The following is a 115,343-nucleotide window of genomic DNA, read 5'->3' on the forward strand; positions in this document are numbered from 1 at the left end:
CGGCCTGCCGGAAGCAGCACGTGCCCCAGGGGGAGCAATGGCAAAGCTCATCATTCACGCGACCGTGACCGTAGATGGATTCATGGCTGACATCGACGGAGGAGTTGACTGGATGAACGGATTTCCATCGGCTCCTGAGGATGAAGAGGTCGTCGGAAGGGTTGTGCAGGAACTCGGCGCCGTGGTGGGGGGTGCCAACAAGACGCAGACCATCGAAGACGGAGAAGTTCCCTATGGGGCCATGGTCAAGGTGCCGGTGTACCTGATGACCCACAGTGCTCATGAGCCGATCGAGAAGGATGGCGTCACGTATACCTTTGTCGTCAACGACATCGCGCAGGCCGTTGAATCCGCCAAGAATGCGGCGGGGGACAAGTTGGTCAGCCTGCTCGGAGGCAGCATCTCGAGACAATGCCTCGAGCTCGGACTCGTCGATGAGATCCATCTGGACGTCGTGCCGATCCTTCTCGGAGAAGGGATCTCGCTCTTCACCGGACTGAGCAAGCGCATAAAGCTGGAACGCGTCGAAACTTCGGCATTCGCCAGCGAGACCCACCTCCGGTACAGCGTTCTTGCCTAGACGACACCTGACGCCATCGCCTCAAGAGTGAAAAGCGCCCCAACGCCTCTTTGTGCCCATCTGGCCATCGTGCATTGCTGGATTGGTGCGGCGCGAGGACCGGCCAGTTCGGCAACCAATGCGAAGATGGTTTCTTCTTACTCAAAGTAGACGAAGCTGAGGTCAACGGATTCTTAACGCTTGTTGCCCCACCGGCGTCAGAAAGAGGCAAAGGCCGCCGCTGTCAGCAGCTTCCCAGGCCTCCGAGTCTGTTATGGATAACAGTGCGGCATCGCCTGTCAGCATTTCGTCCGAGTCGATGAAGTACGTTCCAACCAGCCCGGTTGTGATCATTCGAACAAGCATTCTGCGGGCAGTTGAAAGCGGGAGCGCCGGTTCGTCTTGCTGCTTCCCGTCCTTCGTAATCACGAAGCTAGCTGGCAGCAGCAATTCACGCACATAGCTCTCTTCCGCTGCGTTGGTTAGCACTTTCCGCTCTGCAGCGTCGCGCTCAAGCCAGCGGATGGTATCCCCGGACATCACACAAGCTTAACGGGATGGGAAGAGGCACGGCACTGGGCGTTCGGGCAACAGTGCCTTCTTTGAGGTCACCCACTCCCGGCTCACCTTAGTAGATGAGAGAACTCCCGTTCCGCGATAAAAGCGGCCTTACCGCAGGGCCTTTAGTCGAGGTGCCAGATTTCCTTGAGCGTGAGCCACTGTTCGCCGTCGGGTGTTCCTTCCAGGCGTCGTTGCAGCGGGTCGGTGAGTGTCCACCACTGCCGCGTCTTGGGGTCCTGTGCGATAGCCGCGGATGCTTCTGAAAGTGACGTTGAATCGTCCACCTCGAAGTAGGCAAAGAGATGTTCGTCGACCAGGAAGATGCTGTAGTTACGGATACCCGCGTGGGTGAGCGTTGCTTCTACCTCCGGCCAGACTGCTCGGTGAAGCCGTAGGTATTCCTCCTGGTTTGATCGCGGCAGATCGATTCTTTGTGCCACACGCTGCATGCTGTCTCCAGTTCCTCTTCGTACGTTCAGGTTGATTCTTAGTCAACTAACATAGCCTCGGCCGACATCACCGTCGATGCCGTTTCTGTTGGATTCTGACACCTGGTAGATGCTCGCGGCCGTCCCCGACCAGAACTGCTCTTGGGCTTGGGCTGGCCAGGCAGACACAATCGAGCTGAGCGAGTCGAAAACGCGCCGATATCCACCAGCGGCAATCGACATCGGCCAGTCACCTCCGTAGAGGAGCCGTTCCGCTCCGAATACTTCCACCGCGGTGTCAACGATTCTGGCAAGTCCGGATACGCTCCAGTCCCCTGCCGGCCTCGCGGTCGCATACAAACCCGAGACCTTCGCGAAGATGTTCGGCTCCTCTGCGGCAGCGGCAATGAGCTCTTCCCAGCGCCGGAGCTCTTCGGTCGGCCCATCGACCGGGGGTTTACCAAGGTGGTCGAGTACGAACGTCAACCCGGGGTGACGGCCCGCGGCAGTGACCAGCCGGGGGATGGCTTCCGGGTTGCTGGTGACGAAGTCGAAGGGCAGCCCGTACTCTTCCAGGATGGAGAGTCCATCATCGAAGGCTGGTCGAAGTACCCAGTCGGGATCTGTCCGATCGTGGATGAGGTTCCGTATGCCCACGATCTCCGGGTAACGGAGGAGGTCGTCCAGATGGCTCGCGATTGCTCCAGGGTCCTCGACTGGCACCCAACCGACGACGCCGATGATCTCAGGGCGAGTTGCTGCGACGTGAAGCATGTTTCGCGTGTCTTCGGCGTTGTCCGCAGATTGCACCAAGATGACCCCGCCGATGCTCAGGTCGGTCAATACGGGAGCGATTTCTTCGAATGCGATGTCACGGTTCACCTCCGGCAGATGCGGCCCCAACCAGCTATAAGCTGCCCGTTGAAGATTCCAAACGTGTAAATGCGAGTCAATGATCATGCCAACCTTCTAAAATGATCTGATGAATACATCCTCGTCCGATCGGCCCCCTACCCGTCGATCGCAAACTGACAATGTCGTTGCAGCGATCCTCGGAATGGTGGATGACGGTAGGCTGTCCGCTGGCGATCGGCTTCCCATCGAGAAGGACTTGGCGGAGCTCCTGGGAGTTTCGCGGGGTCCGTTGCGCGAAGGTGTTCGCGCGTTGGCGGTCCTCGGTGTCCTGGAAACCCGTCAGGGTGCCGGAACATACGTTACAGCGTTGGACGCGAGTAAGCTTCTCGGTCCCTTGACGCTGTTCGCGAACCGACAGATGGCCGTGGAGCCTTCGCAACTGCTTCATGTGCGGAGGGTGTTGGAGGCCGAGAGCGCCGCCTTGGCAGCTAAGCGGGTTACAGATGAGCAAGTGAACCAGATGAGTGCTCTGTTGGATCGCGTTGACGCGCTCCTGGACGGGGACGTGGATGAGGCGGATGTCAGTGCAATCATCGATGTGGATACTGAATTTCACCGAAGCGTCGCCGGTGCCGCTGGCAACCCTCTCATGGGTGCGTTGATTGATTCGCTGGCGAGTCGCACCTACAGGACGCGTGTGTGGCGGGCGATGACCGAGCAGGGCGCGACTGCAACGACCCAGGCCGAACACCGGGGAATCCTCGATGAGATCCGCCGTCGCGACCCCGACCGGGCCAGATTGCGGATGCACTTTCACCTGCTCGCCGTAGAAGACTTCGCAGATACTCACAATATCGACACCGCGCCAACAGTTTCCGATGCCGGCGTCCAGTAGGTTCCCTTCGGATAGGAGTATTCCTCGAGCGTTTCGCGGTAGACCTCTGCGCTGTATCCGGGCTGTGAGGGCAGGACGTAGTTCCCCTCTACAACGATGCACGGATCGACGAAGTGCTCGTGGAGGTGGTCGACGTACTCCGTGACACGGTTCTCGAGTGTGCCGGAGACGGCGACGTAGTCGAAGATCGACAAGTGCTGGACCAGTTCGCATAATCCAACACCACCGGCGTGAGGGCAGACCGGCACACCGAATTTCTTGGCCATGAGATAGACCGCGAGGATTTCGTTGATGCTTGCCAGGCGGGCCGCATCGAGCTGGCAATAGTCGATCGCGCCCGCTTGGAACATCTGCTTGAACAGCACCCGGTTCATGCCGTGTTCTCCGGTCGCGACCCCGATCGGAGCTACTGCCCGGCGTACTGCCGCATGACCTAGGACGTCATCTGGGCTGGTGGGTTCTTCGATCCATAAGGGTTTGAAATGGGCGAGTTCATTAACCCAGTCGATGGCTTCGGGGACATCCCACACCTGGTTCGCGTCAATCATGAGTTTGGCGTCCCACCCGATCACCTCCCGGGCAATGCGCATCCGGCGGCGGTCGTCTTCGAGGTTTGCTCCGACCTTCAGCTTCACGTGCTGGTATCCGCTGTCGACTGCCTCCGTGAGCAGGCGGCGCAGTTTGTCGTCGCTGTATCCCAACCATCCTGCGCTCGTTGTGTAGCACGGGTATCCGCCGCGACGGTCCAGTTCGTCAATTCGTTCCTGACGTGTGGGCTCCATCTCGCGGAGAATTGCGATCGCTTCGTCCCGGGTGAGCGCGTCTGAGAGGTAGCGCAGGTCGGCGACGTCCACAAGCTCTTCGGGGCTCATGTCCGCCAGTAGCCGCCACATCGGTTTCCCTGCCCGGCGGGCCGCGAGATCCCAGACGGCGTTCATCACTGCTGCCATAGCCAGATGCACCACGCCCTTCTCAGGTCCGAGCCACCGCAGCTGCGTGTCACCGGCGAGATCCCGGTATACGCCGCCGAGATCGTTCACCATGTCGGCGACGTCGCGTCCGATGAGCGGGAATGCGCGCTGCCGGGCAGCTTCCACGCACAGGTCGTTGCCGCGACCGATCGTGAAAGTGAAACCGAAACCGGACAATTGCGGATCGTCGGTGACGAGGACGACGTAGGCAGCCGAGTAGTCACCGTCCTTATTCATTGCATCGGAGCCGTCTTGGCTCAGGGAGGTGGGGAACCGCAGGTCATACACCTGCGCGTCGATGATGGTGGTCATGGTGTTCCGATCGGATCAGGGGCCAGGCCCATATCGTCGAGCTCGGCCCAGAGCTCGTCGGGAATTGGAGTGAGGAAACGTTGAAGACTGCTGTCGACGTGCTCGACGGAGCGAGTGCCGACGACGACTGAGACGACGGCAGCGTGCCTGAGCGGATACTGGATTGCAGCGTCGGGGAGTTCGACACCATGCTCCTGGCAGATGGTTGCGATCCGGCGCGCACTGGCCGTTATCGCAGTGGATGCGGGCGCGTAATCGAAGCTCGCCCCGTCCGCGACGGTAGCGGAACTGAGCAGGCCCGAGTTGTAGACGCCTGCCGCGACCACTCCGACCCCTCGGCTCCGCGCAAGCGGCAACAGCTCTGTCATTGCGGACTGATCCAGCAGCGTGAGTCGGCCAGCCACCATAACGACATCAACATCGGCGTTCCGGATGAAATCTGAGAGCATGGCTACCTGATTCATGCCCACTCCGATCGAGCGCACGACACCTTGATCGCGGAGCTCGATGAGGGTATCGATTCCGCTGGTGGATGCTTCTTCCCAGTGATCGTCCGGATCGTGAAGGTATGCGATCGCGAGAGTATCGACCTGGAGCCGGTCAAGGCTCGCCTCCACCGATCGCAGGATGCCATCGCGGCTGAAGTCCCATACCCGTTTGCGTGCAGCAGGGACGAGGAAACCCTGGTCGTCCGCCTGATCCGCCGTCTCCGGGCTGTCGACCAGGAGACGTCCGACTTTCGTGGACAGTGCAACATCGTCGCGATCGAGTGCGTGCAGTGCAGCGCCCAGCCGCAGCTCGGAGAGCCCCAGCCCGTAGTGGGGCGCGGTGTCGAAGTACCGCAGGCCCACATCGTAGGCGCGTGTGACGGCCTGCGTGGATGCCTCATTGGTGGTGATTCGGTTCAGGTTGCCGAACTGTGATGCGCCTATCCCCAGGCTGGACAGGTGTATGCCTGTGCGCAGTGTGTTCAGTGTTACTTCGTTCATCGGTCCACCGGGTCCTGGGTTTTCAGGAGGCGCAGATCCGCCTGCCGTGGCAGGCCTTCCCAGTCGCCGTCGTTCAGGCAGCTGAACGCTGCGACGGTTGCAGCGTGTTGCAGGCGCGCTGCGGGGTTTTGTTCTTCGATGAGCGCAGCCAGATATCCGGCGACGAACGCATCCCCGGCCCCGACTGTGTCCACGACGGTGACGGGCACAGCGGCCTGGGTGTAGGCCTGGCCCGAGATGTCGGCGACGCAGCCGTCCGCGCCGAGTTTGATGATGACCTCGCGCGGTCCGAGTTCGGCGAGTTCGCGTGCGAGCCAGGTCGAGTTGGATGTGGCGCCCTGATCGAGCAGAAGCCATGCTTCTTCGGTTCCCGCAAAGACAATGTCGCTGCGCTGGGCAATCTTCCGGTATAACGGAGCCGGGTCTTCCTCGGGCCAGAGCGTTGGTCGGTGATTGACGTCGAAGCTGACCAGGGCGCCTTCCTCGCGGGCGTACTCGATGGCCGTGAAAGTGGCGTCCTCAGCTGAGCTGGAGAGCGAGGCTGTGATCCCTGTGACATGGACGACGCCGGCCTCTGCGATCAGATCGCGGCGGATGTCCGCCGGGGTGAGGCGGCTGCCTGCGCTGGCGTGTCGGTAGAAGAGGACCTGGGTGGTGTTCGGTGTGCGGTGGTCTTTGACCATCAGCCCGGTGGGCGCCGGGTCGAGGATCGCATGGGTCTGGATTCCCTCGGCCCGCAGTTCCCGCTCGATACGCCGCCCGAGGGAGTCATCGCCCACCCTGCCGACCCAGAGGACCGGCACGCCCAGCCTGCTGAGGCCGATCGCAACGTTGCTGTCCGCACCACCGATGCCTATCCTGGCCTCGTTGGTCGTCTCTATACCCCCGGGCGACACCGTCCGAACCAAGGCCATAGTTTCACCAAAGGTGTATACGCGCCGCCTCATTGCAGTGTCCTCATGGCGTTTTTGCAAGTGTCCGCGATTTGCTCGAAGGATCCGGCGGCGATGAGGGAGCGGCTTGCTATCCAGCTTCCACCCACTGCGAGGACTGAAGGGCGGAGGAGGTAGTCTGCGACCTCCTCGAGGGGGATCCCCCCGGAGGGCAGAAACGTCGTGTCGGGAAAGACCGCGGTCAGTGCATCGATGAAGCCGACGCCCCCCAGATGTGCGGCGGGGAAGATCTTCACGGTGTGGACCCCGGCGGCGCGGGCAGTCATCAGTTCCGTGGCAGTGGCGACCCCGGGGAACCACGGAAGGCCGTGCTCCAGGGCGCTCCGATGAACACCATCGTCCCAACCGGGACTGATGAGGAACTCGGCGCCGGCATCGGTGACGCGGGCGACATCGGATGCGGAGAGAACCGTTCCCGCACCGACAGTGAGTCCGGGAACCCGCGCAAGGCGGCGGATCACCTCTATTGCCGCTCCGGTGCGCAGAGTCACCTCGACCTGGGTGATACCCCCTTCCAGAAGTGCCGCACCAAGGGCCTCCGCGTGCCCGGCGTTATCGACCACCGCGATCGGAAGCAATGGTCCCATCACGACGCTCATCGTCCGAGCCATCCGCCGTCGACCGGGAGGATCACGCCGCTGATATAGCGGGCAGCGTCAGAGGACAAGAAAACAGCGGCGCCACCGAGATCCTCCGGCTCGCCCCATCTGGCCGCGGGGATCCGGTCCAGGATGGCTTGAGTCCTGGCGGGGTCCGCCCGCAGTGCCGCCGTGTTGTCGGTGGCGATATATCCGGGTGCGATCCCGTTGACCGTCACCCCCGACGCAGTCCATTCGTTGGCCAGAGCCCGGATCAGTCCGGCGACCGCCGACTTGGACGCGGTGTACCCGGGAACGTTGATCCCTCCCTGGAAGGAGAGCAGTGACGCAGTGAAAATGATACGTCCACTCCCCCGGGCCAGCATCCCGCGTCCAATAAGCTGAGTGAGGATGAACTGGCTGGTGAGGTTTATCTGGATCACACGTGAGAAGGAGTCCACCGAGTGCTCCGCTGCCGGCGCCCGCTCGATCGTGCCCGCGTTGTTGATGAGAATATCGATCGGCGTGCCGCTGCCGGCCAGGCGTGAGCCGAATGAAGCCACGGCATCAGGGTCCGCGAAGTCCACCTGGTGCCCGGAAAACGACCGACCGTGCGACTCGACAGCCTCCTGCACGGCTGATCCCTGTGGATCCAATGTCGCCGAGACCGCCACAATATCGGCACCCGCGGCCGCCAGAGACTCCGCCATCGCCAACCCGATACCGCGGCTGGCCCCGGTGATAAGCGCCGTTTTCCCTCTCAGATCGAAAGAGCTCATCACAGTGCGCCTCCGACATCGACGAGTACCTTCAGTGCGGCCCCTGTTTCGAGCTTCTCGAACGCGGACTGCACTGCGTTCAACGGGACGATCTCCGTGATGAGCTGCCCGGCAGGTATCACCCCGGCCGCGATGAGCCTTACGGCTTCCTCGAAATCGGTGCGCTGGTAGACCCGGGCACCGAGAATCCGCAGCTCACGCCAGAACACCCGTTGAAGGTCCACGGGGCGCGGTTCCGGGTGGATCGCGACAACGACGACGGTCCCGCGCACTTTCGCCAGGGAGGTCGCGGTGAGGATCGCTGCCGCTGCGCCAGCGACCTCGAAGACAACGTCGGCGCCCGCTCCGTCCGTCCAGTCCGCTACCCACGCGCCGGGATCGATTTCACCCGGATCCACTGTGGTCAGGCCGAGCTCCCGCGCCAGCGCCCGCCGGCCCGGATCCAGCTCGATGACTGCCACATCGGCACCCACGTTTCGAGCGACGGTCGCGATCAGAACACCGATCGGTCCAGCACCGATCACCACAGCCCGCTGTCCGCTGCTGAGCTCGGAGCGGCGCACGTCATGGACCGCGACAGCGACGGGCTCCACCAGCGCCGCATGCGCGAGTGAAACCCCCTCGGGCACACGGACCAGAAGCTCTGAGGGGACCACCCACTGCTGCTGCAACGCGCCTGCGGTGTCGATTCCGACGAACTGCAGATTCTGGCAAATATGGGTGTGGCCCGCCAGGCAGGCCGGACACGTGTTATCCCAGATCAACGGCATCACGGTCACAACATCACCGACCCGCCACCCGGTGACGTCCGCACCGATCTCCGCGATAACCCCCACCATCTCATGACCGATAATGGCCGGTTTCGTCACCCTCGAATCCATATGTCCGTGGAAAATATGAAGGTCCGTTCCACACAAACCGACATAAGCCGGTTCGACCCTGACGGTGCCCGGACGAACCGGTTCAGGCTCGACATCGGTGAGGGCGAACGTGCGTTCGCCAAAGTAACTGACAGCTTGCATGCGTTGATTCTCCTGAAATCCGTTCCCGGGCGCAGCGAGGATCCGCACGCCCTCCAAGGGGTATTACGTAAATGTCATTCCGCCAACCGGAGTCGGCTCAGTGATGGAGCGTTAGAGGCCGGTTAGTCGTTCTGGTCCTTACCGGATGCCAGGCGGCTGATGACCAGCGCACCGAGGATGATCGCTCCGTTGAGGAAGTTGATCCAGCTCGCGGATACTCCTGCGAGGGTGAGCACGTTCTGAACAGTGAAGAGAAGCAGGATGCCAGTGAACGCACCAAAGATGGTTCCCCGGCCGCCGTTGAGGCTGATGCCTCCGATCACGGCTGCTGCGAAGACCGTGAAGATCCAGCCGTTGCCGGAGACCGCAGCGACCGAACCGAGCCGACCGGCGAGCATGATGCCGGCCACGGCAGCGAGCAGGCTCGCAACAATGAGGGCGACCCAGACTGTCCGGTCGACACGGATGCCGCCGGCTTTCGCAGCGGCGGCGTTGCCGCCTATGGCGTAGAGCGATCGGCCCACCCGGGTGTAACCGAGCACGAAAATGCCGCTGGCGAAGAGGATCAAAGACACCCAGATCTCTGCCGGGGCGCCGAGCCAGCGGGTCGAACCCAGGTAGGTCATTGACTCCGGAAGCCCGAAGAACGTCTGCCCCCCGCTGATCCCGTTGAGCAAGCCCCTCAGAGTGATCAACATGCCGAGGGTGACTATGAACCCGTTAAGCCTGAAACGCACGGTGAGAAGGCCGTTTAGCAAACCCACAATCAATCCGGCGAGCAACGTAATCGGCACGGCCAGCCAGCCGGGCAATTCAGCGCCCAGCCCGTGGGCAAGCCCTGAGGGAAGGATGAGCCAGGCTGCCAGGCCGGGGGCAAGACCCACCGTCGATTCCAGCGACAGGTCCATCCTTCCTACGATCATCACAATGGCCTGCCCCAGGACGACGAGGGATATCTCGGACTGTTGCTGCAGGATGTTAATCAGGTTCTGCGGCGACAGGAACACCGGGCTAATGATCGCACCGAGTGCACAGACGAGGATCAAGGCGGGAATCAACGCCAGGTCGCGCAGTCGCGCGATCTGCAAGTGCCGCCGGGGTCGAGGATCGAGTCCTCCGGTCCCTGCTGGCGCTGTCTGAAGCTGAGTCATTATTCAGTGATCCCTTCTGTGGCGGCAACGACGTCTGCGTCGGCCCAATCTCGGTTGAATTCTTTGACGATGCGTCCGTGTACCATCACGATGAGCCGGTCGCAGGGGCGCAGATCGTCCAACTCATCGCTGACGATGAGGACCGCCGCCCCATCAGAGCGAACGGAATTGATCGACTCCAGCAACGTGGCCTTCGAACGAACGTCGACCCCTGCGGTGGGGTGCATGAGGACAAGGGCCTTTGGCTGATCCGCGATCGCCCGGCCCATCACGACTTTCTGCTGGTTTCCGCCGGACAAGGATCCGACGACCTGCTCGGGCCCGGACGCGCGGATACTGAGTTCATCGATCATCCGCTGCGCGAATGCGTCGCGCCGCTTGTTGCTGATGATGCCATGTCGGGAAATACGACCGGGTACCGTCATGGTGATGTTCTCAGCGAGGCTGAGACCTTCGACGAGTCCTTCATGGTGCCGATCTCTAGGCACGAACCCGATTCCGGCGCGCAAGGCGTCGGGAACGCTCCCGGGTTTCACTGCTTGCCCCGCAACTTGCACGGTTCCGGACGATGGCTTGCGTAAACCGGCGATCGATTCGGCCAGCGCGATGCGGCCGCTGCTCCCGCTCCCGGTGACACCGAGCACTTCGCCAGGCGCGACGTCGAAGGAGACACCGTCGTACAGCCCATCCAGCGACAACTTATCGACGGTCAGGACAGGAGCCCCTTCACGAATGGTCGATGCGCCACCGCGGAGATCGACCTTCCCCTGCTCGCCCGTCATGGCGGAGACAAGTTCGTCGTGGTTCATGCTTGCGACCGGTGCGGTGAGAATGTGTCGGGCGTCCCTGAAAACCGTCACGGTGTCGCAGATCTCGAAGATTTCCGCGAGGTGGTGACTGATGAACAGAGTGGAGATGTCGCCTTCCTGGAGCGCGCGCATCCGCATGAAGAGGCGGTCGATGCCCTTACCGTCGAGCTGAGCGGTCGGCTCGTCGAGGATGATGAAATCGGCTCCGAACGAAAGTGCCCTGGCGATCTCCACCATCTGTCGCTGCTCGACCGTCAGCGTGTCGGCCAGATCGGCCGCGTTGACAGGAAGGGACCAGCTGTCCAGCAGCTCCTGGGCCTCTCTGCGCATGCGTCGCCACGAAATCGTCGGACCCGATCGCTGCTGTCGGTTGAGATAGAGATTCTCCGCAACCGAGAGGGTGGGGATGATCGTCGACTTCTGATACACGCACGCCACCTTGCGACGCCACTCTTCCCGGTCTGTCAGGGCTGGAGCGATTTGACCTGAGAACTCGACGATTCCCTGGTCAGGCGAGGCAAGGCCGGTGAGGATCGAAACGAGCGTCGATTTGCCGGCGCCGTTTCGTCCGACGAGTGCATGTGACTCACCCTTTTTAACCTCAAGGTGTGCGTCGTTGAGCGCAACAGTCGCTCCGTATCTCTTGGTGACGTTCTGTGCCCGGAGGGTGTACAACTCCCCCGTTTGGTCAGGGATAATTCTGTCCCCCGGCTTCTGGGTCTGCATCATCAGTCGGTCTTCCGGGATCATTTGAGGTTATTGCCCCAGAGGGCCGGATCGTTGACGTTGTCCTCGGTTACGAGGATTGAGGGGAGTTGGTCCTCCAACAGACCGGCCCGGACTTCAACAATCGTGGAGTCGTGGTCAGTCGGCCCGGCTTTGAAGGACTCTCCCTTGAGAGCAGCCTGGGCATAGTAGACGCCGTACTTCGCGTAGAGATCAGCCGGCTGGGAGACTGTGGCGTCCAGCTTGCCCTCGTTTATACCTTTGTATTCCTGGGGAATGCCGTCGTTGGACACGGTCCAGACGTGGTTCTTATCTGTCCGGGGAACGGCCTTGCCGGCTTGCTCGAGCACCTGCTGGGTTCCTGAGAGAGCAAAGCTGGAGGCCATGTAGACTCCGCGGATATCCGAGTCCTGCGTCAGCGCAGTCTGCAACTGCGAAGCGGCCAGGGCTCCGTCCCAGTTAGAGGCCTGCAATGAAACCTTGATTTCCGGGTACTTGTCCTTCATACACTCAGAGAAGCCTTCTGTGCGGTCACGGCCATTGACCGAATCCTGACCGCCCTGCAGCACCACCACTGTGTGTTTGCCTTCGAGCTTCTCGCCGAGGAACTCACAGGCCTTCGCCCCAAGCTGCTTGTTATCAGCACGCACCACCATGAAGACGTCTCCCGTATCCGGGCGGGTGTCGATGGAAACGACAGGTACGTTCTGGCTGTTGAGCTTTTTCAGCTCTGAGCCGATGGACGCCGTGTCTTGGGGCGCCATGATCAGTGCCTTGGCGCCCTGGCCCACAAGCGCCTGGATGTTCGACACCAACGTCTGCACACTGTTCTGCGAGTTGCTGGTCGCGATGTCAGCCCCGAGCTCCTTGGCGGTCGCCGGAACATACTGCGTGTACGCGTTCCAGAAGTCGGTGTCAGACCTCGGGAAGTCAACTCCGATCAGTTTGTCTGCCCCGCCCGACGACGATGTGTTCGCACCTGCCCCGGAACACCCTGCCACTCCAGCCATCACTACAACGGCTCCTACAGCGATCTCCATTGATCGAATACGCACGATACTGACCTCTACTCTCGAATGGCCCTCTTGGTCGAGGGTCAGAACACTATAGACACACGATTCATCAGATGTCTACGGCGGTTAAGTGCCATTATTGCCGACTACAGGCCTAAAAGATTAGATCAATTTAGCTTAGCCAGCATCATCCGCATGGGGAATGTACTGTCGCTCGGAGCACAGGCAGACCGCGGGGGGTGTCGGAACAAGCTCGAAGGATAGATCAGATGCATTCATCGAAATACAGCCGCGAATGTCAGCATGACACTTGAGGAATACGAATATGCTTACTATCATCTGATGAATCGGTCCCTTGGACCATGCGGCGCCATCGCGTGTCGCTTCCTCCCCACCATCGGTGGCTTGCCTAGAAGCGGATTCAACGTGGAATCTTTCCAACTTTCTCGACGTACCCTCCTCACCGCAGCGGGAGCGGGGGTCTTAGCTGCTTCACTGCCAGTCGGCACGGGCTTTGGGCTGTCCCCTGCTGTGGCCGCAGACAACCAGACAAACCTAAGGAATCTCGTGGAGCAGCGGTTCGGCATGTTCAACCATTTCAACCTGGGCACCTTTACCAATGAAGAGTGGGCTGCAGGCGGTCAGAGCCCTACAAAGTTCGCCCCGCCCTCCGTTGACTGCGCACAGTGGGCAGCTGCCGCCGCTGCTGCCAAGATGACCTACGGTGTGCTGACCACCAAGCACCATGACGGGTTTTGCCTGTGGCCGACGGCTTACGGCAATCAGAACGTCGCCAACAGCGGGTATAAGCAGGATGTCGTGCGCCAGTACGTTGACGCATTCCGCGCCAAGGGCCTGAGGGTGGGTCTGTACTTCTCAATCTGGGACCGCACCAAAACGGTGGAGGCCTACGGTGGGCATCATGTTAAGGACACGACCCAGTCGATCGATCTCGACGACATCAACTACACCCTCGGACAGGCACGCGAGCTCCTCACGAATTATGGCGAGATCGACATGTTCATCACCGACGGCTATGCATGGCAGATGGGCCAGCACGCCGTCCCCTACCAGCGGCTGCGTGCACTGGTCCAGGAGCTGCAGCCGAACTGCGCGATGATCGACCACGGCGGGCTGAGCCAGCCGTGGCTTGGCGATGCGATCTACTTCGAAGAGCCACTCGGAATCAGGGCGCCAGCAGGCAACGCATACGCCGGCGTACAAGGCCAAACCGTAAGCAACGGTTGGTTCTGGCACCCCACAACGCCGGGCGAGGCTCTGATGTCCAGGGACGACATCATCAACCATCTGACGGACCTCGAGCCCAAATACACGAGTTTCCTCCTTAACTGCCCACCCAACCGTAACGGCCGCCTCGACACGAACATCGTCAACCGGCTCGCCGAAGTCGGAGCCGCGTGGGCTGGCCCCAATGCCTCCCGGGCCCCGCTTCCGGCCCAGCCACTCAAGGTCGAGTACCCTGTCACCGCGGCGGCCGCTTACGCGTCGGCCTACCGCCCGGAGGAACCCCCCAGGAACGTCATCGACGGCAAGTCCGACGTGGGCCAGGAAACCTGCTGGTCGACTTGGGGCGGCACCATCGCTCTGCCGCAGGCGGTCACAATCGCCCTCGGAGGCGTCTGGAGCAACGTCTCCACCCTCCAATATCTTCCCAAGCAGTGGAACCGGGCCGGAAACACCAATGGTGACATCACCGGCTACAAGGTGTCGGTCAGCACTGATGGGAACACCTTCACTCAGGTCGCCAGTGGGACCTGGGCCGCGGACCCGACGTCAAAGATCGCCGAATGGCCGGGCCAGAACGTAGCATACGTTCGACTCGAAGCAACCGCGGCGACGGGTGGTTATGCCAACGTCAACGGCCTCAACATCGGAGGCAGGTTATCCAAGCCGGCATTGGTCTCACGCCCGGTTGAGGAAGGGCGCGCCTATCGCCTCGTCAACCGCAAGAGCGGCAAGGTTCTTGACGTATACAACTTCGGCACGGCAAACGGCTCCAACGTTCAGCAGTACACATGGAGCGGAGCAGCTTGCCAGAAGTTCACCTTCACAAGCGTCGGTGATGGATACTTCTCGATCAAGGACTCCAATAGCGGCAAACTAGTAGAGGTGGCAGGGCTCTCGAGGATCGCAGGAGGCAACGTCGCGACCTGGCAGAATGCCGGTACGTTCCCCCAACACTGGGCTCTCACACAGCTGCCGGGCGGCTACGTCGCGCTGATCAACCGGTTCAGCGGTCTGGCAATGACGGTCGACGGAGCCTCGACCGCCAACGAAGCCAATGTCGATCAGGACCCCTTCCTGCTCGGCAACACGCACCAGCACTGGCAGCTCATCGCCTCCTGACCTTTACTTCCGGCAGCCCGAGCTGCTTCAGTTCGGGCTGCCGTCTCCCGCTGTCGAAAAGGACTTTTAGAGAAATGCGAAGTCCACACGGTCAGCCGGAGCGCGGATGCTGTTTGTCTACCGACCGAAAATGAGTTCGGTGGGTACATCGTGGCCTGCTACGCGATCCCGGGGAACCAAGGTGACCAGTGTAAAACCTGTGTGGACATCGATATAGATCGGTTCCGGACCAGCCCACGGTGCCCCTTGGACGGACAGGGTCGCTCACGAACCAGTCTCCTCGCCGCTAGGGTCAGCCGAGATTGCTCGGATCGCGGGTCCTGCCGTGCCTCACTCTGGCCAGGTATCGGAGCCCCACTACCAGGCCTGCACCAGCGGCCACCCACGGACCTCCCACAATGACAGGATCCATCCACTGGTGGCTCAGGTCAGCACGTTTCTTCCCAATTCGGGAGGATATGCCGTGGCGCTTAAACTCGCTCAGTACGCCTGTCTCTGTTAGTGGATTATCGGGCCTCATTGACGCAAATGACCGCAAATGACTTTCCCAGGCGTCCACCCGGTCCCCCGCCAACAGGAGCAGCCAGTGCGCTGCCCGTCCCTCGCTGTATCGGTAGGCGTATTTGCGAATAGCTCCCGAGAGCCCTGTTGGTGGACAGGATGTACCGAAGACAGGCGGAAGAATCTTGTGCTCGATCGAACGCTCACGCGGCCGCTTCTCCTCCTGGCGGTCCGGAAAATCCCAGTGTGCTCCGCTTACCAGGTCGGTCCGCTCCCGTGGCACCGCAGGGCGATCACGGGGGTCCAGATCTACTCCCCAGCCCGGGATCTTGGTTCGCAGTTCTTCACTGGACATCCTCCGCTCGGGCTTGGCTGCGGTGTACGGCATGTGGTTCTCCATTCATCATCGGTTGAGCACAGCTCCAGACAGCCGCGGCCTCACGTAGCACTCGGAACGATCAGTGGCTTGATGCAGTTATCGAGCTTGGCGGAAAAGATGTGATAGCCCTCAGCGATGTGCTCCAAGGGAACCCGGTGGGTGACGATGTCGCTAGGCTTGAGGTAACCGTTGCGCACGTGCTCAAATAACCGTGGCCACTGCCGTTTTACCGGGCACTGGTTCATCCGCAGAGTGAGGCCCTTATTCACCGCGTCCCCGAATTTGACCGCGCTGAACATCGGCCCATAGGCACCCATGACGGATACAGTCCCTCCCTTGCGCACTGAGTCGATTGCCCAGTTCAGTGCCACCGGTGAGCCGCCCTGCAGTTTCAACTTCGTCGAGCTGACATGCTGGGTGAAGTTCCCATCCGCTTCTGCCCCCACTGCGTCAATGGCGACGTCGGCACCCAAATATTCGGTGACCTTCTTCAAATGCACCACCAGATCCTTGTACTCGACGAAGTTATAGGTTTCCGCGTGTGCGAAGCTCCGCGCTTTTTCCAGCCGGTACTCGAGATGGTCGATCACGATCACGCGCCCCGCACCCATCAACCATGAAGATTTGGCTGCGAAGAGACCCACCGGTCCTGCGCCGAAAACCACTACAGTGTCCCCTTCACTGATATCCCCAAGCTGGGCACCGAAGTATCCGGTCGCCAGCGCATCAGTCAGCAGGACGGCGTCTTCTTCCTCCATCCATTCGGGAATGATGGAGGGCCCGACGTCGGCGAAGGGCACCCGCACGAACTCCGCCTGGCCGCCGTCGTACCCTCCACAGGTGTGGGAGTAACCGTAGATTCCCCCGACGGCGGTGGCGTTCGGGTTGACGTTGTGGCAGTTGGAATAGAGACCCCGCGAACAGAAATAGCAGGAGCCACAGTACACATTGAACGGGACCATCACGCGGTCACCCACTGTGAGGTTCTCCACCGACGGACCAACCTCGTGCACCACACCCACGAACTCGTGCCCGAAGGTCATCCCCACTCGGGTATCCGGCATCATTCCGTGGTACAGATGCAGGTCTGAACCACAAATGGCTCCGAGCGAAACCCGGACAATCGCGTCATTGGGATGCTCGATCCGCGGAATGTCCTTCTCCTCTACCCGGACCTTGTAAGGACCGCGGTACACCATCGCTCGCATTTGTTGCCGCCTTGGATTTACGTTGCAGTCCTTCAATAGTAATCATGCTTACTATTTGTGTCAGCTACTTCTTCCGGGCTATCGGAATGCGCAGACAATCAAGTCGCGTACGCTGGGTTCTACGTTCGGCAGTGAGCGGCCCTTTTCCCGGCCGCACTCTTAGAGATCGGGGCGGGGCAGGAAACTACTCCGAAAGAGAACCTTGTGGTCACCGAAGTCGCACACAATTCCCCAGAGACCCTTGCTTCCCGTCTACAGGAGCTTGTCTTGGACACCAGTGACATCGAGGAGTTCCTGCAGGAACTGGCCCGATTCACCGGCTCCATGCTCTTCGGGCGTGGACAGGGACTTCATTGCGGCATCACTGTTTCCCGTCACAAGAAACGGGCGACCGTGGCCACCAACGACCCCAAAGCCCTGGTCATGGACGAAGTCCAGTACGCGTTCGGAGACGGGCCTTGCCTGACGGCAATGCGCTCTAAGACCACCGTCCACGTACCAGATGTCACCCGGGAGGACCGCTGGCCCGAGTACATCTCGGCAGTGGCAACCCAGGGCATCGGCTCCATCCTCGCAATCCCGCTCCCCCTCGAAGGAGGCGCCGCGGCAGTGCTGAACCTCTATTCGCCTCTGCGCCACGGCTTTACCGGCGACGACATCGCCGGCGCCGAAGCCTTCGGCGAGCAGGCAGCCAAAACACTTCGGCTTGAGCTCCGGATCGCGCAGAGCCTTGAAGCGAAGGACGACCTGGTGAATGCCATGAAGTCCCGGACGATGATTGATATGGCAGTCGGGGCAATCATGGCCCAGAACAGATGCAACCAGGAAGCAGCCCTGGAAATCCTCAAACGAGCCTCCAGCTCACGGAACGTCAAACTACGGGACGTAGCCGCAAGTGTTATCGCCTCCATCACCAACGACACCCGCGTAAAGACCCACTTCGAGGAATAACCCTGTACCACTGCATCCAATCGGCTCCACGCACTGTGTGGGTACAAACCAGAAAGCTCTGTACAGCCCCGGCAGGCATGGGTTATTTTCGATGTAGGCATCCTGCGTGTCCCGTTGTTCCGCAGGGGAACCACTTCCGGCGTCGTGCACCGCCGGGAAGTAGCTGCTGTAGCCTCACGGCGGCCCATCGTGCACCGCGAGGAAAGAGCCTGACATGGCCACCTCCCATTTCCAACAGTTCCTGCAAGACGCCACCTCCCCCGCCCCGGACACCGACCTCCCACTTGGGGCGGACTGTCTCTACGGGCTTTACACAAGCTGGTGCCTCCTCCAGGGACGGACGCCCAAGCCCGATGCCGCATTCCGCGCGGCCATGCGGCTGAACCACATCAACGTTCACAAAAGCAGACTGAGGATGAAGGGACGCGCCGCAGCAGACTACATCCTCTCCAGCTATCCGTACGCGGCCTGATCATGTCACGCCGATCGCCCGGCTTCCGCCAGGAGGGCGGTGCCGGCCAACCACCACGCGTATTGCCGGTGATGTGTTTCAACTGCGGCACTGACCGCCGTCTCACCATTAGCTCGGTTACCCATCTTCGGGATCAACCAGCCGATGTGGTCCTGGTTTCCTACACTTGCGGCCGATGCGGGCTCTTCAACCAACACCTTGCCGGGGTTGCTGACGTGTCCATGGTCCTGGCCAGCACTGACCAAACAGGTGACGTGATGATATTCGGTGGCCACTACATGCACTGCGGACAACCCATGGAAAAGGCAGGCTCAGAACTCCGCAGGCTCTCCGCTCCCCTATCCACAGAGGACATGGCCGAGGACGAGCTGTACGTCTACCTCTCCACCCGCGTCCTCAGATGCGCCTGCGGCTTCCAGATGGAACTCCCCGGATGATTGACTTGCACAGCATCGATAAACTGGCGTTGGCACCTGTTCCGGGCGGCGGGCCGGTGGCGGCGAAGATCGCGCTAGGGCGGGCACTGGCGAGGACGGCGGGTAATAGGAAATGACAGACCATAACGGGCTTCCGCGGGCAACCGTCCTTGAAACAGTGGCTTTCCTGGCTGAGGTATTTTTCCCAACCGTGGCTAAGGGCCCCATAATCCGGCGCCCTCGGATGGTGGCCATGGCTGAACGAATGCAACTGGACTCCCGCGCCGTTAGCAGAATGCAGAAGCTCGACGACAAGTATCGTGAGGGTCCGCTGCTCCTGCGCCTGCCGATCAGGAAGCAGGCCGTGGTGCTGAGGCCCGCTGACCTGAGGTACGTGCTCAACAACTCGCCAGAACCCTTCTCTCCGGCCAGCAGCGAAAAACGGGCAGCCCTCGCCCACTTCGAACCCCGCAACGTCCTCATATCCAAAGGAACGGAGCGAACCGCGAGGCGTGCTCTCCAGGAAGAAGCCCTGGACTCGCACAGCCACATCCACCGGCTTGCCGACTCCTTACTGCCCATCGTTCGGCAGGAAGCAGATCAGCTCCTCGACCGCGTTGAGGAGAAGGGCGAACTGACCTGGGATGTTTTCATCGAATCTTGGTACCGGACGGTCAGGCGCACAATCTTCGGAGATGCGGCCCGGGATGACCACGAGCTGACGAATATGATTGCCCGCCTCCGCAAGGACGCCAACTGGGCATTCCTGAAGCCAAAGCGCAGGAAAGTCCGGGACCAATTCCTGATAACGGTTCAGTACAGGCTCGAAAGGGCCGAACCGGGCAGCCTGGCCCACATTATGAGACACCTTGATGCCCACTCTGACGCTGCGCCGGTGGATCAGGTTCCGCAGTGGCTGTTTGCGTTCGAACCGGCGGGCATGGCCACGTTCAGGGCGCTTGCGCTCCTGGTCACCCACGGTCAGAAGTCTGCCCGTGCCCAGCAGGAAATCCAGGACGACGCTTCGGGCAGGCAACACCTGCCCTACCTTCGCGCGTGCGTCCTTGAGTCATTGCGCCTTTGGCCCACCACCCCGATGATCCTGCGCCAGACGACGCGCGAGGTCCAATGGGAAGACGGCATTATGCCTCAGGACACCGGCGTCCTGATCTTCGCTCCCTACTTTCACCGGGACGACCGCCACCTCCCCCAAGCCCACTCGTTCCTTCCCGACGTTTGGCTCACCAGGAATCCCGATGACGCGGACTGGCCCTTGGTCCCCTTCAGCGACGGGCCGGCCTTCTGCCCCGGAAGGCAGCTGGTGCTTATGCTCACCAGCGCCATGCTCTCCTACCTTTTAGAGAAAACGCAGTTCAGCCTGGCATCGTCCCAACACCTGTCCCCCAGCGATCCCCTGCCCGGCACGCTCAACCACTTTTCCCTCCGGTTCACCACCAAACCAACAGCTCTCTGACCATGGCCGACGACGGCGGATCCCGCCGTCGTGAGGAAAACGAACTTTTTTGGGTACTTCTCCTTTAGGAACAGTTACGGCCACTGTCAGGAGGATGTGTGAGCGAGATGCTAGGGGTGTCCCGGTCAAAGAGGGCACCAGGAATCAAAGGGGCAGTGGGTGGAGTCCTGGTGCTGGCGTTGCTGTCCCTCCTGGGCTGCGCGCCCGAGGGCAGCGGAGCCGCGGAGGCGGCCTCGTCGTTTCGTGAAGAAATCGCTTCCGGGAACACGTCCGCCGCGTGTTCGATGCTGGGGAGGGAGGCCCTGGAGAAAGCCGGCGGGGAAACCGAATGCGAGGAGCAACTGGAATCCATGGATCTGGACGATGCCGGAGAGCCGGTACGGACTGAAATCTATGGGCGGAACGCCATCGTCGAGTTCGAAAACGATGCTGTGTTCCTGGATTCCTCGGGCTCAGGCTGGAAAATCACTGGCGCCGGCTGCACGCCTCAAGGAGAACAGCCATACAACTGCGAGGTAGGAGGTAACTAGGCATGCGTTGGAGTTTTGCGCTGTACCTGATCCTGATACTGGGCGGGCTGACTTACCTGGCCGCCGTCGGACTTGCGCACGGATAGGGGAAGAACGTGAAAACAGCTATCAGAAACAACGGCCTGAGCCTCTTCTTCGGGCTGATCTTCCTGCTGGCCCTTTTGGGACAAGGCCTGTCCGGACACTTGCTGTTCAACGAAGAGCAGATATCAAACGGGCTCGAAGAGATCAGCCTCGTCCAATACCTGACCTCATCCAGCTTCGCAGTGGATGTCTCCGAGAACTGGCAATCCGAATACCTGCAATTCCTGCTCTACATCATGGCCACCATCTGGCTGGTCCAAAAAGGATCCCCGGAATCAAAGGAACTGGACAAGACCGGCCCTGAATCAGATGAGGAACAGCTCATCGGCGAACACAGCAACGAAAAATCACCGGCCTGGGCCCGGATTGATGGTTGGCGCCACATCCTCTTCGCGAACTCGCTCGGCGTGACCATGGGCCTGATCTTCATCCTGTCCTGGCTCGTCCAGTCCTTTACCGGAAACAGCGCCTACAACGAAGAACAGCTGGCCAACTTCCAGGAACCCCTACCCTGGAGCGAATACATTGCGTCTCCGGATTTCTGGAACAGAACCCTGCAGAACTGGCAGTCCGAATTCCTCGCCGTCGGATCAATGGTGGTGCTCTCGATTTATCTTCGCCAGCGGGGCTCACCGGAGTCCAAGCCTGTCGGAGCCGCCCACGACGATACAGCCTCAACCGGCTGATATGATCCCGCGCCGGATGCCCCCGTTCACGGTTCAAGGAACGGCCGCAGGGTGGTGGGCGAAGACTGAAAATCCGTCGACCAGACGGCACAAAGTCCTCCAGGTGCCCCTTAGCAAGGGATGTTTGGCTGGGCACTTCCAGGAACGAAGCCGTCATGGTCGATCAAGCAAAACCTCTGCCTGAAACTTCCATCGCGGAACACCTCCTGGACCTCGTGCTGCAATGCGAGGGCGTAAAGGAGCTCCTGAACGAGCTCGCCGCGCTCTCGGCCGCTGCTCTGTCAAGGGACGCCGAGGTACTGTGCAGCGTCACCTTAATCCAGCACAGGAAACCGGTCACGGTAGTAATCAGCGACGCGGGAACAGGCCACCATGTATGCAGCGCACCTGCGGGCTGAGCAGCGCTGGCACAGCTACACGAAGACGGCATGGGATCACGGAATCGGTTCCATCCTGGCTGTGCCTCTCCACCTCGAGGGTGAAGCGGATGCAGCTCTTAACATTTACTCAACCCAAACCCGGGCTTTCAGCAACGAGGACATCCAGACCGCCGAAACTTACGCTGGGCAGGCATCCAAGGCTCTGGCGTTGGCCGTCCTGATCGCCCAATTGACGGACGACCGCAAGAACCTGAGCCTGGCCATGGAATCTCGGACGAGCATCGACCTGGCCGTCGGCGTGATCATGGCGCAGAACCGCTGCAGCCAGGTATCGGCCATGAAGATTCTTAAGATCGCCTCCAGCACACGGAACGTCAAACTCCGGGAAGTGGCCGCCTCCATCCTCGCCTCCGTATCCAAGGACCCCAACGTCTTCACACACTTCGAGGCATAAGCGGCAGTGATCGTTTGACATTTGCGATAGGCCTTCGCACCATGTCGCAGGCTGAAGTCAGGGGCCGACGACGCCCTGGTGGGAGGTAGCCTCGGGCTTCAGGAGGCTGACACGTCGCCGGCCGGCGAAAGTCGGATTTCTGTGGATCCGAAAATGCTGGTGCTCTGGGGAGCCGGGCACTTTAAGTGCACAGCAAAGTGACCCGTGTTGGCACGAGTAGCGTGTACTCACATTCAGCACAGCTTGGCCAAAGGTGTGGCGGGCTTCGACCTCCAAAATGGTCGTTTGAGAACAGCCTGGCCATGCTGACTTTCCGGAGCAGGACTTCATGTACTGCGTCAGAGTAGGAACGTATTCGCCCATGAGCGCCTGAGCGGAATGCCGCCCTCAGTTTTGTCTTGTGTACCTCTGTGAACAGAAGCAAGAATCGAATATGGAGGATGTGCGGCGGACTGCTCAGGCTCTTTTGCGTGACCGGAAGATAAGGCTGTGGGAACTGTGGCTGGTGTACTGGGGGCAGGGCGGCAGCCTGGACATGTTCGATCTTGACGCATATGTGCATGGTTTTATCGCCGCCACTGAATATGATCCGGACGTTCTGCGCTGGGCCTTGCGGGAGCTTTCGGTCGCTTAGTAACCGGCTGCCCCTGGTCCTCGAGATAGCTTTCCCTTTACAAGTGACAGCACCTTGCCTGTTTGGCCGGGTCTGCTCCTGCCCGCGCGAATCACAAGCGTGTGGATGTGTAGAGCACAGGCCCTAAGGTTGCGATTGCTGCCCGTAGGCAAGTGAGCCGGCGTGTGCGGCCTGTGAGCAGGATCTGAAGTCGCGTACGCTGGGTTCTACGTTCGGCAGTGAGCGGCCCTTTCCCGGCCGCACTCTTAGAGATCGGGGCGGGGCAGGAAACTACTCCGAAAGAGAACCTTGTGGTCACCGAAGTCGCACACAATTCCCCAGAGACCCTTGCTTCCCGTCTACAGGAGCTTGTCTTGGACACCAGTGACATCGAGGAGTTCCTGCAGGAACTGGCCCGATTCACCGGCTCCATGCTCTTCGGGCGTGGACAGGGACTTCATTGCGGCATCACTGTTTCCCGTCACAAGAAACGGGCGACCGTGGCCACCAACGACCCCAAAGCCCTGGTCATGGACGAAGTCCAGTACGCGTTCGGAGACGGGCCTTGCCTGACGGCAATGCGCTCTAAGACCACCGTCCACGTACCAGATGTCACCCGGGAGGACCGCTGGCCCGAGTACATCTCGGCAGTGGCAACCCAGGGCATCGGCTCCATCCTCGCAATCCCGCTCCCCCTCGAAGGAGGCGCCGCGGCAGTGCTGAACCTCTATTCGCCTCTGCGGCACGGCTTTACCGGCGACGACATCGCCGGCGCCGAAGCCTTCGGCGAGCAGGCAGCCAAAACACTTCGGCTTGAGCTCCGGATCGCGCAGAGCCTTGAAGCGAAGGACGACCTGGTGAATGCCATGAAGTCCCGGACGATGATTGATATGGCAGTCGGGGCAATCATGGCCCAGAACAGATGCAGCCAGGAAGTAGCCCTGGAAATCCTCAAACGAGCCTCCAGCTCACGGAACGTCAAACTACGGGACGTAGCCGCAAGTGTTATCGCCTCCATCACCAACGACACCCGCGTAAAGACCCACTTCGAGGAATAAGGGAACCACTCCCTCAGTCAGCAGGACGGCATCTTCTTCCTCCATCCACTCGTGCCGTCCATGAGCAAGCCCTCTGGAAATATCTCGACGCCTGTCGCAGGATGGTAAGCATGCTGATGAAGTTCGGCTACGGAATCAGATCCACTTCAATCCACATGTGAACTCGGGAAGGTACCCATGGTTTTCTTTCACAAGCAGGAACTTCAATACAAGGCCACCCCGGACAAGCCGGATGCCGTCTACGCCCGAAAGCTTCAAGAGGTCCTGGGCGGGCAATACGGTGAAATCACGGTTGCCATGCAGTACTCGTTCCAGGCATGGAATGCCCACATGCCCGGGAAGTACCGTGACATGCTTTTCGGTATTGGTGCCGAGGAATTCGGCCACGTTGAAATGCTCGCGACCATGATTGCCCAACTGCTCGAAAAGGCACCACTGGGTATCACCGACGACGCCGTGCAGGCAGACCCGACTGTGGCTGCGATAGTCGGTGGTACTGACGTCCAGTCCGCCATCGTGGCGGGGGCCGGCGTCCGGCCCGTGGACAGCAACGGCAATCCCTGGCAGGGAAGCTACATCACGGCCAGCGGCAATCTGCTGGCCGACTTCTGGGCGAATGCCAACGCGGAAATGCAGGGCCGGCTCCAGGTGGCCCGGCTGTACCACATGACTGATGACCACGGCGTTCGCGATATGTTGTCCTTTCTGCTCGCCCGCGACACCATGCACCAGAATCAGTGGGTTGCCGCGGCACGCGAGCTTCAGGAAGAAGGCGTGGAAAACTTCCCGGTGCCCAGCAATTTCCCTCTGAACAAGGAAATGCGCGATGTTGCCTATGAGTTCCGGAACTTCTCCGACGGTCAGGCCGCGGCAGAAGGATCGTGGGCCAAAGGCCCCACACCGGACGGTCTGGGCGAGTTTAGCTACGTGGCTGAACCGCCTGCAGGCGTACCCATGCCGCCACCAACTCACCCCGACTCCCGTTTCTACGGCACAACAGAGCTACCAAACATGATGGAAAAGGCTGCCGGAACCATCCAGGACAAACTCCATAAGGAGTGATCCCCGACGTGTCTGCACTTGGCCTGGCAACCGAATCCAACGTATTCGGTTGCCAGGCTCTTCTCGGCCAGCGCGGTCAGGGAGAATGGCTGTGGCCGTCTCCGCCTTTGCGCTGAACCGCACTGCCCATCGCCTTTATATAACGTCCCACGACATCAGATACCCCCGGAAAAGTCGGGGTTGCGGCTTCAGCCGATGATGGGTCGTTCTTCTGGCAGCCGGTAGAGGCGTGGCCGGCTGGAGAGGGCGAGAGCGGATGCCAGGGCAACGGTCCCGATGCGGCCGGTGAACATGAGCACTATGAGGGACCCATTCGGCGGCCGCGGGCAGGTTGTAGGTGATGCCGGCGCCGATGCCCAGGAGGGCTACTGAGAGCGCCTGGCGTTGGTGGAGCGGTGGGCGATGGTTACTTGGTCGCGGCCGCGGACTTCGTTCCAGATGGCCAAGGCCAGGAGCAGGATCGTGGTGATCTTGATTCCGCCTGCGGTGCCTGCGCTGCCGCCGCCGATGAACATGGAGGATGTTGGTCACCATCAGCGTTTCGGGGGCTGCGACGCCGTAGTCGATGCTGTTGAAGCCGGCTGGGCGGGGGAAGAGGGAGAAACCGGCGTTGTTGAACTCCGAGATGGCGCGGAAGGTGCAGATAAAAAACTTCGTTCTGCGCTCCTCCGTCGATTATTCCCTTACGAATTTTTGATGGGTCCCGGTCCCCCAAGTTTCACTCCGGCCCCTCATGCCCAGCGGTTGGTCCCCTATCAGAACGATGCCCAAAGCCAACGACCGCCAACAGTTCCAAGCGAGGTCGAAGAGCGGGCCAGGACGCATCATACCCGGCCTCGCGGGTTCATCTAGAAGGGTCTTTTGAGCTGCTGCGCAAGTGCCTGTGGGCGGGCAAGTGTGCCTGGTAGGTGGTGCTCCTTAGTCCGAGTAGAGGACAGATACAGTCCTATAAGTGGACTAGGGTCGGGATATGTCCACTACTTCGCGGCTGTTGATGCTGTTGTCATTTCTGCAGATGAGGCGCGACTGGCAGGGCCAGGTTCTTGCTGATCGATTAGGCGTCAGCCAACGCACGGTACGGCGTGACGTCGACCGGTTGCGGGAAATGGGCTACAACATTCACGCGACCATGGGACCCGAAGGCGGGTACCGCCTCGATGCCGGGAAAGAACTGCCACCCCTGTTGTTCGACGATGAGCAAGTCATAGCCCTCGCGGTTGCCCTTCAGGCTGCGACCGCTACGGGCGCGGGCATCGAAGACGCCGCCGTGCGGGCTCTGACGACGGTTCGTCACGTTATGCCGGCTCGTCTGCGCCACCGCCTGGACGGGCTGCAGTTTACTGTTATCCCGTCGCGTTCAAGAATTAATCCGGTCCCTCCAGAGGTGCTGATTGATCTGTCGATGGCCATCAGGAACCGGGAGGTCCTGCGTTTTGATTACGCAAACCTGACCCCTGAACGAGATGTTGCTGAGCTTGTTCCTCCGCGTCGGGTTGAGCCTGTTCACCTTGTGACCTCGCATCGGCGTTGGTACCTGGTTGCATGGGACCTCGAGCGTGAGGATTGGCGGATCTTCCGAGCTGACCGCATCACTCCGAGAATTCCACGCGGACCTCATTTCGTCCCCCGGGAGATCCCTGGCGGGAGCGTTCATGATTACGTGGAGGCTCGCTTCAAGAACTCAAAGGATGTCAACGCATGGCCGTGCAGGGGCAAGGTCATCTTGAACCGGCCGGCGAGGGAGGTTCTGCCTTTCGCAGCTGACGGCGTCGTGGAGGACCTCGGCCCGGACCGGTGCAGCCTGGAGGCGGGTGCCTGGTCCTGGATTGGGTTGGCGGCATCCTTGAGCCGGTATGACGCAGACATCGAGGTGGTCGGCCCGCCGGAACTGCTGGACGCGTTTGACCGGCTTGCGGCGCGCTGCGCAAAAACAGCCAGGCATTCCCTTTGATGACACACTCCAGTTCCCCAGACGTATGGGCAGGGCCGGAGACATATTTCCGGCCCTGCCCATCCGCAGGGTCATCGGTAGAGTGGATGGTTCTTACATGGCTACCGCAGTGAGACGAAGAACTCCTGGATGTCATTCACAAGAAGGTCCGGGGCTTCAAGGGCTGCAAAATGGCCACCTTCGTTGAAGTCGTTCCATCGGACTATATTGTTCGTTTCGTCTGCCCAGCGCCTGATTGCCATGTCGCCGGCGAAGTTCGCAACGGCGGTCGGCACGTTCGAGGACATCATGCGTTCCCAACCGCCTCCATAGTAGACATGGGCTTCGAAGTACATGCGTGCAGAGGAGCCGCCGGTGGCAGTCAGCCAGTAGAGCATGACGTTGGTCAGCAGGGTATCCCTGTCCACGGCGTCTTCGGGCAGCTCAGCTGCCGGATTGGACCATTCTTTGAACTTTTCCACGATCCAGGCCAGCTGGCCGACCGGCGAGTCGGTGAGGCCGTAGGCGAGTGTTTGTGGGCGCGTGGACTGGATAGCCATGTATCCGGAACCTTGGGAGTTGAACCGGAACGCAGCTCCGAGACGCTGGCGCTCCTGGTCAGTGAGCTCTGCCTGCACCTCCTCGGGAACGGGACCGAAGGGCATGAATCCAAGAGTTGCGGCATTGACGTGGATTCCGATGACAGACTCCGGGGCGACCCGGCCGAGTTCAGGGGCGATGAGGGCCCCCATGTCACCGCCCTGGGCTGCGTAACGCTCATAACCCAGACGGTGCATCAGCTCGTTCCAGGCGCGCGCCACCCGGTTCGGGCTCCACCCCTTGTCCCTGGTGGGCCCCGAGAATCCGAAACCGGGTACGGAGGGAACAACCACATGGAATGCGGCCTCAGGATTCCCGCCGTGTGAACGGGGATCTGTCAACGGTGCGATGACCTTGAGGAACTCCACGATGGATCCCGGCCAGCCGTGCGTGAGAATCAGTGGTGTTGCATCCGGCTCCGGCGACTTAATATGCAGGAAATGAATCTGGGCGCCATCGACCTCCGTGATGAACTGCGGCAGTTCGTTGAGAGCACTCTCATGCTCACGCCAGCTGTAGCTGGTGCGCCAGTACCGGACAAGGTCCCGCAGGTACGTCAACGGCGTGCCGTAGTCCCAGCCGGCATCTGAGAGCTCGTCGGGCCAACGTACGTGATCAAGGCGATGGCTGAGATCGTCAAGCTGAGCCTGGGCAACGTCGATCCGGTAGGAGCTAATAGTTTCAGGGCTGGTGATTGTTTCCATGACCACAACACTAGAAGCCAACTAGGACAATAAATGTCCTAGACTCCCTGAAATTATTGGGCGGGCTGAACGGGACGCCAGCGCGGCGAAAAACCCAACATCATCGTCAACGTCATGCTGGGCATCCTTCCCGCTGGTGTAGCCATCGTCCGCTTTGGACCTTATGGCTTCTGACTGTTACAGCAGCGCTAGCGGGAGCTACGTATCGAAACGTCGTCCCAGCGGACATCGTTGCCATCGTGGAAAATCCCGTCCGGCGCGGCAAATTCGACAACATAGGGCGTAGTGGCGCATCAGATCGCTGTGATCAATCTCCACGCCGGGGTTGCATCGGCTGCCGTCGGGAGCCAGCTTGAAGATGCCGAACGCCACCCGCCACCATTCGGGCCGCAGCGCACACAGTCCTCGGCGAGATCGGCGACCATCTCCCATTCCTGCCAGCCGCTCCAGCGACGCCGAGGAGGCGCCCCTGGCACCCTTTCCTAAGGGGACGCTTTGAGGAACAACTAAAGCATTCATCGCGGCCATGGTAAATTCATCTGATGATTACTAGGCACCTCAAACTAGTTGCAGTAAAATAGAAGCCGAGGGCATGGCATTTTGATCCACATCATCAGGTGAATATGGGGTCGACTGGACGTAATTGAGCGTTTACATCACCAACGTGATCAAGACGCCCTGGCTTCGGGTAGTCCAGCCTTACCTCCAAATCCGCATAAAATGATCCAAAGAGGAGTGCCAACTTGGCATCCACCGACTCACAGCAACGTGACCGCGACGTCCATTCGCCCTTCCGACGTGGAAGACGTCCACGAAGTGCCAGCCGCCTCCCGGATCCCCTCGGTCCCCTGTCGAGGTGGAACGATGACTGAAATCCCCAAACCGCTGTTCCGCGACCCGATCCACGACGGAGCCGCCGACCCGACGGTGATCTGGAACCGCGCCGCAGGCGAGTGGTGGATGTTTTACACCAACCGCCGGGTGCTGGCGCCCCCGATCGACGACGTCTCGTGGGTGTTCGGCACCGACATAGGCATCGCTTCCTCTTCTGACGGCGGAGCGACCTGGTCCTACCGCGGCACCTCGCAGGGCCTGGAAGCGGGCTGGGGCCGGAACACTTACTGGGCGCCTGAGGTTTTGGACGACGGCGCGAAATACCACATGTACGTGAGCTATATCGAGGGGGTGCAGACGGGCTGGGGTGGCCCGTCGGCCATCCGCCACTACACCAGCGCGGACCTTGCGCACTGGGAGTACGAGTCCACGCTTGACCTCAACTCTGAGCACGTCATTGATGCGTGCGTGGTCCAGCTCCCGGAAGGCGGCTGGCGCATGTGGTTCAAGGACGACGACCACGGCACCCACACCTACTCGGCCGACAGCCGGGACCTGTATCAGTGGACGCCGGCCGGAGCAGCAGTGGAAAACATGCCCCACGAAGGGCCGAACGTCTTTTCGCTGGGCGGTTCGTACTGGATGCTCACGGACGAATGGGCTGGCCTGCGGGTCCACCGATCCAGCGACTTGCGCACTTGGGAAACGCAGGATCATATCCTCGCCGAGCCCGGCTCGGGCGAGGACGACGGTGGCAACGGACTCCATGCCGACGTCGTTGTTGTCGGCGATGACGCGTTTGTTTTCTACTTCACCCATCCCGGCCGCCTCCAAGGCCAACCTGGCTCCGACAGCATCTACGCACATCGTCGTACCTCACTTCAGGTGGCTCGGGCCCGAGTTATCGAAGGGCGGTTGGTATGTGACCGGGACGAGGTCCTTAGTGCTCCGATATTGCCGCCCGGCGGGCCGTGAAACACATGGCCAGGCCAGTTCGTTCACCACCAAATGACTGTCCTCAAGCAACTCTAAACAACCACTAAACATTGAAGGAGTGATGCAGTCCAATGAGTTCCAACCGTGAGTACGCGGGTTACCTCTACGCTCATTTCAAACGAGAATCGATAGACGGAGAGCAAATCCACTTTGCCCTGAGCGATGGGAACGACCCCTTGCACTTCGATGACCTCAACGAGGGCAAGCCGGTCCTATACTCGACCCTGGGGGAATTCGGCGTCCGCGACCCGCATCTCGTGCGTTCACCGGATGGTGAGAGGTGCTACCTCATAGCAACAGACTTACGCGTCTACGAATGCGACAACTGGGACCGGCTCCAGCGACGCAGCAGCCGCTCGATCATGGTGTGGGAGTCAACGGACCTGGTGAATTGGGGAGAAGGCCGTCTCGTCGAGGTGGCGCCGCCCGAGGCAGGTAACACCTGGGCACCTGAGTCAGTCTGGGATCCTGAGCAGGACGCCTTCCTCGTCCACTGGTCTTCGACCCTCTATGAAGACGCCGAACACGAAGGCGAGAGCTACAACCGAATCATGTACGCCACAACCCGAGACTTCCGCGAGTTCTCCGAACCGGGCATATGGATAGACCGGGGATGGTCGACGATTGACGCTACCGTGATCGAGCACGAGGGCCTCTACTACCGTTTCGTCAAGGATGAACGCGACCGCAATGGAAAAGCGCCACACGGCAAATCAGTGTACTCGGAGACGGCCGCATCCCTGACTTCGGTTGACTGGAAGCCGCTTGCCGAAGGCATCGGCCTCGATGCTATCAGCCGGGGCGAGGGCCCGTTGGTGTACAAATCGAACACTGAGGATAAGTGGTTCCTGTGGATTGACGAATTCACATCTGAACGACGCTATGTACCCTTCGAGGCGACCAACCTGACGAACGGAAAATGGACTCCATCTGAAGACTTCCGGCTACCGAATGACCCCTGCCACGGAGTGGTCCTGCCCGTGACCGCAAGAGAGTATGAGCGGCTTAGGACTGCTGCTTGGGGGTTACAGACACCGGCTGCCATTGACCGCGAAGAGCTGCGGGCAGGCAATAGATAGTTGCCTCCGAGATGTCCGTCAAGGCCGTCCGATTCCCAACCCCAGATCTTGTTTCGACCGCCACCGGTGTGGACCTGCCAGTCTCCCCACACATGAGATAGCGCAGATGTACAATTAATTCATCTGATGAATACTAGGAACATCGGGCCGACTGATGGTACGTCGGGCATTGCAGCGTTAGTGGAACTACGGGACCAGGGCGTGATAAATGCTATCGGTGTAGGGATGAACCAATCCCGGATGCCCATAGAGTTCATCAAGCGATGCGACATCGACCTGGTGATGCTGGCCAACCGGTTTACGCTGTTGGAACGAGGCCCTTTGGATGACCCGGTCGTCGTTTCCGTCGTAGCCGGTTCACGAACCCAACGCCACGTGGTTAGCAATGCAGCACGGCTGGAAGCTGAAATACCCGAAGCCTTGTGGACGGATCTTGAGCATTCGGGCCTGGTCCGCCTGTAACAACCCACAACGCTGATACCGCCAGCCTGACAGGCAAATCCAGGAGCCTCCGCCCCTATCTTCGGATGGGGCGGAGGAACTCATCAGTGCTGATCAGGAGCCGGAAACCCTCACTTCGATGATCTCGGCGGGTACCTCTGGGAACCTGATGGTGACTATGCGGGCAGTAATGCCGCCAAGGGTGATGGCCCCTGGGTCGCCGGTGGAGCCGTGGGCCACCGTTAGTGACGTACCCTCCGGGCCGATGCATTCTACTGAGTAGGGAACAGTGGTGCCGGCACCGAAGGCGATGTCCAGGCGTTCAAGCGTCCATGTTCCTTCAAGATCGATCCTGACCCAGGCACCAGGATGATCAGAGGCGCTGAGCCAACCTTTGGGCGTGGTGTAGTCAGTAATAGAGCTTGCCGGTCGGTCGGCCCGCGCAGAGCTGCTGAAAACCGGCCGTCGCGAAGCAAGCTGACGCGGCTGATTGTCCGTCCTATGCAGCCCTCTTCGAGAAGGTGGGCCCGAAGCCAGGACTCGAGGCCGGTGGTCCCACGCGGTACCGCCAGCGGCTACAATCTCAATCATGGTCGGCTCAAGCCCGGCGGACGTGGCCATAATGCGGTTCAGTCCGGCAAAGTATGACCTGAATTCAATGGCTCCAGCCCCGTCAAGCATGGTCAGCTCCCCCGGGGACAAGGTGTAGGAGCGGCCTGTGGGAAACAAGCCTCCGCCGTCGATAATCTCCAGTCTCACGGTCCGGGCGTCCTTTACCACCCGACCGGCGTCGTCGATGAGTTCGACAATGATCAGTACATCGTCCGTTCCATCTGTGCGGACAGATGGCCGGTCACTTCTAAGGCGAAGAGCGGCGGCAGGGGCGTCGAGAGGCCATTCCGGAGGGGCTATGCCCAGCAACTCCTGCCGATACCAATGCCAGGACCGCAGCGGTAAGCGCGAGTGGTCAATGAAACCCATCCGGCCCATATCCGGGATGATGCTGCCATGGTGGAATCCGCACCACAGCACAATTCCAGACCGCCAAGGGGTAGTCGTCTCAACGCTGTAGGAGTAGTGCGGTGCAAATTCCCCAGGCCGGTTGCCGATCAGGCTTCCATATTCCGACACAATGTTGGGAACGCCCGGATCCTGGTAGATCGCCGCACCGTCGCCGTTATACCCTGCAATGCCGCCGAGCACGTCAAAGCCCTGGCGCTGAGCTCCCCCAACGGCGGCCGGGCGGGACGGGTCCAATTCCTCCGCGAGGTCAAGCAGTTTCCGGGTGAGTGTCTTAGCAGCCGGAATCACCTCGTCATCGCTGAAGAAGGCCTCATTTCCCGTACTCCACACGATGATGCTCGGATGATTGCGGTTCACGCGGATCATCTCGCGCATCGCGCGGAGGCAGCTCTCCTCGAAGGCTTCCTGGTCCTCGCTCTTGGGCGGGTATGCACTGGCATTCCAGAACCCTTCGCTGTTTTCCCCGCCGATACCCCAAAAGGGCACTTCAGACCAGAAGAGCATCCCCTGCCGGTCGCACTCCGTGGCGAAGTGATCGTGGTGCGGGTAGTGGGAACCTCGAATGAGGTTCATTCCGCAGTCGCGTATAAGGGCCACATCCCGCGACATCCCGGCCCTGGTGACGGCGTCTCCCCAACCTGCATGATCCTGATGGACGTTGGCACCATGGATCCAAAGATGTTCGCCATTGAGGAAGAACCCGCGGTCCGCGGTAAATTCAATGGTTCGGATGCCAAACTCCGTGGATGCCTGGTCCAAGTTTTTGCTCCCGGAGACAAGACTCTGATCCAGGACGTATAGATTCGGGTCAGCCGGGCTCCAGGGCTTGCAGGAGGAAATGGTGATTTGTTCGCGATGCATGACCGATGAACCGGCCGGGATCGCGACCGGGGCGGGTATCGGTTCCTGCGTTGTCTGGGCTGACCCTGGGCCGTTGAGGGTGCTGAGGAGAATGCCTTCGAAGTCTTCGCGGCTTTGGTTGACGATTTCCGTGCAGACCTCAATCTGCGCATCTGTTCCGTCCAATGTGAGCGTGGAAACCGCAGTGCCGTACCAGTCGATCCTCACGAGGTTGGAGACGATGACTGAAATGTCCCGATATATTCCTCCGTTGAACACATGCTCGCCCGCGCGCGGTGCCAGCTGGGGATTCCATTCATTGCTGACTTGGACCGCCAGGAGGTTGCTGCCTGCATGAACAGCACGCGAGATGTCGACGGTAAAGGCCGTGTATCCGCCCTGATGCCTGCCCGTGGAAAGGCCGTTGATGAAGATCTCGGCGTCCTGGAAGACCCCGTGGAACTCAAGGGCTATGTATTTTCCGATGTCCTCCGCTGTGATCATGAGTTCACGACGGTACGTTCCGGTACCCACGTAGAATGACGTCTCAAGGAAGGCTGGAATACCGAAGGAATGCGGTATTCCGATGTCGTACCATCCGGTGTCGTCATACTCAGTTTCAAGTGCTCGTTTGTCTGCCTGATAGGCGAACTTCCACGAATCGTTGATGAGTTGCTTCTTGGTTTGGCTCGTGGCGTTTTGTTGCTCTTCAATGGCTGGGGTCCTATAACGCGTCATGAACGCCCTCCAGATGCTTGCCCTTGAACCGGTTGTTGAGCGTAGGTGCCTTGATCCTGGCCGGAGGCGTCGGATGGCCGGTGATGCCGACGTCGGCTGACAGCGTGAGCCCGTCGAATTTCCGGGGAGAGTCGAGGCCGATGCTGGCCGTCGTGACCACCAGGGTTGTCATGGCTTCTCCGGCAAAGCAGATGCTCGTGGGTTGCTGTGCCGGAACGTGGAGAACACGCTCCAGGCTGCCGTCGGGGCGGTAGCGGTGGATCCGTCCTGCACCCCAGATCGCAACCCAGAGGTGGTCTTCGGCATCGACGATCATGCCATCAGGGCTTCCGTCGGAGACCATCGCGAAAGCCCGTGCTGCGCCGAGTTGCCCACCGCTTCGATCCACTTCGTAGCGCGTGATCGTGCCGGCAGCGCTGTCGGCCAAATACATCAGGGAGCCGTCCGAGGTAAAGGCGGGGCCGTTCGGAATGGTCAGGCCCGTCAGCACAGTGTTGATGGTGCCATCGATCTCGACGCGCTGCAAGGATCCTGCGCCCGGAGTCGCGTCAAGGGCCATGGTCCCGGCCCAGAAGCGTCCTTCCGGGTCACAGACGGCGTCGTTCATCCGAACAGCTGGGGAGGGTCCTGAGTCATCGCTGGACAGGGGGCTTTCCGGTCCGCTGAGCCAGGTGAGGGCGCCGCCGTCGAGTATTGCGATCCCGTCGCCGGCTGCCACCAGCAGTGCAGCGTCCGATCCGGCGATAGGCGCCACCGCTCCGAGCGGCACGTCCAGGACCTCCAGCATCACGGCTTGGTCGGCGGAGGCAGGATCCACCTGCCAGAGTTGTCCGCGTAGGATGTCGACGGTGACAACGCGTCCGTCAGGGAGTCTGCGGGGCCCTTCACCAAGCTCAAGCGGCGTCCAGTTGCAGACGGTCCACTGAGGATAATGGCCGGCGGCCGGCCCCTAATACTGGACTGGATCCATGCTCAGGTACGAAGACATCATTCTGCTCGAGGAGAACCCGACCATCGGTTCCTGTCCCATCAAGGAGATCGCGACGAGACTGGTTCGAGCGGCTCGCTCCCGTGGGCGATCGCGGCAAGGAGGATCGGGCGGAGGCAAATCGTCGTCGGCGTCACCGGGATCCGGCAACGCCGTCGCCCAGGAGATGGGCCTGCTCGATCGCAAAGTAGGGAAGGTTCTTCGGGTGCAACCAGGAGGTCGACCGGGCCGAACCCACCTCCGCCGCAGAGAGCGTTGACGTCTCGGATCTTCCGACTCGGGCACGGACGGCTACTCCCTCAAACAGCGGTCCCGTAACGAAGCAACGGCCCCCGTCATCTCCGACTGAACTTTTCTCGGCGGTAGTCATGTCTCTAGCCCACGTGCCCTCAATGAATGCGGCTAGGGCTAGGAGCGAGCAAGCCAACCGTGACCAAGTGCTCAAAACAGACTTAAGTGTGGACAGTGTCCACACCCACCTTGGCGGAAAACCCAGCACCGGCCGCTCCCTAACGTCTGGGAGAAGCCGGTCAAAGAAGATTCCGTGCCGAAGTCGGCGACGTCATGTTGTACCGGCCACCCTCGGATCATGAACAGGTGTTGGCCACCCACGACCAACCCGACAGAACCGGAACGAGGAACCGCATAGCCCCAGTACGCAGCAGGCGGAGGGCCCACCAGCCAGGGACTTGAACCCCCACCCCACAAACGTGAATAGGCCACCGCGGCGGCCAGGCCAAAGCCCGCGCACTAGCGTCAGAGGGAACGCCACCACAAGCTTTGTACACACGTTAAAGCAAAGATCCCCTCTGACGAGGGGATCTGCTGTGCCCGAGGTGGGACTCGAACCGCATTCCAGCCCCTGTAAACACTGGGAACTCCAGAAAACATACCGAAACCGAGCCAGTCCGGCCGATGTACGACCCAGTCCGAAGCGAAAAGTGTGGACATTGTCCACACTTCTTTTTTGCCCAGTTGCTACATCCATTTCGACTGCCGCAGCCCTCCGGAGGCGCGGCAGGTTTCATGCCGGCCCCATGCAGTTTGAGATGGGCATCACCTAGCGCACAGACCTGCGCTAGATCGTTGACGAGATCAGTCGCTGTCGCTGCCAGATGGAGGTGGCGCGGAACGAGCGAGGACTCGCAGGGCACGATGGCGGTGGTTTCACCTCTCACACGCATTCATGACCGGAAACCTGGGAAATGGCATGACCAGAGTCCAGCCGGCAGGTAAATCAATGAGGAGATTGCTTCATGACTGCTGCTTGTCGTTCTGATGATCCATCATCGCTGGGCGGGCCCTCTGCGCAACCAGGGCGCTCCACCGCGCCGGCCCCGATCAAAAACTTCGCTCTGCGCTCCTCCGTCGCTTATTTCATCACGAACTTTTTGAATCGCACCCGATCCCCCAAGTTGCACTCCGGCCCCTCATGCCCAGCGGCTGGTCCCCTATCAGAACGACGCCCAAATCCAACGACCGCCAACAATTCCAAACGAGGTCGAAGAGCGCACCAGGACATATCGCCGGTTATCGGCGCTTCAAAATGGGCGGGGGAGCCGTCGAAATGATGTGCCGAGAACCTGTTGACTTTTCCTGTCCCGCTTTAATACAACGCATAATGGCCCCCCAACTCGCCGCGGTTGCCGAGGTTGTTAGGAGGGCGAATCTGAGCTCAATGATGTCGTCGTTGGTCCCCGCAGATAGGCAGAGAATCTCGTCTACGCCAGTCGAACTGTCAAGGGGCGCCGATAGGAATCGTCGCGCGTACCCTTGCTTCTGGGTTCGGTTGTCGGGGCGCTCCAAGTGGCGCCGTTGAACATTACGCAGTCGAGTAGGCAGGTGTTCGAATCCGCCCAGTCAGGTCCATACTTGGGGAATACATCGACTTGATAGGGAAATGGCTTTCAAGCCATGTGAAAGGACCAGCCCGTGGCTTCAAAAGCAGGTATAACTCCACCGATCTACAAAATCGATGCAGATGCCGCGATTGAAGTCGTGGGGGCGACCGCAGATGTGAAAGACCTGCCAGCCAAGATTATTGGCCTGTACAACAAGCAAAAGGCGCAAGAAGTTTATGCCAAGCAGGGCGATGCTGACGTCGATGGTTGCAGTCTAATGTTGTACCGGAACGTGAAAACCCGTCCCAGCACCAGTAGCTGGGTCAGCTTCTTCCAAGGCTCCGGCATCAAGCTCGAAGACATTCAGAATCAAATGCAGCACCTGGTTTGCTTTGTTGTGGTGGACGACGAGCTGTATGCCTACACCGCAGGTCAGTCGTCGGTGTGCTTTGAGCGCTTCATTGACATTTCCTTTCCCATTGAAGTTGGGCGAAGGGTTGCGAAAGCAGAGTTGAAGGGTGCCAAGTCCAGTCAAATAACGGGTACCACTCTCGCCAGTGATGTTCATTTCCGCGATCCTCGGCGTATTACTTATCTGGAGTCGCTAGATAATGTCTGGACCGCTCTTAGTGGACAGCTGAAGGACTCAGTACTCGGCGAGAAAACGCTTAAGGACATATACGGGACCAAGTCGAAAATCCGCCTCGACGTCACAAGTGCCATCAGATTGGGACCTCGCATCGAGTCACCTGAGAAGCTTATAGAGCTGATCCGATGGATGGCGTCCAAAGCTGAAGAGAAATTACCCCAGGATGACGCGTGGGCGGGACTGGATGCTATTAAGGTCTTGAACCCGCGAAAACGAAAGGATCTTATCGAGAAGCTTAAAAAGGATCTCGCCAACCGAATCTTTATTAGGAAGGACTGGACCAACATCTCGGTTGCCCATATTGATGCTTCTCTCTATGACAACGCCACGTCCTACAGTGTCTCGCAAGGCGAGAAGAGTCTCTATGAATCAGATTCAGCGCCTGATCTGTCCGACATCGTAAATAGTATGACGGTCGACTCCGGGAACCTACTCGACAACTTCTCGTCAGTAGTCATACATACGGAAAATTCCGATTATTTCAACGGCGTCTGGACCAGCGGTCCGCTAATGAATCATCTGCACGGCGAGATACGTCACGGCGGAAAGACTTACTTTCTTCTCGCGGGCAAGTGGTACGAAGTAGATGCTACTTATATTGATCAAATCACTAAGGACTTCCTAGCAACGCTTTCTGCGCTGGATCTAGGCGCTTCAACAGTTGGTTTGAAAGACTGGCAGAACGCTGACTCCGAGGGAACGTACAATATGGGTGCGTTTGCGAGTTCCATCAATGGTGACAGGGTGCTCACTGACAACATAGAGCTCTTTGATGGCCTCATCTCTGACGGCTCAACGACGTACATCGTGCACGTGAAGCGAAACTTCGACGTAAAGGTTCGAGACGTGCGCTCTCAGGTCATCAACTCTGCACAGATTATTGAAAATGACCTACGCGTTGGAACCAGAGACAAGCTCAAGAGCCATTATGCACGCCTCGTAGAGTGGAATCGAACTGATATTTCTGAGGACGATTTCCTGAAGCTGTTCGAAAACCCGCGCATATATGTCATGGCCTATGGAAGCAAAATAAAGGTAAGTGGAAACACAATCAAGAAGTTCAGTTCCAGCATTGCGCGGATGGAAGTTGTCTCGCTGAATAACCAGTTTCGGCAGATCAGCAGCGCCGAGTCGCAAGCTAAGCTCGGAATTTCCTGGATCAAAATCGTCTAGGTAGCCCGCGAAGGACGTGGACGACGCGGAGTGAAGCTGTTCTCCGAATATGCCGCCTTCGCGGAAGGCCGCAGGCACTCCCCCTATTCTGCGCGGCGAGGTCCTCAGTGGGCCTGCCCACTCTTCCCCAGGGGTCGACCTCATCGCACCATTGGACGACGGCAGTACCTACCATAGGCGCGGCTCCGCCCTCGTCTAGCCGTTCAGCCATGGTCGGGAAGGCCTGCGTAGGCGCAACGTTCCAGCTCGGCGGCGGACTGCCTTCCACCTCCTTAAGCATCAAAGTAGCTCAGCAGGTCCCCCGTGGCTTTGGACATCACATATCGTCCGTACATCTGTCCATTCTGCCCCAGCCCCGGGCCCAGTCAGGATCCCCCGACGCTGTACTCTGACGTGGGCACATTCGCACAAAGGAACCGGGGATCCGACTTATGGAATTGAAAAGTATTGAAGGCAGCGCCACCCTTGATGACGAGAATGTCGTCCTGACCTTCGACGGCAAGCTCGCCCAGACCGTGAAGAGGGCAGTCAGCCCGCGCATTATTCCGCTGCAGCACGTCCGTGAAGTGGACTTCGTTGCCCCCACCGTCTTGAGCTCCGGTCACCTGCGGATCATCATGCGGGACGGCCAGGAGCGGGCAAGCGTGATGTTTGATACCTTCGCGGTTCAGTTGGGCGGAGGGCGGCGACTCAAAGAAGCCAAAGAGTTTGCAGCCAAGCTACAGGCCGCCGTGGATGCGGTGGAGTACGAAGAGCCTGAACCTTCCACTGAGGTCCTGACCGTCCCTACCCCCTTCAAAGACCTTATCAAGGCCAGTCAGGAGGCCAGCGATGTCTACGCCGACTTCAAGAAGAGCAATGCGACTTTCCGTGGAATGATCCTCGCCGGCCGAACCCTGAGTAAGGGAAGGAAGACCTGGCCTGCCAGTGAATGCGAGGTCGTCATCGACACCGGTGCGAACGTCAGCTCACGGGTGACGGCAACCCGTGTGGCGGCCGGCGCCCTGCTTGCCGGAACAGCCGGCGCCCTGATCGGTTCCATCGCCAAGAAGGACCGTAGCGCCGTCTACATGACCATCATCACTCCCGATGACATGATCCTCGAAAAGGTCTCCGGCCTCGACGAAGTGAAGGCCCGCGAATTTGCCACGAAAGTCAAACGCGCCGGGATGCTGCAGGAACGGGAAGTGGCCGCTGACCTGGCCAGCCTGGCCGCGGCTTCGGCGCCAGCACCGCCGCCGGGAGTTCCTGCCGGCTGGTACCCGCGCGGAGACGTCCAGGAGTATTGGGACGGCAACGCCTGGACCGGCCACACCGCCCCCTTGGGCTGATCAGTCTCATCCAGCCATTACTACCCGGGCAGGGCGCCAAGAGATTCTTCGAGAAACCTGTGGCGACCATGACGGCAGCTGACGAATTGAAGCAGGGAAGGGGCGGGAAGAAGGGGCAAGCCAATAGGGAATTCTCATTCCGGTAGCAAGGGAAAGGGACCCATTCGCTGCAGGGTTGCATGTCGATGGTGGTGGCCGTGTCTCCGCCGCATCCCCCATTTTGCCGAGCAGCCGCGGAACGCCACGTTTGATCCTCCCCCAGGCTCGCGTGGGGTTCGTCCTTACTTCGTCGAAGGCGACGTCGAAACCGCCGCGACGGCCGGTCCGTTCGCGGCAACGCTCAACGATGCCGTCGTTGGGGTGCAGTGCGGTCGCGCCCAGTTTTTCGGCCTGGGCGCGCCGGTATGGGTTGGGGTCGGCGGCGATGACGTGGGAGGCGCCCATGAGCAGGGCCAGGTTGACCACGACCAGGCCGACCGGTCCTGCGCCGCTGACTAGCGCCAGCTTTCGCCTGAAGAAGGACCGTCAGGGCGTTAAAACCTGATGGCAGCTACCGTGCCTTCCGGCTTCGCAAGGCAACGCCAGCAAGAGCTGCGCCCTCGCGTCTCTCAGAATCTCAGGGAAAATGACGCGACTCACGGTACTAAATTGGCTCGGGTGCTGATGGCCGGGGCACAAAATCAGCAACTGTGCTTCGATGCCGGCAAGGAAGGCTACGCCGGTCGGTGCACGCAAACTTTCCGTCGGCCGCCGTAGCGTCGCCAACTGTGGTAACGGCCCTCCGATTACCCCCTTCTCCGGACAGCACCCGAAGCTCCACGGCATGTCCAGTAATTCTGGACATAAGGGTTTAGGCTTGGAAGATGGCAACTGCTACGGAAACCCTTAAAGCCACCCTCAGCGATGTCGAGTACCGAACTCTTGTACTGCTGGCGGGAAGCATGAATCCGCGCTCTGGGCGCGCAATTGCAGCTGAACTGAAGGTCTCTCCTACAACGGCAAACGGGGCCCTGGCGAAGTTGTCGGACGCTGGCTTCGCCAGCTCGAAGAAGTCGGGGCGGGCAATTCTGTGGCAACTTACAGTCTCTAACCCTCTGATCAGCGCATGGCTGGAAGAGGTAGCACCTGCAGAGAACCCGCCTTCGCAAGCAAGCGGGTCAAGTCCATACTCGACCGGAGGTGGAGGTGTTCGTCTGGAGCACTCGTACGCCGCCTGTCTGATCGCGAGCTTCCTAGGCGGTGACTCCGTACAGGAGCTCGGCGATGCGGTATCGGTGAACTCTATTCGGCTCCAGGCCAGCGACCTCAGCGAGGTAGATGATCTTCTACTAGAGGGCAGCGACGCTCGCGGACGAACACACCGAGCGTCTATTGCGGTGCGCAGGAATCCAACATTGACTGACAGCGACACCGCATCGGTCCCATTGCTCCGCGATTTCCTGACGGTGGTGACGGAGCACTGGCCGGAGGTATCGTCGGGGGTATGGCACCTCGTCCTCGCAGTATCGACCAGCGCCAACGCGATCACCCAACTCGCCGAACTGGCAGAGCTTGCCCGGTCCCTTCCAAATGGCGAAGAGCTGGCACAGCGTTTGACGCAGTCCGGCAGAACTAATGCCGGGGTTCGTGGCCGATACACCCACATCCAGGGACTCGTACGGCAAGCGGCAACCGGCCTTCCCACTGCTCGCGGGCTAAGTAGTGAAGAGCTGACTTGGCGGCTTCTCTCAACTCTGAGGACACGAAGCTTGCGCCTTGAGAGAACGGACCGAGAAGACCGGACTGCAGCGGTAAACGCGCTGCAGCGAATGCTCAACGGCGGCACCCCAGCGATGGCGGACGCTCTATTTTCGCGCATAGAAGAACTTGTTGGGCAATGGGCGCCGCAAGCAGCAGTGCTCACGCAGTCAGAGATTCGCCGGAGCTTGAGCAACTATCCACTTCTGGGCTCTGCCCGTTATACCAGCACCTGGGCAGCATTCGACAGGTTCGGCGTGCAGCTGCGTGAATCGATTCGCCCGGCACTGCGGTCTGGAACCCAAGAACTTGAGTTGAATCGTACCGAGGAACGAACTCGACTCCTAGACCAGATGCGGACGGCAGGAACTTCTGGAGGATCCGTAATGGTTACAGGGGACCCTGATGTCGGGAAATCCGCATTGTCGTTGAGGGCAGCTGAAGCCATCCAGCGAGAAGGTGGGGCAGTCACCTCCCTCAGTCTGCGCGACCTCCCTCTGAGCGTGTCTGAGCTCGAAAGTCAGCTGGGTGGGCACTCGTTGGACGAGGTGATGGGAGCCGGACCGGTGCGACCGATAAGGCTTCTTCTCATCGATGGCGCAGAAACTGTTCTTGAAGGCAAGGCCCAGGTGTTCCGCGCGGTCGCCGCATCAGCTTTGCGGGCGGGCGTCGGGGTGGTGGCGGTGACGCGAACGGACGGGTCACGCCAGGTTCTGGATGAGCTGGCCCGCGCTTGTGAGCTTGCGGGACTGCGAAGTGCCCCAGCGGAACATGTTGTGAGGCCGCTGACCGCCTCGGAATGTGAAGAACTTCCGGCCACTTTCTTGCCCTTGGCGCGACTGGCCAGCGATCCACGTGCGAAGTGGCTGCTTGGGCGCCCCGGCCTCGTCGACGCGCTGCTACGCACAGGTGTTGATCTCGATCCTGGCGAGCTACTCTGCGAGGCGGACGTGTTCTCGACCGTTTGGCGAAACCTCATCCGCCACAATGAGGTGCATGTCGTGGGCTCCGCATCACCCGACGACCGGGAACAGGCTGCTCTGCGCGTCGCCCGGCAAACGCTGGGCGTCCCTGCCGACTCGCCGCATGGTCTTGGCCCTGCTGAACTCCGCTCCGTTGGTGTCCTTCGCATGCCGAATAACCCTGCATTTGCACCCGGAGATGAGTTCACCACCGATCTGTTCCGTGACTTCGCTCTTTGCCGGCTCTTCATAACGAACGGCTGGGATCTGCTTGCTGCAGCAGGGGCGCCTCGCTGGTCGATCCGGTCGGCTCGCCTCGGATGCCAGACCGCGCTCCTCAACGGGAACCGGTTGGCAAGCTGGACTGCTCTTACAGCTCAATTCCGCAACATTGCGAAAGAGCAAGGCAAACGCTGGCTGGAGATCCCCTACGAAGCTCTCCTCACGCTCGGAGACGCGGAGGCTGCCGTGCGCGAACTGTGGGAGATACTCACCGCGGAAAGCTATGCTCCCCTGTTGACTCTTCTCCGTCTGGCCGAGGCCAGGTATGTGAGCGGAACCATTGGGGATCCATTTGCACTCGCTCCTCTCCTGAAGGTCGTTTTCGCTGAACGACCGCAGCTTGGACGTAGGCAAGGGCTTGGGAATCGAGACCTACATGAAGTCATCCGTGAACTCGTCCTGGCCTGGCTACGCGGAATGGCAACTTCAAACCAAGGCCAGAATCAACTCCGCCAAGAGGTCCGAGATGTCATCCTAGCGGGCGATCCCCCGCTGTACGACGAGTTCACAATCGAGGCGCTGGCAACGCTGGGGTCGGATCTGGACGACCGGGCGGAGGCTTGGCTCCGCACGGTCGCAAAAGAACGGCCGGGCAGTCTCAACCCAGCTGTGGAGTCGATCGTTGTAGCCGTGAGCATGTCGCAGGCAAAGCCGAACCTGCTATTGGACCTGGCCGAAGCGTACTACATCGAACTACCCGATCCTGACGAACACTGGACTCATAGTCACCTCATGGATGACGGCATCCGAGATTACAGGCACGGGCTCAGCCCTGGATTCGGATCACCACAGGCGGCTTGGTACTACGGTCCCTTCTTCCGCTTGCTCAACGCCATTCCTGCAGAAGCCATTGGGCTTATCAACCGGATGCTGGACCACGCCGCGAAGTTCCGAGTCGGAGAACAACCTACGGATCAGATCGAGGGCAATCCCGAAGGCCTAGAGGGAGTGGAGCTCGATCTTCCCGAAACCGGCCGGCGACTCTTTGTTGGAGACAGCCATGTTTGGGCCTGGTATCGAGGAACCAGCGTCGGGCCCTACGCCTGCATGAGTGCGCTACTGGCGGTGGAACGCTTCGCCGACCACCTGCACGAGGACCTGAAACTGCCAGTCGAGACAATCCTTCGTCTGCTTCTTCGCGACTGCCACAACCTCGCCATTCCCGGATTAGTCGTCGGGTTCCTGACCCGGCACCCGGACGAGGCCAGAACGCTCCTTGACCCATTCCTAGCTTCCCCACCGGTTTGGCACCTGGAGACTGCACGCGTGACTGGTGATTACGGTTTCCGAGTCCGAGACGCAGATGCCGACAAGCTAACCGGGACAGACCGACGAAGGTACACGTTCCACGAGACCGTAGGCTCGATGGTAGTCAACGCCCGACTCGCGGGCGACAACGAGCGACTCGATCAGTTGCGGGCCATCGGCACCAAACTCCTCGAGAACGCAAGAGCCGAACAACGAGAGGCACCCCGCGACGGGGACGACATCGCCGTGATCGAAAGCTGGGCAGAAGAGTTCCGCATCGAGAACTATAGCGCCAGCGAAAGCGGCGACCAGATCCTGATTCAGTTCGAACGGCCCGAACGACTCGAGCAGGTCCTTGCTCCCCGAACTGCTGAACTTCAAATAACGAACACCCTCTACAGTCTCCAGAACCGGTATGCGCATCACAACGACGCCCCTGAGAACTGGCCCGTCGAAAACATCCATGAGGACCTCAAGACAGCCCGAGAAATTGATGAGGGCAGCGAGACGCCGGAGGGCATACTGTGGCCCGAGAACGCTCTTGTCGCTGTCGCCGCCGCGGCCGTGCGCGCCCATGCCTTAGGGCTCGAGCCGCTGAAGCCATCTGATCTTGCGTGGGCGACGGACGCCGTGATGTGGGCCGCGGAGAATCCACAGGTCGACCGCATGAGTTTCAGCGGAACGATGTTCTCGATGGGAGCAGATCGAGCAGCTGCCGCATCGGCTCCTCTTCTCCTGCTTGAACGGTTCGACGAAATGAGCCTTGACCAAGAGCGAGTCCAGAGGTGTCTGAGGTCGCTCGCGACGAGCATGTTCGATGAAGTACGTGCAACCTTCGTCAAGGGATGCGCCCCAGTGTGGGACGCTCAATGTGATATCGACCAAGCCACGGGGCGATGCCGGCGCCATCAGCCGGTCTGGGAAGCAGCGGTCACGGGGTTGACAAACTCGCTGCTGGGTCCATGGGACCAGCAGACTCAACGGCGGCGACCCGGTTCGCTCTTGACCCCCTTCCACGAGACATTGCCGGAGGTCCCTGCTGAGAGTTTGCTCGTCAACCACCTTCGAATGCCACTTGCATGCATGGTGGATGCCCGAAACGTTGCGTGCATCCACAGCGCGGTCCAAGACCTCTGGGCCCCTCTCTGGGACGCCCATCGAAGAGGGCTCGCTCACTGGTGGAAGGAGGGTTACGACCACCATTCGCATATCACTCATGAGCCGATCGCTCGGCGGATGATCGAAGTCGTGCTGGGCGGCGACCGCGGACCAATCAGATCCCACATTGAATGGTTCGCCGCTGACTCGAACGCGCTACATCTGCTCTTCGGTGGATTCGCGACCGTGTTTACATACGACGAAGCTCTACGACAATCCATGCCACGCTTCTGGCCGTGGGCCATGGAGATCGCGTTGGACGTCATCGGCGACGGCAGTCACCTTCGTTCACAACGTCACTGGTTCGACTACGTGACTGCGGCTTTGCTCCCCACCCCGAGCCCGAGGTCATGGGACTCAAACATCGACGGAACCCTGGCTAGTTGCCGGCAGAACTGGCTGCAGCCCGAGGCGCTCGGCCCCCTCGCAGACCGTTGGTTAGTTCTCGCGCGTCATGAACCGAAGGCTCTCGACGCGATAGTCAAATTTGCCAAGGGTACGCCGCGTACATGGCAGACAACTGTGGCGCTGACGTGGATCGAAACGATCATTGACGGCCGTTTCGATCTGTTCGCTAACCATCTCTGGCTTCTTGAGGAGTGGTTGATAGAACTTCGCCGCGCTGGCCTGATCATCGGCGAGGTAAAGAGCCACTACCACCGGATCGTTGATGGACTGGCGGCCGCCGGCGATCGCGCTGCCGTCAGACTTCAGCAGCTGGACGAGTAGACCTATGAAGATCCCGTCCGGCATTCTCTTGCCAGCGGGCCGAATCACGAACCGCGAAGCGCCGATAGGTGGTGATGTGATTCTGGTCAGGAACGAGGACGTTTGGTGTGCGCAGATGCGGTGAGCAAGAGCGGGGCACACAGGTCGAAGCAGAAGATGGCCATCCCGCCGACGCATCAATGCCTGACCCTAATCGGACGCGTGATGGAAAGCCAAGAACCGTTAGATATCCCGGCGTTCGATAGCCGCCCTGTATCACCCCGCCCCCTGACCGGAGAGCGTTAGCGTGTATGTACCCGAGAGCTGATGACGCGACTCGCTCGGCGCGGGCGTCTTCGGGATGCACCGCGCCCGACTCAGGATCTTACGATTGAGGCCCGCGATAGCCCTCAGAAGCACGTGGAATGAAGGGAGCCTACGCGTATTCCTCTACGACAATCAGAGACGTAAGTATTCCTCAAGGGTCAGCACCGGAAATTTCTCGTTCACGAAACCGACCGGAGCCACCCTACGGGTCACGAAAACCGTGGAGAGGCAATACGCAGATCCTTCCACCAACGGATCCAACCCAAGTTTGACAGCGACTTGGTCTATGAACGGCTTCAGTTCGGCTTCCTTCCGTGCCAGTTGAGTCGAGTAAGACGGCTTGGTTTTGCCTCTTGAGTTCGTGGAATCCCGGAAGAAGGTTCGCAACTGCCGGGCGGTTTCGGCTACGGCGTGTACGGAGGCGGGATCCTTCGCTTCAATGAGCCAGATCGTATTTTCCCCGGGCTTCGCGGCGACCAGGTCGACCTCGGTCGTGAGCGTTGGGACCCCGAGCCGTCTGTGATCTCCTGCTTTTACACGCGCAATAGTTCTGAAGCCGAGACTCTTCAACTCAATCTCGAGCGTTTTTTCAAAGTGTCTGTTACGTAGGTCCCGGATACGTTCGAGGGCTTTTCCTACCTCCGGCGGGATTCCGCCTGTCCATGGCAAGACGCCTTGGGACAGGTGGTTGTTGTAGACGCTGAGACTTGTCATCAAGAATTGCGGGGCTATTAGGAGATTGCCAAGGTCGGATCGGACGATGGGCTGAACCAGAAGTCGGTGGCGCCTGGTTCTGGTCTGCCACGGTTCCCAGTCAGAATTTTGGAGCTGTTCCGAGGTGCTGACTAAGAGCTTTAGCGCCCGACTGTATCGTTCCCGTCGGGCAGCGGTGGTGTCGTTGGCCTCCGTGCAGATCCAGTCAATAACCGCACTCTCGGAAGCTGTTCCGACGCTACTGCCTTGTGAAAAAGAATCCCATCGGACGAGGGCGCCTAGAACGTGGAAGATGTCCTCCACGCTTGCGCCTTCTGCTTGGAGCATGGCTTGATTGAGTTCGACCATGGTTAGCAGAGATTCTGTTACCGGTGATTTCCGTAGATTGAGACTGGCGCCGGCTGAAGCCTTCTCCATGGCATCGACGTTAAGCACCCAGGAGCCTGGTGTCGGCTGTTCGTCCTGTTCGAATTTGATTTCGTACGCGTGGGTGATTTCGATGGTGAAAGGGGCGACCCTATGATGCAGGCGCTCACTGATTGTGGTCATGGTCCGATATGCATTCGCTGCTGCGAGAAGTCCGCTCCATCTCCGGCTCGTTATCGGAAGGGGCGGGCCATCAGCGCCGGTGCTGCGCAACGCTGCCTCGACGATGATTTCGTTGCACTGTCGGAGCATTAGCGTGTTGCCCATGGCTTCTGCCATTCGTTCTTGAGGATCCCATGTGACGTTTAGGTGGGCGGCTACCCTGCTGAGGTCCTCTCGCTGGCGGGTGCCGTGGTCCATGACTCGGTTGAGCTGCTCCAGTCCGGCCTTAAGTATCGCTTGTTTAGCGTGCGCGCGAATGCGCTCAGTGAGCGCGGCCAGGGCAAGAGGTGCGAGGTGTTGCTGCACGAGTTTATTGGCGTCGTGGCCCCGGTATGTCCCAGGTTCGACGTCACTGGCAGCTAATTTTCGGGCTGATGCCGCGATCGTGGCTGATTCGTCTGCGGGGTCTAGACTCCATACCGCAGGTAGGTGGTGGAGAGTGGTTCTCGACCTAGCAGTTTCCAGGATCAAGAACGGCTTGTTCGAAAGCCAGTCCTCCCGGAGGTCTGCGATTACGTCACTTTGTAGGTTAAGTGAACCGAGCAAGCCTACGAAGGCGTTCGCTGTTACTCGGTTCGCCGCCCACGGATCACCGTCAGCCGATTCGACGAATTTTTTGACATCTATTCCCCATCGAAAAATCCGTTCACCGCTTATGCTTTCGTCATCAAGGGGGCTGGACTTCATGATTGATCGATCAGGATCGACAGGTAAGTCAGATTTGATTGCTTGAAGTACAAGCCGATAGCCGGCCGTTTCCGAGTGAGAATGCGCTTGTTCCCATTTCTCCCGGATAGCGTCAAAGGCAAATACTAGGCCGCCGCAGAAGTCGAAAAGGAATTCATAGTGCTCCGGTGGGCTCCAAGATGGAATTGACCTGGTGATTGCTACTGGGGGATTTGTTAGCGCCAGCGACCAACCCATCACGGGAGGTGCCTGGTGGCGGCCGGTCAGGGGGTCGTAGCGTCCAGCCTGCTGCTGAATTGCCATTGTGGCCACACCCGGCGTAGTCATTTCGGCCACCTGTGTATCCCTTAGAGGTGGAAGGCCGGTGGCATGCAGTGCTTCCTCAAGTGCGGAGAGCTCATAGGCGCGTTCCCATTCCGCGTCGCCGGCATGGGCCTCAAAGTAAAAGAAGGAGGGGGCGATGCCCCCGGCGAAGAAAGACTTACCGTTAGCCCGCCATGGTTCCCAGTAGTTGATAGCTTCCCACCCGAAATTCTCTGGAAAGTTTGGGTCGCTTAGGTCGCGGGCAAAGAGATAAAGGTCATCTTCGTCTGTTGCCGTTTCGGCGATCCACGTCAGGTCTTCTAACGCCAGCGTCGCCGTGCCTTTTCTCTGGGGTACGGCGAGATGGCCGGCGGCAGCAAAGATCACGAGAGGGACTATTTCAGTGTCTGCTGGGAGCGAGAGCTCTCCCCCACCGGCGAGTGCGACGACAACGGGCTCGCCACTGCGCGAGACTCTCTTCGCAACCCTGTCGCATTCAAATGAATGAGTTTGTGGGGAGAGGTCTTCTATCTGCACCATGGAAACAGCAATTGCAGTATTCGTATTCACTGGCAGGATCCATTGGATCTCTTGTCCAGTCAACGGAGCGGTTCCTGCCAGTTTTGGCGCCCCCTCATACAACGACTTGGAGAACCTCCAGAGCGCCTTCCGCGCAGCATCTAGACTCGAGGCACGCAGAGCACGACGTGCTTCGGGATTTCGATTGACAGTCCCAACCAATTCGGACACTGCAGCCCCCACAATCTCCGGAACGTAAGCGGGAGGCAACCACCGGTCAAGTAGCCCCGGTGTTCTGTACCTCAAGCACCAACCAAACGGGCTGTTCGGACTTGAAGGATCAAAGTTCGCGTTATCCGATGATGTGGTCATCCACTCGAGAGCTGCAGCATCTCTTTCCTTGAGCTCAAACGTCCTCAAGGGGTCTCGAGAAATCAGGGCTTTAGCCGCTTCCACCTCCTCAACAGGAAGAACAATCTCGTCCCGCAACTCTAGGTTTGGAGCAGGTTTGAATGAAGACGAGAGTCCGTTGGTCGCAGTGTGCGCCCAGTTATAGGCCACTCGGATGACATTCTCGAGACCAAACCCATGCTTCCTCATGAGAAATGGGTCAAGGGCCTCTGCTAAACGCAGTGCACGAGACAGATCAGCGATAGGGCGCTCCGTGGCTCCAGGTAGCGAATGCCGCAGATCATCGCCGACCCGAACGAATAGTGATTCAGACGGGTCCTTGGGAATGAAATCCTCTTGAACACCATCGATTCCTGAAGCCTCTGCTGCCTGATTGACGATATCTTCAACCGATGGAAGCGGGGTAGACAGGGTGGTATGCGCGATGGAGCGGGCTCGGAGGGCGGCCGCGAGGGCGCTACCAATAGAAACAGAGCGGTGGCGCGCCGATGGCGACGATGCTGCTGCGAATAAAAGCCACCACAATTCGTCTGCGTTGAAACTACTCATTGAGCGGGCCAGAGGATCTAGCCGATCCATGCTGGTCCGTCGCTGTTTTCTTGGCTTTCCAGCTTTATTTCGCCCCATAGAGAACATTCAAGCCGATGGAGACCTCGATGCTTGTCAACGGGTCGGGTGTCCGTGTGTTGCGGTAATCCCGAGCGTAGACCATGGGGCCGGAAGACAATGCATCTGCCTAAAGTTCTCTACTTCGGTCGGGAATCTCCACGTCCTCCTCCTTGAACACATCCCGGCCCGACACATGCCGCCAGATAACGTGGTCAGTCTTCTGGCTTCGGTAGGGTACTCTGCGACCTGCCTGATCAGGTCTGTCGCCTCGGAAGTGCTCAGTTCCCGATCCCCCAGCTCCGCATGCTCCTTGATAAACCTCATCACCATGCGATCAGGCTTTACCGACTTGAAAACAGATTTAAGTGTGGACAATGTCCACACCCCCTTTGGCAGGACAAACCGAGAAGATGCAGCTCACCCTGACGTCCAGGAGGGGATTTCCAGCAAGTCTCGTACAAAAGTTGGCGACGTCATGTTGTGCCCGCAACCCCGAACCATGAACAAGTGTTGGCCACCCACGACCAACCCGACAGAACCGACAGGAGGAACTACGCAACCCCACCACAGCAGGCGGAGGGCCAACCAGCCATGGACCTGAACCCGCCACCCACACAGCTGAACAGGCCACGCGGCGGCCAGGCCACAGTTCGCGCACCTAGCGTCAGAGGGACGCCACTGCAAGCTTTGTACACACGTTAAAGCAAAAATCCCCTCTGACGAGGGGATCTGCTGTGCCCGAGGTGGGACTCGAACCGCATTCCAGCCCTTGCAAACACAGGGAACTCCCGAAAACATACCGAATCCGGTATATATCAAGCTGTTTGTGACAGCTGGTTGGTTTTGTAGTTGATGCCGGCGTCGGCCGGGGCGTCTGGTGCGGTGGGTTTGTTGCGGTAGCGATGAGGATTCCGGGCGTGGCAGGCGTTGAGTGTTGTCTGGCGGCGTCGGCGTGCCTGCTCGACTCGTCCTTCGTGGACGGTGTCGGGCGTGTAGTAGTTCAAGCCGCTGTGGCGGTGGCTGGCGTTGTAGTCAGCGAAGAATGCCGTCATGTATTCGCGGGCTTGCTGGAGGTCGCGGAATCGGCGGGGAAAGTCCAGGTCGTATTTCACTGTCTTGAACAGGGATTCTGAGTAGGGGTTGTCGTCGGAGACCCGCGGGCGGGAGTAGGACAGTGTGATGCCCAGGGATTGGGCAAGCTGGAGGGTGCTGCCGGCCCGCATGGGTGCGCCGTTGTCGGAGTGGAGTACGGAAGGGTGCTGCTGGTTTTCGGTGACCGCGACATTGATTAGGGCGGCTGCGAGGGCAGCCGTTTCGGTATGTTCGACGCGGTGGCCGACGACTTTGCGGGAGAACACGTCCAGGATCGTGTATAGCCGGTAGGTGTGTTTACCCGGTCCGTGGAGCATAGTGATGTCCCAGCTCCAGAGCTGGTTCGGGGCGGTCGCATGCAGAATGGGTTTGGCTCTTTTAGGGCCGGTTCCCATGCGCTGTTCGCGGCGGTCACCATTCTGCCCGTTCCGGGCCACGATGCGGTGGGCGGCGGCGATGGAGAAGAAGCAGTGCCCCGCATCGAGCATCCGGTAGTAGGCCTGAGTGACGGAGAGGTTGGCGTATTCCCTGGAGTTCAGCAGCCCCATGAAGGCGTCGGCTTCGGCGCCGGTGATCCGGTTCGGGTAGTCGCGGTCGGCATGTGGCACCATGATTCCCGGTGGCGTGGATGGGCTCAGACGCCGGTACCAGGCCGTGCGGTGAACACCCACCAAGGCGCAGGCCTTCACCGCGGACCAGCCGGCCGTGATCAGTTTCCCGGCAAAGGTCAGGGCGATGTTTTTCCAGGTTTTGGCGTCAGCCACTCCGGCCGGCCCGGCTCCGGCTCCTCCACTTTTGGATCCGTCGCGGCCGCGCTCTTGGCCATCGCGTCCAAGAGCGCGGAAGCTTTTCCCAAAATGTCCACGGCAGCCTCGGACCGCGCCAGCTTGGCCTTGAGGATTTCGTTTTCCTTCAGGACCCGTTTGAGCATCTGTTTATCGCCCACGTTCAATCGCTGATCCTCCTCTAGATTGTCGGATCTGGACCTCAGCTGCCCGGACTCCCGCTCGCGGCACCAACGGTTCATAGTGCCCTCGGTGATCCCCGCTGTCCTGATAAAAGCGGCTTTAGAGCCCCACTCGAGGCATTTATCGTACTCATCCAGAATCGCGTGTTTCTGATCGGTAGTGAAGTGCTTCCGATTCGAAACACGGACAGGCATAACGAAATCCATGATGGACCTTTCCCCCGCTCTGAGCACCAACTCCGGGTAACAGGGAACCTGTCACACAACAGCCTGACACACAGGGAATCCGGCCCAGTCCGGCACCAGTACGACCCGATCCGAAGGCAAAAGTGTGGACATTGTCCACACTCTCTTCTTGACAGATTCCAGCTTTGTTGTCCCTCGTTGGGTAGAGCCTGCTGTTTCTCTGCAGGAAGTTTGTCGTAGGTGTAGGAGGCAACGGCCATTGGGGAGGTTGCCGGGCCGAGACTGTAGAGAACGGTGTGGTCGTTCCTGCTTCCGCAGATCAGGATGCCAACAGTTTCGGCGTGGGACTCGCGGCGGAGCCTGTCATCAACCAAGGCGACATAAGAATTGAGTTTGCCGACATATTCAGGTTGGAACCTGCCGGTCTTGAGCTCGATGACGTTTAACTGCACAAAGCGGACTGGGCAGCACGACGCTCCGACCACCCACGGATTATCGAGTATCCATAATCCGTGTGGAAGACTGGGAACATGGCGGGGTCAGTAGTGTTTGAGAACGAGAGCCTCTCGGAAAAGGTCAAACGGACAATTGTGGACCGGGTCGTTGACGGCACCTACCCTCCCGGGATGCGACTCGTGGAACTCCAGCTCGCCAAGGAGTTCGGCGTCAGCCAGGCCCCAGTCCGCGAAGCGCTGCGGGAACTCTCCTCCACCCGGTTGGTTGAAAACATCCCCCGCCGCGGAACCTTCGTTCGGTCGGCTTCCCAGGACGACCTCGCGGAGGTCTACTTTGTCCGCCTCGCATTGGAGGGGACTGCTGCTGCGGCTGCTTATCCCACTTTGCATGCTGACCCTTCGCCGCTGAGGGAGGCTCTGGCGGGCATGCGCGAGGCCGCGGCTGCGAACGATGCCCATGGCATCGCCAAATACAGTACGGACTTCCACCGGGCTGTTGTGGTCGCCACGGGAAACCGGCTCATGCTTGAGATCTGGGATTCCCTCTACGTTGAGGCACGGACTATGGCGACAGTCGTGCGCGGCCACGTTGACCTGCACGTTGCGGCTGAAGCCCACGTCCCAATCCTTGAAGCCTTCGAGAGCGGCACACCAGACCTCTGCACGAAGCTCGTCATCGAGCACCAGCACGAGTACTCCATCCTCCCCCAGGAATAGCCTCTCCCTCCTGTAGGGCAGGCGCGGCCAGCGCGTCATCCAAGAATTATCGATAATCGCTTGTGATCCGAGTCACTCCCGGATATAGTCGCAGTAGCAATTATCGATAATCGATCAAGGGAGATCATCTTGAAACTCGTCACTTTCCGCCACCAGGGAACCGAGCAGACCGGCGTCCTCGGCGCCGATGCCTCGACCGTGACCGCGGTGCACGGCGCGCGGGATCTGCTGTCTCTAATCGACAACTGGGACGAGGTCGCCGCTCAAGTCGCTTCCGCGACCGGGCCGGCGGTCAGCGTCGCAGAGGTGGAACTCCTCGCCCCGATCCCGCTCCCCCGGCGCAACCTCTTCTGTGTGGGACGAAACTACGTCGAACACGCCAAGGAATTCGCGAACTCCGGGTACGACGCCACGGCCAGCGCCACCCCCCAGCCGGAGTATCCGGTCGTGTTCACCAAGGCCCCCTCCACCGTTATTGGCACTGGCGCCGAGATCGACCCGCACACCGGCGTCACCAACGAACTCGACTACGAAGCCGAGCTCGGGGTCATCATCGGCACTGGCGGCCGCGGGATCCGCAAGGCCGAGGCGCTTGACCACGTCTGGGGCTACACGATCATCAATGACGTCACCGCCCGCGATCTTCAGAAGGACCACAAGCAGTGGTTCCTCGGTAAGAGCCTGGACACTCACGCACCGATGGGCCCTTGGGCCGTCACCCGGGACGAGGTCGGCGACGGGCCGCTGGACCTGCTCTGCACGGTCAACGGCGAAACCCGGCAGAAGGCCACCACGGCCGACCTGATCTTCGACATCCCTACGATCATCGAAACCATCAGTGCCGGCATCACGCTCCAGCCCGGCGACATCATCGCCACCGGCACCCCCGTCGGCGTCGGCATCGGCTTTACCCCGCCCCGGTTCCTGACCACGGGAGACGTCGTCGAGATCAGCATCAGCAAGCTCGGCACCCTGACGAACCGGATCGGAGAAGGACGATGAGCACGGCAACCATGGCCGCCGGCCTGACAGCCGTCGGCACGAAGCAGCTCTTCGTCGAAACCACCGGCACCGGGCCCGATGTCGTCCTTGTCCACGGACTGGGCGGAACCACCAGCTTCTTCGAACCCCTCGTCGCCTCGCTGGCCGAACGGTTCCGGGTTACCCGCTATGATTTCAGCGGACACGGACGCTCACCCCGGGCCGGGGAACTGAACCTGGATTCCCTGACCGCAGAACTGGCCCTGGTCATCGAATCCCAGACTGACTCCGGACGGGCGCACCTCGTCGGACACTCGATGGGAACCCTCATCGTCCAGCAGCTGGCATCGACGCGCCCGGACCTGGTCCAGGATGTCGTCCTGCTCGGCCCGGTACGCGAGCAGGCCCAGGCCGCGAAGGACGCCACCCGAGCACGCGCCGTCCTCGTCAGAGAACAGGGCATGGCCGCCGTAGCCGACGCTGTCGCCAAAGCCGGCACCGCCGACTACGCGGCGAACGGGAACCCGCTCGTCCGGCCCTTCGTCCGCGAGCTGCTCCTCGGCCAGGACCCGGAAGCGTACGCCCAGGCCTGCGAAGCTCTCGCATCCGCGACCAATCCGGACCTGGCCGCGATCCGGTCCAAGGTCCTGCTCCTCACCGGCAGTGAGGACAAAGTCAGCACCCCTGCCTCCAACGAGGACATGGCCGCAGAGCTGGGTACCGCCGAACTCTTGGTCGCACCGGGAACCGGCCACTGGACCGTCTCCGAGGCGCCGGACTTCGTCACCGCCGCCGTCCTCGACTTTCTCACCGGAGCCACGCTCACACCGGAAACAAAGAAGAAGACTTGCGCCTGCAGCAACGCCGGCCCCGGCTGCCAGTCACGCCGCCAGCAGACCGTCACCATGCAAATCCGTAAAGCCCCTTAATAACAGCCTCACTATCTCCATCTCAAGATAAGGACAACGAAGTCATGTCGAAAACCCTCTTCACCAACGTCAACATTCTCGACAGCACTGGAGCCCAGCCCTTCCTGGGCGAAGTGCTGATCGCCGATGAGCGCATCACCGACGTCCGCGCCGGATCCGGGAACCTGCCCCGCGAGGACGTCAAGGTCATTGATGGCCGCGGCCAGACCCTGATGTCGGGTTTGTGCGACGCACACACCCACTTCACTTGGAACGACGGGGACCTCAACGGCCTGGAAACCATGCAGGTCGAAGAACACCTGCTCCACACCGTGCAGTCCGCCAAAACCTATATCGACTACGGCTACACCATGTGTTTCGGCGCCGCCAGCGCCAAGAAGCGCCTCGACGTCGTGGTCCGCAACGCCATCAACGCCGGCGACATCCCCGGCCCCCGCTACCTGGCCAACGGCCAGGAAATCGCCACCACCGCCGGCGATCTCGTCCCAGGCATTACCCAGATCGCCGATGGCGTCGAGGAAATGCGCAAGGTCGTCCGCGAAACCATCGGCCTGGGCGTGGACCAGATCAAGCTCAGCATCTCCGGCGAAGAAATCACCGGCTCCAAAGCAGCCACCGACACCTACATCACCGAAGAAGAACTCCAAGTCGCCGTCGACGAAGCACACCGCCGCCACGTCCGCGTCTGCACCCACGCCCGCAGCCGCGACTCCGTCATCATCTCCCTGAAGACCGGTGTGGACATGATCTACCACGCCTCCTACATCGACGACGAAGGCATGGACATGCTCGAAGCCGCCAAAGACCGCGTCTTCGTCGCCCCGGCCATCAACTGGATCGTCGCAACCCTCAACGACGCCGCCGCCTTCGGCTACTCTCACGAAGCCGCCGAAAAAGCCGGCTACGCCCGCGAACTCGAAATCGCCTGCAAAGCCATCCAGGAAATGCGCCGCCGCGGCATCCGCGTCCTCCCCGGCGGAGACTACGGCTTCGCCTGGACACCCCGCGGCACCTACGCCCGCGACTTGGACCACTTCGTCAAGCTCTTCGGCTACACCGAAATGGAAGCCATCATCGCCGCCACCGCCCTCGGCGGGGAACTCTTCCAAAAGCCCAACGAACTCGGCAAGGTCCTGCCCGGCTTCTACGCCGACCTGATCCTGGTCGACGGCAACCCGCTCGAAGACATCACCGTCCTCCAGGACATCACCAAGATCACCGCCGTGATGAAAAACGGCGAATTCCACCGCGAACCGGCCGAACACAGCCCCGCAACTCCGGAAACCGCACCCGACCTCGCGCTGACCCACCTCTAACCAGCCCCTACGGCCCCGGCTTTTGCCCGGGGCCGTACTCAAACTCACTCCGGCCCGGGTCGCCCATTGGGCGACGCTCCGAACGCCGCAGTACCTGCACGGTTCCCAGCTTTCCCTTCAAAAAGACAATGACGCCATTTTTACCTTTAGGAACACCAAATGAAGCCCCTCGTCACCATCGGTATCACCGCCGGCATCCTCGCCGGCCTCTGGACCACGTTCAGCACCCCCTTCGGACTCATCACCTGGGTAGGGTTCCTCTCCTGGGCATGCTTCTTCGCCGCCGGCGGAAAACGCGCCGGCCTGCTCAAAACCATTCCCGCCAACCTCACCGGCGTGCTCTGGGGCGCAGCTATCGTCTGGGGAGCAGCGAACCTCCCCACCCCCGGCGCCCTCGGCATCTCGGTTGCCATCGCAGCCTTCTCGATGTGCGTCCAGGCACGCTGGACAGTCCTGGGCTTCATTCCCGGAGCATTCGCCGGATGTGCAGCATACTTCGGCACCACCTTCGACGCGCCCGGAACCTGCCTGGCCCTGATCGCCGGTGCCTGCCTCGGCTGGCTCTCCGAATACACCGCAAGTCTTCTCACCAACGCCGGCAAGAAGCAGCCGACACCCGCCCGCAACCCGGAAACACAACCCGTCGCCTGAGCAGCGACAGCATCCCTCCAGGTGCCACCAGCCACGATTGGGTTGGTGGCACCTGATACCCACTGACCATTCCCACACCCACCACAGAGAATCTGCCCATGAGTCCAAGAACAGCGCCTGCCACCGACCGCCCGATCGAATACAGAACCCTGAACCCGCAGAGACCGCGCTGCTTCCGGGTCGATGACTGGTTCCGTCTTCCCGCGGCAACAGTAGAAATCCGCCAGCACGGCACCTACATCAGAACCGCACGGGTTGACGCCGCCACCCCGGACTCGAGAATGCTCTGGCTTTCACCGGAGGGCGTCGATTCCCGCGTCCTGATCGACAAACTTGACGGATACGAAGTGTGGATCGACCCAGAACAGCTCTATTACACCCTGCAGGACCGGTAGCCGGAGGAGGCAGCCATGACTACCGTTACCGAACAGCTAAGAACCATCGATCCCCAGCAGATCCGGGGCGTCATGTCCAAGGTCCCCACCAGCGTAACGGTCGTTGCCGGCCAGCCCGAACTCACCGGCGAACGCGCAGCCATGATCGTTGGGTCATTTGTCTTCATATCCCTCGAACCATGCCTTGTCGGCCTCTTCGTCAGCCGAGACTCCACGAGCTGGCCACAGCTGAACAAAGCCACAGTGCTCGGCATCAGCACCCTGGCCTCAACCCAGACCCAGTTCTGCCGCAAACTCGGCAAGAAAGAAGCAGACCGCTTCGACGAACACTTCTGGGACCAAGGGGAATTCGGTGCCCCGCTAGTCACCGGTTCCGTTGCATCCTTGGAATGCCAGATCGAGAACGTCACCCGGGTCGGGGATCACGACTTCGTCCTGGCCCGTGTCCTCGGACTAAACACAGGAAGCACCAAAGATCCCCTGGTCTTCCAAAACCACGAATTCGCAGCCATCCACCGCTGCTAACGCCTATCAGCCGTCCGGGCGGTTACACGCCGTCGAAATCGGCCACTGTTCCTTGTTCGAGCGCCGCAGTGATCGCCTCCGAAGATGGCAGCGCGGCTCGTTCCTCCGGCGGAAGGGAGTCATTGGTGTACGAGCTGACGGCGACGGGCTGGGATGAGCCGTTCAGCGCGTATCTCACCGTCGGCTCGTGCTTCGATCCGCACACGAGAATTCCCACGCTGGAGGGCCTACCCGGAGATCTCACCAAATCATTGACCGCCGCCATAGAAATTCAGCTGGCCCAGTTGCCCCGGTCTGAACTTCCCGGACTTTAGCTCCACAACCACGAACCGGTTGGTCGGGTCGTGTACCAGGAGAAGGTCGATGTAGAAGTCCTCGCCCTGGACATCGAGGTGATACCGGCGGCCATAGAATGCGAATCCTCGGCCGAACCCGGCCAGTGGCTGGGACATCCGCTGGGTCATGGCTTCTTCCATGGCCAGTTCTTCGACCTCCTTGGTCAGGCCGAGGAAGTCGAAGACCAGAGGATCCTTGGCCATACTCCGGCCAGCGCCGCCCCATCCTCGGACAGACGCTCTTCGAGATTGTTCGGAGCAGCCCCGAGTCCGCAGTGCAGGCCGGACGTGACATGGTGTTCGAGGACCTCGAGCCGCCACTTGTTCTCCACCGCCCGTTCTGCGCACCAGTCGCGGGTCACTGGATCCTTTGAGCTTGAGAAGCTCGAGGATGTGAACCCATGGCAGACCTTTAACCCGGTTCCGGACGGATCGATCCGACAAGTCCCAGACGGCCACGAATGCCCTCATATAAAGAAAGTCTGAGCGATAGAACCCGCGCATGTGTGGAAATGCGGGTTTCAGGTCGGCTGCAAGTCACTGCAGAATCTTGGTCCCCCAAGCCTGGGCTGCCTGGCGCTGCAGGATCGTGGAGCCGATCTCCCAGTATATTTCAACCAAGGCGTTGCCCGCCGCCTCCTGTGCGCGCAAATGCGCCAAAGTGACCAACTCCTTGAGGGAGACGAGCATCCCCGCATAGCCGCTGGGCAGTTCAGGTTCGATCTCTGGCACGCGCCCACCTTAGTCGCTGCGTCCGACAGGACCCCCGGCCCACCAGGTGCGCTCAAATTGTCCAAAGCACTTTGGACTATTGGTCCGAGGCCGGAATCTAGCTAGATACCCGCACTCCACCGGCCACTCGGAAACCCCTCCTGAGCTGGCCGCCTTGACAACCGAAGAACGCCTGGCCAGAAGCATCAGGACGCCAGGTCGCTGTGGGAGAAGCTGCAAGCCTGGTTGCGTCTTGCCCGAGGACGCGTGCCTGAAGGCAGCTCGACGGCCTGAGAACCTTCGGCGACGACGCCCGCAGTGGCACGCCTGGTCGCCGCGTCAATCGAGTATCGGGTTCACTGCGGCTTGGAAGCGAGCAGCCCGAGTTCGCCAAGATCCGTGAAGGCGACGTCGCCATTGTTGGCTGCGACGTTGAGCCGGTAGTAACGATAGGAGCTGGGATTCGCGATCGCGTAGGTCTTCAGCTCTAAGCGTCGGGCAAAGGCCTGGCTGCTTTGCGTGTCGAGCGTTGTCCAGGTCGAGCCGTCGTTGGAGCCCTGGAATTGCCACTCCTTCGGATCGCGGGGGACCAGGCCGCTGGCGCTGCTGATGGTATAGCGCTGGACGCGCTCAGTGTGGCCGAGGTCATACTGAAGCCAGCCGGTCGTGCCCTTGTAGAACCATCCCGACCCCGTGTTCTGGTCGAAGGCCCTCATGGCGCCGCTCGTGTTCCCGCTGTCGGTTGCGATGCCACCAGTGGCGACGTTCGCCATCGGATGAAATGGTGTGGCGCTGTCCGCCGGAGAACTGCCACTCATGCCGGCGGAGTTGGTCGCCGTGACGGTGTAGTAGTAGGTCGTGCCATTGGTCACTGACTTGTCCGTGTAGCTGCTGCCTGTGACCCCCGACGCGATTGTCTCGGAGGGCCCGCCGCTGAACTTGGAGCGGTGAACGGTGTAGCCGGTGGCCCCGAAGGACGCCTGCCAGCGCAGCGGCACGGCACCATCGCCCGGCGAGGCCAGCAGCATGGCCGGCGCCGCGGGGATGACGCTCGGCGCGCCACCGTCGCCGCCGGTGATCTGGACGTTGCTGAAGACGCTGTTGTTTAGCTTGCCTGTGACCGACGAGACCACCAATCCGACATAGATCGTGTCGGGAACGGGGGCGTCGATGCGGCCGACATCGGTAGCGGCCCAATTGGTGCCGTCGGGAGAAACGTAGCCGGTGATGATGTTTCCGATGCGCTCGAGCTTCACCCAGTTAATGGGCCCCGAGCTCCCATTGGTTAATGCCTTGTTCGCGTAGTTTGAGCCGCCATACACCGCCAGTTTCGTCATGTTCTGTAAGGCTTGACCTTCGTGGTTTATCGCCATCCAGGCGCGCGGAGCGCCTGGCTCCAGGCTTGTGCGCATCATCACGCCCGCCACTGCGGACGAGTGGGTGTTCTCGACCGACTCGACTTTAGCGATGATAGTGCCGTTGCCGGTGATGGCCTTGTATTCGAAGTGGCCACTGTCGAGTGCCCCCCAGATACCGTAGCCTGCCCCGGCCACGTTCCATTTGCCGTTGGCGTATGTGCCCGTGCCGGCCGGGGCGGCGCCCCCGATGTCGGCACTGCTGAACCCCGAGGTGATCGAGGTGGTCAAAGGAATGGGCAGCGGCGGCGGCGTCGTCGCCTTCGAGGTGTCGGACTCCTTGAGGAACATGAAGCTGGTGCCGCCCACGGGCATCCAGAGGCGTCTTTGAGCAATGAAGGGTGCCTGGAGACCCTTGCGGAGAACGTAGGCGTTATAAAGCTGAGTGAGCGCCACGCTCCCGCCATTGGCGCCGTCCCAGCCGCGATTGGTGATGTCCGAGGTGTAGTAGCGATCGGTGGTGCCAAAAGGAAGCGCTGTCGTCGGGACGAGCTCGTTCACCCTCGCGAAATACTCACCCGCCGCCAGCAGGCGGTTGTCGAAGTCGGAATAAATGTCGATGCCTTGGGTCCAGAGCGCCTCGGCCAGCATGGTCAGTGACGCGAGCTGCCCATAGGCGTGCCCCTGGTCGCGGAGGGAGTCGCCGAGCATGCCGATGTCACTGGAATTTCGCAGCCCGATATGGGCCAGCGTGCGCGTCTGATAGACGACCTTGTCCAATGTCTCGATGTCGTCGTTGTAGATCGCCATCAGTCCGAGAGCAACGAGGGACAGTGCGCCCTTGTTGGCGGCCCCGTACGAGCTGTCGCCATAGGGATTTGCTGCCGGCATCAGGACGTTCTTGAAGTACTTCTTGACCGTCGCCGTGTCGGCCTCCGTCCAGCCCGGGTAGGTGCTGCGCAGGATTTCCGCACCGCCCACGAAATGGAAAGCGTAATCGCCCAGATCAAGCATCGACTCGCGACCCGAGAACTCCGTCTGAGTGGTGGCCCACCCAAGCAGCAACTTGCGCGCATTCACCGCGTATCGCTCGTCCCGGGTGAAATACCACATCCGCGAGAGTTCCGAGATCGCGACCATGTCGCTGCGCCAAGCAAGGAGATTTTCGTCGGGGGCGCGGCTGACCTTCGCGAAAGGGCCGCCACGCCCTGCGTAGCTGAGCCTGGACGTGGGACTGTTCGCCAGTTGATTGAAGGCGGACTTCCACGGCTCCTTGCCCTGATCGACGTTCGCCTTGAGCGTCTGAAGATCCGAGAGGGTGACTCCAGCGCCTGGATGCTTGATAACCCGGACCTCCGGGGTGATTCCCGTCACAGCGGGGACCTCCGGGAAGGCGCCCCCGACAACAGGGACCTCCGGGAAGCCGCCCCCGACAACGGGGACCTCCGAGGAGCCTCCCATGCCAACGGAAAGCCCCGGAGCATCTCCATTCGCATTTCCCGAATTTCCACCACCGCAACCCGTGAGCACGACGGCGCTCAACACGAGCAACGCAGCAGCAAAATTTGTTTTATCAAACATGGGAACCTTCTTAGTCAATACGCGAAAAAGTCGCGGAGTCCGGCACGGGCCACCAGCTTTCCTCAAGGCGTTGATTTCATTTATAAGGCCGCGAACCGCTTTGAAGGCTTTTCGGCTCGCGAGGCGGGCGAATCCTGGTGTGGCGACAAGGGTGCCTTCGACACCTTCGACGATCGCGTGCCGGCGACCCTGTACCGGCAGTTGGAGCAGCTTAGGGGTCGGCTGGCGTAACGGTCTTGTTGCAGAACCGACAAGCAGCGCGACGATTAGTCACGGCTGGGCATTGACAAGCTCTCCCCCTTTCCCGGCCCGGGCGGGTGTCAACGGCACCACGACGCCTTCAAAGTCCCGAAGGCCGTCAATCCGTAGTTCACCCTCCTCCACGAGGAGCGAGGTCGAACCGCATGACAGTGATTCCTCGATGCGCCAGGACCCGTTGAGCGGTATCTGCACGCTGCCGGGTCCGTTCGCGAAGGCGTGCAGCACGACCAGCAGCCCTCTGCCGTCGTCGGCGCGGCGGGTGACCGATTGCCACCCCGTTGGATGCCGCATGGACGGTCCGCGCACGCCTCCCCGGCGCGACCGGCCGGATCGAATGATGGGTGACGCCCTCTGGTACAGCCCGATCGCTCGACGCACGATGTCCCACTGCCGGTCGTCGAGACCGACAACGTCTCCGGAGAGGCACATTCGACCGATGAAAGTGGCGGTGAGGCTGTAGACCAGGCGCTGATCCGTGTCGGTGGGGTGGAGCACCGACCAGATCTGCATTTGACGAGCGAGCATAACGCGAAGCAGATTCCCGGCGATGAGCGGGATCTCCGGCAGCTCGTGCGCGTCCGAGAACGAGCTCATCGCCGTCCTGCCGATCATGGACGGTTCGAGGCGGTGACCACCGCTCGCGCAGTTTTCGATCACCAACTGCGGCAAGCGAGAACGGATTCCATCGAGGAACAGGTAACCCGCGAGTACCTGCCGGCGCAGACCCTCACCGAGCCCGTCAGCATGGTCGGTACCAAGCCCGAGGTGCTCGTTGTAGTCGACTTTCATATAGCCGAAACCATCTTGTTCGAGTCGGTCGACGACCCGGGCAGTGAGGTAGTCAACGGCGAACGGGTCCGTCAGATCCCAAAAACGGCGGTTGCCGGCTGTGAAGGGCGCGCCATCGCGTAGCAGAAGGTGGTCGGTCAGCGTGAAGGCGGTGGAGTCCTCTCCTACGGTCTCAAACTCGAACCAAAGACCCGGGGTCATCCCACGCTCGCGGATGCGGTCGGTGACTTCCTTCAATCCGTGCGGAAACAGATCGGGACTCGGGATCCAGTCGCCGTGCGCGAGCGCCCACGACACATCCGATGAGGTGTCGCGATACCACCCTGCATCAATCACGAGGTACTCCACGCCCTCACCGGCCAGGCGGTCGGCGATGGCGATGAGACGCTCACGGTCGGGGTTGCCCCATGAAGTGCACCATTCGTTGAAGACGATTGGCAGAGACTCCTCGACCTCAGGTTGGGCATCGGCGGCCTCGTTTTGGGCCGCTACCAGGCGATCGGCGACGTCGTCTACAGTGCCTTGCGTGCAGCTCAGGATGGCAGGTGGGGCAACCAGGCGCTCGCCCGGCATGGCAGTGTGTGACCAATGACCGAACTCCCGGTCAGCGAGGCCCCCCGATATCGCTACGTCGTCGCCGAGCCGGGTGATCTCCATCTGCCAGCTCCCGGCCCAGGCTAGCTGTGCCCCCCAGGTTACCTGCGCCACCTTGTCCTCGACCGCGAGGAAGGGAAACCAGCCGCGGGCCGGCATCGTGCCAACCTGGCCAAACCGTTCGCTCAGAAGGGCGATCCCTAACCAGGATCGCTCGAGCTGCAGGACCTCGATCGTGTCGCTAACCGGTTGAGCCTCTGCGCTCCAAGAGCTGCGCAGCCTGTGCACGACGAGTCGCTCCGGGCTGTCGGCAGTATCGAACGGCGAGATACCCGACAGGTTGAAGGAGGTGAGGGCGTCGACGGTGACTGGTACTGGTGAATCGTTGACGAATTCCACTTCCACCCTGAGGTGGCTCTCCCCCGTCCTGTGGATCAGCGTGTGCTCAAGGCTGAGACCCGCCGCGGACCGCACCGCGGTGACAATGCGGGTGACGAGCCCAACACGCTCAACCAAGTGGTCCGCAAGGCGGAATCGGGAGCTGGAAGGCGACCACCGCATCGTGCGTCCTTGCCCCCACCCGCCTGTCGCGGCGTCGCCCCTTAGCGTTACGTGCACCAGCGGATCTACTGAGCGCGCGGGCGGGTTGCCGCCGCCGGGTTGATTTGCGATGTACGGCTCGTCGCCAATCCCACAGCGCGCCGTTACTGGCTGCAGCGAAGTAGGACGAAGCACGAGTCCCACCTGTTCCGAGTCGTCCACCCAATAGTGGGCTGTCATATCGCCCAATCCGTATACTGCTAGCTCACGCATTGTTGTCTCCTGCTCGATGGTGGGGGTTGACCTCGATTCACGGTGTTCCTACGCACCAGCCAAATCGGCGAGCGGCTCAGCCCAGCTCATGCGCGGGTCTGGTCTGGAGTCGTCCGACCACATCCCGGTGCACGTGTATGCAACTGCCATGCTCGACTCGGGATGAGCAAACGCGATAACTCCGCCCGCCCCTGGGTGCCCGAAAGTTCCACCGGATGCGAATCGGCCGCTCGGGAATTGCGAGCCCAACCAGAAGCCCAGCCCGAACTCGGCAAGCTTCTGTTTGGGCACGGCGGCCAACGGAGGAACGGGGCCCAAGTTAAAGGTGCGTGGCCGAGTCATGACGTCAAGCGTCGTCGGGGAGAGCAGCCGAATGGAGTCGATCTCACCGATGGTGGCGGCGTAGATCTTTGCGACCGACCGTGCACTCGCGATTCCGCCCGCCCCGCCGAACTCCATCTGGTGCCCCTCGGCGCTGTTGAGGAACTCCATCATGTCGGGAATCGACTGCACCTGCTCGAGCAGCTCACGGACGACTGGATCAGACAAATCCACTCCGTGTTGTGACCACAATTCGCCAGGGTTGGCGGGTGGCTCATGGTTCAACTTGCTGCGATTCGTGACGTCTGTCTCGCGATCCGCCGGGAGGCTCCCGATCCAGAAGTCGACTCCTAGCGGACCGGCGATGAGTTCAGCGAAGAGGTCGCCCGCTGTCTTGCCCGTTGCCCGGCGGATCACCTCGCCGTTGAGATAACCGAAGGTAAATGGGTGGTACCACGACGCGGTTCCCGGTACCCAGAGGGGTTCGGCGGCGGCGAGCGTCTCAGTGCAGAGAGCCCAATTCGGTAGGTCGCGGCTTTCGATCCTCGCTGCAGAGGGAAAGAAGGGAAGACCAGCCGCATGACTGAGGAAGTGGGCAACGGTGGTCTGATCCTTGCCGCGAACTCCGAACTCTGGCCACACAGAAGACACTCGCGTATCGGGGTCAAGCTGGCCTTCTTCGAAGAGCAACGCCGCGAGGATAGCCATCATGCCTTTGGTCGTGGACCACAACACGAAGAGCGAGTCCCCATCTATCGCGACATCCGTTTCCGGGTCGGAGCCTGTCCACAGGTCGACAACCACGCTCCCCCCTTGATAGACGCAGAGTTGAGCGCCACCGGCATCCGCCGAATGTCCGCGCTCGAACGCAGCGGCGACCAGCTCGAAGCCTGGAGCAACGTAACCGTGAATCATGGAATGAGCTCCTCTGCTCGCAGACGTGTCCACAGTTTCTGTGGTCACAGTAATTTTCCTAGGTATGGGTGCGGTCAAATAGTCGCGCGAAGAACGGCCTCGCCGCCAAGCAGAGGCCGTTTTTCGAGCGACTTACCGCTAGTCGAGGAGGATCACTTGAAGCGTGCTGCCTCCTGTCGGATAGCTGGTCCGCGGCTGGTCCGCGTTGCCCGGCAACGTCTCCCAGCGCAGTATGTACTGCCCGCCCGCTGTGGCGCCGGCGAGGTCATTTTCGACCATGACCTGTAGCCCCGGGAAGGTGCCGGTCACCGTTGTCACCGAAGCGGGCAGCGGCTGCGTGGGTACCTGGGCAATCCGATTCAGCGACGAGTCGATGATGATGGACTGCCTGCCGCTGCTTCCGTTGCACAAGAAGTCAACGCTGATGTCGCCGTTGGACAGCACACGAGAACCCTGCATAGCGACCTGGAAGTTGAGACTCCCGAAGCCGCCGAAGCTCCATCGTCCGGTCCAGTCGGTGATCTGACTGACCTGCCACGTGCCGGAGGCCGTGGGACGCGCGGCGTACACCTGCGACCGGCCCTGAGGGTCGTACTTGTGGTAGGTGATGAGAACCTTCCCCGAGGGGTCGAAGCCGATCTTCGCGTTACCGTTCAGCAGTCCACCAAAATCGGGGACCGGGTCGATCACGTCACCCTGCCCGTACTTGAGCGGCGTCGTCAAAGGCGTTCCGCTGTTCGTCACCCAGTTCACCAGGTCCTGGCTCTTCGCGTACGTCAGCATGCTGTTCGTCGCCGCGTCACCCGAGTCCCGCCAGACCCAGATCATGTGGAACCACCCGTCGGGTCCCTTGGTCGGACCTTGGAAGTACGAACTCCAGGTACCCGAAGGGTTGCTTGCAGACCCGTTGCCGTCGAACATCGGCTGAGAGACGAGGCGCGACCACGAACTCGTCGCCTCGTCATAGACGTTGAAGTACGTCACACCGTCACCGGAACCGCCGCTCCGGTGGCTGAAAACAAGGCTGCCGTCTGAGCGGTTCACGAACTCGGGATAGGTGACCGAGGTCTCCGTTGACGTACTCACCATGTTGTTGACTTTCACCAACGTGCTGATGTCGCCGGGGACAGTGGTGCGGAAGTAGACCAACGGAACGTTGTGCATGTTGCCTGAGACGTGAAGGTTTCCACTCCGGTCAAGCCCCATGGAAATGTAGTTGTGGCTGTCCCATCCGATAGTCGACGGGAGGAGCTTGTAGGTCCAGGCGCCGCCGATCGTGTGCTTGGCTACGGTCATGCCGCGGTTCACGTCGTAGTACGCGACGTACTGGTCGTTTCCGTCGGTGAGAAGTCGCTGCGTCACTTGCATTCCGGCCCAGGTCGATCCCACCGTGCTGGTCGAAACGACAGTCAGGTTGGGATCCGGGTAGGTGTAGCTCTCTCCCCCGGGCGCGCAGTTGAGGGGGCCGGGAGGCGAAGCAGCCGGGGTGGTCGTCGAAACACTAAAGGTCTGAGCGCGCAGGTTTCCACTGTTGGAATACAATCCCGCACGGCCCCCCGTGACATTCGGGTCAACGACAGCAGCGGTGTAGGTCTGGTCCGCAAGCGTGGCTCCCGATGCCACATTCACTACCTGCGACCGAAATGAGTTGCCCGTGCGTGTCAGCGTGAGATCAAGTTGCGTGCCGTACGCGGCAACGATTGTGCCGCTGGCGAGCACGCTGGCCGTCGAGCTGTTGGACATCTTCAGCAACTGCCAGCGCCCGTTCGTGCCCGTTCCAGAACCGGTCGTGACCCGGAGCACGTAGTAGTTAAGGCTGGTGGCACTCGTGCCCTGAAGGTTTCCCACCACGCCCACCCACTCGGATCCTCCCGGAGTTCCTGTCGTGACGATATTGGTCCGCGCAGAGACGGTGTAGTCATCGCCGAGGGCGAGGGGGTTGTAGGTGGCGACGGCGTTGCTGGTCGAGCTGCTTGCCAATGCGGCACCGCTCGCGATACTCCAGGCACCGCGATCTGATGTCCACGAACTCCCGAGGGCTCCGTTCGCGCGTTCGAAGTCGTCCGCCGCGGGGATGGTCGTCGACAGACCCCAAGTCTGTGCTCTCAGGTTTCCGCTGTTGGAATACAGTCCAGCACGCCCACCGGTGACATTCGGATCAGCCGAGGTGTACGTCTGATCGGCGAGTGTGGCTCCCGACCCTGCGTTGAGTACTTGCGACCGTAAGGAGTTGCCCGTGCGAGTCAGCGTCAGGTCGAGTTGCGTGCCGTACGCGGCGGCGATGGTACCGCTGGCGAGCAGTCCGGTGCTAGTGCTGTTGGTCATTTTCAGCAACTGCCAGCGCCCGTTGGTGCCTGTTCCGGAACCGGTCGTGACCCGGAGCAGGTAGTAGTTCAGGTTCGAGGCTGTGGTGCCCTGGACGTTGCCGGCAACACCTGCCCACTCTGATCCACCGGGAGTTCCGGTTGTGACGAGGTTGATCCGCGCCGAGACGGCGTAGTCGACGGCAATGGGCAGGGGGGTGTAGGTGGCGACGGCGTTGCTGGTCGCGCTGGTTGCCAGGGCGGCCCCGCTCGCGATACTCCAGGTGCCGCGGTCCGACGTCCACGAGCTCCCGAGGGCTCCGTCGGCGCGTTCGAAGTCGTCCGTCGCGGGGTTAGTTGCTGCTGCTGCAGTGAATGGACTCGCTAACGCGAGTGCAGTCACGATCAACACCGGAACGAGGAGTCTTGCGACAGCTCTTTTCGGTCTTGAGGTGGGTGAGTACATCATTGTCTCTTCCTTTCGTTGGGTTCAGACAAAACCGCGCTTCCAATGGACTAGGGAAGTGAAGCCTCGTTTGGTTGGTCATTGGGAAGCGTGAGTGTCCGCTGCAGGTGGCTGTTGCGGAAGGTCGAACATGGTCGGAAAAGTGACGGGGCTGCAAGATCGGTACGCGCCCGACCAGGTAGATCCGGACGTTTTCCATGTCGCTGGACCGCCGCGAGGGGTCGTGACGACAACCGAAGCTCGACAACAGAATCGTCCTCGATGGACGAATGCACCTTTGCAAGTCTTATCGACGAGGAGCTAGCGTCGCCTCCGAATCACCATTGCGAAACGTTACGCTTACATCATTCGCAGGTCAACCCCTACCTTTGCGACGGAAATGGCCCCTGATGAGCGAAACGGACGCGTCAGGTACGAATCGTTTCAGCATAATCAACAAAGTGGGCCGGTCATCAGGAGCAGCCTGTCTCTTCCAGAAGGGTCGAGCCTCAGGAGAGCCTCGTACGCGGTTCCGAATCCACAGGCAACGCAGGCTCGTCCAAATAGGTCATGCTGTCAGCAAGTCAGAGAAGATCATGGCGGTTGGTCACAAGCAGGTCGGAGTGACCGCGATCGCGATGCCAGCCGTGTGCGCGACGTCCTGAAGAAGTGCAGCTGATCTGGTATCCCAGGCGGCAGTCGCGGCACAGCCCGCATCAACTGATGTGGTAAATGACGACGCGGTCGCCGAGTTCCAAATCGGTGACGCCGGGGCCAAGTGCGATGACCTGACCCGCAGGTTCCGGCCCTTCCCGGATGTGCTCCCGGTAGATCGCGCGGAGGTCGCTTCCACAAATCGGGAAAAACGTTATGACATGCCAATCGGGACGTCCAGATGGTTCTGCTTTGCGGAGCTAGGCGTTGCGGCCCCGTGAACACGCGCCTTTACGCGAACTGTGTCGATCAGGCGATATCCCACACAGTTGATTTGCGCTGCGTGGCGCTCTACTCTGAGTGAAACGTTTCGCCTTACTGTTAGCTCAAGGAGTCTCATGTCTCTTCAGAAGGATTGGCCCAGGGGCTCAGTCGCTCAGCCGCCGAACCGACGCACCGATCTGCAGGTGCCCCGGAAGCTCCAGAACTACGCGACTCCTCGGCCCGTCCGGATTGTCCAGCCGGGCATTCATAATTCGAGCGGCCTCGGTCGCGATCTGTTCGACGGGCTGCACGTAGACCGTCAGTTTCGGGCGCGTTACCTGAGCGAGCTCCACAGAGTCGAAACCAACGAGGGAGACATCGCGCCCGAGGCGGAGCCCCGAGTCGTTCAGGGCGGCCACGGCGCCTACTGTCAGGTCGTAGTTCCCCGCGAACACCGCAGTGGGGCGCGTGTCCGCCGCGAGCAATCGCATCATCGCCGCATATCCGTCCTCCACGTTCAGAGGGGCGCGTTGGATGTGGTCTTCGGCGATGGTGATGCCGGCAGCGCGAGCCGCTGCGAGGAAGCCGTCAAGCCGGCCCTGCAGGCTCCACATTCCTTCGTCGCCCACCAGGGCGCCGAGGGTTCGGTGGCCGTGGTCGATCAGGTGCTGGGTTGCAACCTTGCCCGCCTGCACGTTGTCAAGGGTGACGGAGTCCGCGTCAAGGCCGCTTGGGCACCAGTCCACCGTGACGACAGGGATGCCAATCGAGACGGCGGTCTCGAGCGCCGAGGAGTCCGACAGCGCGGGAACGCCGATGATGCCATCGACCCTTCTGCTGAGCAACAGCTCGACTGCATTGACGCTGGACGGAGTTCCGTCCTGCTCGTTGGAGGTCAGGAGCACTCCGATGCCCTGACTTCGCAGGTACTTTTCGATTCCGACGACGATCTCGAGGTGGAAGGGAACCTGAAAAGAGGGCAGCAGCAACACGCCGACGGTTCGAGTCACACCGCGCCTCAAGCTGCTGGCGAACGCGTTCGGTCGATAGTTCAGTTCCGAAGCCGCCGACTCAATCACTTCTCGGTTCGAGGAAAGAACGTTTCGCCCGTTGTAGTACTTCGAAATCGTCGCCAACGACAAACCAGTCAATCGCTGGATGTCCTTGTAAGTTGCGGGAGATCTGTTGTTTGTCGACAATTTCGATCCTTCGTATCGCGAGTTATGGGCACCGTTCGCGCTCATAACGATGCTATCCCGAGTGTACCCATGATCCGCGAACCTTTAGTCGTTTCGCTTTGTCGCAAAACCATGACCACTTACCAGGCAGGCGCCAAGCAGCGTCTCGCCAGACCACGCCAAGGAGAGAGTAATGACCGATAGTCCCACCCTGCCCGAATGGGCCAGACAGTCCACCCTGGGCATTTTCATCCACTGGGGGCCCTACTCGGTTCCTGCATGGGCCGAGCCGACTGGTGCATGGGGCGCTGTACCCGAAGAGAAATGGTTCTCCCACAACGCGTACGCCGAGTGGTACGCGAACACATCCCGGATCGCGGGATCGCCGGCGGCGCTACACCATGCCGCTGAGTACGGAGACAACACGTACGACGCCTTCCTTGATCAATGGAACCCCAACCAGTTCGATCCGTCCGAATGGGCCCGGCTGTTTCATCGGGCCGGTGCGGACTATGTCATCCCCGTCACGAAGCACCATGACGGGGTGACCCTGTGGGACGCGCCCGGTGCCGGGCGTCTGTCCACGGTCGCTCGGGGACCCAAGCTCGATCTCCTTGCACCGCTCGCGGAGGCTGTGCGTAAAGAGGGAATGCGCTTCGGGGTCTACTACTCGGGCGGGCTTGACTGGGCCTTCACGGATTTCCCTCCTATCGAGTCGATGTCCGATGTTACGGAGTACCGTCCCAACGACGCGGAGTACGCCGAGTACGCAACCGCACACGTCCGTGACTTGATTGACCGCTACAAGCCTGCAGTGATCTGGAACGACATCGAATGGCCGGACGCGGGTAAGGCTGACGGCTCTCTCGTGCAACTACTGGCGTACTACAAGCATGTGGTGCCTGATGGCATCGTCAACGACCGATGGGGCGCGCCGGTGTGGGACTACCGGACCAGCGAGTACTCGCACGATACCCAGAACGAGCGCGGGGTGGGTTGGGAGCACAACCGCGGGCTCGGGTTCTCGTTCGGTTACAACCGCACAGAGGATGAATCCTTGACGCTCTCTGCGCGCGAGCTTGCTCGTCTGTACGCCGACGTAGTTGCGCGCGGGGGCCGTCTCTTGCTGAACATCGGACCGGAGGCCAGTGGGCGGATTCCCGACCTCCAGCGCCGGACCCTCGAAGGGTTCGGCGAATGGAGTCAGAATCTGAAGCCCTACACGCTCGACAGGTCACCGATTGAGCCCGACACTGTAACTATCACCGGTAGCGATTGGTGGGTTGCGTGGCGGCACCGCGACTCCATCATCGTGGTAGCAGACAACCCTCTCTGCATTGTCCGCACGGACGGGGGGCTCAACGCGGTCGTCTTCGGGCTGCCAGCGGCTGAGGAGGCACGAGATAACCCGAAAGCATAACGTTTCTCTCCCGCGAATCGGCGAGGAAGAACGAAATGTAGCAAATAAATCGAGACACCCAGCTCCGCCGGTGCTATATTTACCCGGACAGAGCGAAACGATTCACCCTACAGAATCACTGATGTCACACAGCAACCACAAAGGAGTGAAAATGCACCATAACCAGGTTCAGCGGGGAGCACGCAAGCGCGTTCTCTCGATCAGCGCCTTCATAGGCGTCACTGCGCTCGCCCTCGCCGGCTGCACGCCCGGCACCCCAGAAGGAGACGGCGCCGAGAAGAAACTGACTGTGCAAGTCCAGTCGGTCCAGCAGCCTGCCTTCGAGTACGCAGCCGAGATCTTCAAGAAGGAGAACCCCGGGGTGACCGTCGAATTCCAGACGGTGACCGAGCAGCAGAAGGCCACCACCAACTCACAGATCATGGCATCTTCGAATGCTCCGGATATCGGCCTCGTGCCGCTCAACGCTCAGCCCTACTCCGACCTGATGAAGGCCGATGCACTCGTTCCCCTCGATGACCTATGGGCCGACGCTGACCTCGAGTCTCGCTACGGCGACTCAATCGCGGGGGCCCTCAAATGGGACGGCACTCCTTATCTCGCGCTGTTCGATACCACCTTCTACAACGTGGTGTACTACAACAAGGACGCGTTCGCGAAGGCAGGAATCACTGCACCGGCCAACCACCAGATCGCCTCGAACGACGAACTGTACAACATGGTCGGGAAGCTCGACGCCGCGGGATATGACGGCCTCGCCGCCGGAGGGGCAGCCGGGTACCAGCTCGCGTGGCTTCAGGACGCGCAGCTGCAGGCGAACTCGCCCGACGCGCTGAAAGACTACCTCGTGTCGTGGCAGCCGGGAATGGACCCCAAAGAGAAGTACGCCGGCCCCGCGTTCACGGATTCGCTCAAACAGATCAAAGAGTGGAACGACAAGAACGTCTTCCAGGAAGGAATGGTCGGCGCCGCGGGAGACCAGGCACAGGCGTCCTTCACCGCGGGTAACGCCGCTATGTTCCTCGGCGGCGCCTGGATCCCTTCCGTTATCGGCGACGTCGGCTTCAAGTACGACTGGCTCCTGCTCCCCGGCGCAAAAGACCAGCCGACCCTTCCGACGCTGTACGCCGGTGACACGCTGGCGATTCCGAAGACGTCGAAGAACATCGACCTCGCCAAGAAGTTCCTGGCTGTGTACTCTTCCGACGATGTTCAGAAGTTCGCTGCAGAGAACGTAGGGTCCCTTCCCGCCGTCAATACGGTCAAAGCGTCGGACGTTCCCGGTCTCGGGCCCGTGGTGCAGAGCATCGTCGAATACACCAACTCGGTCGGATTCGGCCTCGGCTTGACCGCCACTCTCCCCGGCTCCCTCGGCGGATCGTTCATGGACCCACAGATCCAGCAGCTCCTCAGCGGACAGACCACCGCGGAACAGGTCGGTCAGGCGCAGCAGGACGCGTTCGACAAATATAAGTCCCAGAACAAGTAACCCGAATGTGTGCCGCCCGCAGTGGCGGGCGGCACACGTTCATGTTTTTCAAGAAAGGCGTATGGTGAGTTCACTCGAAACAGTGACAGCAGTCCTTCCCAACGAATCCGGACGCTCACGACAAACTCCACGATCAGCGACACGGCGGGGGACACCCCGTGAAGTATGGTGGATGCTCGCACCCGGCCTGATCATCCTCGCGGTGTTCTTTGGCCTTCCGATTATCGATCTGGTCCGGACTTCTTTCACTCAGTGGCCCGGTATCGGCGAAGCCCGGTACATCGGTATGGACAACTACGTCGCTGCCTTCACAAGCCCCGCTGTGCGTGACGCCCTGTTCCGATCTGTCACTCTCGGCGTCGGAGCCGCGCTCACCCTCTCCGCTATTGCGACCGTTCTTGCCGCGCTGGTGTCCGGGGGCATTCGAGGGAAGGCCTTCTACCGCGTCGTCTGGTTCTTGCCCGCGATTGCGCCGCCGTCGGCCGTTGCAGTCTTCTGGGCGCTGTCCGTGCAGCCCCGGTCGGGTGCCGTAAATGCCTTCTTGGGCGCCATCGGTCTCGGCCGTACACATGCCTGGCTCGCCGATCCTTCCACTGCCATGTACGTCATCATTGCCGTGGCCGTCTGGGCGGGTGTGGGGTTCGCGTTCCTCGTCATTCTCGGTGGGATGGAGGAGGTGCCCGTCTCCGTGTACGAAGCAGCGTCGATCGACGGTGCATCCCGGATCCGACAGTTCTTTTCGATCACGCTGCCGCTCGTGCGTCCGGTGCTTTCCATGATTGTGCTTCTCGAGGTGATCTGGGCTTTCAACGGATTCACCCTGGTGTGGGGAATGACCCTAGGTGGGCCCGGAAACGCGACCACCATCCTGCCGGTGCAGGTCTACAAAGATGCGTTCCTCTTCGCCGACTTCGGCCTTGCCGCCGCTGTCAGCGTCGTCGGTGGTCTCCTTCTTCTCGTTGTCGGCCTCGCCGGACAAGCCCTCGGATCCCGGAAAGGGGTAGACGAATGACCCGCAAAACCCGCGTTCGCGCCAGCACCGTCGTCGGCCACACTGGTGCAATCCTCTGGAGTGTGCTCGCAATCATCCCGTTCGCGCTCATCATTCTGCTGGCGTTCAAATCGAACACGGACATCTACACTGATCCGCTGGGACTCTTCAACGTCAAATGGCATCCGCAGAACTTCGTTGACGCGTGGAAGGGAGCCCCAGGCGGCCAAGGTTTCGCGGTCTATCTGCTGAACTCGGCGATAGTCACAACCGTGGCGATCACAGGTTGCTTGCTCATCGGAGCGTTCACCGCATACTTCGCGACGCTCGCAACGGCCCGGGTGCGGATGATGGTCGTTCGACTGTTCCTGGTGGCGACGACGTTGCCTCTGATCATGCTGTTGATCCCGTACTACACCGCGTTCAACGCCCTCGATCTGCTGGGATCACCATGGGCACTGGGAGTGCTGTACATCGCGCTGTGCCTCCCCACGTGCGTGCTGATCCTGCACAGCTTCTACCTGGGATTCCCCTCGGAGCTCGCGGAGGCTGCAGCAATCGACGGGCTGGGACGAGTCCAGACCTTCGTAAAGATCGTCCTTCCCCTGTCGAAGGGCCCGATTGTCTCGGTGGGCATGATCAATGCCTTCTTCGTCTGGGGTGAAACACAACTGGCGATTGTGCTCCTGCAGGCTCCCGGCAGTCGCACCATCCCCGTTGGTTTGCTCGACTTCAAGGGGCAGTTTGCGAGTAACACCGGAGCGATCTTCGCCGGGCTGACGCTCGCGACGATCCCCCTGATCATCGTCTACCTCGTGTTCAATCGCACCATCACCAAGGGCGTTGCCCTCGGAGGAGTATTCCGATAGCCGCGAGAGCGTGCTTGCGAGTCCATATTCACGTGATCTTGCCGCCGAGCTCGCTGCGGAGAGGGCAGACGGGATGAGGAGCACGCTGGACGCGGCAGACAGAGAGAGTTCGACCGCACTGCATATCTAAGGATGTAGAAATGGCGAAACGTGCATTGATTTACGATGTGGCGGCGGCCGCAGCCGTCTCCGTCTCGACAGTCTCGAACGTAATGAACAGACCCAGCACAGTCGCCGGGCCCACTCGTGAGCGGGTTCTGCTCGTGATTAGCGAACTCGGCTACGAACGCGACGAGAACGCAGCCTTGCTTAGGCTAGGCAAGAAGGTGATCAGGCGCCAGCCCCCGTCGGGGCTGCCGGCCGGTGACCCTGTTCCCAAGCTAACGCCATCGAAGGGGACTGACGTCTCACCAGCGGAGGGAGGGACTCCGGCGCTCTTCAGTCAAGACTGGCGGAAATTTCCGTTGTCAGGAGCCGTCCAGGTCGCTCGTTACGGGCAAGACGTCGGTGTCGGGATCGTGGAAGCGAGCCTGCTCGATGGTTCCGGTGGATGGGTGAGGTTCGACGACGGGCGCGGCCGCCTCCTGTTGATGCAGGAGGACGGCTACTCCTTGTGCAGCAAGAATCAAGCCAAATGAAACCTTTGGGGTGCTCTCCACCTTCGCGTTTGTCCCGCCGCTTATGGTGGGGCTCTTAGGGTGGGCGCGACGCTCCTCAATTTGATCCTCGCGCTGAACCATCGGACTGGACGCTATCTCGGTACATAGATTTAGAAGTGGAGCTATCACGCCAAGACCTGAAGCGTGAGCGGGGAACATACGCTGCGGCACCGCGGACAACCACCACCTGCCAGGTCCCAAACGCAAGGCTCTTTATTTCGAAAACGACAACCTACGAAGGCCGATCACAATGACCGACAGAATCGACGCCCCCGACCCATCCGGGATGCCACCCCTCGCAAGCGTAGTTGAGATGTTGGCGGCCGGGACGTTTGATCTCTCCAACCCGTTTCCAACGGAATACCTCCTCGACAAGTTCCCGGCGTACCGGGACGTGACGCGTACCGATGTGCTGATCCCCGGCGGCCAGGCGGCGCGCGGATACGTTCCCGCAGCAGGAAATCCGGACTCGCTCCTCGTGTGGATACATGGGGGCGCCTTCATCGGCGGCGAGCTCGAGATAGCAGAAGCCAACTGGGCCGGCTACGAGCTCGCGGCACAGGGGATCGCGGTGCTCTCGCTCGAGTACCGCAAAGCACTTGACGGACTGGGCTTCACGGCGCTCTTGGAAGACGTCGAGGCCGGGTGGCGGCACGCTGTGAGCTGGGCAACCGAGATCAAGGCAGACCACGAGCGGATCTTTCTAGGAGGTGCCAGCGCGGGGGCGAGCCTTGCTGCTTCGGTAGCGTTGCGAGGCGACCGGGCGGGCAATAACCGTCCTCGAGGCCTTGTTCTCGCGTATCCGACACTTCATCGAAATCTGCCGCAGTGGGACCCAGGTGCGATCGAAAGCGTCCGACAACGAGCCGGCATGACCTATTTCAGCAGTTCATGGGTTCGCGAGATGGGCGACAATCTCGTGGGAGAGGCGAACGATCCCCTCGACCAGTTTGCGTTCCCAGGGGACATTCAAGGGCCGGACCTGCCGCCGACGCTCATCCTGGCAGCAGAGCACGACTCTCTCAGGTCTTCGGCCGAAGCGTTCAGGGCGACGCTCGACGCAAGCGGTGGCGACGTGTCGTATCTGCTCGCGGATCAGGCTCTGCACGGTTTCCTCTCGGATCCGACATCGGCTGCCGGGCTTCCGTCTCTCGCCCGCGTCGCAGAGTGGATCCGGACTCACTGAGGTGTAGCCGGGTCAACGGATTCCTACCACTGGTCGCCCCATCCCGAGGCAATTGCCGAAAATTGTGCCGTCGCCGTGGCTTGGAAGGACGACGACGACGTAGCAAGGACTGCCGCCGAGAGGATCCGGCAGGAGGCTAAGGCCCGCTACGGCATCGACGTAGACTCGGTCGCCCCAGCCGGCGGTGCACAGCTCGCACAGTCGGAACGCTCAGGCGGGCGACAGCTCGAAGAAAGCGACCCAGGAATCGGATTCCACCGACTCCCGCGCAGCAAGCCTCGAGAACGTGGCGGATGGTGAGGCTGTAGTGCACTCCGACCGTGGTCAGGGCCGCTCACCCTGGATGGTCGTGTCCCACCAGACGTCACTGTCATTGTCGACCCGGGCCTTCTCCATGTACTCGTGAGCTTCCAGTCCGGCACGGACGGACTCATGCTCGAATCCGGTGTCTTCGATTCTGCCGTCCAAGTCTCGTTCTATGGTGATGCCATAAGGGATTTCGCTGCTTAGGTTCACGGTGTACAGGCCAGGTTCATGGCGGGTCACTAGTACCCCTTCCCAGCCGTCCCTTCTTGAGTGGGTGTGGGCCAATCTGACGGCGATGCTGATGCCGTCGTCGATTTCGGTGGTGGTAAGCCCCGTGATGTGGAAATAGCGGTCGGCTTCTATTGTGGTGATCATTGAACTCCCTGGTGGCCATTTGGTAGTCGCCTCTGACGTTGATGCCGGAGGTCCGCGTCACTGTGGGATGGCTGGCAAGCTCAGTCGGGAAAGAAAGATGGACGGTGTCATGCCCACCTGAGGGCGGCCCACTCGAAGAATGGACCGCCCTCCGGCTTCGCTATATTGGCCTGTCGGGGCAGCTGGTTTCTTTCTGATTTGCGATTCAGCTGCCGGCTACTTGAACTGTTTCTGTTTCATTGAGAGTTACTTCAAGTGGCTGGGCTTGACGGAACCGCCTTAGGACGTTTCCTGTCATCTTGGCGATGTTGTTGTCGTAGTTGTTGTGGGAGAGCGACGCTGTGTAGGCGATCGAACCGACTGAGAAGAAGCCGCCGCCTCCTTCCAACGGGCAGTAGACTATGTCTGATCGGACGCCTGGTTGCTCGGTAGCGCCGATGCCGGGAATGGATTCGTACACTTCTTCTGCGGCCAGGAGATAAGCGTCAGAAAGTGGGCCTGACGTTGCAAGGACCAGTGTTCCGGGGGGCGAGCCGAGACCGGGCTGGTAGCAGTCGACTTCGGCGCCGGCGGCACCGCCTCCCATGATTCCGAACTCGCCGATGCGCTCGTCTTCACCGATTCCATCGAAGATGAATTTTGCTTCTGGAGTGTGGCTGTCTTCAAGTCGTTCGTAGTAGGTGCAGCGGTCAAAGCCCTGCGCTGCGAAGCCCACTCCAGCGAGCTTCTGTGGCGGTAGGCCTTTGTTCCTCCAGATGCCAGCGAGTTCCCCGGATGTGGCGTGGCGTTTGTCGCCGTACGGGGACTGGTGGGGGCGCGTGCCTCCGTCGGAGCGTCGGAGTTCCATCAAGTGTGGCTGGTCAGGGTCGAAGGAGACGGTGGCATAGAAACCGTTGCCGCCCAAATACATCAGCCTTCCGCCGTTGGAGGTGAATTCCTCCAGTGCGGTGAGTTCGTTACGTGTGACGTATTCGGGGTGGCTGCCTGTGATGACTACCCGGTAGTCGCTGAGAAGGTTGTAGCCTTCGCGGTCGAGGTCTTCATCAGTGATTGCGTCGTAGTCGCAATTCTCGGTTTCGAGCCAGTGAACGATGCACAGGTCTGCGGGCAGCCCCCATACGCCTTCGGCTTGGAACCACGCCCGATGTTTGGGCTGGAGGGTAAGGATGGGTTTGCGGACGCTGCCGAAGACAACTCCGGAGCCGTCGTTGTGGATTTCATAGCAGGAGCGGCCGAATTCGGGATGGTCCTGGAGGGTGAGGTCTTCGCGGTCCAGGATGGGCGTCCGGCTCACGATGATCTCTGCGCCGTCGGCCTCGAAGGCAATGCGGTCGTTGGCGTAGGCCAGATACGTCGCTGTGGAGAACAGCACGGCGACATCGTTTTTCTTTTCGCCTGCCCGGACGAAGAAGGGAAGGTACTGTTCTGCGCCCTCGGCGGTGAGTTTGGCAGCGTATACGCCGCTTGGCAGATTGTGGGGCACGCCGAGTGTGAATGCTGTTGGCCAGCCGGCGTCGGTGATGTCGTCGTCGTGGAAGTGGATTGCGTCGTATTCATCGGGGACAAGCCGGAAGTCGTCCACAAGCCCAGTGAAGGAGTGTCCTGCGACGGCTCGGGTTGGTGCGTTGTGGCACGTTCCGTGGAGCTGGTTTGGCGATTCATCGATGACGTCCCACAGGAGCAGTCCGTCGTCACGGCGGCTGCGTCCAAAGTGCCAGTCAGCAATGGTCTCGGTTCTGGTGGGCGTGCGTCGTTGAATGGAGACGCCGCCGATCTTGCCGTTGAAGCCGTTTGCTGCGAGCCATCGATCCCCGTCCCGACGCGCTCCGGCGCCGAGACGGAATGGGGCTTCGGGTGCCGCGGCTGCCGGCGTGCCGTCTGCGACCTTGTCTTCTGATTCCAGGGCCAGTGCTTGGTCGGTGTACCGGTTCATGATGTTGGACAGCGGTTCCTGAGTCAGATGGATCTGACCAGCTGCGGTGTTCACCTCGACCCGAAGGGTGTACCAGTGGTGGCCTTCCAAGGGGCTCTCGAGAGCCACTGCCTTCACCGTGCCCTGTTGGCTCCAGAGGAAGGTGGGCCGGCCGGCGTCCAGGACAAGTGCGTAGCCACTGGAAGATCCTTCGTCCCAGTTGCCCAGGACGACCTGACGATCACTTCCTCCCCCGAATGAGTTCTGAGTGACGTGGTAGGCGCCGTAATTGCCTGATCGGGAGCTCAAGGGCAACGTGGGGTACACGTTGGCTTTGATGACCAATCCGTTCGGGTCTGTCATCAGCGAGGATGGGTCTGGCACCTCGACGTAGGATCCGGGCTGGCAAGCGTACTGCGTGCCCGGCTTTTGACCATCGAATTCTGATGCAACCGGAGTTTCCAGGAAGCCTGGTCCGGCTTCCCCGGTGAAGCCGTGCCGTAGGCGGACAAGTGAGGCTTGGTATGTGGAGGGTCCCTCGCAGCTGACGTGGAAGGAGATGCTTTCACCTGGGCGGGCGGCAAAACGGTCGGTGTATCCGAAGATTTTCGGTTCGACGCGGATCTCGGATGCGGGTGCGGCTTCGGCAGTCATGGTTCAGCTCTCCAAAAAGTTCTTGCGACGCAGCGCGAACACTCCGCGCAGCGCGTTTTCATAGGTGTAGAAGGTTGAGGGCAGGAGAACCAAGTTTCCGGGTGCTCCTACTGTGATCCTGCCGATCCCCCACGGCCCGTTGGGCCCGAGGTTCAGGATGATCTCTTTTCCGTTGACCGAGGCGTTGCCCAGGGCCCGCACGACGCGTGCGGTCTTGTCGTCATGAGGTCCCAGCGGGGAGCGGTCGTACGCCGCTGATACTTCATCGGTGAAGTCGCGGCGAAGTCGGGAGGAGAACCGCTGTTCAAAAATGCTCATAAGTTCGGATGAGCGGTCCGCGCTAGTGCGCATCAGTTCGCTCCCTTTCGACAACAATTTGCTTGGCCACTTGGTGGACTGGTCCGCGGAGTCAAGGGAGGTTCTCGCTTTCATTCTGAGGTGGGATTGCTGTGGAGCGACCAGGTCAGGGGAACTCCCCTTTCACCAGCGCTGCAGCCTTGTGTTTTCTAGGTAACTTCAACGTTATGGCGGCGCTGACAGGAAAAGTATCGGTAGTTTTGCGTAGTCCCAGGACTGCTTTTCAAGGGTGGAGCCAGTTCCTGTCGGGGACTTTTGGGTCAAGAAGCTTCCTGACACGTCACGAAGGCTCCGGGCGCTGCCAAAGTGGCAGGCCCGGTGCCTTCGCCCCGCCGGAAACGGGAGATGTTGTCTTCCGGTCTAGACGACGTCTTCGGTTTCGAGGGTACGGCCGGTGCGCTTCAGAATGAGCGCGACGATCGTTCCTATGACCAGCCAGGAGATGCCAATGATTTTGGCCAGAAGGTTGGTGCTGTAGAGGGCGTATCCAAGCACGGCAATCCCAAGGATGGGCGAGATCCAGTGCATGAAGTACTTCCTGCTGGACCGGCGAATTCCAAAGTGAATGATGACGCTGATGTGCAGGAGGATGTAGGCGGTCAGGGCGCCGAAGGTGACCATCGTAACGATGAGTTCGATCTGTCCTACGGCCAGGACACCAATGACGGCGGTGAGGATGGTCACGACGATCATGGCCGTGGCGGGAACCTGGTGTTTCTGGCTCACGACGGCCAGGCGTCGGGGCAGCTGCCCGTCGCGGGCCATGGCGAAGAGCATTTTTGAGGTTGTGGCGTGGGAAACCAGCACGTTGGCAAAGAGCGCTATCAGGGCTGTGATGAGGGTGAAGACGATTTTGAACCATGGCGCAATCACGATTTCGCTGATGTGGTAAAACGCGTTGTTCACGGCGTCACCGTCGGCGAATGGTTCATTGCTCGGGACAAACAGAGCAGCGAAGTAGACCTGCGCGACAAACATCGCGATGACTAGCCAGAGCACGATCATGGTCGCCTTGGAGACCGCTTTTCCGCCACCCTTGGCTTCTTCGTTGAGCGTCGAGATCGCATCAAAGCCGATGTAGCTAAGGGCAGCGACCGGGATGGCCGTGAATACGAGCTCCCAGGAGAAGAATTCAGGCTGATAGAAGGGTGCGAGGCTGAACTCCGCCCGCCCCTGGGTGATGGCTAGGAGTGCTCCGCCGACGAACACGACGAGCGCTGCTCCTTGAATGATCAAAAAGATCATGTTCATCCGTGCGGTGACGACGATTCCGCGGAGATTGATGAAGGCCACCACGGCGATAAAGCCGATGACCCAGATCCAGCCAGGAATTTCAGGCATGAGTGCTCCCATGGCGGATGCCGCGAGGATGCATAGCAGCGCCGGCAGGAGGAGGTAGTCAAGGAGGATGGCCCATCCAGAAAGGAAGCCAACGAATTTGCTGGTACCCAAGCGGACGTAGGAGTATACGGACCCTGCCACGGGATACTCCTTGGCCATCTCCTTATAGCTGACGGCGCTGAAGAACATTGCAATACCGGCGACCAAATAAACCAACGCGGCCATGCCATGGGAGAAGTTGAAGATGGTACCGAAAACGGCCACGGGGGCCAGCGGCACCATAAAGATGAGCCCGTAGACAACAACGTCCGTTAGGGTCATGGTGCGATTGAGCTCTTGCTTGTAGCCAAGAGCATCTAGTTTTTGCTGTTCGACGTCGTTGATGCCGGCGTCGCTAGCCGGGGTAGCGTGACTGTCAGTTTTCATGGGCTATCTGTGCCTCTCGGAAGAAATCCTAGCCGTAAATTCGGCCACCGGATTCTGTTCTGTAGATGGATCGTTGGTACGAGCGATCGATGGGCGCTCTGTGTTGTGATGCGGCCTCGTGGGCGGAGATTAGTGGGACACGGGCTGTGTTTGCTGCAGGGGGTCACCTGGTTCCGTTGCGGTTGAGACGACAAAGGGAATGAATTCCTCGACGTTTGAGGCCCGTAGTCGCACGGCATAGAACCCTGCCGGCAGTGTTCGAGGGACAGGGAGAACGATCTGCGATTTCCATCTCTCAGGATCGGGCCGTCTTTCGACCAGGCGGGTGGCGCCGAAGCTCTCCGGCGATGTCCCAACGTCTCCGGCTACGCTGCCGCGGTGTCCAGGAACTGCCCTCAGTGGGGCATTGACGCAGAGGGCGTCAAAGGCTCCAACAACATCCGGAACCTCGTCAGTGTGGAGTCCGTCCTCGGAAAGTCCTTGCGAGAAATCCCATGCTGCAAGTAAGGCAGGGGCGCTTAGTCGCCGCGCGTGTAGTCCCCGCAGCTCAGTTGCCGGCGTGGACTTTCCAATCACGTAAGGTGACTCGATGGTTCCTCTGAAGGACTCTTCTGCGGCCGTCCATGACGAGACATATTTGGCACTGGTGCCCAGCATTATGGGGACCGCAGGCAACCGCGAGAGTCTGAGATGACCTGTTATTGTCCGGCTTCCGCGAGGCTCCTCAGGGGTTGAGGAGCTGCATGGCCCCAGGAATAGAGTGCCAATCCTAGTTGTGAGGTCATACGACGCGGCGATTTCGTACCAGCTACCAGGGTGCAGGGGCTGAGGAAGTGTGATTTCCAACTTGGCGTGCCCGTCCCCGACCAGAAGCGTCAGTCGTTGGTCCTGAAGGAATATCCCAATGCCGCTGCTATTGGCCATATCCCAGGCAGTCACAACACCCTGAAATGAGGCCTCTGGCTTCTCTGTTCGGATCAACGCTCCCAAGGTGACACCGGGCGCTCCATTGAGCGCAGCTTCGCTGCCTGGGACTTCCAGAAACGGGCGGAGACACGTTGCATGGACCCTGCGCTCAGTGAGCGTGTCGATACGACTGGTCACAGGCATTGCTTCTATGAGCGGAGTGGCTGCTTCCCTGCGGTACTTTTTGACCCGCAACAGCTGAGTCTGAAAGCTGGATGTTCCACGACACAGGATTGTGAAGCAGATGTCCTCGAGTGGCCTGACATTGAAGCGGTCTGCCTCGCCATGGATCTCAAGGGCGGACATTAGTTTGTTCCCTAGTGCCGGCTCCGTCGTCGGCATCGCTTCTGCCGTTGCAGCGGGCTGACCGCGTTGCCCTGCCAGCGGGGCACTTCAGCCCACACTTTGTGTGGGGTTCAAGAAGTTGTGGCTCATTGCTTGTCACTTTGTGCTCTTTCACGACTCAGGTGACGCTCATCACTCCGTGTAACCAAGCCTAGGAATACAGAGGTCATGGCGAAATCGGTATTTGTACGTACGCGGTGACGAAACGAAGTTGCTCTGGCCTGCCTTAGATTCCGGCCAGGTCCGATTTGGCGAGAGGGCCGTATAATTAGCGCGTACCCGGAGGACAGGATCCTCCTGTCTTGGAGGCCTTCATGGTCAGCGGAAAGTCCCATATTCTGCTTAAGGCAGCTTTTGCTGCCGGCGCAGCCCAATACCAGCGCGACGGCGCCGACGAGATCCTGCACGTCCTCGCCGACGGAACCAGGCATGACGCCGCCGCCCTGATTTTCTGGAACCGTGCATTGTCCAAACACGACGTGCTGGCCAACGATGGCTACCAGCCAGAAACCCTAACCGCGCTGGGTGACCCATACGCTTCAACCAAAGCCCATCGAAGGCTGCTTAAGCTGCAACAACCGTTACGCATCGATGATCTGAAGTACGACTACCGTGCAACGCAGCTGTACCAAACGGCGCTGGCGCCCGCAGGCTTCGCGGATGGCATGAGTACCTGCCTCATCTCCGACGACGGCCAGTACGCTGGAATGCTCCACCTTTCCGCCGCTCACTTTCGCAACTTCGATGATGATGCCCGTGACCTGGTCGGCGCACTCTCCCCGATAGTCGCTGAGCTATGCCGAAGGCAATCTTCCGGCTACCCAATTCTGCGACTCCGCGAAGACTGTAGAGCAGCACTCTTTGATGGACAGGATGCGCCCAGGACCGTCATTTCCCGGGAGATGAGCGGCGTCGTATTTGAGCCCTATTTCAAAGACTTCATCTCGCGCTTTCTGGCCGGGGCGGCGGCCTCCGTATCCGGGCTTTGGACCTCCGAGAACGGGACGGTAGCACTGGAGATCACCCGAACTGCCGGGGTTTCATCGGGCCGTGGGGACGTCGCCTTGATCGTTGAGACTCCAATGGAGCTTCCGTTCGGCCTGACCGCACGTGAAGCCGAGGTCACCGATCGGATTGCATGGGGCCGCTCAAACCAGCAGATCGCATCTGAGCTGGGGATTTCCATCCGCACCGTAACAACTCATGTGGAGAACATTCTCGTAAAGATGGCTCAGGAATCACGATCGGGTGTTGCTGCGGTGGCCATCAGCGCGGGCCTTCGGAGACTCGACACTCACGGAACGCACCTCTGAGGATAATCCGCTCCCTTACCGGATGGGATTAGGTCCGACTGACCTGCCCTACTTCACCGCGCCCATTCCGGGCCAGTGGTTTATCGCCTGAGGGCTCTAACCGGACACCGCTCCGTTCACTGCCCAGATGGCCTTTCGCTCGCTGTTCCTACTCCAGCTCAATTCACCACTTTGCGTCATGAGGACTGGTCCCTGCGTATCCATGAACAGCCAAAGCATCACAGCTGTTTGTCATTCTGATACTCGACGATCGCTGGGCGAGGAAAATCGTCGGATGAATCATGCCTGGTGGAGTTCCTTCTGCGCTTAATAACGGCAATCGCCAAAGTGTTGACATCTACACATCCGATGTCTACAGTGGGCGAATCGAACCAAAGGACACCGCCGGTTGCGGAAAACAGCCTTCGACTTGAGCGATCTGCTAAGCGATAGTCCCCAGCCACATGCCCTCGGCGATCGTTTCATCCCTGCCCAAGCTCCACTCGCGGTGCCCGCCGCGCCGCTTGTCCGTAAGTGAGTCGGTATTCCTAAGTGGCGCCTGCGCGGATACCGCATTGCCCGGGGTCAAAGGTGACCTACGCCCGGTAAAGAAAGAGAGTATTCATGTCCACAACATTCATGCGCCAAAGGACAATGCGAGCCCTAGCCGTAACTGTCGCGGCGATCATCCTGGGAACGTCTTCCGGTCTCGTCGCTTCCGTAGCGCCCGCCGAGGCCGCGCCCACCTTTACTGGGGCAGCCGCCGCCCCGGCAAATAAGTTGGCCCTGTGGTATCGCCAGCCAGCAACGAACTGGATGACGTCCGCGCTACCCATCGGCAACGGCCGACTCGGGGCGATGGTCTTCGGTGGGGTTGAAAGTGAGCATCTCCAATTCAACGAGAGTTCGCTGTGGACGGGCAATGAGAGTTCTCTCGGCAACTATCAGAATTTTGGGGATCTGCACGTCGATATTCCGAGTGCAGCATCCGCCACAGTAAGCAACTACCGACGCGAGCTGGATCTCGAAGACGGAGTTGCGCGGGTCCAATATCAAATTGGCGCCACAACTTATAATCGCGAGTACTTCTCAAGTTTCCCCGATAGCGTGCTCGTTAGTCGCTTCACATCCAACGAAGCCAACAAGATCTCTTTGACGGTTCGCGTGGATGACGCGCATGCCGGGACGAAGGTCGTTTCCGGCAACAACATCACGATCCGAGGCACTCTTACCCTGCTCGGCTACGAAGCGCAGGTCGTGGTGAAGAACGAGGGGGGTACCGTCACTTCAAATGGCACCAGCGTCACGGTGAACGCTGCGAACGCTGTGACGATCCTTCTTGCTGGTGGCACGGATTTCGATCCCACCGTCGGGAACTACAAGGGCGCCAGCCCATCGTCCAAAGTGTCGAATTGGATCAACGCGGCTGGCAGCAAAAATTTTGCAACACTCCTGACCAACCACCTGAACGACTACCGGGCCCTGTTCTCTCGAGTTTCACTGAACTTGAACGACGCAAAGCCCACAATGCCGACCGATCAACTCCTTCAGAACTATAACGCGGGTTCGAAAGACCCTGCCTTGGAAAACCTTCATTTCCAATACGGTCGTTACCTAACAATCGCGTCGTCCCGCAATTTTCTGCCTTCCAATCTGCAGGGAATTTGGAACAACAACAACACGCCGCCCTGGCAGTCCGACTATCACACCGACGTGAACTTGCAGATGAACTACTGGCCAACCGACCTCACCAATCTAAGCGAGTCGTTCGCACCGCTCACGGAATTCATGTACCAGCAGGCAATGGTCAACAACGTCTGGTCGGATCGTGCGACCGCTGAGGGCAATGCCGGAATCACCATGGCCACGCAGATGAACCCCTTCGGCTATTCCAACTGGGAAAGCAACCCGGAAGGAATCGCTTGGCTTCTGCTAAATCTTTGGGATCACTATCAATTCACCCAGGATCAGGCCTACCTCTCGACTCGCCTATACCCAATTATGAAAAAGGCAAGCGACTACTGGCTGACGGAGCTCATCACGGACACCGACGGAACGCTGGTTGCCCCCGAAGGATGGTCCCCCGAGCAGGGAAACCCCTATCGAGAGCGAGGCACAACCTACAGCCAGCAACTTATTTGGATGCTCTTCGATAACACTATCCAGGCAAGTACGGCTCTGGGCGTCGATTCGAGCTACCGCGCCAACCTCCAGACCAAGCTCAACCAGCTGGATCCGGGGCTTCGAGTAGGCTCATTCGGCCAGCTGCGCGAGTGGAAGTATCAGCAGGATGTGCAGGGAAACGAGCACCGACACCTCTCGCACCTCATTGGTTTGTACCCCGGGGACACAGTTTCGCCATACCTCAGCACCCCCATCTCCAACGCAGCTCGCGTAGCACTGGACAGCAGGTCCGACAACGGCACCGGCTGGTCCACTGCTTGGAAGATCAACGCCAGAGCCCGACTGCTCGATGGGGATCGAGCAAAGTCCCTCATTGAGCATGCACTGCACCTAACGACCACCACGACTATCGACATGTCCGGCTCAACGGGCGGGGTCTATGAGAACCTTCTTGACGCGCACCCCCCGTTCCAGGTTGATGGCAATTTCGGATTCACCTCTGGAGTTGCGGAATTGCTGCTGCAGAGTCAGCGCAACAACATTGACCTACTCCCGGCCTTGCCAGGCGCATGGGCACAAGGAAGCTTCACGGGACTCAAGGCTCGGGGCAACTTTACGGTCGACGCTTCATGGGCAAACGGACGTCTAACCAATGCGGTGATCAACTCGCAGAGCGGCAAGCCGGCTACACTGCAGAACAGCAGTTTGGCTTCTGATTCGTATACGTTGACGAACGCCTCGACCGGGGCAGCAGTCGAAAATACGCGTTCCGGTAGCACCATATCGTTTGCAACCAATGCGGGAACTTCGTACCGGCTAACCGTAACCCCCGCACCGACGGGGCCCGTGAGTGGGATGACCTACAACGTCATGACACGGCACAGCAACATGGCCCTCGAAGTGGCCGGAGGATCCACCTCCAACGGCGCCGCCATCGTCCAGTGGCCTGTGGACGCAGGGACCAACAAACGTTGGAAGCTCACGTCGACTAGCAGCGGCTTCTACAGGCTCGAAGCGCAGAATAGCAACAAGGCGCTCAACGTCTCTGGCGCGTCGAGTGAGAACGGAGCGTCCATAATCCAGTGGCCGTACTCGGCGGACGCCACTTACAACGACGAGTGGCGTTTAGTCGACATGGGCGGTGGCTATTATCAACTGGTGAACCGGCGGAGCGGCAAGGCGCTTGATATGCCAGGAGCGAATACCACAGCCGGCACCCAGTTCATGCAGTACACCGCCGGAAGCTCCGCAAACCAGCAATTCAAATTCGTCCTGGTGCAATGAGTAAATCCTAAGAAGATCGCGTTTTGTGATTCGGTGACATGCCGCGTCTCCTGCCTGATGGCGTCTACATCGCTACAGGGTTGAGGCGCGGCTGTCTGCGTTCCTCACGGCCCACCTTGCCAACGCCCCACCACAGGTCGCGGACGTACAGCTCATCCTTGCGGGGGAAGCGAACGCTTTGTTCGCGATGCTTCTCCTTCGCCAAGATCGGATCAAAGGCGATATGCACGTCGGGGTAGATAGTCGCTCTGTACGCGTCCCGGTCTGTTTGCGGTGCTCCGCCCGGATCCTCACCGGCATTTCGCCGATTGCCTGTCAGCGAACGAACCCAGAAATCGAGCGCTCCGTCGCATCCGCCCTAGCTTGCAGGGCCTCCGGCATCAGGTGTCCATACACCTGCTCGGTGGTCCGGGTAGAAGTATGAGCCAAACGTCTCGAGATGGTGAACAGTGGAACGCCGTCCTGGATCAGCCAGGAGGCATGCGTGTGTCGCAGATCGTGGATTCGGGGTTTTTCTGGAGCCCATTCGCTTGGGCTGTGCGAACCGCTGGGACCCAGTAGTGATGCCGATACAGCTTGTGAATAAATGCGCTCTCCCTTAGGAGTGGTGAACACAAGCTCTTTGCCTGGGCGACTGGCAACAAGGGGGATCAGCAGCTCAACAAGTGCTGGATTCAGACCGATAGTCCTTTTGCCGGCGCCTGTCTTCGTTGCGCCTATGTAGTACTGATTCTGGCCATCGCGCTCCCATGCCTTGTTTATCCGCGCAGTGGGAGGCTTTGCGAGCAGATCCACATCAGCGACGGTCAGAGCAGTCGCCTCACCAAACGGAGTGCCCGTCATAACGAGGAAGCTTGTGAAAGCCTTGTACCGCTCCCCCATACCTTCCATGATCAGGCTGAACTCCCTGTGAGTCAGGAACATGGCTTCGTCTTCAGCTTTCTCAACCGACGGAAGCTGCACGCCGCGGCAAGGATTCCGTGGAACATAGCCGAGCACTTCGGCGTGTTCATAGTCGCCGAGATCAGTCCATGCACGTTATGGATCGTCTTTACCGAACGGCCCTTTACGCTCATCGTCACTTCACCCAATGTGCGATGTCACGATAGTCGAGCTTGTCCACCGGGACATGACCGATGACGTTCCGAATATGAAGATCCAGCATCACCTGATAGGTCCGCGTGGTTCCACGTTGAAGGGCGGATCAGCAAGTCAATGTGTTCCTGATGCAGCGCGGGCGCGGCGCAGGATGGCTCGCAGCGACGACCGGCCCCAACGGCGTCGAACACCTGCTGCACTGCGTCACGCACGACCCACGATGGGATACCCAGGTCGAATGGCGCAGCGACTACCTCGCCACGCTCGCGCTGCGCCTCGACGTAGATCCTGCCGTGATCGCCAAGGTCGCCCGGGCCTCAGACGAGGACGACTACCCGCCACGCGGCGTCTTGAAAAAGGTGAGTCGTCGTGGTTCGGCCAGTGCCCCGGACGCCATCGCATCGCTGCCTGCGCCCGACGACGACCCACCGCCCACAGTGGCCGACCGGCCACCGTGCCCGCCAATGGAAGCGATATGCTCGACCACATCCATGGGCGTCCGTGCTCCTGGATGTGTTCGGTCGTCCTGCCCCACCTGATCGTCTGCGGCAGCAGCTGCCCGCAGGCGCACGGATGACGGGCCGTTCCGTCCGGTGCCCCGTACGCGGAGAGGGGGCGCCGAACGGAACTACGCCGTCCGGGAGATGGGCACCGCTCAGGAGGTGAGCAGCGCGAGGTCCACGGCGTTGGCGATGGCCTGCATGCCGGCGCTGTTGGGGTGCAGATGGTCGCCGCTGTCGTACGCGGGGAGGAGTCGCGCCGGGTTGGCCGGGTCCTGGAGCGCCGCGTCGAAGTCGATGACCGCGTCGAAGGCGCCGCTGGTGCGGATCCACTGGTTGACCTGGGCGCGGAGGGCGGCCTTGTCAGTGGTCTGCGAGGAGTGCGGCAGGATCGTCCCGCCGATGATCCGGACACCGGCCGTGTGTGCCTGGTTGATCATGGTCTGGTAGCCGGCGATGATCTGGTCGGCGGTGGCGCCGGTGTTGATGTCGTTGATGCCCTCCAGCACGATGGCGTTCTTCACGCCCGGCTGGGTCAGGACGTCGTGGGAGAACCGGGTCATGGCCGCGATGCCCTGCGCCCCCGTGCTGTCGGTGACCACGCGGTTGCCGCCGATGCCCGCGTTGACCACGCCAAGGCGCTGGCCGCCGGACTGGGCCTGGAGCCGCCGGGCGAGGTAGTCGGGCCAGCGGTGGTTGGCGTTGGCGGTGGCGCTGGAGCCGTCGGTGATGGAGTCGCCGATTGCCACGACGGTTCCCTTGGCCGTGGGTGACACGACATCGAGTCCGGCGACGTAGAACCAGCGGGCCGTGGTGGAGGTGAAGTTCGTCGCGGCCGCCTCGGCCGCGTGGTTGCCGGTGCCCGCGGCGGACAGGTACGAGGTCTGGTGGGCGTCCCAGTGGTAGGTCGAGGCGCCGGTGGTGCCCGGGAGATAGACGCTCACCAGCAGGTTCTGCTCCGCGACGACCTGCATCGGGATGACGTCGCTGGTCATTTCCTGCCCCGCGGGGATGGTCGGCGTGGCCGACCGGCCGAAGGTGACGGTGTGCGTGGTGCCCGCGACCGCGGTGGCGCCGCTGGACTGGACCGCCACCGTGACGGCACCGACCGAGAGCGCGGTCGTGCTGCGCAGGTTGGACAGCCGGATGCGCAGCCCCGCGCCGGAGGTGTTGTTGTGGACGACCATCCGGATGGTCTGCGAGGTGAAGGTCTGGCCGCCCCTGACCATGGCCGGGCCCCAGGTCGCCGAGCGCGGGCGCTCGGTCAGGCTCCACTGCTGGTTGGCCGTGTTCCCGCAGGTGTACTGGATGAGCGCGCGGTCCTCCGCGGTGGAGTTGCCGGAGACGTCCAGGCACAGGCCGCTGTGGGCGGAGACGATCGCCGAGCCGCTGAAGGTCCAGCGCTGGTTGTTGGCGCCGGTGCAGGTCCACTGGATGATCGCGGCCCCCGGGTTCGTGGAGCCGGTGTGGACGTCCATGCACTTGCCGCTGTTGATGTTGACCAGCGAGAAGGTGCCGTCGCCGTGGTCGACCGCCTCCCACAGCTGGCCGGGGCCGCCGGAGGCGGTCTTCTGCGCGACCGCCGCTGCGTTGGCCAGGGAGTCCGACAGCACGGCGGCGTTCTTGCCGCTGTGCGCCGCTGTCAGCGCGTAGACGTGGCCGCCCTGCGGCGCGCCCGCGGCCGAGGCGTCTGCCGCCGGGACGAGGGCGAGTCCGACAGCGGCCAGACAGGTGGCGGATGCCGTGGCCGTGAGTCTGGCGGCGAGTCTTCGGGAGGTGTGCATGTGCGGCCCTTCTTTCTGGGTGGGACGTGCGCGTCTTCTTCGTGGAGACGTGCGGGTCGAGGGGGCTGGGGTGCTCAGGAGGTGACGCTCCGCAGCGTGAACTGCTGGTTGAGTTGGCTTCCCCAGGGCTACTGGATCAGCGCGGCCCCGTCGGCGGTGGCCGAGTTGGCGATCCAGGAGCCGGCGAAGCAGACGGTGGCGCCGGTCATGTCGCCGAGTGCGGGAAGCCGTGCCCGGCACAAGCGTTACGGCGCGCTGGGCAGCAGGTCTTCCGTTCGATACAGGGCCACCCGACGCACGGCGAAGCCCTCCGTGGGTGACCTCCATGCCGACGAGCGCCTTCGGCGGGTGACGGTTCTGTCAAAATCTTCTCCTGGCAGTTCCCAGGACAGCCCACGCTGCCATGACAGGCTTTGCACACAGCTGTGTGTTCAGCGGAGCAACATCGCCCGCCCCTGTTTGGTGGCCCCAAAGGACTGCTGGCGGCCGCCGACGAGAGAGCAGCGCACTCCCGTAAAGCACCCATCGAAGAATGGCCGCTGGCGGCATTGAACTTGCCAGCGCCTCTTCAATCACAGCGCGGACCATACGTCCGCTATGGGCGGCGAACAGGTGGCCACCCTCAAGCCGAAGCCAAGCTTCGAGTGAGTGACCCCGTGCGGGCAGCCCATCATTGGTCAGCTCAGGTCCTTATGTGTTAGGAGCGTGTCCATTGCTGGTTGTTGCCCCCATTGCATGTCCACTGCATGATGTTGGCGCCGTTGGCCGTTGAGCTGTCAGTGACGTCGGCACACTTGTTGCTGTGTCGTGCGCGCAGCTGGAAGTAGTTGCCGACCGGTTCCAGTTTCCATTGCTGGTGCAGTGAATTGCTGCCCCCGCAGGCCCATTGGTTGATGTTTGCCCCGTCGCTCTGGGAGTTCGAGTTCACCTCAAGGCATTTTCCGCTGTTACGGTTGACGATCCTGAAGTAGCCCTCGCCAGCGTCCTGGAAGTCCCATTGCTGGTTGTTTCCTCCATTCCATGTGTATTGGGCGACGTTGTCACCATCGGCTGTGGACTTGTTCAGTACATCTGCGACGAGGCCGCTGTTGCGGTTGGTGATCCTCTGAAAGGTGTTGTTGCCGGTTACAGTGCCCGTTGCGGTGTCGACGGTGATTTGGCTGGAGTAGATCATGCTTAGCGTGGTATTTGTCGGGAACGCCAGCGGAAGCCAGACGTACTGTGATTCGTTTACGGGCCTTTTCCAGGCGCCCGCCCATCGGTCGCCCATGTACAAATAACTGGTGGTGCTGGTGCCTTGGATTGGCAGAACATACGTGGGCTGGGAACCGAAGGTTGTGCTGTCGGCCACAGGTGACATAGCTGTCCAGGGTCCTGCGATGTTGGTGGCAGTTGCGTACTTTGCCGGGTTGGGGTTCCAACCGGTGGTGCCGGAGGTCAGCATGAAGTAGACACCGTTACGTTTGAACAGTACAGGCGATTCGCGGCTCTGCCCTGGCCATGGGTTGGCTACCAGGCTACTGATACCCAGGTAATCCGATGTCAGCTTGTAGATGTGCATATCGGCGTTGTTGTTCGCCGCCGAATACATGTAGCCATCTCCGTTTTCGGTGAACAGGCCGATGTCGCGTGACATATTGCCCAGCGGGCGGAAGCTCCCGTGGTAGGTGTATGCCCCGTCAATCGTGGCTGATGAAGCTACTGCGGTGCGGGCTTCGTTGTAGTCCGTGGCGTTTTCCTTGTGCATCCACATGACGAAGCGGTTGGTCGCGGCGTTGTAGATGACCTTTGGACGCTCTATGTTTGCCGAATTGAGTTCAGGTGCGGATGCCTGGGTCAGTGGGTTACCCCGGAATTCCCAGTCAATGAGGTTGGTGGAGCGGTAGACGGAGACGTACCGGAAGTCATTGTCGGCGTTGCGGTTCTCACCGAACCAGTAATAGTAGATGCCGACCTTAATCACGCCACCACCGTGGGCATCGACCGATCCTCCGAGGTTGTCCAGAGGATCGAAAGGGTTGGTGATCGTGGCCGGGGCAGCCATCGCAGGCGCAGGCAATATCACCATGACAGCCGCAGCCATGAAAAGCGCTATGAGTAGTGAGACTATGCGTTTCAAATTTCTCCTCTTTGAAAAATCGACGTGATGGATATCGGCAGAAGGATCCTCTGCGGGCCGCTGCCAGTGCGGGACGGGCATTAAGGGTGGTACTTGTGAGTCCTTGTACGCCGGCCCTGGCTGTTGGACGTCCTGTGGGTTTTAGATTTGGACTCCGTTCTTTTGGGGGTGGTCCCGCTGGCGCTGAGCAGCCAGCGTGATCCATCGGGAAGAATTGGGATCGGCAGTATCAGGCCTGGTCTGCGATTGTTAGGACGATGGCGGCCCAGGAGACCGCTGGCAGCGACACACGGACCTGCTTGGCTGTATGTGTTGCTTTCAGCGGTGTGAGACGCACGTTCTCAGGTTTGTCCTGTGTGTTGGTGGAGAAGCGATCGCCGCCGGCCGGGGAAGCGAGGATTTCGGCCGAAACCAGCTCCACAGTCACACCTTCGGGCAGCTCTACTGTGATGTCGGCGTTCTGGTCCAATGATTGGTTCGCCGCGAAGAGAGAAATGGTCCCGTTTGCGGGGTCGAAGATGGCGGAGGCATCGACGAGGACACTGTCCTGACCAAGGCTCGGAGGAATGGCGTCGACTTGTACCTCAATGACGGAACCTCGGCTAAGGGATGCGACCTTCGCAAAAGGGTGGAAAGTTGTCTGCCGCCAGGCTGGTCCGTTCTCTTCGCTGCGGATGGGGGCGATGACGTTGACAAGTTGGGCGAGGTTGGCGATTTTGACCCGGTCTGAGTGGCGCAGGAGGGAGTTCAGTAGGGTCCCGAGGACCACGGCGTCGGTGACGTTGTATTCGTCTTCGATAAGCCGGGGGTGCTCCTGCCATTCGGACGCCGCGAGTTGTGCCTGATAAGCCGGGTCATTGAATCTGCTCTGATACCAGATGTTCCATTCGTCCAGTGCGAGGTCGACCCTGTTGGTGTGGCCGCCCTCGGCCCGGACGGAATCAGCGATTTGGATGACGTCTTCGATGTAGCTGTCCAACTTTGCGGCCACTGTCAGGAACTCCTGAGGCTTTCCCTCGTGTTCCTGGAAGTAGGCGTGCAGCGAGAGATAGTTGACGTGCTGATACGTGTGCGCCAGCACCGTGCGTTCCCAGGTTCCGAATGTTGGCATGTCCATTGCCGAGCTGCCAGCGACGACGAGTTCGATTGTCGGATCGACCAGGCGCATGGCTTTTGCTGTTTCTGCTGCCAGGCGGCCGTATTCCTCGGCCGTCTTGTGTCCGATCTGCCACGGGCCGTCCATTTCGTTTCCGAGGCACCACAGACGGATCCCGAACGGCTCTTCGGCCCCGTTTGCCCTTCGCTGGTCTGAGAGTTGGGTTCCGGAGGGGTGGTTGGTGTATTCGACGAGGCGGCGGGCCGCGTCGATGCCCCGGGTTCCGAGGTTCACCGCTTGCATGATTTCGACGTCGGCTTTCCTGGCCCAGGCGACGAATTCGTGAAGCCCGAAGGTATTCGGTTCGATCTCGTGCCAGGCAGCTTCGAGGCGCCGCGGACGCGATTCGACAGGGCCGACCGTGTCTTCCCAGTCATAGCCGGACACGAAATTTCCGCCCGGGTATCGCACCACTGTTACACCCAGTTCGCTGGTGAGTGCGAGAACGTCTTTGCGGTCTCCGGCCTCATCGGACGTTGCGTGCTCGGGTTCGTGGATTCCGGTGTACACACATCGGCCCATGTGCTCTACGAAAGATCCGAAGAGTCTTTGGGGGACGTTGGCGATGACGCGTTCAGGGTCAAGGGAGATCCGTACTGGGCGTGATGAAGGCATGGACGTGCTCTTTCGATGGTGAGGGTGGGAAGGCTGGGTCCTTCGGTTGTCAGGACCCAGCCAACGGTCCGGCTGTCAGTTAGCGGGTGATCGAGTCGGATACAGCCTGGATGTCCTTGAGGGCATCTTCGGCTGATTTTCCGGAAACGACTTCCTGCAGCGCCACTGCGATCGCATCGTTGAGCTTCGGGTTCTTCAGCTTGCGACCATAAATTGCGGCGTTGTTGGCTTCGGTGACGAGTGCGACGCTATCCTTGGCGGTCTGCGATGCGTCAGCGGGAAGCTGCACAGAGATCTTTTTATTGACCGGGGAACCCTGAAGAGTGTTGATGAAGATCTGCTGTCCCTCGCCCATGGTCATGAAGTCCACGAACTTCATTGCTGCTTCCTTGTGGTCTGATTCTTTGTTTACAGCCAGCGCAAAGTCGACGCCCGTGGTTGCCACGGCGTCCTTCGGTCCGATCTTGGGGAACATAGCCATGCCGATGTCATCGTTCTCAACCTTCGTGCCCTTCTTCTCGGCATTGGGGATCACTGCGCTGATGTGCCAGGAACCGGTGGGAAAAAAGGCGCTCTTGCGTGCGTAGAAGTAGTTGTCGGAGCCGTCCGGGTAGGTGCTGGTTCCCAGGGCGCCATCCTGGAAGACGCCGTTAGTAAAGAGCTCCTTCCAGGCATTCATCGTGTCGACAAAGGTTTTGTCGGTCCACTTGAGGGTTCCCTCGTCCGCCTTGTAAATATCGCCGGGGCCGTACTGCTGGCTGAGCCAAACGAAGAAGTCTCCGTTGTGCCAGGCGTCTTTGGCCCCCATCGCCATGGACACGACGCCCTTGTCCTTCAGCTCCGCCGACATGGCCTTCAGTTCCTCGTAGGTGGAGGGAAGGGTGGTGATGCCGTTCTCGGCGAGGAGAGTCTTGTTGTAGAGGTAGTACTCCATACCTGCCCCGATGACGGGCATGGCCGCGATTGTTCCCTTCGACGTCGTGGTCTCACTGACGGCGTTCTCGGAGATTGTGTCCTTCCAGCCCGCCATGTATTTATCAGCCAGTTTGTCCATCGGATCAGCGAAGCGCGAATACTGCTCCAGCATGCCTCCGGTCTGCACCCCGAAGAGATCCGGTCCGTCGCCGCCTGCTAGTGCAACCTGGAGCTTCTTCTCGTACTCCTTGAAGTCAGCCGTCCGGGTCCAGTCGATTGATATGTCTGGATACTTCTTGTCAAATGACGCTTTGAGGTCGGCGTATTGCTGGTCAGTTGGAACCCATGTCCAGAAGGTAAGGGTGGTCTTCTCGCTGCCGGACGGGGCGGCTTCCGGCGTGGGGGCGCAGCCGGACAGCAGCAGTGCGAGCGAAACAGCAACAGCTGCCCCAGCCTTGAGTCCGTGGGATTTCATTTTCGTGAGATACAACTGAGTACTCCTTTGTAGTTCGGTTTGTGAGGTTGCGGCCGTAGTCGCGCTGGGGGGGGAATGCTTAGGTGCTCAGCTCTTGACCGAGCCTGCCGTGATCCCGGCCTGGAGGTATCGCTGGCTCAGCAGGTACACAATCACGGAAGGAATCGTCATGAGGATCAGAGCGGCGTACAGCTGTGCAATCTGCTCAGGGGATTGATTTCGTGAATCCATGAAGTAGGTCGCGGCGATGGTGACGGTGTAGTTGGCCTCGTCCCTGATGAAAAGGAGCGGTATGAGGTACTCGTTCCAGGAGTAGACGAAGGTCAGTACGCCCACAGTTGCGATGATCGGGGTGCTGAGGGGAAGCATGATGCGCAGATAAACCCCAAGGCTGCCTGCTCCATCCATGTTGGCCGCCTCGATAATTTCGTCGGGAATGCCCTCGTAGTAGCTGCGCATAAGCAGCAGCATGATGATGGAGTTGAACGCGACCAGAGGCAGGATCACACCGCCGAAAGTGTTCAACAGGTGCAGGCTCTTGACGGTGAAGAACATTGGCATCGTCACGGATGCTATGGGAACGGCCAAGCACGCCAGCAGCAGGAAATACAGGACTTCCTTTCCTTTGAAATGCATTTTTGCAAAGGCGTAGCCAGCCAGAGATGTAACGGCTATGACAATGACCGCCGTAGTCAGCGCGATCATCATGCTGTTGCCGATGACCTGGAAGTAGTGGATGTTGGGGTTGTTCAGCACGTCGAGGTAGTTCCCGACGCCGTTGATCGCAAAAGACTTCGTGACCGCGATGTAGATCGGATACATCCAGATCAGGAAGAACAGGATGAGGACGCCATACATGATGGTCTTGGTTCCGGTGCGTTTCATTGGTGATGGTTCCTTATTTGGCCCGGGCGGCGGAGATTTTCATCTGCACCACGGAGAGTGCCACAGCGAGAATGAGGATCATCACGCCGATGGCTGCCGAGTAGCCGCCATTGAACTGCTCGAAGCCGGTCTTGTAGAGGAAGGTGTTCAAGAATTCGGTGGATCGTCCAGGGCCGCCGCCCGTGAGGAGCATGACAATGTCGAAGGTTTTCAGTGAACCGACGATTCCCAGGATGATGAGTACGTTTGTTGTGGGACGCAAAGACGGAATCGTCACACGGAACAGGGTCTGCCAGAAGTTTGCACCGTCCAATTTCGCTGCCTCATAGAGCTCTTCAGGAATGGACATCAGCCCGGAGAAGTAGATCACCATGGAGAAGCCCATCCATTGGAAGATGTTCACCACGATCACCGAAACCAAGGCCCACTGTGGGTCGCCGAGCCAGGCCTGCGCCATGAAGCCCAGGCCGAGATCGTTCAGGGTGGTGTTCAGGCTGCCGAAGTTTGCATCAAGCAGGATCCGAAAGATGGCAGCAATGATGACCGGCGTCATGGCAATAGGCAGGAAGAAAGCGGCCTTGAAGAAATTGCTCCCGGGCAGCTTCTCCTTCAGAACAACTGCCAACAACAGCCCCACCCCTGCCTGAACCGTCACCGTCGCGACCAGGAAAACGAGGTTGTTGCGGGTCGCGGTCCAGAACGTCTGGTCCTGGAACAGCTCCACGAAATTCTTCACACCGATAAAATTCATCTCGGCGCCGATGCCGTCCCAGTCGGTGAAACTGGCGAACAGGGAAAACCCGATGCAGTAGTAGATGAAGCATCCGGAAATCAGGAGGATCGGCAGCACATACAAGTACGGCGCGAGGCGGCGGCCGATTTTTGTCGGTCGGCGCTTCAGTTCTTCCGAAGCACTCGAGCGGGGCCGCTGAAGTGTTGGGGTTATAGTCATGGAACTCCGTTGTCGGGATATGTTAGCGCTGCCACGGCAACTGCTGAGAATCATTGCATAGGATGCCGGTGCTTGCCTAGGGCCGCATGGAAACTTCTCAGAACTCCACTCTGAGTCTTGTGCCACTCCATGTCTGCGCTAACATGGCAGGAGGGCCGCAGAATAAGCCAGACATGGTCATCGGGAGAAGCATGCCAGAAGTTAAGAACAGTCGTTCCCACGGCGGACCCACGGTGTCCGACGTCGCAAAGCTCGCTGGCGTTTCTGCACAAACCGTCTCCCGCGTCTCTAACTCCAGGACAAATGTGGACCCGGGCACGCGGGACCGTGTGCTGGCAGCAATGAAGACCCTCGGCTACCGTCCGAACCTCGCCGCCCGTTCGCTGGTCACAGCGAGAACCCGCAACATCGGGTTAATCACCTCCACCCTTTCCAGTTACGGCACGATGCGGACACTGGAGGCTATCTCGGATACCGCACTGGAACTCGGCTACACGATCACGCTCATGCCGCTAAAGCTCCCGTCGGCCGGTGAGGTATCAGGCGCCGCAGCCAACATGGCTCGCCAGGATGTCGATGGCATCATCGTCATGGTTGAATCGAGCGTGCTCGAGCAAGCCACCATGGACTTGCCATTTGGCATTCCAGTGGTCGTCACGGACGGCGATGTGGGTCACCGCTTCCAGTCGGTCGACAGCGACGCGGAGCCGGGAATTGCTGCCGCGATCAAGCACTTGGTGGCGCTGGGGCACCGATCCATCTCGCATGTTGCCGGCCCGACGGCATCCTACGACGCGCGCATACGCCGCGAGCTGTGGGAATCGGAACTCCGCGCCCACGGTCTTTCGGTTCCTCATGTTTTTTATGGCGATTGGTCCGCCCGATCCGGCTACCATATCGGTTCTCATCTCTCAGAGCTGAATGAGGCAACAGCAATCTTCGCGGCAAACGACCAAATGGCCCTCGGGATAGTCCGGGCTTACGCCGACTCCGGGAAGTCGGTACCCAAAGACCTCAGCATTGTCGGTTTTGACGATATGACAGAGTCCGAACAGTTCATTCCCCGGCTAACCACCATCAGACAAGACTTCGGAGAGTTGGGACGCCGCGCACTGAAGGCGGTCATCGAACGAATCGACAACAAACAGCCACACAAAGCGATCGACGCCGTCCCCACAGTTTTCATCGAACGCGAAAGCACCGGAACCTCACCCTCCACCTAGCACCACCACTACGCCCACTCACGATATCGGCGTCGGCTCAGGCCCGGATGCGCCCTGTCTATATCCAGACAGCAGCGACCGTTCCCGCTGGAAGGCGGCACGTCCCGTTGGGACAAAAAGTAGCCCTTCAAACAGACAGTACCGGCCCGCCGGCTCCTATGACGGCACCAAAGGACAACCAGTTGCGAAATTGAAGACCTATCTCCAACAGCCCCTCTCCGAGCGCGAACAGATCCTCGCCGCGACCGACGTGGAGGCCGTAAAGCAGACGTAAGTGTGGACAATGTCCACACCACCTTTGGCCCTACAAATGTCCTTACCGGCCCACGCACCTAGACGACTTGGAGCAGCTAGTCAGGAAAAAGTTTAGAAAAAGTTGGCCCAAGTCATGTCATCAAGACAGGCACGGGCCATGAACAGGTAAGCGCCAACCAGGCCACCACAACCAAGAAAGGAACGCATAGCCCCAGTTCAGACACAGCACGCGGAGGGCCCGCTAGCCAAGGGTCCTGAACCCGCCACCCACACACCTAAATAGGCCACTGCGGCGGCCGGGCCACAGCCCGCGAACCTAGCGTCAGAGGGACGCCAGCACAAGCTTTGTACACACGTTAAAGCAAAAATCCCCTCCGGCGAGGGGATCTGCTGTGCCCGAGGTGGGACTCGAACCCACACACCTTTCGATACCGCATTTTGAGTGCGGCGCGTCTGCCAATTCCGCCACTCGGGCGCGGATTACACCGAAGTAATCGTAGTCTCAACGCGAGGGTGAGAGCAACGCGATAACTTCCAGTGCGCGGAATTACTCTACATGCAGATAGGCTGAATTCCAGAATCGCGCCAACGCCGCCGCAACGAACCATGTACGTCCGAGTACTGGCGGGAGCGCGCACCTAAAATGGTCATGTTCCCGCCGTACCTTTCCAAGGAGATCCCGTGTCAGAACAGACGGAGTCAAACCCCACATCCCAGCCGGCGCGCAGAGTTGTAGTCGCGGAAGACGAAACACTCATCCGCCTCGATATCATCGAGATCCTGCGAGGCGAAGGCTACGACGTCGTCGGCGAAGCGGACAACGGCGAAAAGGCAGTGCAGCTCGCAGAAGAGCTGAAGCCGGACCTCGTCCTGATGGACGTCAAGATGCCCGTCATGGACGGCATCTCCGCTGCCGAAAAGATCGTCAAGGCCAGGATTGCCCCGGTGGTCCTGCTCACGGCCTTCAGCCAGAAGGAACTCGTGGAGCGCGCCCGCGACGCCGGCGCCATGGCCTACGTGGTCAAGCCCTTCACCCCCGCTGACCTGATCCCCGCCCTGGAGATCGCACTGTCCCGCCACGAGGAGATCAAGGCACTCGAAAGCGAGGTATCCGACCTCCAGGAGCAGTTCGCCACCCGCAAGCTCGTAGAGCGCGCCAAGAGCCTCCTGACCACCAAGATGGGCCTCACGGAGCCGGAAGCTTTCCGCTGGATCCAGAAGACTTCCATGGACCGCCGCCTGAGCATGCGTGAAGTTGCCGAAACCATCATCAACCAGGTCAACTGAGCAGCAGCAACACAAAATAAAACAACTAAGGAGGGTCCCCGCCATGTGGTGGGGACCCTCCTTAGTTGTCTAGCACCACAAAGGTGTCAGGACTTCTGCTTCTTCTCGGGCCACGGGCCCAGCTTCTCCTTGTTGCTGACCGCTTCGTCGCCCTGGCGTGAGGTATCGGCGAGGTCGCCTACCTTGTGCACCTTCAGCGAGTTGGTCGAGCCGGCTTTTCCGGGAGGGGAACCGGCAGCGATGACCACGAGGTCGCCGTCTTCCACCAGTTCCATATCCAGGAGGCTGCGGTCAACCTGTGCGGTCATTTCATCAGTGTGGCCAACCATCGGCACGAGGACCGGCTGGATGCCCCAGGTGAGTGCCAGCTGGTTCCAGACGTGCTCCACCGGAGTGAACGCGAAGACCGGCTTGATGGGGCGCAGACGCGAAAGGCGGCGTGCGGAGTCACCTGACTGGGTGAACGTACAGATGTACTTTGCTTCCAGCTGATCGGCGATTTCGACGGCGGCACGGGTGATGGCGCCGCCACGGGTCTTGGGCTTGGTTCCCAGCGGAGGAACGCGCTCGAGTCCGTGAACTTCGGTGGACTCGATGATGCGGGCCATCACCTTGACGGTTTCGATCGGGTACTTGCCCACGCTGGTCTCGCCGGACAGCATGACTGCGTCGGCGCCGTCGAGCACTGCGTTGGCGCAGTCAGAGGCCTCGGCGCGGGTGGGGCGCGGGTTGTCGATCATGGATTCGAGCACCTGGGTGGCGACGATGACCGGCTTGGCCCAGCGGCGTGCCAGTTCAATGGCGCGCTTCTGGACAATCGGCACTTCCTCGAGCGGCAGTTCAACGCCGAGGTCGCCACGGGCAACCATGATGGCGTCGAAGGCGTCGATGATCTCGTGGAGCTGCTCCACGGCCTGCGGCTTTTCGATCTTGGCGATGACCGGCACGCGGCGGCCTTCTTCGTCCATGATCTCGTGAACGCGCTTGATGTCAGAGGCGTCGCGGACGAAGGAGAGGGCAACCAGGTCCACTCCGCGGCGCATGGCCCAGCGGAGATCGTCCTCGTCCTTTTCGCTCAAGGCGGGAACGTTGACGGCAACACCGGGCAGGTTGATGCCCTTGTTGTTTGAGACCATGCCGCCGACAGTCACCTGGGCGACCACCTTGACGTCGTCGACCTCAATGGCGCGCAGGGCAACCTTGCCGTCGTCGATCAGCAGGGCGTCGCCCACGTTGACGTCGTCAGTGAGGCTCTTGAGCGTAGTGGAGCAGATTTCCTTGGTGCCCGGGACGTCCTCTGTGGTGATCGTGAAGGTGTCCCCTACGCTCAGCTCGTGCGGTCCGTCGACGAACCGGCCCAGGCGGATCTTGGGACCCTGGAGGTCGGCCATGATGGCGACGGCCTTGCCCAGGTCCGCAGCGGCCTTGCGCACGTTCTCGTACGTACTGTCGTGCACGGTGTAATCGCCGTGGCTCATGTTCATCCGGGCCACGTCAACGCCGGCTTCCAGCACCGCGAGGGTGTTCTCATAGCTGGAAATAGCCGGTCCGAATGTGGCAACAATTTTTGCGCGTCTCATATGCCTACCCTAGTAGTGTGTTGCGTTGATTAAGCTGTCGCGGAGATGAATTTCCGCTGCCCGCGGATGTGGCTACAGAACGGCGATTGCCCGGTCTGTCGGAGCCACAGGAGCGGGAAGGATGGTGCTTCCCATCAGGAATTTGTCCACAGCTGCCGCGCACGCACGGCCTTCTGCGATGGCCCACACAATGAGTGACTGTCCGCGTCCGGCGTCGCCGGCAACAAACACACCTTCGGTGTTGGTCATGTAGTAGCCGTCGCGGGCCACGTTGCCGCGGCCGTCGAAGTCCGCGTGAACCTGCTGGGTAATACCGGCCGGTTCCGGACCCGTGAAGCCCAGGGACAGGAACACGAGGTCTGCCGGGATGACCCGCTCGGTTCCGGCTTTCGGGAGCCGCTTGCCGTCGACGAATTCCGTCTCCGCTACCTTCACGCCCGTCAGCTTGCCGTTCTCGCCGACAAACTCAACAGTAGAGGCCAAATATGTGCGTTCCCCGCCTTCTTCGTGGGCGCTTGCCATTTCGAAGAGCGTAGGAAAAGTGGGCCACGGCTGGTGCCCGGCACGCTCGGCCGGCGGCTGCTTGCCGATGGCGAGCGTGGTCACGGAGGCCGCCTGGTGGCGGTGTGCCGTGCCGAGGCAGTCAGCGCCGGTGTCTCCGCCGCCGAGAATCACCACGTGCTTGCCCTTCGCATGGATCTGGTTCTCCACGGCCTCCCCCGCAACCACGCGGTTGGCAGGGACAAGGTAATCCATGGCGAAGTGAACGCCTTCGAGTTCCCGGCCGGGAATGCCGAGGTCGCGGGGAACGGTGGCACCCGTGGCAATAACGACGGCGTCGTAGCGGCGGCGCAGCTGTTCCCAGGTCACGTCGGTGCCCACTGCAACACCGGTCCGGAAGCGGGTACCTTCGGCCTTCATCTGCTCAAGGCGGCGGTCAACCTGCTCCTTCTCCATCTTGAAGTCGGGGATGCCGTAGCGGAGGAGTCCGCCGATCTTGTCGTCGCGCTCATACACAGCCACAGTGTGGCCAACCCGGGTGAGCTGCTGCGCAACGGCAAGGCCTGCCGGGCCGGAGCCCACCACTGCCACGGTCTTGCCCGTGAGCCGGGTGGGTGGCAACGGGTTGACCCAGCCGTTGTCGAAGGCTTCATCAATGATGGAGACCTCAACCTGCTTAATGGTCACCGCAGGCTGGTTAATGCCCAGCACGCACGATGCCTCACAGGGAGCCGGGCACAGACGCCCCGTCCACTCAGGGAAGTTGTTCGTGGCGTGCAACCGCTCAATCGCTTCCTCGCCCTTGTCCCGCCACATGAGGTCATTCCACTCGGGAATCAGGTTGCCGAGGGGGCAGCCCTGGTGGCAGAACGGGACGCCGCAGTCCATGCAGCGGCCGGCCTGGCTCTTGAGGACACCCTTTTCCTGGGCCTCGTAAACTTCCTTCCAGTCCATGATGCGGACGGGAACGGGACGGCGTGGCTGAGTCTCACGCTGGCGTACTTTTAGAAATCCGCGTGGATCAGCCACCGGTCACCTCCAGGATTCGAGACCATACTTCTTCGCCGTCGGGGTCCAGGCCCTCTTCGATGGCGTCAAGACGGGTTTGCAGGACTGCCGCGTAATCGCGCGGCAGCACTTTGGTAATACGGGCAGCGGTGTCATCGAAGTTCTCGAGCAACCGCGTGGCAAGGAGGGATTCGGTCTCCTCGACGTGCTTGACCAGCAGGCCGTGCACGATGTCACGGTCCTCTGCATCCAGTTCGCGGAGCTGCAGCTCCCCCGACTCCAGGGCGTCCTTGTTGACGCGGGCAACCTGAAGGTCCAGCACGTAGGCGGTTCCGCCTGACATGCCGGCGCCGAAGTTCCGCCCGGTGCGGCCGATGATCAAGGTCTGGCCACCGGTCATGTACTCGCAGCCGTGATCGCCGATTCCCTCGACGACGGCAGTGGCACCGGAGTTCCGGACCAGGAAGCGTTCACCCACCTGGCCTCGGAGGAACATCTCACCGCTGGTGGCGCCGTAACCGATCACGTTGCCGGCAATGACGTTCCGCTCAGCCTGGAAGATGTTGCTGCGGTCCGGCCGAACAATGATGCGTCCGCCCGAAAGCCCCTTGCCGACGTAGTCGTTGGAGTCTCCGTACATGCGCAGCGTGATGCCGGCAGGAAGGAAGGCACCGAGGGACTGCCCGGCGGTACCGTTCAGGCTGATGTCGATCGTGTCAGTAGCCAGGACGTCCGTACCGAAAGTCTTGGTCACAACGTGGCCCAGCATCGTTCCGACAGAGCGGTCCGTGTTGATGACGTCCAGCGAGATCCTGACCGGGCTGCGGTCAGTAAGCGCTTCGGCAGCCATGGTGATCAGCCGCTGGTCGAAGTGCTTGTCCAGCTCGTGGTTCTGGCCGGTCAGGTTCCGCAGCGGCGCGTCGTCGTCGAACTCGAGGCCGTGAAGGATCGGATCCAGGTCCAGGCCTTCGGCCTTCCAATGGTTGATTGCTTCGCGGGTGTCCAGCATCTCTGCATGGCCGATCGCCTCTTCCAGGCTGCGGAAGCCAAGCTGGGCGAGGATCTCGCGGACTTCCTCGGCCAGGAACTCGAAGAAGTTCACCACGAACTCCGGCTTGCCGTTGAAGCGGGCCCGGAGTTCCGGGTTCTGCGTAGCCACGCCCACCGGGCACGTGTCGAGGTGGCAGACGCGCATCATGATGCAGCCCGATACCACCAGCGGAGCGGTGGCGAAGCCGAACTCCTCGCCGCCGAGCAGCGCGGCGATTACGACGTCGCGCCCGGTCTTGAGCTGGCCGTCCACCTGGACCACAACGCGGTCGCGGAGGCCGTTGAGCATCAGCGTCTGCTGCGTCTCAGCAAGTCCCAGTTCCCAGGGAACCCCGGCGTGCTTCAGCGAGTTCAGCGGCGAGGCGCCGGTACCGCCGTCGTGACCGGAAACCAGTACGACGTCGGCCTTCGCCTTCGTAACACCGGCGGCAACCGTGCCGATCCCCACTTCGGAGACGAGCTTGACGTGAACCCGGGCCGAGGGGTTGGCGCGCTTAGCGTCATAAATGAGCTGGGCGAGGTCCTCGATGGAGTAGATGTCGTGGTGCGGGGGCGGCGAAATGAGGCCAACACCAGGAGTGGAGTGACGCGTCCGGGCAACCCAGGGGTAGACCTTCTGCGCCATCAGCTGGCCGCCTTCGCCGGGCTTTGCACCCTGGGCCATCTTGATCTGGATGTCGTCAGCGTTAGTGAGGTAGAGGCTCGTAACACCGAAACGGCCCGAGGCGATCTGCTTAACCGCTGAACGCCGCTCCGGATCCAGCAGGCGGTCAACGTCCTCGCCGCCTTCGCCGGTGTTGGACTTTCCGCCCAGTCGGTTCATGGCGATGGCAAGCGTCTCGTGCGCTTCCTTGGAAATTGATCCGTAGCTCATCGCGCCGGTGGAGAAGCGCTTAACGATGCTTGAAACGGACTCCACTTCCTCAAGCGGCACTGTAGGACGCACCCCGGACTTGAACTTCAGGAGCCCACGGAGGGTCATGAGGTTCTCGGACTGGTCGTCCACGCCCCTGGTGTAGGACTTGAAGATGTCATAGCGCCGTTCACGCGTGGCGTGCTGCAGGCGGAAGACAGTCTCCGGGTTGAACAGGTGGGGTTCGCCGTCGCGCCGCCACTGATATTCGCCGCCGCCCAGCAGGGGCTGGTGCGGCAGTTCGATACCGTTCTCCGGGTAGGCCATCTGGTGACGGGCCGAAACCTCGGCCGCGATAACGTCCAGCCCGACGCCGCCCAACTGCGAATGCGTTCCGGAGAAGAATTCGTCCACGAGTTCCTGCCCAAGGCCCAGGGCCTCGAACGTCTGGGCTCCGGTGTAGGAGGCCACAGTGGAGATACCCATCTTGGACATGATCTTCAGGACGCCCTTGCCGAGCCCCTTGATGAGGTTGTAGACGCCGTCCTGCGGAGTGACACCGAGGACGTCGCCCGAGCTGATGAGCTGCTCCACGGATTCCATGGCGAGATACGGGTTCACGGCTGAGGCGCCGTAGCCGATCAGCACGGCAACGTGGTGCGTCTCGCGGACGTCGCCGGCTTCCACCACAAGAGCCGTCTTGGTGCGGTTGGCGCTGCGCAGCAGGTGATGGTGCACGGCACTGACCAGCAGCAGCGACGGGATGGGTGCCCACTGCGCGTTAGAGTCACGGTCCGAGAGGACGATGTACTGCACACCGCGGTTGATGGCCCCCGAAACCTGCTCGCAGATTTCAGTAAGCCGGGCACGCAGAGCGTTTTCGCCACCCTCGGGCCGGTACAGCCCGCGGACCTTCATAGCAACCCTGTCGCCGTCAGGGCTTTCGATGTTGGCAATCTTTGCGAGCTGATCGTTGTTAATGACCGGGAACGGCAGCTGGACCTGCGGCTGCCGGACCTGCTTGGTGTCCAGCAGGTTGCCGTTGGGGCCGATGGCACACGTCAGCGACGTGACCAGTTCTTCACGGATCGCGTCCAGCGGCGGATTGGTGACCTGCGCGAAGGACTGCACGAAGTAGTCGAAGAGCAGCCGCGGGCGCTTGGACAAAACAGCCACAGGCGTATCGGAACCCATGGCCCCGAGAGGTTCGGCTCCGGTGCGTGCCATGGGGCCGAGCAGGATCTTCAGCTCTTCGGTGGTGTAGCCGAACGTGCGCTGGCGGATGTTGACGGAGGCCGCGGTGTGGACCACGTGCTCACGCTCGGGAAGGTCCTTGAGGTCAATGAGGTTGTCCTTGACCCACTCGGCCCAGGGATTGGCGGCGGCTACCTCGGCCTTGACCTCGGCGTCGTCGATGATCCGGCCGGCGTCGGTGTCCACAAGGAACATCTTGCCGGGAGAGACGCGGCCCTTTTTGACCACCTTGGAAGCCTCGACGTCGATAACGCCCACCTCGGAGGCGAACACAATGAGGCCGTCCTCGGTGATCCAATAGCGGCCCGGACGCAGACCGTTGCGGTCCAGCGTGGCACCGACCAGGTTGCCGTCAGTGAAGGACACGGCTGCGGGGCCATCCCACGGTTCCATCAGCAGGGAGTGGTACTCGTAGAACGCCTTGCGGGCGGGATCCATGGTGGCGTGGTTTTCCCAGGCCTCGGGGATCATCATCATGATCGAGTGCGTAATGGGGCGTCCGGACAGCCACAGCAGCTCCGCTACTTCATCAAAGGAAGCTGAGTCGGAGGCACCCGGGGTGCAGATGGGATACAGCTCTTCGGGCGCATCCCCCAGCAGCGGGTTGGCCAGCTGGGACTGGCGGGCCCTCATCCAGTTCCGGTTTCCCTTGACCGTGTTGATTTCGCCGTTGTGGGCGATGGTGCGGAAGGGCTGCGCCAACGGCCACGAGGGGAACGTGTTGGTGGAGAAGCGCGAGTGGACGATCGCCAGCTTGGTCTTGAAGCGCTTGTCCGAAAGGTCAGGGTAGAACGGCTCCAGCTGGGCGGTGGTGAGCATGCCCTTGTAGACGATGGTCCGGGACGAGAACGACGGGAAGTACACGCCGAACTTGTTCTGGGCGCGCTTACGGATCCGCCAGGCGCGTGCATCGAGTTCGTTGCGGTCCAGCTGCTCGCCCGTACTGGAGGCAAGGAAAGGCTGCGAGAAGTAGGGCATACAGGCGCGGGCCATGGCACCCACCAGGTCAGCGACGATGGGAACCTCGCGCCAGCCAAGGACAGTGAGGCCCTCATCTGCAGCAAGCCCTTCGATTCCTGCCTTGGCGGCATCGGACTCCCGCTGCTCGGCGGGGAGGAAGGCTGTACCCACGATGTACTGGCCGGGGGCGGGAAGTTCGAAGTCGGTGACAGCGCGGAAGAACTCATCCGGCACCTGCATCAGAAGGCCGGCGCCGTCGCCGGTACCTTCATCGGCGCCCACGGCGCCACGGTGCTCCAGGTTACGCAGGGCAGTCAGGGCAGCATCAACAATGTCGTAGCCGGGTTCGCCGCGGAGCGTGGCAATAATAGCGAGGCCGCAGGCGTCCTTCTCTTGCTCAGCGTTGTACAGGCCGCGGGACTCCGGCAGCATGGCGAACCGCTTGAACGGCGACATGGCCGCCTGGGACTGGCTTGGTTCTGACCAGTTGGGGCTGTGAAGAGTTTGGGTCATGGGAGACGTCCTTCCTCCTGATCGTGCGTATGGAAGGGACAACGTTGGCCCGGCTTTGAGCACCACTGTGATGGGCGCAACAAAGTGTTAGTACTTGGAATTGTAGGCCAGAGGGCCCTGCTCAACTAACAGTTACGCAGGTCTATGACCCGGGCTTGACCGGTCAGCAGCTGTGTGCTGGCAGGGCGGGCCCTCATGCCACGACGCTGTGGAGCGGGCTCTCGGAGCGGTAACTCTGATGCCCTGCTTTACCGTTACTGGCCTACTTGGTGCTGCCAGCCTCCGGCGCGTTTTCCGTAACCTCATCGGTGGATTTTGCAGCCGGCTGCTTTTCCTGGAGGGAAGTGCTTCCACCGGCTGTTTGGTCCGCCGCTTCCGGGGAGGAAGCACGGTCTGGATCGCTTTGGTTATCTGGGAGATTACCATGCGATTCACTATCTGAGACAGGTTCGTCCGCATCACGGATGGTTTTGACGTCACCTGATTCGCCTGTCTCAGCTGCGGCTGCGTCGTGGTCCGCAGGGCTCCGCCCGTCCAGATAAGGGGTGTCCGGCTCTTCCGGCTTCTTCCTTCCCAGCACGATGAAGATGATCAGTGCCGTGACAAACACGAAGATGCTGGTCCAGACATTGAGCCTGGTGGTGATGCCGAACAGGTTGATCTGCTCGGCGTCGTCGATCCTCATGGCCTCAATCCAGACACGGCCGAGGGTGTAATACATGGCGTAGAGCCAAAAGAGCCGACCGCGCCGGAAGTTGAATCTGCGGTCCAGGATGAGCAGGAGGGCGACGCCAGCCAGGTTCCACAACGACTCATAGAGGAACGTGGGGTGGAAGAGCGTGTCCACAGGCATCCCGGGCGGGAAATTCGCGTTATCGGCGTCCACCTGCAACCCCCAAGGAAGGGTGGTGGGGCTGCCGAAGAGTTCCTGGTTGAAGTAGTTTCCCCAACGGCCGATGGCCTGGGCAAGCAACAGTCCGGGTGCGGCTGCATCGAGGAAAGCGGTGAGCTTCACGCCTGCACGGCGGCAGCCGATCCAGGCACCGACTGCACCCAGCAGCACGGCACCCCAGATCCCCAGACCGCCGCGCTGGATCTGCGGAATCAGGGAAAGGTCGCCCGTACCGTCAAAGCCGGGGCCGAAGTAGGCATCCGGGGACGAGAAGACGTGATACAGACGTCCGCCGATGATGCCGAAGGGAATGGCCCAGATGGCGATGTCCCACAGGCTGCCTTCCGGCGTCCCCCTCTTGTTCCATCGCCGGGATGTGAGCCACAGGCCCACGATGATTCCGGCCAGGATGCACAGGGCGTAGGCGTGGATGCGGAGTGACCCCCACGGCAGCGGGATATCGAAGCCGGACCAGTCCGGGCTCGGGATGCTTGCCGGCACGAGGGCGCCGGCCTGGAGGACAGTCTGCATTGTTAGGCTTCTTCCCTGTTGAGTCCGGTGCGGAGGTCTTTGGTGAGCGCGGCAACCGCGTCCACACCGCCGTCGCGGATGGCGGCCACAAGGGCCGTGCCCACGATCACGCCGTCGGCGTACTCAGCAATTTCCCGGACGTGCGAAGCGGTGGAAACACCGAGTCCCACACAAACGCGTTCGGCGCCTGCCACCTTGGCAGCGGCCACAACATCCTTTGCTGCGCTGCTGACAGAGGACCGCGCCCCGGTGACGCCCATAATGGAGACGGCGTAGACAAAACCGCGGCTGGCGTCGACAGTGCGCCGCATCCGTTCCGGCGATGAGGAGGGGGCGACAAGGAAGACCCTGTCCAGTCCGTACTTATCCGAGGCTTCCATCCACTCGGCGGCTTCATCGGGGATGAGGTCCGGGGTAATGAGACCGGCTCCGCCTGCTTCGGAGAGGCGCCGGGAGAACTCGTCAACGCCCATCCGGATCACAGGGTTCCAATAGGTCATCACCAGCACGGCGGCATCGGTCTTGCTGGTGATGCCGGCGACGACGTCGAACACCTGCCGCACGGAGAAGCCCTTGGCCAAGGCCTCGGTGGTGGCTGCCTGGATAACCTGGCCGTCCATGACCGGGTCCGAATACGGGATGCCGATCTCGATGAGGTCAGCACCGTTCTCGGCGAGGGCGATCCCTGCGGCAATGGTGTCTTCAACGCTGGGGTACCCGGCCGGAAGGTAGCCGATGAGGGCCGCCCGGCCTTCGGCGCGCGCCTTATCAATGGCTACGGCCGATTTGCTGGTGCTGGTGATGTCCTGAACGCCGGTCACAGCTGCTCTCCCTCTTTGCCGATCTCGGCTTCTGCGGAATCCTTGTCCAGCAGGTCAAACCATTCAGCGGCTGTTGCCACGTCCTTGTCCCCTCGTCCGGACAGGTTCACCAGCACAATCTTGCTGCTGGCGTCGCCATCTTCTGCGGCGAGCCGCTGTCCCACCTTGATGGCGCCGGCCAGGGCGTGCGCTGACTCGATGGCGGGGATGATGCCTTCCGTTCGGCACAGGAGACGGAAGGCGTCCATGGCTTCGCTGTCGGTGATGGGCTCATAGCTCACCCGTCCGATGTCCGCGAGGTAGGAGTGCTCCGGGCCAACGCCGGGGTAGTCCAGTCCGGCCGAGATGGAGTGGGACTCGATGGTCTGGCCGTCGTCGTCCTGCATGAGGTAGGAGCGGGCGCCGTGGAGGACGCCCGGCTTACCCAGGGTGATGGTGGCAGCGTGGCGGCCGGTGTCCACGCCGTCGCCGCCTGCTTCAAATCCGAAGATCCTCACTGAGGGGTCATCAAGGAAACCATGGAAGATTCCGATGGCATTGGATCCGCCACCGATACACGCGCAGACGGCATCCGGCAGACGCCCTGCCTGGTCGAGGATCTGGGTCCGGGCTTCCTCGCCGATGACCTCATGGAAGTAGCGGACCAGCGCGGGGAACGGGTGGGCCCCGGCGGCAGTACCCAGCAGGTAGTGGGTGTTACCGACGTTCGCCACCCAGTCACGGAGTGCCTCGTTGATGGCGTCCTTGAGCGTCTGTGAACCGTTGGTGACGGGGATAACAGTGGCGCCCAGGAGTTCCATCCGGGCCACGTTCAGCGCTTGCCGGCGGCAGTCCTCGGCACCCATGTAGACAACACATTCCAGGCCAAGCAAAGCGGCGGCCGTGGCGCTGGCAACGCCATGCTGGCCTGCCCCGGTCTCGGCGATGACCCGGGTCTTGCCCATGCGCTTGGCAAGGAGCGCCTGGCCCAGCACGTTGTTGATCTTGTGGGAACCAGTGTGGTTGAGGTCTTCACGCTTGAGGAACACCCGTACTCCCCCGGCGTGCTGGGAGAACCGCTTGGCTTCAGTGAGAAGTGAGGGACGCCCTGAGTAGTTCTTGTTCAGGTCCGCGATCTGCGCGATGAACTCCGGATCGGCCTTGGCCTTCTCAAAGGTATCTTCAAGCTCGTCCAGGGCGGCGATCAGCGATTCCGGCATCCAGCGCCCGCCGTAGGAGCCGAAGTAGGGCCCGGGTGCATGGCGCAGCGACGGTCCCCCTTGAAGGAATGCGTCCACGGCATCCTTGTCAGAGCCGGCTGTTGGTGCGTCGACCATCAGTCTCACCATCCTGTTCCACTGTTTCAGTGTTTATGTAATGCTCAGTGTTCTATGTAGCGCTCAGTACTTGGGTCGTGCGTGGTAAGGCGATGTGCCGCCTTGTCGTGCGGCAGGCCGGCTGCAGACACTCGCCTGGAGTGCCGGTTGTCAGACGCGGGCGGCGATAGCTTCAGCGCCGGCCGCGGTAAATTCGGCAATCCGCTCGCGCGGAGTGGCGTCGCTGACCAGGGCTTCGCCGACAAGAATCGCATTGGCGCCGTGAGCGGCGTAGTGGGTGACGTCGTCGACGCCCCTCACACCGGACTCGGCGACGATGACGGCACTTGCCGGGATGCTCCCTGCCAGGGAGGCAAAAACTGAACGGTCGACGTCGAGAGTCTTCAGATTGCGCACGTTGACGCCGATGATTCTCGCCTCCGCCGCGACAGCCCGCTCAATCTCTTCAGGCGTGTGAGTCTCCACGAGGACATTCATGCCGAGTTCCGTGCTCAGCGCACTGAACTCCTGCAGCTGGGCATCGGAAAGGGCTGCCACAATGAGCAGGACCATGTCCGCCCCGTGTGCGCGGGCTTCCCAGATCTGGTATTCGTCCAGCGTGAAGTCCTTGCGGAGCAGCGGGATATCCACACTTGCACGGACGGCGTCGAGGTCGGCAAGGGAGCCGTTGAAGCGGCGCTGTTCGGTCAGGACGCTGATCACTGAAGCTCCGCCATCGGCGTACTGGACGGCCAGCGCGGCGGGATCGGTGATGCTGGCGAGGTCCCCTTTGGAGGGACTGCGCCGTTTGATTTCGGCGATGACCTTGAGCTGCTCGCGGCTGGCCGAGTTACCGCCAAGGGCGGCCCAGGCATCACGGGCAGGGGCGACGGCGGACGTGAGGTCCTTCAGTTCCGCGAGGGAAACGAGGCGACGCCGTGCCTCCAGATCCTCCCTAACACCGGCGTTGATGTCATCGAGAACTGTCACTGCTAGTGGCCGGAGTTCTTCAGCTTGCTGCCGCCGACGCCGTAGCCTGCCTTGCGCATGGCGAAACCGAGGATCAGGCCGAGCAGCATCACAATCCCGCCGGCAATGAAGATGAAGGTGCTGGAGATGACGAACGCAATGGAGGCGATGAGTGCACCAACGAGCATCACGATGACGCACGTCCACGCGGCCGGGCTGTTGCCATGACCGAGCTCAACGCTGTGGTCAACGCCGAGGTCCACACCGGCGGCGGAGGCGCCTGCCGGCGAACCTGACTTGGATGTGGAAACAGTGGCTTTGCTCATGAAAATCTCCTCAGGATGAATACTGCTTACATTCTGCCATTTTTTGTCCCTGCCTTGGACATCGGCTCAGGTGGGGTCGTCGCCTTTTGACAACCTGTCCCAGCTGTCGATCTCGTCAGCCGGACCGGAGGCTTCAGAATT

93 protein-coding genes, 1 tRNA gene and 1 pseudogene (2 of these 95 only partly in view) are annotated in these 115,343 nt (G+C 60.7%); 38 read left to right on the forward strand and 57 right to left on the reverse strand.

From position 1 onward, the window contains the following. Window positions 1-580, forward strand: the 3' portion of a protein-coding gene (locus tag M1E02_RS12210; RefSeq protein WP_479374536.1) for a dihydrofolate reductase family protein. The gene continues 59 nt to the left of window position 1, outside the view; 580 of the gene's 639 nt are visible here — the last part of the coding sequence; the start codon falls outside the window, past its left edge; it ends in the stop codon at window positions 578-580. A gap of 162 nt (window positions 581-742) precedes the next feature. Here M1E02_RS12210 and M1E02_RS12215 read toward each other — a convergent pair whose 3' ends face one another. The 3 genes from M1E02_RS12215 to M1E02_RS12225 form a co-directional block, all read right to left on the reverse strand. Beyond that, entirely contained in the window at window positions 743-1,099 is a 357-nt protein-coding gene (locus tag M1E02_RS12215; RefSeq protein WP_479374537.1) for a hypothetical protein, read from the reverse strand. Between the two features lie 143 nt (window positions 1,100-1,242). Further along, window positions 1,243-1,569 (reverse strand): L-rhamnose mutarotase, encoded by a 327-nt coding sequence (locus M1E02_RS12220; RefSeq protein WP_479374538.1) that lies wholly within the window; start codon window positions 1,567-1,569, stop codon window positions 1,243-1,245. Between the two features lie 42 nt (window positions 1,570-1,611). Next, entirely contained in the window at window positions 1,612-2,508 is an 897-nt protein-coding gene (locus M1E02_RS12225) for an amidohydrolase family protein (RefSeq protein WP_479374539.1), read from the reverse strand. 22 nt (window positions 2,509-2,530) lie between these two features. Here M1E02_RS12225 and M1E02_RS12230 point away from each other — a divergent pair, with 22 nt between their 5' ends. Further along, window positions 2,531-3,298: a FadR/GntR family transcriptional regulator gene (locus M1E02_RS12230; protein WP_479374540.1), complete on the forward strand. Its 768-nt coding sequence runs from the start codon at window positions 2,531-2,533 to the stop codon at window positions 3,296-3,298. On the opposite strand, the gene M1E02_RS12235 is transcribed toward M1E02_RS12230, so the two are convergent. The 9 genes from M1E02_RS12235 to M1E02_RS12275 form a co-directional block, all read right to left on the reverse strand. Continuing rightward, window positions 3,250-4,581 carry an L-fuconate dehydratase gene (locus M1E02_RS12235; protein ID WP_479374541.1) on the reverse strand — a complete coding sequence of 444 codons (1,332 nt, stop codon included), beginning with the start codon at window positions 4,579-4,581 and terminating at the stop codon, window positions 3,250-3,252. The genes M1E02_RS12230 and M1E02_RS12235 overlap by 49 nt on opposite strands. Then, window positions 4,578-5,570, reverse strand: a complete 993-nt coding sequence (locus tag M1E02_RS12240; RefSeq protein WP_479374542.1) for an aldo/keto reductase — start codon at window positions 5,568-5,570, stop codon at window positions 4,578-4,580. Before M1E02_RS12240 ends, M1E02_RS12235 begins: the two co-directional genes overlap by 4 nt. Further along, the gene (locus M1E02_RS12245) at window positions 5,567-6,517 is read right to left on the reverse strand and encodes a sugar kinase (RefSeq protein WP_479374543.1); all 951 of its coding nucleotides are present in this window, start codon (window positions 6,515-6,517) and stop codon (window positions 5,567-5,569) included. Before M1E02_RS12245 ends, M1E02_RS12240 begins: the two co-directional genes overlap by 4 nt. Further along, window positions 6,514-7,110, reverse strand: a complete 597-nt coding sequence (locus tag M1E02_RS12250; RefSeq protein WP_479378143.1) for a bifunctional 4-hydroxy-2-oxoglutarate aldolase/2-dehydro-3-deoxy-phosphogluconate aldolase — start codon at window positions 7,108-7,110, stop codon at window positions 6,514-6,516. The genes M1E02_RS12245 and M1E02_RS12250 overlap by 4 nt, the downstream gene beginning before the upstream one ends. 8 nt (window positions 7,111-7,118) lie before the next feature. Continuing rightward, a complete protein-coding gene (locus M1E02_RS12255) occupies window positions 7,119-7,880 on the reverse strand; it encodes an SDR family oxidoreductase (protein WP_479374544.1) in 762 nt (253 codons plus the stop codon). Then, window positions 7,880-8,902: a zinc-dependent alcohol dehydrogenase gene (locus tag M1E02_RS12260; protein ID WP_479374545.1), complete on the reverse strand. Its 1,023-nt coding sequence runs from the start codon at window positions 8,900-8,902 to the stop codon at window positions 7,880-7,882. Before M1E02_RS12260 ends, M1E02_RS12255 begins: the two co-directional genes overlap by 1 nt. A gap of 122 nt (window positions 8,903-9,024) precedes the next feature. Then, window positions 9,025-10,053 carry an ABC transporter permease gene (locus M1E02_RS12265; protein ID WP_479374546.1) on the reverse strand — a complete coding sequence of 343 codons (1,029 nt, stop codon included), beginning with the start codon at window positions 10,051-10,053 and terminating at the stop codon, window positions 9,025-9,027. Continuing rightward, complete coding sequence (locus M1E02_RS12270; RefSeq protein WP_479374547.1) at window positions 10,053-11,591, reverse strand: sugar ABC transporter ATP-binding protein; 1,539 nt, start codon at window positions 11,589-11,591, stop codon at window positions 10,053-10,055. The genes M1E02_RS12265 and M1E02_RS12270 overlap by 1 nt, the downstream gene beginning before the upstream one ends. A 17-nt stretch (window positions 11,592-11,608) precedes the next feature. Then, entirely contained in the window at window positions 11,609-12,643 is a 1,035-nt protein-coding gene (locus tag M1E02_RS12275; RefSeq protein WP_479374548.1) for a sugar ABC transporter substrate-binding protein, read from the reverse strand. A gap of 384 nt (window positions 12,644-13,027) precedes the next feature. Here M1E02_RS12275 and M1E02_RS12280 point away from each other — a divergent pair, with 384 nt between their 5' ends. Beyond that, window positions 13,028-14,968, forward strand: coding sequence for an alpha-L-fucosidase (locus tag M1E02_RS12280; protein WP_479374549.1), 1,941 nt, complete (start codon window positions 13,028-13,030; stop codon window positions 14,966-14,968). 292 nt (window positions 14,969-15,260) lie between these two features. Here the strand turns inward: M1E02_RS12280 and M1E02_RS12285 are convergent, their stop codons facing one another. Together M1E02_RS12285 and M1E02_RS12290 are read right to left on the reverse strand one after the other, a co-directional pair. Continuing rightward, complete coding sequence (locus tag M1E02_RS12285) at window positions 15,261-15,857, reverse strand: hypothetical protein (RefSeq protein ID WP_479374550.1); 597 nt, start codon at window positions 15,855-15,857, stop codon at window positions 15,261-15,263. Between the two features lie 50 nt (window positions 15,858-15,907). Further along, complete coding sequence (locus M1E02_RS12290; protein ID WP_479374551.1) at window positions 15,908-17,056, reverse strand: zinc-dependent alcohol dehydrogenase; 1,149 nt, start codon at window positions 17,054-17,056, stop codon at window positions 15,908-15,910. 267 nt (window positions 17,057-17,323) lie between these two features. Here M1E02_RS12290 and M1E02_RS12295 point away from each other — a divergent pair, with 267 nt between their 5' ends. From M1E02_RS12295 to M1E02_RS12345, 11 genes are all read left to right on the forward strand, one after another. Then, window positions 17,324-18,007: an ANTAR domain-containing protein gene (locus M1E02_RS12295; protein WP_479374552.1), complete on the forward strand. Its 684-nt coding sequence runs from the start codon at window positions 17,324-17,326 to the stop codon at window positions 18,005-18,007. A 214-nt stretch (window positions 18,008-18,221) separates the two neighbouring features. Beyond that, window positions 18,222-18,479 (forward strand): hypothetical protein, encoded by a 258-nt coding sequence (locus tag M1E02_RS12300; RefSeq protein WP_479374553.1) that lies wholly within the window; start codon window positions 18,222-18,224, stop codon window positions 18,477-18,479. A gap of 2 nt (window positions 18,480-18,481) precedes the next feature. Further along, window positions 18,482-18,916 (forward strand): hypothetical protein, encoded by a 435-nt coding sequence (locus M1E02_RS12305; RefSeq protein WP_479374554.1) that lies wholly within the window; start codon window positions 18,482-18,484, stop codon window positions 18,914-18,916. A gap of 112 nt (window positions 18,917-19,028) precedes the next feature. After that, window positions 19,029-20,369: a cytochrome P450 gene (locus tag M1E02_RS12310; protein ID WP_479374555.1), complete on the forward strand. Its 1,341-nt coding sequence runs from the start codon at window positions 19,029-19,031 to the stop codon at window positions 20,367-20,369. Window positions 20,370-20,467: 98 nt separating this feature from the next. Next, entirely contained in the window at window positions 20,468-20,899 is a 432-nt protein-coding gene (locus M1E02_RS12315; RefSeq protein ID WP_479374556.1) for a hypothetical protein, read from the forward strand. Window positions 20,900-20,994: 95 nt separating this feature from the next. Next, complete coding sequence (locus M1E02_RS12320; RefSeq protein WP_479374557.1) at window positions 20,995-21,669, forward strand: DUF6766 family protein; 675 nt, start codon at window positions 20,995-20,997, stop codon at window positions 21,667-21,669. A gap of 155 nt (window positions 21,670-21,824) precedes the next feature. Next, a complete protein-coding gene (locus M1E02_RS12325; protein ID WP_479374558.1) occupies window positions 21,825-22,067 on the forward strand; it encodes a hypothetical protein in 243 nt (80 codons plus the stop codon). Beyond that, a complete protein-coding gene (locus M1E02_RS12330) occupies window positions 22,042-22,503 on the forward strand; it encodes an ANTAR domain-containing protein (protein WP_479374559.1) in 462 nt (153 codons plus the stop codon). The genes M1E02_RS12325 and M1E02_RS12330 overlap by 26 nt, the downstream gene beginning before the upstream one ends. A gap of 442 nt (window positions 22,504-22,945) precedes the next feature. Then, on the forward strand, window positions 22,946-23,137 hold the full coding sequence (locus tag M1E02_RS12335; protein ID WP_479374560.1) for a hypothetical protein: 192 nt from the start codon (window positions 22,946-22,948) through the stop codon (window positions 23,135-23,137). A gap of 353 nt (window positions 23,138-23,490) precedes the next feature. Then, the gene (locus M1E02_RS12340; protein WP_479374561.1) at window positions 23,491-24,174 is read left to right on the forward strand and encodes an ANTAR domain-containing protein; all 684 of its coding nucleotides are present in this window, start codon (window positions 23,491-23,493) and stop codon (window positions 24,172-24,174) included. 177 nt (window positions 24,175-24,351) lie between these two features. Next, on the forward strand, window positions 24,352-25,236 hold the full coding sequence (locus M1E02_RS12345) for a manganese catalase (RefSeq protein ID WP_479374562.1): 885 nt from the start codon (window positions 24,352-24,354) through the stop codon (window positions 25,234-25,236). A 365-nt stretch (window positions 25,237-25,601) separates the two neighbouring features. Here the strand turns inward: M1E02_RS12345 and M1E02_RS12350 are convergent, their stop codons facing one another. Then, entirely contained in the window at window positions 25,602-25,751 is a 150-nt protein-coding gene (locus M1E02_RS12350; RefSeq protein ID WP_479374563.1) for a hypothetical protein, read from the reverse strand. Window positions 25,752-26,206: 455 nt separating this feature from the next. Here M1E02_RS12350 and M1E02_RS12355 point away from each other — a divergent pair, with 455 nt between their 5' ends. Then, window positions 26,207-27,187, forward strand: a complete 981-nt coding sequence (locus M1E02_RS12355) for a helix-turn-helix transcriptional regulator (protein WP_479374564.1) — start codon at window positions 26,207-26,209, stop codon at window positions 27,185-27,187. Between the two features lie 101 nt (window positions 27,188-27,288). Here M1E02_RS12355 and M1E02_RS12360 read toward each other — a convergent pair whose 3' ends face one another. Then, a complete protein-coding gene (locus M1E02_RS12360) occupies window positions 27,289-28,470 on the reverse strand; it encodes an epoxide hydrolase family protein (protein WP_479374565.1) in 1,182 nt (393 codons plus the stop codon). A gap of 864 nt (window positions 28,471-29,334) precedes the next feature. On the opposite strand from M1E02_RS12360, the gene M1E02_RS12365 reads away from it, so the two are divergent. From M1E02_RS12365 to M1E02_RS12375, 3 genes are all read left to right on the forward strand, one after another. Further along, window positions 29,335-30,279, forward strand: a complete 945-nt coding sequence (locus M1E02_RS12365) for a family 43 glycosylhydrolase (RefSeq protein WP_479374566.1) — start codon at window positions 29,335-29,337, stop codon at window positions 30,277-30,279. 92 nt (window positions 30,280-30,371) lie between these two features. Beyond that, window positions 30,372-31,379: a glycoside hydrolase family 43 protein gene (locus M1E02_RS12370; RefSeq protein WP_479374567.1), complete on the forward strand. Its 1,008-nt coding sequence runs from the start codon at window positions 30,372-30,374 to the stop codon at window positions 31,377-31,379. 126 nt (window positions 31,380-31,505) lie between these two features. Further along, entirely contained in the window at window positions 31,506-31,841 is a 336-nt protein-coding gene (locus tag M1E02_RS12375) for a hypothetical protein (protein WP_479374568.1), read from the forward strand. Between the two features lie 93 nt (window positions 31,842-31,934). Here M1E02_RS12375 and M1E02_RS12380 read toward each other — a convergent pair whose 3' ends face one another. From M1E02_RS12380 to M1E02_RS12390, 3 genes are all read right to left on the reverse strand, one after another. Next, on the reverse strand, window positions 31,935-34,421 hold the full coding sequence (locus M1E02_RS12380) for a glycoside hydrolase family 2 protein (protein ID WP_479374569.1): 2,487 nt from the start codon (window positions 34,419-34,421) through the stop codon (window positions 31,935-31,937). Beyond that, window positions 34,408-35,262, reverse strand: a complete 855-nt coding sequence (locus tag M1E02_RS12385; RefSeq protein WP_479378144.1) for an SMP-30/gluconolactonase/LRE family protein — start codon at window positions 35,260-35,262, stop codon at window positions 34,408-34,410. The genes M1E02_RS12380 and M1E02_RS12385 overlap by 14 nt, the downstream gene beginning before the upstream one ends. A 280-nt stretch (window positions 35,263-35,542) precedes the next feature. Next, window positions 35,543-35,779, reverse strand: coding sequence for a hypothetical protein (locus tag M1E02_RS12390; protein WP_479374570.1), 237 nt, complete (start codon window positions 35,777-35,779; stop codon window positions 35,543-35,545). Window positions 35,780-37,341: 1,562 nt separating this feature from the next. Here M1E02_RS12390 and M1E02_RS12395 point away from each other — a divergent pair. Together M1E02_RS12395 and M1E02_RS12400 are read left to right on the forward strand one after the other, a co-directional pair. Continuing rightward, window positions 37,342-39,072 carry a DUF6119 family protein gene (locus tag M1E02_RS12395; protein ID WP_479374571.1) on the forward strand — a complete coding sequence of 577 codons (1,731 nt, stop codon included), beginning with the start codon at window positions 37,342-37,344 and terminating at the stop codon, window positions 39,070-39,072. A 431-nt stretch (window positions 39,073-39,503) separates the two neighbouring features. Continuing rightward, window positions 39,504-40,403: a DUF4429 domain-containing protein gene (locus tag M1E02_RS12400; protein ID WP_479374572.1), complete on the forward strand. Its 900-nt coding sequence runs from the start codon at window positions 39,504-39,506 to the stop codon at window positions 40,401-40,403. A 6-nt stretch (window positions 40,404-40,409) separates the two neighbouring features. Here the strand turns inward: M1E02_RS12400 and M1E02_RS12405 are convergent, their stop codons facing one another. Then, on the reverse strand, window positions 40,410-40,868 hold the full coding sequence (locus M1E02_RS12405; RefSeq protein WP_479374573.1) for a zinc-binding dehydrogenase: 459 nt from the start codon (window positions 40,866-40,868) through the stop codon (window positions 40,410-40,412). A gap of 1,658 nt (window positions 40,869-42,526) precedes the next feature. Between M1E02_RS12405 and M1E02_RS12410 the strand changes: the two genes are divergently transcribed. Beyond that, a complete protein-coding gene (locus M1E02_RS12410) occupies window positions 42,527-46,519 on the forward strand; it encodes a hypothetical protein (protein WP_479374574.1) in 3,993 nt (1,330 codons plus the stop codon). 438 nt (window positions 46,520-46,957) lie between these two features. Here M1E02_RS12410 and M1E02_RS12415 read toward each other — a convergent pair whose 3' ends face one another. The 4 genes and pseudogenes from M1E02_RS12415 to M1E02_RS12430 form a co-directional block, all read right to left on the reverse strand. After that, window positions 46,958-50,596 carry a hypothetical protein gene (locus M1E02_RS12415; RefSeq protein ID WP_479374575.1) on the reverse strand — a complete coding sequence of 1,213 codons (3,639 nt, stop codon included), beginning with the start codon at window positions 50,594-50,596 and terminating at the stop codon, window positions 46,958-46,960. An 875-nt stretch (window positions 50,597-51,471) separates the two neighbouring features. After that, entirely contained in the window at window positions 51,472-52,512 is a 1,041-nt protein-coding gene (locus tag M1E02_RS12420) for an IS3 family transposase (protein ID WP_479374576.1), read from the reverse strand. Then, the gene (locus M1E02_RS12425; protein ID WP_479374577.1) at window positions 52,476-52,922 is read right to left on the reverse strand and encodes a hypothetical protein; all 447 of its coding nucleotides are present in this window, start codon (window positions 52,920-52,922) and stop codon (window positions 52,476-52,478) included. The genes M1E02_RS12420 and M1E02_RS12425 overlap by 37 nt, the downstream gene beginning before the upstream one ends. A 242-nt stretch (window positions 52,923-53,164) precedes the next feature. Next, a pseudogene (locus tag M1E02_RS12430) lies at window positions 53,165-53,386 on the reverse strand (PDDEXK nuclease domain-containing protein); the annotation flags it as partial. Window positions 53,387-53,431: 45 nt separating this feature from the next. Here M1E02_RS12430 and M1E02_RS12435 point away from each other — a divergent pair. The 7 genes from M1E02_RS12435 to M1E02_RS12465 all read left to right on the forward strand — a co-directional run bounded on the left by M1E02_RS12435 (window position 53,432) and on the right by M1E02_RS12465 (window position 58,870). Further along, window positions 53,432-54,073 carry a GntR family transcriptional regulator gene (locus M1E02_RS12435; RefSeq protein WP_479374578.1) on the forward strand — a complete coding sequence of 214 codons (642 nt, stop codon included), beginning with the start codon at window positions 53,432-53,434 and terminating at the stop codon, window positions 54,071-54,073. A 129-nt stretch (window positions 54,074-54,202) separates the two neighbouring features. Next, window positions 54,203-55,075, forward strand: coding sequence for a fumarylacetoacetate hydrolase family protein (locus tag M1E02_RS12440; RefSeq protein WP_479374579.1), 873 nt, complete (start codon window positions 54,203-54,205; stop codon window positions 55,073-55,075). Further along, complete coding sequence (locus tag M1E02_RS12445) at window positions 55,072-55,983, forward strand: alpha/beta fold hydrolase (RefSeq protein WP_479374580.1); 912 nt, start codon at window positions 55,072-55,074, stop codon at window positions 55,981-55,983. Before M1E02_RS12440 ends, M1E02_RS12445 begins: the two co-directional genes overlap by 4 nt. A 44-nt stretch (window positions 55,984-56,027) precedes the next feature. Further along, window positions 56,028-57,299: a metal-dependent hydrolase family protein gene (locus M1E02_RS12450; protein ID WP_479374581.1), complete on the forward strand. Its 1,272-nt coding sequence runs from the start codon at window positions 56,028-56,030 to the stop codon at window positions 57,297-57,299. A 159-nt stretch (window positions 57,300-57,458) separates the two neighbouring features. Continuing rightward, window positions 57,459-57,950 carry a DUF1097 domain-containing protein gene (locus M1E02_RS12455; RefSeq protein WP_479374582.1) on the forward strand — a complete coding sequence of 164 codons (492 nt, stop codon included), beginning with the start codon at window positions 57,459-57,461 and terminating at the stop codon, window positions 57,948-57,950. A gap of 98 nt (window positions 57,951-58,048) precedes the next feature. Next, window positions 58,049-58,345: a hypothetical protein gene (locus M1E02_RS12460; protein WP_479374583.1), complete on the forward strand. Its 297-nt coding sequence runs from the start codon at window positions 58,049-58,051 to the stop codon at window positions 58,343-58,345. A gap of 15 nt (window positions 58,346-58,360) precedes the next feature. Next, on the forward strand, window positions 58,361-58,870 hold the full coding sequence (locus M1E02_RS12465; RefSeq protein WP_479374584.1) for a flavin reductase family protein: 510 nt from the start codon (window positions 58,361-58,363) through the stop codon (window positions 58,868-58,870). A gap of 22 nt (window positions 58,871-58,892) precedes the next feature. Here M1E02_RS12465 and M1E02_RS12470 read toward each other — a convergent pair whose 3' ends face one another. From M1E02_RS12470 to M1E02_RS12515, 10 genes are all read right to left on the reverse strand, one after another. Next, complete coding sequence (locus M1E02_RS12470; protein ID WP_479374585.1) at window positions 58,893-59,087, reverse strand: PDDEXK nuclease domain-containing protein; 195 nt, start codon at window positions 59,085-59,087, stop codon at window positions 58,893-58,895. Between the two features lie 31 nt (window positions 59,088-59,118). Further along, a complete protein-coding gene (locus M1E02_RS12475) occupies window positions 59,119-59,409 on the reverse strand; it encodes a PDDEXK nuclease domain-containing protein (RefSeq protein WP_479374586.1) in 291 nt (96 codons plus the stop codon). Further along, on the reverse strand, window positions 59,370-59,567 hold the full coding sequence (locus M1E02_RS12480; protein ID WP_479374587.1) for a hypothetical protein: 198 nt from the start codon (window positions 59,565-59,567) through the stop codon (window positions 59,370-59,372). Before M1E02_RS12480 ends, M1E02_RS12475 begins: the two co-directional genes overlap by 40 nt. Window positions 59,568-59,742: 175 nt before the next feature. Next, complete coding sequence (locus M1E02_RS12485; protein WP_479374588.1) at window positions 59,743-59,937, reverse strand: hypothetical protein; 195 nt, start codon at window positions 59,935-59,937, stop codon at window positions 59,743-59,745. 335 nt (window positions 59,938-60,272) lie between these two features. Next, the gene (locus M1E02_RS12490; RefSeq protein WP_479374589.1) at window positions 60,273-62,852 is read right to left on the reverse strand and encodes a discoidin domain-containing protein; all 2,580 of its coding nucleotides are present in this window, start codon (window positions 62,850-62,852) and stop codon (window positions 60,273-60,275) included. Window positions 62,853-63,122: 270 nt separating this feature from the next. Beyond that, complete coding sequence (locus tag M1E02_RS12495) at window positions 63,123-65,309, reverse strand: glycoside hydrolase family 36 protein (protein WP_479374590.1); 2,187 nt, start codon at window positions 65,307-65,309, stop codon at window positions 63,123-63,125. Window positions 65,310-65,357: 48 nt separating this feature from the next. Continuing rightward, window positions 65,358-66,545, reverse strand: coding sequence for a serine hydrolase domain-containing protein (locus M1E02_RS12500; RefSeq protein ID WP_479374591.1), 1,188 nt, complete (start codon window positions 66,543-66,545; stop codon window positions 65,358-65,360). 138 nt (window positions 66,546-66,683) lie between these two features. Continuing rightward, the gene (locus M1E02_RS12505) at window positions 66,684-69,317 is read right to left on the reverse strand and encodes a BNR repeat-containing protein (protein ID WP_479374592.1); all 2,634 of its coding nucleotides are present in this window, start codon (window positions 69,315-69,317) and stop codon (window positions 66,684-66,686) included. A gap of 692 nt (window positions 69,318-70,009) precedes the next feature. Beyond that, a complete protein-coding gene (locus tag M1E02_RS12510) occupies window positions 70,010-70,165 on the reverse strand; it encodes an alcohol dehydrogenase catalytic domain-containing protein (RefSeq protein WP_479378145.1) in 156 nt (51 codons plus the stop codon). Between the two features lie 210 nt (window positions 70,166-70,375). Beyond that, window positions 70,376-71,410, reverse strand: a complete 1,035-nt coding sequence (locus M1E02_RS12515) for a LacI family DNA-binding transcriptional regulator (protein WP_479374593.1) — start codon at window positions 71,408-71,410, stop codon at window positions 70,376-70,378. Window positions 71,411-71,582: 172 nt separating this feature from the next. Between M1E02_RS12515 and M1E02_RS12520 the strand changes: the two genes are divergently transcribed. The 6 genes from M1E02_RS12520 (at window position 71,583) to M1E02_RS12545 (ending at window position 78,003) form a co-directional block, all read left to right on the forward strand. After that, window positions 71,583-72,809 carry an alpha-L-fucosidase gene (locus tag M1E02_RS12520; protein ID WP_479374594.1) on the forward strand — a complete coding sequence of 409 codons (1,227 nt, stop codon included), beginning with the start codon at window positions 71,583-71,585 and terminating at the stop codon, window positions 72,807-72,809. Between the two features lie 151 nt (window positions 72,810-72,960). Next, window positions 72,961-74,298: an ABC transporter substrate-binding protein gene (locus M1E02_RS12525; RefSeq protein ID WP_479374595.1), complete on the forward strand. Its 1,338-nt coding sequence runs from the start codon at window positions 72,961-72,963 to the stop codon at window positions 74,296-74,298. A gap of 172 nt (window positions 74,299-74,470) precedes the next feature. Then, window positions 74,471-75,310 (forward strand): carbohydrate ABC transporter permease, encoded by an 840-nt coding sequence (locus M1E02_RS12530; RefSeq protein ID WP_479374596.1) that lies wholly within the window; start codon window positions 74,471-74,473, stop codon window positions 75,308-75,310. After that, complete coding sequence (locus M1E02_RS12535) at window positions 75,307-76,158, forward strand: carbohydrate ABC transporter permease (RefSeq protein WP_479374597.1); 852 nt, start codon at window positions 75,307-75,309, stop codon at window positions 76,156-76,158. The genes M1E02_RS12530 and M1E02_RS12535 overlap by 4 nt, the downstream gene beginning before the upstream one ends. A gap of 140 nt (window positions 76,159-76,298) precedes the next feature. Next, entirely contained in the window at window positions 76,299-76,796 is a 498-nt protein-coding gene (locus M1E02_RS12540) for a LacI family DNA-binding transcriptional regulator (RefSeq protein ID WP_479374598.1), read from the forward strand. Window positions 76,797-77,067: 271 nt separating this feature from the next. Further along, window positions 77,068-78,003, forward strand: coding sequence for an alpha/beta hydrolase (locus M1E02_RS12545; RefSeq protein WP_479374599.1), 936 nt, complete (start codon window positions 77,068-77,070; stop codon window positions 78,001-78,003). Window positions 78,004-78,327: 324 nt separating this feature from the next. Here M1E02_RS12545 and M1E02_RS12550 read toward each other — a convergent pair whose 3' ends face one another. From M1E02_RS12550 to M1E02_RS12570, 5 genes are all read right to left on the reverse strand, one after another. Next, window positions 78,328-78,684 carry a hypothetical protein gene (locus M1E02_RS12550; protein WP_479374600.1) on the reverse strand — a complete coding sequence of 119 codons (357 nt, stop codon included), beginning with the start codon at window positions 78,682-78,684 and terminating at the stop codon, window positions 78,328-78,330. Window positions 78,685-78,889: 205 nt separating this feature from the next. Then, on the reverse strand, window positions 78,890-81,250 hold the full coding sequence (locus M1E02_RS12555) for a N,N-dimethylformamidase beta subunit family domain-containing protein (protein ID WP_479374601.1): 2,361 nt from the start codon (window positions 81,248-81,250) through the stop codon (window positions 78,890-78,892). Between the two features lie 3 nt (window positions 81,251-81,253). Then, window positions 81,254-81,601 carry a N,N-dimethylformamidase alpha subunit family protein gene (locus tag M1E02_RS12560; RefSeq protein WP_479374602.1) on the reverse strand — a complete coding sequence of 116 codons (348 nt, stop codon included), beginning with the start codon at window positions 81,599-81,601 and terminating at the stop codon, window positions 81,254-81,256. Between the two features lie 366 nt (window positions 81,602-81,967). Next, window positions 81,968-83,374 (reverse strand): APC family permease, encoded by a 1,407-nt coding sequence (locus M1E02_RS12565; RefSeq protein WP_479374603.1) that lies wholly within the window; start codon window positions 83,372-83,374, stop codon window positions 81,968-81,970. A gap of 129 nt (window positions 83,375-83,503) precedes the next feature. Continuing rightward, entirely contained in the window at window positions 83,504-84,031 is a 528-nt protein-coding gene (locus tag M1E02_RS12570; protein WP_479374604.1) for a hypothetical protein, read from the reverse strand. 968 nt (window positions 84,032-84,999) lie between these two features. Here M1E02_RS12570 and M1E02_RS12575 point away from each other — a divergent pair. After that, the gene (locus tag M1E02_RS12575; protein WP_479374605.1) at window positions 85,000-85,998 is read left to right on the forward strand and encodes a LuxR C-terminal-related transcriptional regulator; all 999 of its coding nucleotides are present in this window, start codon (window positions 85,000-85,002) and stop codon (window positions 85,996-85,998) included. A 603-nt stretch (window positions 85,999-86,601) separates the two neighbouring features. Beyond that, window positions 86,602-89,385, forward strand: a complete 2,784-nt coding sequence (locus M1E02_RS12580) for a glycosyl hydrolase family 95 catalytic domain-containing protein (protein WP_479374606.1) — start codon at window positions 86,602-86,604, stop codon at window positions 89,383-89,385. A 64-nt stretch (window positions 89,386-89,449) separates the two neighbouring features. On the opposite strand, the gene M1E02_RS12585 is transcribed toward M1E02_RS12580, so the two are convergent. From M1E02_RS12585 to M1E02_RS12620, 8 genes are all read right to left on the reverse strand, one after another. After that, the gene (locus tag M1E02_RS12585; protein WP_479374607.1) at window positions 89,450-89,614 is read right to left on the reverse strand and encodes a hypothetical protein; all 165 of its coding nucleotides are present in this window, start codon (window positions 89,612-89,614) and stop codon (window positions 89,450-89,452) included. A gap of 86 nt (window positions 89,615-89,700) precedes the next feature. Next, window positions 89,701-90,348, reverse strand: coding sequence for a site-specific integrase (locus tag M1E02_RS12590; RefSeq protein ID WP_479374608.1), 648 nt, complete (start codon window positions 90,346-90,348; stop codon window positions 89,701-89,703). Window positions 90,349-91,138: 790 nt separating this feature from the next. Beyond that, a complete protein-coding gene (locus M1E02_RS12595) occupies window positions 91,139-92,767 on the reverse strand; it encodes a GDSL-type esterase/lipase family protein (protein WP_479374609.1) in 1,629 nt (542 codons plus the stop codon). Between the two features lie 697 nt (window positions 92,768-93,464). Then, window positions 93,465-94,886, reverse strand: a complete 1,422-nt coding sequence (locus tag M1E02_RS12600; protein WP_479374610.1) for an RICIN domain-containing protein — start codon at window positions 94,884-94,886, stop codon at window positions 93,465-93,467. Window positions 94,887-95,115: 229 nt separating this feature from the next. Then, window positions 95,116-96,657: an arabinosylfuranosidase ArfA gene (gene arfA / locus M1E02_RS12605; protein WP_479374611.1), complete on the reverse strand. Its 1,542-nt coding sequence runs from the start codon at window positions 96,655-96,657 to the stop codon at window positions 95,116-95,118. Between the two features lie 79 nt (window positions 96,658-96,736). After that, entirely contained in the window at window positions 96,737-98,047 is a 1,311-nt protein-coding gene (locus tag M1E02_RS12610) for an ABC transporter substrate-binding protein (protein ID WP_479374612.1), read from the reverse strand. Window positions 98,048-98,134: 87 nt separating this feature from the next. Beyond that, window positions 98,135-98,932 carry a carbohydrate ABC transporter permease gene (locus M1E02_RS12615; RefSeq protein WP_479374613.1) on the reverse strand — a complete coding sequence of 266 codons (798 nt, stop codon included), beginning with the start codon at window positions 98,930-98,932 and terminating at the stop codon, window positions 98,135-98,137. Window positions 98,933-98,945: 13 nt separating this feature from the next. After that, window positions 98,946-99,884 (reverse strand): carbohydrate ABC transporter permease, encoded by a 939-nt coding sequence (locus tag M1E02_RS12620; RefSeq protein WP_479374614.1) that lies wholly within the window; start codon window positions 99,882-99,884, stop codon window positions 98,946-98,948. Between the two features lie 191 nt (window positions 99,885-100,075). Between M1E02_RS12620 and M1E02_RS12625 the strand changes: the two genes are divergently transcribed. Then, entirely contained in the window at window positions 100,076-101,107 is a 1,032-nt protein-coding gene (locus tag M1E02_RS12625; protein WP_479374615.1) for a LacI family DNA-binding transcriptional regulator, read from the forward strand. Window positions 101,108-101,755: 648 nt separating this feature from the next. Here M1E02_RS12625 and M1E02_RS12630 read toward each other — a convergent pair. Next, window positions 101,756-101,837: transfer RNA gene (locus M1E02_RS12630), tRNA-Leu, on the reverse strand. Window positions 101,838-102,043: 206 nt separating this feature from the next. Here M1E02_RS12630 and M1E02_RS12635 point away from each other — a divergent pair. Continuing rightward, the gene (locus tag M1E02_RS12635; protein ID WP_247044559.1) at window positions 102,044-102,649 is read left to right on the forward strand and encodes an ANTAR domain-containing response regulator; all 606 of its coding nucleotides are present in this window, start codon (window positions 102,044-102,046) and stop codon (window positions 102,647-102,649) included. Window positions 102,650-102,735: 86 nt separating this feature from the next. Here the strand turns inward: M1E02_RS12635 and pyk are convergent, their stop codons facing one another. The 9 genes from pyk to M1E02_RS12680 form a co-directional block, all read right to left on the reverse strand. Continuing rightward, the gene (gene pyk / locus M1E02_RS12640; protein ID WP_479374616.1) at window positions 102,736-104,229 is read right to left on the reverse strand and encodes a pyruvate kinase; all 1,494 of its coding nucleotides are present in this window, start codon (window positions 104,227-104,229) and stop codon (window positions 102,736-102,738) included. 72 nt (window positions 104,230-104,301) lie between these two features. Continuing rightward, window positions 104,302-105,759: a glutamate synthase subunit beta gene (locus M1E02_RS12645; RefSeq protein WP_479374617.1), complete on the reverse strand. Its 1,458-nt coding sequence runs from the start codon at window positions 105,757-105,759 to the stop codon at window positions 104,302-104,304. Then, the gene (gene gltB / locus M1E02_RS12650; protein WP_479374618.1) at window positions 105,752-110,368 is read right to left on the reverse strand and encodes a glutamate synthase large subunit; all 4,617 of its coding nucleotides are present in this window, start codon (window positions 110,366-110,368) and stop codon (window positions 105,752-105,754) included. Before gltB ends, M1E02_RS12645 begins: the two co-directional genes overlap by 8 nt. Before the next feature lie 262 nt (window positions 110,369-110,630). Then, the gene (gene lgt, locus M1E02_RS12655) at window positions 110,631-111,791 is read right to left on the reverse strand and encodes a prolipoprotein diacylglyceryl transferase (RefSeq protein ID WP_479374619.1); all 1,161 of its coding nucleotides are present in this window, start codon (window positions 111,789-111,791) and stop codon (window positions 110,631-110,633) included. A 2-nt stretch (window positions 111,792-111,793) separates the two neighbouring features. After that, window positions 111,794-112,612, reverse strand: coding sequence for a tryptophan synthase subunit alpha (trpA, locus tag M1E02_RS12660; protein WP_479374621.1), 819 nt, complete (start codon window positions 112,610-112,612; stop codon window positions 111,794-111,796). Further along, a complete protein-coding gene (trpB, locus tag M1E02_RS12665; RefSeq protein WP_479374622.1) occupies window positions 112,609-113,928 on the reverse strand; it encodes a tryptophan synthase subunit beta in 1,320 nt (439 codons plus the stop codon). Before trpB ends, trpA begins: the two co-directional genes overlap by 4 nt. A 150-nt stretch (window positions 113,929-114,078) precedes the next feature. After that, on the reverse strand, window positions 114,079-114,897 hold the full coding sequence (trpC, locus tag M1E02_RS12670; protein ID WP_479374623.1) for an indole-3-glycerol phosphate synthase TrpC: 819 nt from the start codon (window positions 114,895-114,897) through the stop codon (window positions 114,079-114,081). A gap of 2 nt (window positions 114,898-114,899) precedes the next feature. After that, window positions 114,900-115,202, reverse strand: a complete 303-nt coding sequence (locus M1E02_RS12675; RefSeq protein WP_479374624.1) for an HGxxPAAW family protein — start codon at window positions 115,200-115,202, stop codon at window positions 114,900-114,902. Window positions 115,203-115,268: 66 nt separating this feature from the next. Then, a protein-coding gene (locus tag M1E02_RS12680; RefSeq protein WP_479374625.1) for a Trp biosynthesis-associated membrane protein crosses the window boundary here: on the reverse strand, window positions 115,269-115,343 show its 3' portion. The gene runs 624 nt beyond the window's last position; the window shows 75 of its 699 coding nt (coding positions 625-699); its start codon lies beyond the right edge, outside the window; its stop codon occupies window positions 115,269-115,271.

Source organism: Arthrobacter sp. Z5-13, assembly GCF_056499105.1.

What these genes read in the sequence shown, in the direction of transcription:
- M1E02_RS12215 (WP_479374537.1), bottom strand. Translation starts at nt 1,099, where the DNA reads ATGTCCGGGGATACCATCCGCTGGCTTGAGCGCGACGCTGCAGAGCGG.
- M1E02_RS12220 (WP_479374538.1), bottom strand. Translation starts at nt 1,569, where the DNA reads ATGCAGCGTGTGGCACAAAGAATCGATCTGCCGCGATCAAACCAGGAG.
- M1E02_RS12225 (WP_479374539.1), bottom strand. Translation starts at nt 2,508, where the DNA reads ATGATCATTGACTCGCATTTACACGTTTGGAATCTTCAACGGGCAGCT.
- M1E02_RS12230 (WP_479374540.1), top strand. Translation starts at nt 2,531, where the DNA reads ATGAATACATCCTCGTCCGATCGGCCCCCTACCCGTCGATCGCAAACT.
- M1E02_RS12235 (WP_479374541.1), bottom strand. Translation starts at nt 4,581, where the DNA reads ATGACCACCATCATCGACGCGCAGGTGTATGACCTGCGGTTCCCCACC.
- M1E02_RS12240 (WP_479374542.1), bottom strand. Translation starts at nt 5,570, where the DNA reads ATGAACGAAGTAACACTGAACACACTGCGCACAGGCATACACCTGTCC.
- M1E02_RS12245 (WP_479374543.1), bottom strand. Translation starts at nt 6,517, where the DNA reads ATGAGGCGGCGCGTATACACCTTTGGTGAAACTATGGCCTTGGTTCGG.
- M1E02_RS12250 (WP_479378143.1), bottom strand. Translation starts at nt 7,110, where the DNA reads ATGGGACCATTGCTTCCGATCGCGGTGGTCGATAACGCCGGGCACGCG.
- M1E02_RS12255 (WP_479374544.1), bottom strand. Translation starts at nt 7,880, where the DNA reads ATGAGCTCTTTCGATCTGAGAGGGAAAACGGCGCTTATCACCGGGGCC.
- M1E02_RS12260 (WP_479374545.1), bottom strand. Translation starts at nt 8,902, where the DNA reads ATGCAAGCTGTCAGTTACTTTGGCGAACGCACGTTCGCCCTCACCGAT.
- M1E02_RS12265 (WP_479374546.1), bottom strand. Translation starts at nt 10,053, where the DNA reads ATGACTCAGCTTCAGACAGCGCCAGCAGGGACCGGAGGACTCGATCCT.
- M1E02_RS12270 (WP_479374547.1), bottom strand. Translation starts at nt 11,591, where the DNA reads ATGATGCAGACCCAGAAGCCGGGGGACAGAATTATCCCTGACCAAACG.
- M1E02_RS12285 (WP_479374550.1), bottom strand. Translation starts at nt 15,857, where the DNA reads ATGCCGTACACCGCAGCCAAGCCCGAGCGGAGGATGTCCAGTGAAGAA.
- M1E02_RS12290 (WP_479374551.1), bottom strand. Translation starts at nt 17,056, where the DNA reads ATGCGAGCGATGGTGTACCGCGGTCCTTACAAGGTCCGGGTAGAGGAG.
- M1E02_RS12300 (WP_479374553.1), top strand. Translation starts at nt 18,222, where the DNA reads ATGGCCACCTCCCATTTCCAACAGTTCCTGCAAGACGCCACCTCCCCC.
- M1E02_RS12305 (WP_479374554.1), top strand. Translation starts at nt 18,482, where the DNA reads ATGTCACGCCGATCGCCCGGCTTCCGCCAGGAGGGCGGTGCCGGCCAA.
- M1E02_RS12310 (WP_479374555.1), top strand. Translation starts at nt 19,029, where the DNA reads ATGACAGACCATAACGGGCTTCCGCGGGCAACCGTCCTTGAAACAGTG.
- M1E02_RS12325 (WP_479374558.1), top strand. Translation starts at nt 21,825, where the DNA reads ATGGTCGATCAAGCAAAACCTCTGCCTGAAACTTCCATCGCGGAACAC.
- M1E02_RS12330 (WP_479374559.1), top strand. Translation starts at nt 22,042, where the DNA reads ATGTATGCAGCGCACCTGCGGGCTGAGCAGCGCTGGCACAGCTACACG.
- M1E02_RS12345 (WP_479374562.1), top strand. Translation starts at nt 24,352, where the DNA reads ATGGTTTTCTTTCACAAGCAGGAACTTCAATACAAGGCCACCCCGGAC.
- M1E02_RS12350 (WP_479374563.1), bottom strand. Translation starts at nt 25,751, where the DNA reads ATGTTCATCGGCGGCGGCAGCGCAGGCACCGCAGGCGGAATCAAGATC.
- M1E02_RS12355 (WP_479374564.1), top strand. Translation starts at nt 26,207, where the DNA reads ATGTCCACTACTTCGCGGCTGTTGATGCTGTTGTCATTTCTGCAGATG.
- M1E02_RS12360 (WP_479374565.1), bottom strand. Translation starts at nt 28,470, where the DNA reads ATGGAAACAATCACCAGCCCTGAAACTATTAGCTCCTACCGGATCGAC.
- M1E02_RS12365 (WP_479374566.1), top strand. Translation starts at nt 29,335, where the DNA reads ATGACTGAAATCCCCAAACCGCTGTTCCGCGACCCGATCCACGACGGA.
- M1E02_RS12370 (WP_479374567.1), top strand. Translation starts at nt 30,372, where the DNA reads ATGAGTTCCAACCGTGAGTACGCGGGTTACCTCTACGCTCATTTCAAA.
- M1E02_RS12375 (WP_479374568.1), top strand. Translation starts at nt 31,506, where the DNA reads ATGAATACTAGGAACATCGGGCCGACTGATGGTACGTCGGGCATTGCA.
- M1E02_RS12380 (WP_479374569.1), bottom strand. Translation starts at nt 34,421, where the DNA reads ATGACGCGTTATAGGACCCCAGCCATTGAAGAGCAACAAAACGCCACG.
- M1E02_RS12390 (WP_479374570.1), bottom strand. Translation starts at nt 35,779, where the DNA reads ATGACTACCGCCGAGAAAAGTTCAGTCGGAGATGACGGGGGCCGTTGC.
- M1E02_RS12400 (WP_479374572.1), top strand. Translation starts at nt 39,504, where the DNA reads ATGGAATTGAAAAGTATTGAAGGCAGCGCCACCCTTGATGACGAGAAT.
- M1E02_RS12410 (WP_479374574.1), top strand. Translation starts at nt 42,527, where the DNA reads ATGGTTACAGGGGACCCTGATGTCGGGAAATCCGCATTGTCGTTGAGG.
- M1E02_RS12415 (WP_479374575.1), bottom strand. Translation starts at nt 50,596, where the DNA reads ATGAGTAGTTTCAACGCAGACGAATTGTGGTGGCTTTTATTCGCAGCA.
- M1E02_RS12425 (WP_479374577.1), bottom strand. Translation starts at nt 52,922, where the DNA reads ATGGATTTCGTTATGCCTGTCCGTGTTTCGAATCGGAAGCACTTCACT.
- M1E02_RS12435 (WP_479374578.1), top strand. Translation starts at nt 53,432, where the DNA reads ATGGCGGGGTCAGTAGTGTTTGAGAACGAGAGCCTCTCGGAAAAGGTC.
- M1E02_RS12445 (WP_479374580.1), top strand. Translation starts at nt 55,072, where the DNA reads ATGAGCACGGCAACCATGGCCGCCGGCCTGACAGCCGTCGGCACGAAG.
- M1E02_RS12450 (WP_479374581.1), top strand. Translation starts at nt 56,028, where the DNA reads ATGTCGAAAACCCTCTTCACCAACGTCAACATTCTCGACAGCACTGGA.
- M1E02_RS12455 (WP_479374582.1), top strand. Translation starts at nt 57,459, where the DNA reads ATGAAGCCCCTCGTCACCATCGGTATCACCGCCGGCATCCTCGCCGGC.
- M1E02_RS12460 (WP_479374583.1), top strand. Translation starts at nt 58,049, where the DNA reads ATGAGTCCAAGAACAGCGCCTGCCACCGACCGCCCGATCGAATACAGA.
- M1E02_RS12465 (WP_479374584.1), top strand. Translation starts at nt 58,361, where the DNA reads ATGACTACCGTTACCGAACAGCTAAGAACCATCGATCCCCAGCAGATC.
- M1E02_RS12475 (WP_479374586.1), bottom strand. Translation starts at nt 59,409, where the DNA reads ATGGCCAAGGATCCTCTGGTCTTCGACTTCCTCGGCCTGACCAAGGAG.
- M1E02_RS12490 (WP_479374589.1), bottom strand. Translation starts at nt 62,852, where the DNA reads ATGTTTGATAAAACAAATTTTGCTGCTGCGTTGCTCGTGTTGAGCGCC.
- M1E02_RS12495 (WP_479374590.1), bottom strand. Translation starts at nt 65,309, where the DNA reads ATGCGTGAGCTAGCAGTATACGGATTGGGCGATATGACAGCCCACTAT.
- M1E02_RS12500 (WP_479374591.1), bottom strand. Translation starts at nt 66,545, where the DNA reads ATGATTCACGGTTACGTTGCTCCAGGCTTCGAGCTGGTCGCCGCTGCG.
- M1E02_RS12505 (WP_479374592.1), bottom strand. Translation starts at nt 69,317, where the DNA reads ATGATGTACTCACCCACCTCAAGACCGAAAAGAGCTGTCGCAAGACTC.
- M1E02_RS12520 (WP_479374594.1), top strand. Translation starts at nt 71,583, where the DNA reads ATGACCGATAGTCCCACCCTGCCCGAATGGGCCAGACAGTCCACCCTG.
- M1E02_RS12525 (WP_479374595.1), top strand. Translation starts at nt 72,961, where the DNA reads ATGCACCATAACCAGGTTCAGCGGGGAGCACGCAAGCGCGTTCTCTCG.
- M1E02_RS12530 (WP_479374596.1), top strand. Translation starts at nt 74,471, where the DNA reads ATGCTCGCACCCGGCCTGATCATCCTCGCGGTGTTCTTTGGCCTTCCG.
- M1E02_RS12535 (WP_479374597.1), top strand. Translation starts at nt 75,307, where the DNA reads ATGACCCGCAAAACCCGCGTTCGCGCCAGCACCGTCGTCGGCCACACT.
- M1E02_RS12540 (WP_479374598.1), top strand. Translation starts at nt 76,299, where the DNA reads ATGGCGAAACGTGCATTGATTTACGATGTGGCGGCGGCCGCAGCCGTC.
- M1E02_RS12545 (WP_479374599.1), top strand. Translation starts at nt 77,068, where the DNA reads ATGACCGACAGAATCGACGCCCCCGACCCATCCGGGATGCCACCCCTC.
- M1E02_RS12550 (WP_479374600.1), bottom strand. Translation starts at nt 78,684, where the DNA reads ATGATCACCACAATAGAAGCCGACCGCTATTTCCACATCACGGGGCTT.
- M1E02_RS12555 (WP_479374601.1), bottom strand. Translation starts at nt 81,250, where the DNA reads ATGACTGCCGAAGCCGCACCCGCATCCGAGATCCGCGTCGAACCGAAA.
- M1E02_RS12560 (WP_479374602.1), bottom strand. Translation starts at nt 81,601, where the DNA reads ATGCGCACTAGCGCGGACCGCTCATCCGAACTTATGAGCATTTTTGAA.
- M1E02_RS12565 (WP_479374603.1), bottom strand. Translation starts at nt 83,374, where the DNA reads ATGAAAACTGACAGTCACGCTACCCCGGCTAGCGACGCCGGCATCAAC.
- M1E02_RS12570 (WP_479374604.1), bottom strand. Translation starts at nt 84,031, where the DNA reads ATGCTGGGCACCAGTGCCAAATATGTCTCGTCATGGACGGCCGCAGAA.
- M1E02_RS12575 (WP_479374605.1), top strand. Translation starts at nt 85,000, where the DNA reads ATGGTCAGCGGAAAGTCCCATATTCTGCTTAAGGCAGCTTTTGCTGCC.
- M1E02_RS12580 (WP_479374606.1), top strand. Translation starts at nt 86,602, where the DNA reads ATGTCCACAACATTCATGCGCCAAAGGACAATGCGAGCCCTAGCCGTA.
- M1E02_RS12595 (WP_479374609.1), bottom strand. Translation starts at nt 92,767, where the DNA reads ATGCACACCTCCCGAAGACTCGCCGCCAGACTCACGGCCACGGCATCC.
- arfA (WP_479374611.1), bottom strand. Translation starts at nt 96,657, where the DNA reads ATGCCTTCATCACGCCCAGTACGGATCTCCCTTGACCCTGAACGCGTC.
- M1E02_RS12610 (WP_479374612.1), bottom strand. Translation starts at nt 98,047, where the DNA reads ATGAAATCCCACGGACTCAAGGCTGGGGCAGCTGTTGCTGTTTCGCTC.
- M1E02_RS12615 (WP_479374613.1), bottom strand. Translation starts at nt 98,932, where the DNA reads ATGAAACGCACCGGAACCAAGACCATCATGTATGGCGTCCTCATCCTG.
- M1E02_RS12620 (WP_479374614.1), bottom strand. Translation starts at nt 99,884, where the DNA reads ATGACTATAACCCCAACACTTCAGCGGCCCCGCTCGAGTGCTTCGGAA.
- M1E02_RS12625 (WP_479374615.1), top strand. Translation starts at nt 100,076, where the DNA reads ATGCCAGAAGTTAAGAACAGTCGTTCCCACGGCGGACCCACGGTGTCC.
- pyk (WP_479374616.1), bottom strand. Translation starts at nt 104,229, where the DNA reads ATGAGACGCGCAAAAATTGTTGCCACATTCGGACCGGCTATTTCCAGC.
- gltB (WP_479374618.1), bottom strand. Translation starts at nt 110,368, where the DNA reads ATGACCCAAACTCTTCACAGCCCCAACTGGTCAGAACCAAGCCAGTCC.
- lgt (WP_479374619.1), bottom strand. Translation starts at nt 111,791, where the DNA reads ATGCAGACTGTCCTCCAGGCCGGCGCCCTCGTGCCGGCAAGCATCCCG.
- trpB (WP_479374622.1), bottom strand. Translation starts at nt 113,928, where the DNA reads ATGGTCGACGCACCAACAGCCGGCTCTGACAAGGATGCCGTGGACGCA.
- M1E02_RS12675 (WP_479374624.1), bottom strand. Translation starts at nt 115,202, where the DNA reads ATGAGCAAAGCCACTGTTTCCACATCCAAGTCAGGTTCGCCGGCAGGC.